The sequence below is a fragment of the Streptomyces sp. NPDC001401 genome (genome assembly GCF_042895385.1).
Lineage (GTDB): Bacteria > Actinomycetota > Actinomycetes > Streptomycetales > Streptomycetaceae > Streptomyces.
This window is the reverse complement of record NZ_JBIAWI010000002.1, coordinates 396,454-511,796: the sequence shown is the minus strand read 5'-3', so window position 1 is coordinate 511,796 and position 115,343 is coordinate 396,454. Positions and strand designations below refer to the sequence as shown.

General features: G+C 70.9%; 90 protein-coding genes and 5 pseudogenes (2 of these 95 only partly in view). 54 read left to right on the top strand and 41 right to left on the bottom strand.

Going from position 1 to position 115,343, the window contains the following annotated elements; all coding sequences use genetic code 11:
• On the bottom strand, positions 1-1,296 hold the 5' portion of the coding sequence (locus tag ACFY10_RS09915) for a ferric reductase-like transmembrane domain-containing protein (protein WP_390664550.1). Its footprint begins 42 nt before the window's first position; the window shows 1,296 of its 1,338 coding nt (coding positions 1-1,296); it begins with the start codon at positions 1,294-1,296; its stop codon lies beyond the left edge, outside the window.
• 152 nt (positions 1,297-1,448) lie between these two features.
• Here ACFY10_RS09915 and ACFY10_RS09910 point away from each other — a divergent pair, with 152 nt between their 5' ends.
• From ACFY10_RS09910 to ACFY10_RS09895, 4 genes are all read left to right on the top strand, one after another.
• Positions 1,449-2,138, top strand: a complete 690-nt coding sequence (locus ACFY10_RS09910) for a response regulator transcription factor (RefSeq protein ID WP_266961851.1) — start codon at positions 1,449-1,451, stop codon at positions 2,136-2,138.
• Positions 2,135-3,592 (top strand): sensor histidine kinase, encoded by a 1,458-nt coding sequence (locus ACFY10_RS09905; RefSeq protein WP_390664549.1) that lies wholly within the window; start codon positions 2,135-2,137, stop codon positions 3,590-3,592. Before ACFY10_RS09910 ends, ACFY10_RS09905 begins: the two co-directional genes overlap by 4 nt.
• A 79-nt stretch (positions 3,593-3,671) precedes the next feature.
• Positions 3,672-4,661, top strand: a complete 990-nt coding sequence (locus tag ACFY10_RS09900; protein ID WP_390664548.1) for an NAD-dependent epimerase/dehydratase family protein — start codon at positions 3,672-3,674, stop codon at positions 4,659-4,661.
• Between the two features lie 77 nt (positions 4,662-4,738).
• The gene (locus tag ACFY10_RS09895; protein ID WP_390664547.1) at positions 4,739-5,044 is read left to right on the top strand and encodes a hypothetical protein; all 306 of its coding nucleotides are present in this window, start codon (positions 4,739-4,741) and stop codon (positions 5,042-5,044) included.
• A 4-nt stretch (positions 5,045-5,048) separates the two neighbouring features.
• On the opposite strand, the gene ACFY10_RS09890 is transcribed toward ACFY10_RS09895, so the two are convergent.
• Positions 5,049-6,161, bottom strand: a complete 1,113-nt coding sequence (locus ACFY10_RS09890; protein ID WP_390664546.1) for a sensor histidine kinase — start codon at positions 6,159-6,161, stop codon at positions 5,049-5,051.
• 2 nt (positions 6,162-6,163) lie between these two features.
• Positions 6,164-6,886 carry a response regulator transcription factor gene (locus tag ACFY10_RS09885; protein ID WP_390664545.1) on the bottom strand — a complete coding sequence of 241 codons (723 nt, stop codon included), beginning with the start codon at positions 6,884-6,886 and terminating at the stop codon, positions 6,164-6,166.
• 188 nt (positions 6,887-7,074) lie between these two features.
• Here ACFY10_RS09885 and ACFY10_RS09880 point away from each other — a divergent pair, with 188 nt between their 5' ends.
• Genes ACFY10_RS09880 through ACFY10_RS09870 form a run of 3 tightly spaced genes read left to right on the top strand, consistent with a single transcriptional unit; the run spans position 7,075 to position 9,265 of the window.
• On the top strand, positions 7,075-7,746 hold the full coding sequence (locus tag ACFY10_RS09880) for a glycosyltransferase family 2 protein (RefSeq protein ID WP_390664923.1): 672 nt from the start codon (positions 7,075-7,077) through the stop codon (positions 7,744-7,746).
• Complete coding sequence (locus ACFY10_RS09875; RefSeq protein WP_390664544.1) at positions 7,743-8,354, top strand: DUF2064 domain-containing protein; 612 nt, start codon at positions 7,743-7,745, stop codon at positions 8,352-8,354. The genes ACFY10_RS09880 and ACFY10_RS09875 overlap by 4 nt, the downstream gene beginning before the upstream one ends.
• Positions 8,351-9,265 carry an SAM-dependent methyltransferase gene (locus ACFY10_RS09870; RefSeq protein ID WP_390664543.1) on the top strand — a complete coding sequence of 305 codons (915 nt, stop codon included), beginning with the start codon at positions 8,351-8,353 and terminating at the stop codon, positions 9,263-9,265. Before ACFY10_RS09875 ends, ACFY10_RS09870 begins: the two co-directional genes overlap by 4 nt.
• A gap of 316 nt (positions 9,266-9,581) precedes the next feature.
• On the opposite strand, the gene ACFY10_RS09865 is transcribed toward ACFY10_RS09870, so the two are convergent.
• Entirely contained in the window at positions 9,582-10,820 is a 1,239-nt protein-coding gene (locus ACFY10_RS09865; protein WP_390664542.1) for a molybdopterin-dependent oxidoreductase, read from the bottom strand.
• Between the two features lie 66 nt (positions 10,821-10,886).
• Here ACFY10_RS09865 and ACFY10_RS09860 point away from each other — a divergent pair, with 66 nt between their 5' ends.
• The gene (locus ACFY10_RS09860; RefSeq protein WP_390664541.1) at positions 10,887-12,251 is read left to right on the top strand and encodes a hypothetical protein; all 1,365 of its coding nucleotides are present in this window, start codon (positions 10,887-10,889) and stop codon (positions 12,249-12,251) included.
• Between the two features lie 142 nt (positions 12,252-12,393).
• On the opposite strand, the gene ACFY10_RS09855 is transcribed toward ACFY10_RS09860, so the two are convergent.
• Positions 12,394-15,246, bottom strand: coding sequence for a SpoIIE family protein phosphatase (locus tag ACFY10_RS09855; RefSeq protein WP_390664540.1), 2,853 nt, complete (start codon positions 15,244-15,246; stop codon positions 12,394-12,396).
• A 147-nt stretch (positions 15,247-15,393) separates the two neighbouring features.
• On the opposite strand from ACFY10_RS09855, the pseudogene ACFY10_RS09850 reads away from it, so the two are divergent.
• Positions 15,394-15,600, top strand: a pseudogene (locus ACFY10_RS09850) (substrate-binding domain-containing protein); the annotation flags it as partial.
• A gap of 36 nt (positions 15,601-15,636) precedes the next feature.
• On the opposite strand, the gene ACFY10_RS09845 reads toward ACFY10_RS09850, so the two are convergent.
• The gene (locus ACFY10_RS09845) at positions 15,637-16,401 is read right to left on the bottom strand and encodes a sugar isomerase domain-containing protein (protein WP_390664539.1); all 765 of its coding nucleotides are present in this window, start codon (positions 16,399-16,401) and stop codon (positions 15,637-15,639) included.
• Between the two features lie 169 nt (positions 16,402-16,570).
• Between ACFY10_RS09845 and ACFY10_RS09840 the strand changes: the two genes are divergently transcribed.
• The 6 genes from ACFY10_RS09840 (at position 16,571) to ACFY10_RS09815 (ending at position 25,888) form a co-directional block, all read left to right on the top strand.
• Complete coding sequence (locus ACFY10_RS09840; RefSeq protein WP_123968103.1) at positions 16,571-17,455, top strand: MurR/RpiR family transcriptional regulator; 885 nt, start codon at positions 16,571-16,573, stop codon at positions 17,453-17,455.
• Positions 17,456-17,566: 111 nt separating this feature from the next.
• Positions 17,567-21,793: an NEW3 domain-containing protein gene (locus ACFY10_RS09835; RefSeq protein ID WP_390664538.1), complete on the top strand. Its 4,227-nt coding sequence runs from the start codon at positions 17,567-17,569 to the stop codon at positions 21,791-21,793.
• On the top strand, positions 21,790-22,491 hold the full coding sequence (locus tag ACFY10_RS09830; RefSeq protein ID WP_390664537.1) for a peptidyl-prolyl cis-trans isomerase: 702 nt from the start codon (positions 21,790-21,792) through the stop codon (positions 22,489-22,491). The genes ACFY10_RS09835 and ACFY10_RS09830 overlap by 4 nt, the downstream gene beginning before the upstream one ends.
• A gap of 129 nt (positions 22,492-22,620) precedes the next feature.
• Positions 22,621-23,991, top strand: a complete 1,371-nt coding sequence (locus tag ACFY10_RS09825; RefSeq protein ID WP_390664536.1) for an extracellular solute-binding protein — start codon at positions 22,621-22,623, stop codon at positions 23,989-23,991.
• A gap of 2 nt (positions 23,992-23,993) precedes the next feature.
• A complete protein-coding gene (locus tag ACFY10_RS09820; protein WP_390664535.1) occupies positions 23,994-25,013 on the top strand; it encodes a carbohydrate ABC transporter permease in 1,020 nt (339 codons plus the stop codon).
• Positions 25,010-25,888, top strand: coding sequence for a carbohydrate ABC transporter permease (locus tag ACFY10_RS09815; protein WP_390664534.1), 879 nt, complete (start codon positions 25,010-25,012; stop codon positions 25,886-25,888). Before ACFY10_RS09820 ends, ACFY10_RS09815 begins: the two co-directional genes overlap by 4 nt.
• Here the strand turns inward: ACFY10_RS09815 and ACFY10_RS09810 are convergent.
• The gene (locus tag ACFY10_RS09810; RefSeq protein ID WP_390664533.1) at positions 25,878-28,088 is read right to left on the bottom strand and encodes a glycoside hydrolase family 3 N-terminal domain-containing protein; all 2,211 of its coding nucleotides are present in this window, start codon (positions 28,086-28,088) and stop codon (positions 25,878-25,880) included. The genes ACFY10_RS09815 and ACFY10_RS09810 overlap by 11 nt on opposite strands.
• A complete protein-coding gene (locus ACFY10_RS09805; protein ID WP_390664922.1) occupies positions 28,085-29,125 on the bottom strand; it encodes an N-acetylglucosamine kinase in 1,041 nt (346 codons plus the stop codon). Before ACFY10_RS09805 ends, ACFY10_RS09810 begins: the two co-directional genes overlap by 4 nt.
• An 8-nt stretch (positions 29,126-29,133) precedes the next feature.
• On the opposite strand from ACFY10_RS09805, the pseudogene ACFY10_RS09800 reads away from it, so the two are divergent.
• A pseudogene (locus ACFY10_RS09800) lies at positions 29,134-30,422 on the top strand (cellulase family glycosylhydrolase).
• A gap of 92 nt (positions 30,423-30,514) precedes the next feature.
• On the opposite strand, the gene nagZ reads toward ACFY10_RS09800, so the two are convergent.
• Positions 30,515-31,999 carry a beta-N-acetylhexosaminidase gene (gene nagZ / locus ACFY10_RS09795; RefSeq protein WP_390664532.1) on the bottom strand — a complete coding sequence of 495 codons (1,485 nt, stop codon included), beginning with the start codon at positions 31,997-31,999 and terminating at the stop codon, positions 30,515-30,517.
• A 229-nt stretch (positions 32,000-32,228) separates the two neighbouring features.
• Between nagZ and ACFY10_RS09790 the strand changes: the two genes are divergently transcribed.
• From ACFY10_RS09790 to ACFY10_RS09740, 11 genes are all read left to right on the top strand, one after another.
• Positions 32,229-33,245: a YbhN family protein gene (locus ACFY10_RS09790; protein WP_390664531.1), complete on the top strand. Its 1,017-nt coding sequence runs from the start codon at positions 32,229-32,231 to the stop codon at positions 33,243-33,245.
• A 380-nt stretch (positions 33,246-33,625) separates the two neighbouring features.
• Positions 33,626-34,240 (top strand): HAD family hydrolase, encoded by a 615-nt coding sequence (locus tag ACFY10_RS09785; RefSeq protein WP_390664530.1) that lies wholly within the window; start codon positions 33,626-33,628, stop codon positions 34,238-34,240.
• A 128-nt stretch (positions 34,241-34,368) separates the two neighbouring features.
• On the top strand, positions 34,369-35,628 hold the full coding sequence (locus ACFY10_RS09780) for a hypothetical protein (RefSeq protein WP_390664529.1): 1,260 nt from the start codon (positions 34,369-34,371) through the stop codon (positions 35,626-35,628).
• A gap of 240 nt (positions 35,629-35,868) precedes the next feature.
• On the top strand, positions 35,869-36,276 hold the full coding sequence (locus ACFY10_RS09775) for a hypothetical protein (protein WP_390664528.1): 408 nt from the start codon (positions 35,869-35,871) through the stop codon (positions 36,274-36,276).
• 19 nt (positions 36,277-36,295) lie between these two features.
• Positions 36,296-38,299, top strand: coding sequence for an Hsp70 family protein (locus ACFY10_RS09770; protein ID WP_390664527.1), 2,004 nt, complete (start codon positions 36,296-36,298; stop codon positions 38,297-38,299).
• Positions 38,296-39,801: a hypothetical protein gene (locus ACFY10_RS09765; protein WP_390664526.1), complete on the top strand. Its 1,506-nt coding sequence runs from the start codon at positions 38,296-38,298 to the stop codon at positions 39,799-39,801. The genes ACFY10_RS09770 and ACFY10_RS09765 overlap by 4 nt, the downstream gene beginning before the upstream one ends.
• Positions 39,798-41,345 (top strand): hypothetical protein, encoded by a 1,548-nt coding sequence (locus ACFY10_RS09760; protein ID WP_390664525.1) that lies wholly within the window; start codon positions 39,798-39,800, stop codon positions 41,343-41,345. Before ACFY10_RS09765 ends, ACFY10_RS09760 begins: the two co-directional genes overlap by 4 nt.
• On the top strand, positions 41,326-41,649 hold the full coding sequence (locus ACFY10_RS09755; RefSeq protein ID WP_390664524.1) for a hypothetical protein: 324 nt from the start codon (positions 41,326-41,328) through the stop codon (positions 41,647-41,649). The genes ACFY10_RS09760 and ACFY10_RS09755 overlap by 20 nt, the downstream gene beginning before the upstream one ends.
• On the top strand, positions 41,646-43,586 hold the full coding sequence (locus ACFY10_RS09750) for a hypothetical protein (RefSeq protein ID WP_390664523.1): 1,941 nt from the start codon (positions 41,646-41,648) through the stop codon (positions 43,584-43,586). Before ACFY10_RS09755 ends, ACFY10_RS09750 begins: the two co-directional genes overlap by 4 nt.
• Positions 43,587-43,598: 12 nt before the next feature.
• A complete protein-coding gene (locus ACFY10_RS09745) occupies positions 43,599-45,344 on the top strand; it encodes a TIR domain-containing protein (RefSeq protein ID WP_390664522.1) in 1,746 nt (581 codons plus the stop codon).
• On the top strand, positions 45,341-49,504 hold the full coding sequence (locus tag ACFY10_RS09740; RefSeq protein WP_390664521.1) for a hypothetical protein: 4,164 nt from the start codon (positions 45,341-45,343) through the stop codon (positions 49,502-49,504). Before ACFY10_RS09745 ends, ACFY10_RS09740 begins: the two co-directional genes overlap by 4 nt.
• Positions 49,505-49,538: 34 nt before the next feature.
• On the opposite strand, the gene ACFY10_RS09735 is transcribed toward ACFY10_RS09740, so the two are convergent.
• The 9 genes and pseudogenes from ACFY10_RS09735 to ACFY10_RS09695 form a co-directional block, all read right to left on the bottom strand.
• Positions 49,539-50,285 carry a DUF4097 family beta strand repeat-containing protein gene (locus ACFY10_RS09735; protein WP_390664520.1) on the bottom strand — a complete coding sequence of 249 codons (747 nt, stop codon included), beginning with the start codon at positions 50,283-50,285 and terminating at the stop codon, positions 49,539-49,541.
• Positions 50,286-50,531: 246 nt separating this feature from the next.
• On the bottom strand, positions 50,532-52,253 hold the full coding sequence (locus tag ACFY10_RS09730; RefSeq protein WP_390664921.1) for a beta-ketoacyl-ACP synthase 3: 1,722 nt from the start codon (positions 52,251-52,253) through the stop codon (positions 50,532-50,534).
• A 9-nt stretch (positions 52,254-52,262) separates the two neighbouring features.
• Positions 52,263-52,946 (bottom strand): annotated as a pseudogene (locus ACFY10_RS09725) (phosphopantetheine-binding protein); the annotation flags it as partial.
• Positions 52,877-53,734, bottom strand: coding sequence for an AMP-binding protein (locus tag ACFY10_RS09720; protein ID WP_390664519.1), 858 nt, complete (start codon positions 53,732-53,734; stop codon positions 52,877-52,879). The pseudogene ACFY10_RS09725 and the gene ACFY10_RS09720, both read right to left, overlap by 70 nt.
• Positions 53,735-54,040: 306 nt before the next feature.
• Positions 54,041-54,622, bottom strand: coding sequence for a DUF4097 family beta strand repeat-containing protein (locus tag ACFY10_RS09715; protein WP_390664518.1), 582 nt, complete (start codon positions 54,620-54,622; stop codon positions 54,041-54,043).
• A gap of 180 nt (positions 54,623-54,802) precedes the next feature.
• Entirely contained in the window at positions 54,803-55,447 is a 645-nt protein-coding gene (locus tag ACFY10_RS09710; RefSeq protein ID WP_390664517.1) for a response regulator, read from the bottom strand.
• The gene (locus ACFY10_RS09705; protein ID WP_390664516.1) at positions 55,438-57,129 is read right to left on the bottom strand and encodes a sensor histidine kinase; all 1,692 of its coding nucleotides are present in this window, start codon (positions 57,127-57,129) and stop codon (positions 55,438-55,440) included. Before ACFY10_RS09705 ends, ACFY10_RS09710 begins: the two co-directional genes overlap by 10 nt.
• Before the next feature lie 126 nt (positions 57,130-57,255).
• Positions 57,256-58,071, bottom strand: a complete 816-nt coding sequence (locus tag ACFY10_RS09700; protein WP_390664515.1) for an NB-ARC domain-containing protein — start codon at positions 58,069-58,071, stop codon at positions 57,256-57,258.
• Positions 58,016-58,930 (bottom strand): TauD/TfdA family dioxygenase, encoded by a 915-nt coding sequence (locus ACFY10_RS09695; RefSeq protein ID WP_390664514.1) that lies wholly within the window; start codon positions 58,928-58,930, stop codon positions 58,016-58,018. The genes ACFY10_RS09700 and ACFY10_RS09695 overlap by 56 nt, the downstream gene beginning before the upstream one ends.
• A gap of 213 nt (positions 58,931-59,143) precedes the next feature.
• Here ACFY10_RS09695 and ACFY10_RS09690 point away from each other — a divergent pair, with 213 nt between their 5' ends.
• Positions 59,144-60,064 carry a class I SAM-dependent methyltransferase gene (locus ACFY10_RS09690; protein WP_390664513.1) on the top strand — a complete coding sequence of 307 codons (921 nt, stop codon included), beginning with the start codon at positions 59,144-59,146 and terminating at the stop codon, positions 60,062-60,064.
• Here ACFY10_RS09690 and msrB read toward each other — a convergent pair.
• The 4 genes from msrB to ACFY10_RS09670 form a co-directional block, all read right to left on the bottom strand.
• Positions 60,010-60,417 carry a peptide-methionine (R)-S-oxide reductase MsrB gene (gene msrB, locus ACFY10_RS09685; protein WP_390664512.1) on the bottom strand — a complete coding sequence of 136 codons (408 nt, stop codon included), beginning with the start codon at positions 60,415-60,417 and terminating at the stop codon, positions 60,010-60,012. The two genes, ACFY10_RS09690 and msrB, sit on opposite strands and share 55 nt — an antisense overlap.
• 13 nt (positions 60,418-60,430) lie before the next feature.
• The gene (gene murC, locus ACFY10_RS09680) at positions 60,431-61,822 is read right to left on the bottom strand and encodes a UDP-N-acetylmuramate--L-alanine ligase (protein ID WP_390664511.1); all 1,392 of its coding nucleotides are present in this window, start codon (positions 61,820-61,822) and stop codon (positions 60,431-60,433) included.
• Between the two features lie 155 nt (positions 61,823-61,977).
• Entirely contained in the window at positions 61,978-62,433 is a 456-nt protein-coding gene (locus ACFY10_RS09675) for an indole-3-glycerol phosphate synthase (RefSeq protein WP_390664920.1), read from the bottom strand.
• A 151-nt stretch (positions 62,434-62,584) separates the two neighbouring features.
• Positions 62,585-63,424 (bottom strand): pyrimidine reductase family protein, encoded by an 840-nt coding sequence (locus ACFY10_RS09670; protein ID WP_390664510.1) that lies wholly within the window; start codon positions 63,422-63,424, stop codon positions 62,585-62,587.
• Positions 63,425-63,461: 37 nt separating this feature from the next.
• On the opposite strand from ACFY10_RS09670, the gene zapE reads away from it, so the two are divergent.
• The 8 genes from zapE (at position 63,462) to ACFY10_RS09630 (ending at position 71,223) form a co-directional block, all read left to right on the top strand.
• A complete protein-coding gene (gene zapE, locus ACFY10_RS09665) occupies positions 63,462-64,568 on the top strand; it encodes a cell division protein ZapE (protein ID WP_390664509.1) in 1,107 nt (368 codons plus the stop codon).
• 187 nt (positions 64,569-64,755) lie between these two features.
• Positions 64,756-65,148 carry a hypothetical protein gene (locus tag ACFY10_RS09660; protein WP_390664508.1) on the top strand — a complete coding sequence of 131 codons (393 nt, stop codon included), beginning with the start codon at positions 64,756-64,758 and terminating at the stop codon, positions 65,146-65,148.
• 85 nt (positions 65,149-65,233) lie between these two features.
• Positions 65,234-65,812, top strand: a complete 579-nt coding sequence (locus tag ACFY10_RS09655; RefSeq protein WP_390664507.1) for a carbonic anhydrase — start codon at positions 65,234-65,236, stop codon at positions 65,810-65,812.
• A gap of 8 nt (positions 65,813-65,820) precedes the next feature.
• Entirely contained in the window at positions 65,821-67,275 is a 1,455-nt protein-coding gene (locus ACFY10_RS09650) for a SulP family inorganic anion transporter (RefSeq protein WP_390664506.1), read from the top strand.
• A gap of 101 nt (positions 67,276-67,376) precedes the next feature.
• Positions 67,377-68,189, top strand: coding sequence for a slipin family protein (locus tag ACFY10_RS09645; protein ID WP_390664505.1), 813 nt, complete (start codon positions 67,377-67,379; stop codon positions 68,187-68,189).
• 95 nt (positions 68,190-68,284) lie between these two features.
• Positions 68,285-69,688, top strand: a complete 1,404-nt coding sequence (locus ACFY10_RS09640) for an alkaline phosphatase PhoX (RefSeq protein WP_390664504.1) — start codon at positions 68,285-68,287, stop codon at positions 69,686-69,688.
• Between the two features lie 33 nt (positions 69,689-69,721).
• On the top strand, positions 69,722-70,273 hold the full coding sequence (locus ACFY10_RS09635; RefSeq protein WP_390664503.1) for a YbhB/YbcL family Raf kinase inhibitor-like protein: 552 nt from the start codon (positions 69,722-69,724) through the stop codon (positions 70,271-70,273).
• 71 nt (positions 70,274-70,344) lie between these two features.
• Positions 70,345-71,223 (top strand): polysaccharide deacetylase family protein, encoded by an 879-nt coding sequence (locus ACFY10_RS09630; RefSeq protein WP_390664502.1) that lies wholly within the window; start codon positions 70,345-70,347, stop codon positions 71,221-71,223.
• Between the two features lie 108 nt (positions 71,224-71,331).
• Here ACFY10_RS09630 and ACFY10_RS09625 read toward each other — a convergent pair whose 3' ends face one another.
• Together ACFY10_RS09625 and ACFY10_RS09620 are read right to left on the bottom strand one after the other, a co-directional pair.
• Positions 71,332-72,003, bottom strand: coding sequence for an ABC transporter (locus tag ACFY10_RS09625; RefSeq protein WP_390664501.1), 672 nt, complete (start codon positions 72,001-72,003; stop codon positions 71,332-71,334).
• Positions 72,000-72,875, bottom strand: a complete 876-nt coding sequence (locus ACFY10_RS09620) for an ATP-binding cassette domain-containing protein (RefSeq protein ID WP_390664500.1) — start codon at positions 72,873-72,875, stop codon at positions 72,000-72,002. The genes ACFY10_RS09625 and ACFY10_RS09620 overlap by 4 nt, the downstream gene beginning before the upstream one ends.
• Before the next feature lie 53 nt (positions 72,876-72,928).
• Here ACFY10_RS09620 and ACFY10_RS09615 point away from each other — a divergent pair, with 53 nt between their 5' ends.
• From ACFY10_RS09615 to ACFY10_RS09590, 6 genes are all read left to right on the top strand, one after another.
• Positions 72,929-73,645 carry an aminoacyl-tRNA hydrolase gene (locus ACFY10_RS09615; RefSeq protein ID WP_390664499.1) on the top strand — a complete coding sequence of 239 codons (717 nt, stop codon included), beginning with the start codon at positions 72,929-72,931 and terminating at the stop codon, positions 73,643-73,645.
• Between the two features lie 96 nt (positions 73,646-73,741).
• Complete coding sequence (locus tag ACFY10_RS09610) at positions 73,742-74,527, top strand: DUF4142 domain-containing protein (RefSeq protein WP_390664498.1); 786 nt, start codon at positions 73,742-73,744, stop codon at positions 74,525-74,527.
• 162 nt (positions 74,528-74,689) lie between these two features.
• A complete protein-coding gene (locus tag ACFY10_RS09605) occupies positions 74,690-76,015 on the top strand; it encodes a DUF692 domain-containing protein (protein ID WP_390664497.1) in 1,326 nt (441 codons plus the stop codon).
• 69 nt (positions 76,016-76,084) lie between these two features.
• Positions 76,085-76,852 (top strand): DUF4142 domain-containing protein, encoded by a 768-nt coding sequence (locus ACFY10_RS09600; RefSeq protein WP_390664496.1) that lies wholly within the window; start codon positions 76,085-76,087, stop codon positions 76,850-76,852.
• 106 nt (positions 76,853-76,958) lie between these two features.
• The gene (locus ACFY10_RS09595; RefSeq protein WP_390664495.1) at positions 76,959-77,759 is read left to right on the top strand and encodes a TIGR04222 domain-containing membrane protein; all 801 of its coding nucleotides are present in this window, start codon (positions 76,959-76,961) and stop codon (positions 77,757-77,759) included.
• A gap of 98 nt (positions 77,760-77,857) precedes the next feature.
• A complete protein-coding gene (locus ACFY10_RS09590) occupies positions 77,858-79,498 on the top strand; it encodes an alpha/beta hydrolase (protein ID WP_390664494.1) in 1,641 nt (546 codons plus the stop codon).
• Between the two features lie 160 nt (positions 79,499-79,658).
• Here ACFY10_RS09590 and hemQ read toward each other — a convergent pair whose 3' ends face one another.
• On the bottom strand, positions 79,659-80,405 hold the full coding sequence (gene hemQ, locus ACFY10_RS09585) for a hydrogen peroxide-dependent heme synthase (protein WP_390664493.1): 747 nt from the start codon (positions 80,403-80,405) through the stop codon (positions 79,659-79,661).
• Positions 80,406-80,409: 4 nt separating this feature from the next.
• Positions 80,410-81,870: a protoporphyrinogen oxidase gene (gene hemG, locus ACFY10_RS09580; protein ID WP_390664492.1), complete on the bottom strand. Its 1,461-nt coding sequence runs from the start codon at positions 81,868-81,870 to the stop codon at positions 80,410-80,412.
• A 159-nt stretch (positions 81,871-82,029) separates the two neighbouring features.
• Here hemG and ACFY10_RS09575 point away from each other — a divergent pair, with 159 nt between their 5' ends.
• Entirely contained in the window at positions 82,030-83,001 is a 972-nt protein-coding gene (locus tag ACFY10_RS09575; protein ID WP_390664491.1) for a DUF4349 domain-containing protein, read from the top strand.
• Between the two features lie 48 nt (positions 83,002-83,049).
• Positions 83,050-84,441: an FAD-dependent oxidoreductase gene (locus ACFY10_RS09570; RefSeq protein WP_390664490.1), complete on the top strand. Its 1,392-nt coding sequence runs from the start codon at positions 83,050-83,052 to the stop codon at positions 84,439-84,441.
• 111 nt (positions 84,442-84,552) lie between these two features.
• On the opposite strand, the gene ACFY10_RS09565 is transcribed toward ACFY10_RS09570, so the two are convergent.
• Complete coding sequence (locus tag ACFY10_RS09565) at positions 84,553-84,891, bottom strand: hypothetical protein (RefSeq protein ID WP_390664489.1); 339 nt, start codon at positions 84,889-84,891, stop codon at positions 84,553-84,555.
• A gap of 125 nt (positions 84,892-85,016) precedes the next feature.
• On the opposite strand from ACFY10_RS09565, the gene ACFY10_RS09560 reads away from it, so the two are divergent.
• On the top strand, positions 85,017-85,841 hold the full coding sequence (locus ACFY10_RS09560; protein ID WP_390664488.1) for a rhomboid family intramembrane serine protease: 825 nt from the start codon (positions 85,017-85,019) through the stop codon (positions 85,839-85,841).
• Between the two features lies 1 nt (position 85,842).
• Here ACFY10_RS09560 and hemE read toward each other — a convergent pair whose 3' ends face one another.
• Positions 85,843-86,925: a uroporphyrinogen decarboxylase gene (hemE, locus tag ACFY10_RS09555; RefSeq protein ID WP_390664487.1), complete on the bottom strand. Its 1,083-nt coding sequence runs from the start codon at positions 86,923-86,925 to the stop codon at positions 85,843-85,845.
• Positions 86,926-87,051: 126 nt separating this feature from the next.
• Here hemE and ACFY10_RS09550 point away from each other — a divergent pair, with 126 nt between their 5' ends.
• The 3 genes from ACFY10_RS09550 (at position 87,052) to ACFY10_RS09540 (ending at position 90,102) form a co-directional block, all read left to right on the top strand.
• Positions 87,052-87,720 (top strand): DUF3000 domain-containing protein, encoded by a 669-nt coding sequence (locus ACFY10_RS09550; RefSeq protein WP_390664486.1) that lies wholly within the window; start codon positions 87,052-87,054, stop codon positions 87,718-87,720.
• Positions 87,721-87,941: 221 nt separating this feature from the next.
• Positions 87,942-88,604 (top strand): response regulator transcription factor, encoded by a 663-nt coding sequence (locus ACFY10_RS09545; RefSeq protein WP_030939825.1) that lies wholly within the window; start codon positions 87,942-87,944, stop codon positions 88,602-88,604.
• Positions 88,605-88,809: 205 nt separating this feature from the next.
• Positions 88,810-90,102: a ribonuclease D gene (locus ACFY10_RS09540; protein ID WP_390664485.1), complete on the top strand. Its 1,293-nt coding sequence runs from the start codon at positions 88,810-88,812 to the stop codon at positions 90,100-90,102.
• Positions 90,103-90,126: 24 nt separating this feature from the next.
• Here the strand turns inward: ACFY10_RS09540 and ACFY10_RS09535 are convergent.
• A pseudogene (locus ACFY10_RS09535) lies at positions 90,127-90,880 on the bottom strand (carbohydrate ABC transporter permease).
• A 70-nt stretch (positions 90,881-90,950) separates the two neighbouring features.
• Between ACFY10_RS09535 and ACFY10_RS09530 the strand changes: the two are divergent.
• The 3 genes and pseudogenes from ACFY10_RS09530 to ACFY10_RS09520 form a co-directional block, all read left to right on the top strand.
• Positions 90,951-91,070, top strand: a pseudogene (locus tag ACFY10_RS09530) (LacI family transcriptional regulator); the annotation flags it as partial.
• Positions 91,071-91,193: 123 nt separating this feature from the next.
• Positions 91,194-92,420, top strand: a complete 1,227-nt coding sequence (locus ACFY10_RS09525) for an acetyl-CoA C-acyltransferase (RefSeq protein WP_275773753.1) — start codon at positions 91,194-91,196, stop codon at positions 92,418-92,420.
• Positions 92,417-94,543, top strand: a complete 2,127-nt coding sequence (locus ACFY10_RS09520) for a 3-hydroxyacyl-CoA dehydrogenase NAD-binding domain-containing protein (protein WP_390664484.1) — start codon at positions 92,417-92,419, stop codon at positions 94,541-94,543. The genes ACFY10_RS09525 and ACFY10_RS09520 overlap by 4 nt, the downstream gene beginning before the upstream one ends.
• A 61-nt stretch (positions 94,544-94,604) precedes the next feature.
• Here the strand turns inward: ACFY10_RS09520 and ACFY10_RS09515 are convergent, their stop codons facing one another.
• Both ACFY10_RS09515 and ACFY10_RS09510 read right to left on the bottom strand, forming a co-directional pair.
• Positions 94,605-94,997, bottom strand: coding sequence for a hypothetical protein (locus tag ACFY10_RS09515; protein ID WP_390664919.1), 393 nt, complete (start codon positions 94,995-94,997; stop codon positions 94,605-94,607).
• A 41-nt stretch (positions 94,998-95,038) separates the two neighbouring features.
• Positions 95,039-96,055, bottom strand: coding sequence for a hypothetical protein (locus ACFY10_RS09510; RefSeq protein ID WP_390664483.1), 1,017 nt, complete (start codon positions 96,053-96,055; stop codon positions 95,039-95,041).
• Between the two features lie 103 nt (positions 96,056-96,158).
• Here ACFY10_RS09510 and ACFY10_RS09505 point away from each other — a divergent pair, with 103 nt between their 5' ends.
• Both ACFY10_RS09505 and ACFY10_RS09500 read left to right on the top strand, forming a co-directional pair.
• Positions 96,159-97,046 (top strand): NAD(P)-dependent oxidoreductase, encoded by an 888-nt coding sequence (locus ACFY10_RS09505; RefSeq protein WP_390664482.1) that lies wholly within the window; start codon positions 96,159-96,161, stop codon positions 97,044-97,046.
• The gene (locus tag ACFY10_RS09500; protein WP_390664481.1) at positions 97,039-97,413 is read left to right on the top strand and encodes an NTP pyrophosphohydrolase; all 375 of its coding nucleotides are present in this window, start codon (positions 97,039-97,041) and stop codon (positions 97,411-97,413) included. Before ACFY10_RS09505 ends, ACFY10_RS09500 begins: the two co-directional genes overlap by 8 nt.
• 76 nt (positions 97,414-97,489) lie before the next feature.
• On the opposite strand, the gene ACFY10_RS09495 is transcribed toward ACFY10_RS09500, so the two are convergent.
• From ACFY10_RS09495 to ngcE, 9 genes are all read right to left on the bottom strand, one after another.
• Positions 97,490-99,010: an amino acid permease gene (locus ACFY10_RS09495; protein ID WP_390664480.1), complete on the bottom strand. Its 1,521-nt coding sequence runs from the start codon at positions 99,008-99,010 to the stop codon at positions 97,490-97,492.
• A 146-nt stretch (positions 99,011-99,156) separates the two neighbouring features.
• Positions 99,157-101,085 carry a 1-deoxy-D-xylulose-5-phosphate synthase gene (gene dxs, locus ACFY10_RS09490; RefSeq protein WP_390664479.1) on the bottom strand — a complete coding sequence of 643 codons (1,929 nt, stop codon included), beginning with the start codon at positions 101,083-101,085 and terminating at the stop codon, positions 99,157-99,159.
• 281 nt (positions 101,086-101,366) lie between these two features.
• Positions 101,367-102,686 carry a sugar ABC transporter permease gene (locus tag ACFY10_RS09485; protein WP_390664478.1) on the bottom strand — a complete coding sequence of 440 codons (1,320 nt, stop codon included), beginning with the start codon at positions 102,684-102,686 and terminating at the stop codon, positions 101,367-101,369.
• Positions 102,683-103,474 carry an ATP-binding cassette domain-containing protein gene (locus ACFY10_RS09480; protein ID WP_390664477.1) on the bottom strand — a complete coding sequence of 264 codons (792 nt, stop codon included), beginning with the start codon at positions 103,472-103,474 and terminating at the stop codon, positions 102,683-102,685. The genes ACFY10_RS09485 and ACFY10_RS09480 overlap by 4 nt, the downstream gene beginning before the upstream one ends.
• 250 nt (positions 103,475-103,724) lie before the next feature.
• Positions 103,725-104,822 (bottom strand): sugar ABC transporter substrate-binding protein, encoded by a 1,098-nt coding sequence (locus tag ACFY10_RS09475; protein ID WP_390664476.1) that lies wholly within the window; start codon positions 104,820-104,822, stop codon positions 103,725-103,727.
• 123 nt (positions 104,823-104,945) lie between these two features.
• Positions 104,946-106,145: an ROK family transcriptional regulator gene (locus tag ACFY10_RS09470; protein WP_390664475.1), complete on the bottom strand. Its 1,200-nt coding sequence runs from the start codon at positions 106,143-106,145 to the stop codon at positions 104,946-104,948.
• Positions 106,146-106,337: 192 nt separating this feature from the next.
• Entirely contained in the window at positions 106,338-107,261 is a 924-nt protein-coding gene (locus ACFY10_RS09465) for a carbohydrate ABC transporter permease (protein WP_390664474.1), read from the bottom strand.
• 4 nt (positions 107,262-107,265) lie between these two features.
• Positions 107,266-108,192 carry a carbohydrate ABC transporter permease gene (locus tag ACFY10_RS09460; RefSeq protein ID WP_390664473.1) on the bottom strand — a complete coding sequence of 309 codons (927 nt, stop codon included), beginning with the start codon at positions 108,190-108,192 and terminating at the stop codon, positions 107,266-107,268.
• A 56-nt stretch (positions 108,193-108,248) separates the two neighbouring features.
• The gene (ngcE, locus tag ACFY10_RS09455; protein ID WP_390664472.1) at positions 108,249-109,703 is read right to left on the bottom strand and encodes an N-acetylglucosamine/diacetylchitobiose ABC transporter substrate-binding protein; all 1,455 of its coding nucleotides are present in this window, start codon (positions 109,701-109,703) and stop codon (positions 108,249-108,251) included.
• 365 nt (positions 109,704-110,068) lie between these two features.
• Here ngcE and ACFY10_RS09450 point away from each other — a divergent pair, with 365 nt between their 5' ends.
• Entirely contained in the window at positions 110,069-113,869 is a 3,801-nt protein-coding gene (locus ACFY10_RS09450) for a GH92 family glycosyl hydrolase (RefSeq protein WP_390664471.1), read from the top strand.
• Positions 113,870-113,949: 80 nt separating this feature from the next.
• Here ACFY10_RS09450 and ACFY10_RS09445 read toward each other — a convergent pair whose 3' ends face one another.
• Positions 113,950-115,343, bottom strand: partial view of a GH92 family glycosyl hydrolase gene (locus tag ACFY10_RS09445; protein WP_390664470.1) — the final stretch only. It continues 1,879 nt past the right edge of the window; only the last 1,394 of its 3,273 coding nucleotides appear in the window; its start codon lies beyond the right edge, outside the window; the stop codon is at positions 113,950-113,952.

Below are 115,343 nucleotides of genomic sequence, written 5' to 3'. Positions count from 1 at the left end.
GGGCACGTTCAGTTCGCCCAGGCTGCGCAGCACCGCTTTCATCATCGGCGGCGGCCCGCACAGGAACACGTCCCGGTCGGCGATGTCCGGCACCAGCCGCGCCAGCTCGCTCGGCGCCAGCCTGTCGGGGACGGGCGACCCGGTGACCAGGTGCAGCTCGGCGCCCTTGGCGAGGGCGAGTTCGCGCAGTTCGTCGTAGAGGACGGCGTCCCGGTCCGAAGAGACCCGGTAGAGGACGACCGCGTGGCCCTCGATGTCCTCCAGGATGGCCCGGATCGGGGTGACGCCGACGCCGCCCGCGATGAGCAGGGACTCGGACCTCACGCGGTGCAGCGTGGTGAAGGCGCCGTAGGGGCCCTCGGCGAAGACGCGCGTGCCGACCTTCACGTGCCGAAGGGCGGCGCTGCCCTCGCCGGCCGCCTTGGCGGTGAGGCGCAGGGTGCGGCCGTCGGGGGCGGCGGAGAGGGAGAAGGGGTTCGCCTGCCACCAGCGGTCGCGGGTCAGGAAGCGCCACAGGAAGAACTGGCCGGCCTGCGCGGGCAGCTTGTCGAGGTCGCGGCCGGTGATGTGGATCGAGACGACGTTGTCGGACTCGGGGACGACCGCGGAGACGCGGTACTGGTGGCGGGTGTTGCGCCACAGCGGCAGGACGAGGCGGCCCAGGACGACCGCGCCGAGGGCCACGCCCCACACGCCGTACCAGTACGTCTTGGCGGCGGACGACGCGGTGAACGTCGAACCGACCGCGACCTGGTGCGTCAGGGCCAGTACCACGGCGACGTACGTGTAGAGGTGGATGAAGTGCCAGGTCTCGTACGCGAGGCGGCGGCGGGCGTAGCGGGCCGAGACGGCGCCGATCACGAGGATGATGCCGAGCGCGACGATCGCGCGGAGCACGCCCTCCGTCGTCTCGGCGAGGTCGACGAGCTCGGTGATCGGGCCGACGCCCGCGCCGTCGGCGTAGCCGAAGGTGATGAAGACGGCGTGCGCGAGGAGCGTCCACAGGAGGGCGAAGCCGGTCCAGCGGTGCCAGGAGGTCAGCCGGTCCATGCCGATGCGGCGGTCGAGCCACGGCAGCCGGGCCACCAGTACGAGCTGGAAGGCCATGACGAGCGCGCCGTAGAGGCCGAAGAGGCGGCCGATGACGATCAGGGCGTTGGAGGCGAAGCCCGCCTGGGCGAAGAAGTAGGCGACCACGGCCGCGTTCGCGGCGAGCACGGCGTACAGGCCCGTGCGGGCCACCACCCTGGGGCGTATCGCCGTGGGGGGCGCAGGGGGTGATTGGACGGTCGTCACGGGACGGCAGCTCCTTGATCGGGTCCTGGGTGACCGAGCTTGGCTTGCGGGAGCTGTCGATAACCTGTCGTACAACTTACAAGTACTTATCGATGTGCTTGCTGTGAGCTCGGTGACATGGCCTGACCAGCCGGGTGCCGCAGTATGAGCGGGTGGAAAAAGTACGCCTCCTCGTCGTGGACGACGACCCGCCCATCGCCGATCTCGTCGCGACCGTCGCCCGTTACGAGGGCTGGGACGCGGTCACCGCGAACTCCGGTGAGGAGGCGCTGCGGCTGGCCGGCGAGTTCCATCCGGACATCGTGGTGCTCGACCTGATGCTGCCCGACGTGGACGGTTTCGGCGTCCTGGACCGGCTGCGCGGCTCGGGCACGATGGTGCCCGTGGTGTTCCTCACCGCGCGGGACGGCGTCGCCGACCGGGTGGCGGGGCTGACCCGGGGCGGTGACGACTACCTGGTCAAGCCGTTCGCGGTGGAGGAGTTGATGGCCCGGCTGCGGACGGTGCTGCGGCGCAGTGCCGGGCCCGGCTTCCAGCGCTCGGTGCTGCGGGTGGCGGACCTGACGATGGACGAGGACACGCGGGAAGTGCGCCGCGGCGAGAAGCTGTTGACCCTCACCCCCACCGAGTACGAGGTGCTGCGTTTCCTGATGCGCAAGTCGCCGACCGTGATGACCAAGGCGCAGATCCTCGACCATGTGTGGGAGTACGGCTTCGGGGGCCGCTCGAACGTCGTCGAGCTGGTCGTCAGCCGGCTGCGCCGCAAGCTCGACGACACGGGCGAGCCGCTGATCCAGACGGTGCGGGGCTTCGGGTACGTCATACGGCAGGCCGCCGAATGATCGGGCGGCTGCCGCGGGGCTACCGCAGACTACGGCTCGGCACCCGGCTGGCGCTGGGGCTCGGGGTGCTGGCGCTGGTGGTGTTCGCCGTCGTCGGCACGGCCCTGACGACCTATATGCGGGACTATCTGTCGAACCAGCTCGACGACCAGCTGGGGCTCGCCCAGGTCGCCCAGTCCAAGAACGTCGCGGAGACCGGCAGTCTCCAGGGCAAGAAGTACTGGGGCTGGTACTACGCCGTGTACGACGTGTCGGGCGGCAACGCGGTCCTCCGCAAGCCGGAGGAGACCAGCGATCTCCCACGGGACGTCGCCCCCCTCACCTCCCTGGCCAGGGCCCAGGCCACCGCGGACAGCGAGATCGTGCGCACCGCGGACCTCACGGGGGACGGCGAGTACCGGCTGCGCGCCTGCGAGGTCAAGCCCGGTGTGATCCTGATCAGCGGAGCGCCGATGGACGACATCGACGACACGGTACGGCGGCTGGTCACGGTCCAGGTCATCGCCTTCGGGCTCGCGCTGCTGGCGCTGGTGGTGTTCGGCCGGCGGATGCTGCGCCGGGGCCTGAACCCGCTCAGCGACATGGCGCACACCGCCCGCGGCATCACCTCGCACGACCTGACGGAGTCGGCGGCCCGGCTGCCGCTGCGCGCCGACAAGCGGGGCGGCGGCCCGGAGGTCGAGGATCTGCGCACGGCGTTCAACACGATGCTGGAGCACATCGACGACTCCCTCGCGGTGCGCGCGGAGGCCGAGCAGCGCCTGCGCCGTTTCGTCGCGGACGCCTCGCACGAACTCCGTACCCCGTTGATGTCCGTACGGGGCTACGCGGACCTCTTCCAGTACGCCGCCGCCAACGCCCCCGAGGAACGCGACAGACACCTGGCCCGGCTGCGCGCCGAGGCCGCCCGGATGGGCGTGCTCCTGGACGACCTGCTGCTGCTCGCCCGCCTGGACGCGGCGGAGGTGGACGCCCCGCTGCGGCTGCAGGACACGGATCTGGTGGGGCTGGTCGAGGAGGCGGCCGCGGCCTTCCGGGCAAGCCGTCCGGACCGTCCGCTGACGGTGACGTCCCCACCGGCCCCGCTGAAGCTGCGCGTGGACCCGCACCGCATCCGGCAGGTTCTGGACAACCTGCTCACCAACGCGGCCGTGCACACTCCGGCAGGTACGCAGGTGTGGATGAAGGTCGCGCTGGAGGAGGACAGGGCCGTGGTGCGGGTCGTGGACGCCGGCCCCGGCATCCCGCCCGCCGACCGCGAGCGGGTCTTCGACCGCTTCTACCGCGTCGACAAGGCCCGCAGCCGAGACCGCGGCGGCAGCGGCCTCGGTCTCGCCGTGGCGAGCTCCCTGGTCTGCGCCCACGGCGGCACGATCGAGCTGCACAGTGAGCCGGGGTCGACGACGTTCACGGTTGCGCTGCCGCTGCGGGGCGGTGCGGGGCCGACGGGCTGACCGGGTCAGGTCTTACGGACCGGTGACATGACGGGCGCGGCCCGCTCGGCCGGGCTGCCGACGGACCTAGCGTGGCCGCATGCGTGTACTGGTCACCGGCGGTGCCGGATTCATCGGATCCCAGGTCGTGACGGCTCTCCAGGCCCGCGGGCACGAGCCCGTCGCCTACGACGTCCGCGGCGACCCGGCGGCGGACGTGCGCAACCCCGCCGCCGTCCGCGCCGCCCTGACCGGCGTGGACGCCGTCTGCCACCAGGCGGCGATGGTCGGCCTGGGCACCGGTTTCACGGACGCGGCCGAGTACGTCTCCCGCAACGACCTCGGCACCGCCGTCCTGCTCACCGCGATGGCAGAGGCGGGCGTACGGCGGCTGGTGCTGGCCGGATCGATGGTGGTGTACGGCGAGGGACGGTACGGCTGCCCGCGGCACGGCGTCGTACGGCCGGGCCCGCGCACCGCCGCCGACCTGGACGCGGGCCGCTTCGAGCCGCCGTGCCCGGTGTGCGGCGCGGACCTCTCCCCCGGACTGGTCTCGGAGGACGCCCCGGTCGACCCGCGCAATGTGTACGCGACGACCAAGCTCACCCAGGAGCACCTGGCGGCGGCGTGGGCGCGCGCCACGCGCGGCTGGGCGGTGTCGCTGCGCTACCACAACGTGTACGGGCCGGGGATGCCCCGCGACACCCCGTACGCCGGGGTCGCCTCCTTCTTCCGCTCGGCGCTGGCCCGCGGCGAGTCCCCGCGGGTCTACGAGGACGGGCGTCAGCGGCGGGACTTCGTGCACGTACGGGACGTGGCGGCGGCCAACGTGGCGGCGCTGGAGGCGGGTTCACGCGAGGGTGCGCTGACCGCGTACAACACCGGCAGCGGCGAGGTGCACACGGTGGGCGAGATGGCCGGGGCGCTGGCGGCTGCGTACGGCGGACCCGACCCCGTGGTCACCGGGGAGTACCGGCTCGGCGACGTCCGCCACATCACGGCGGACTCCTCCCGGCTGCGGGCGGAACTGGACTGGAAACCGGAGATCGGCTTCGCGGAGGGAATGCGGGAGTTCACGCGGACGCACTGAGCGTGTCCACGGCTGTACGACGTCAGTGTCGTCGATCATGGCGTTACAACGTACAAATCAGCTGAAAGGACCGCACAATGCCCCGGCGCACCTTCAAGCCCACCCGCACCCGGATCGCCGTGCTGCTCAGCGCACCGGTGATCGGCGTGGGCCTCCTCGCCCCGTCGGCCTGGGCGGACACGCCGCCGCCCGGCCAGAAGATCGACAGCAGCGAAGTCATCGACAGGGCCTGCAAGCACGCGAGCGAGGACTCCGAGGACGGCGGGGGTCCGTCCTGCGAGAAGCTCATCAAGCCGTTCCTCTCGCATGTCATCGGCCCCGGGAGCGGGCTCACCTGCCGGAGCGTGTCCCCGACCGACATCGACTGCCGCCCCGAAAAGTGACCGTTCAGGCCTCCGCCACCGGCAGGGTCACCTCGAAGCGGCAGCCGCCCGGGATGTTGCGGACGGTCGCCCGCCCCTGATGGGCCTCCACGATCCCGCGCACGATGGCGAGGCCAAGTCCCGCCCCCGCAGGGGGAGTTCGGGCATGCGTGCCACGCCAGCCGGTGTCGAAGACCCGCGGCAGGTCCTCCTCGGGGATGCCGCCGCAGCCGTCCGTGACGGACAGGACGACGCCCTCGGGCGAGCGTTCCGCGGCGACCGCGACCGTGCCGTCGGCAGGCGTGCGCCGGATCGCGTTGACCAGCAGATTGCCCAGTACCCGGCTCATCTCCTTGCCGTCCACCTCGACCGGCAGAGGCTCGACCCGGGCGCCGACCAGCCGTACGCCGTGCTCGCGGGCCAGGGGGTCGGCGCCCGCGAGGGCGTCGCCGACGAGGTCGTACAGGGAGATCCGGCTCGGGCTCAGCGCCAGCGTCCCCGCATGGATGCGGGAGAGCTCGAAGAGATCGCCCACCATGTCGTTGAGGCGCTCGACCTCCGTGCGGATCTGTCTGAGGTAGCGGTCGGGGTCGGTGGCGACCCCGTCCTCCAGAGCCTCGGACATCGCGCGCAGGCCGGCGAGGGGGGTGCGCAGGTCGTGGGAGATCCAGGCGACGAGTTCGCGGCGGGAGGACTCCAGGGCGCGTTCGCGTTCCCGGGACTCGGCGAGTTTGGCGCTGGTGGCCTCCAACTCGCGGCTGAGGGCGGCGAGTTCGGCGGTGGCGGGACCGACGGGCGAGGTGAAGTCGCCGCCGTCGCCGAAGGAGCGGGCGGCGAGGGTGAGGGCGCGGCTGCGGGCGGCGACCCAGCGGCCGAGCAGCAGGGCGGTGGCCAGGGAGACCACGGCCGCCATGGCGACGACGGTCGTGACGACCTTCAGGTCGTGCCCGGACAGGAACATGGCCTGCGCGACCGCGAGGGTGCCCGCGAGCATCGCGCCGACGGCGACGGCGGCGACCACACCGAGGTGCAGGGCGAGCGAACGGCGCCGGATCAGCAGCAGTACGCAGGCGCCGAGCAGTCCGGCCGCGGCGGCGCCGAGGAAGGCGAAGAGGGCGATGAGCAGGTTGTCGCGCATGCTCACACCTCAGCTTCCGAAACGTCCGAGCCGTCGAAGCGGTAGCCGACGCCCCACACCGTCTGGATCAGACGGGGCCTGCCCGGGTCGTCCTCGACCTTGCCGCGCAGCCGCCGCACATGGACCGTGACGGTCGACAGGTCGCCGAAGTCCCAGCCCCACACCTCGCGCATCAGGTCCTCGCGGCTGTAGACGCGGCCGGGGTGCCGCAGGAAGAAGGCGAGGAGGTCGAACTCCCGGATGGTGAGGGCGAGTTCGGCACCGTTCTTGAGGGCACGACGGGACGCCGGGTCGACGGAGAGCCCGGCCGCTCGCAGCAGGCCCTGCGGATGGGCGGGCCGGGTGCGCCGCAGCACGGACTCGACGCGCAGGACCAGCTCCCGGGGGCTGAACGGCTTGGTGACGTAGTCGTCGGCACCGACCTCGAGGCCCAGGATGCGGTCGTCCTCGTCGCCGCGCGCGGTGAGCATGATGACCGGCACCGGTCCGCGCCCCCGCATCCGCCGGCACACCTCGAGGCCGTCCATGCCCGGCAGCATCAGGTCGAGGACGACGAGGTCGGGCCAGTGGGCGGCGGCGCGGGCGAGCGCGTCGGGCCCGTCGCCGGCCCGGTCCACGACATACCCGGCGCGGTCGAGGTACCCGGTGACGACCTCGGCGACGGTGGGATCGTCGTCGACGACGAGCACCCGGGCGCCGCGCTGTCCGTACTGCTGCTGCTCCATGGAGCCAGCCTCGCACCGCACGCGCGCGAACACCGCCGTCGGCCCCCTGACGTCCGTGTTTCGTAAGGAGCCGAAGTCCGATTTGCCCGGTTCCCGTTCGTAGGGTGAGTGCCGTGACACCCCCTTCCGACAAAGACGCATCCGACGTACGAGATGTACGAGACGAACGAGAACCGGGCGCGACGTCCGTGGACGTCGTGCTCCCCTGCCTCGACGAGGCCGAGGCCCTGCCCCGGGTGCTGGACCGCATCCCGCCCGGCTGGCGCGCGCTCGTCGTGGACAACGGCTCCACCGACGGCTCGGCGGACATCGCCCGCGCCCTCGGCGCGACCGTCGTGCACGAGGCGCGGCGCGGCTTCGGCGCCGCCTGCCACGCGGGTCTGACGGCGGCCACGGCGGATATCGTCTGCTTCTGCGACTGCGACGCCACGCTGGACCCGGCCGACCTGGTGCCGTTCGTGGAGCGGATCCGGGCCGGGGAGGCCGACCTGGTGCTGGGCCGGCGCCGTGCGCGGTCGCTCCGTGCCTGGCCGCTGCACGCCCGCACGGGCAACCTCGCCCTCGCCCGCCTCCTCCGCCGCCGCACCGGCCTGCGTCTGCACGACCTCGGCCCGCTGCGCGCCGCCCGCCGCGAGCCGCTGCTGTCCCTCGCCCTCACGGACCGCCGCAGCGGCTACCCCCTGCAGATGGTCGTCCGTGCCGCCGACGCGGGCTGGCGGATCGCCGAGTACGAGGTCCCGTACGGCCCGCGCGCGGGCGCCTCCAAGGTGACCGGCACCTGGCGGGGCACCTGGCAGGCGGTACGGGACATGAGCCGGGTACTGGCCGAGCCGCCGGTGCAGGAAGGAGCCCGCCCGTGACCACGACCCTGCTGGTCATCGCCAAGGAGCCGCGGCCCGGGCGGGTCAAGACCCGGCTGACACCGCCGTTCACGCCGGAAGAGGCCGCCGAGCTTGCGGAGGCGTCCCTCGCGGACACCCTGGACGCGGTCGCGCGCACCCCTGCCCGCCGCCGGGTCCTGGTCCTGGAGGGCGAACCAGGCCCCTGGCTGCCGCCCGGTTTCGAGGTCCTACGGCAGTGCACGGGCGGCCTGGACGAACGGCTGGCAGCCGCCTTCGCGCACTGCGACGGCCCGGCCCTCCTCATCGGCATGGACACCCCTCAGGTGACGCCTGAGCTGCTTGGTGTGGACTTCGCGGACTGCGACGCGTACTTCGGCCCGGCGGAGGACGGCGGCTTCTGGGCGCTGGGCCTGGCCGCCCCGGATCCTTCACTCCTGCGCGGAGTCCCGATGTCGACGGCGCACACGGGTGCCGTCCAGCGCGCCCGGCTGACGGGACTTCGGGTACGGGAGCTGCCGCTCCTGCGGGACGTCGACACGGCGTACGACGCCGAACTGGTCGCCAAGGCGGCACCGGAAGGCCGGTTCGCGACCGAACTGGCGCGCCTCACGGAGGCGGGCCGATGAGCGGCACGGCGGAACTGGCGCCACGGATCGGACGGCAGGCAGGGGCCCACGTCAATGCCCCCTCCGACGAGGGCACTTGGTCCACCGACCCCTACGCCCACGCCCTGAACACCGGCCAGGGCCCCCTGTTCCTGCGCCGCGCAGACGGCTGGCTGCTCCTCCTGGAGATCGAACGCTGGTGCGCCGAGCCCGACGCCGCCGACCTGGAGGTCCTACGCCGCTGCGAGGGCCCGGTACTCGACATCGGCTGCGGCCCAGGCCGCCTGGTCGCGGCCCTAAGCAGGCAGAACGAAGCCCGCTACGGCTCGGCACCACCCCTAAGGGGCGCGGGGAACTGCGCGACAAGCCACGACGGCGCCGCAGACGACAGACAACCCATCGCACCTCTTCCAGCCGAGCGCTCAGTGCTCGGAATCGACGTCAGCGAAGCTGCCATCACCCGCACCATCGCCCGCGGCGCCAGCGCCCTGCACCGCTCCGTCTTCGATCCACTGCCCGCAGAGGGCCGCTGGGGCACCGCCCTCCTGATCGACGGCAACATCGGCATCGGCGGCGAACCGCGCATCCTGCTCGACCGGATCGCCCAACTCCTCGTCCCAGGGGGCCTGTTGATCGCCGAAACGGTTCCGGCACCGGACGTCGACGAGCGGGTCCTGGTCCACGTCACCGACGCCAGGGGCGCCGCCGGGCACGCCTTCCCCTGGGCCCGGCTCGGCACTCCCGCCCTGCTGCGGCACGCACACCGCACGGGCTGGCGTGCCGTGGATCAGTGGACGGCCGGCGGCCGCTGCTTCGTCGCCCTGCGCAGCCGCAGCAGAAACAGCACCGCCGAGCCGCCGAACAGTACGGCGGTCAGCAGCAGCCAGCGGGCAAGGAAGCGGTCCGCGGACAGGCCGGTGGCGGACGCGTAACGCCCCGCCACCTGCCCGCCGATCAGCGGGAACCAGACCAGCAGAAGCAGCAGGGACAGGGCGGCCGGCACCCGGACGTACCCCACCCACCTGCGCCGCGGGCCCGCCGCCTTCACGAGGGCGCGGTCCGCCGCCGCGTACAGCGGCAGCAGCACCAGGTCGTGCAGCAGCGCCGCGCCCACGAACCACAGCGCGACCCCGAACCAGTCCCCCGCGAGCAGTTGCACCCCCGCATAGGCGGCGAGCGCGAACGAGCAGGCCAGCAGCAGGATCTGGAACGGGCTGCCGACCGGCAGCACGAACCGAGGGCGCATCATCACAGGTCTCCGAACGTCATCCGCGCCACCCACTTGGTGTTGAGCACACCGGGCGCCGCGGGCACGATGACCCGTGCCGGATGGCCGTGGTCGGGGGTCAGCTCCTCGCCGTTGACGAACAGGGCGAGCAGGGAACGCGGGTCGGCGACCTGGTTGGCGCGCAGGGCGGCCCGCCGGAAGGCCCCGTGCCGCTGCAGCGACTCCACGAACACGTCGGGCGGATCGCCGTCGTATCCGACGAGGGCCGCGAGATCCCGCAGCCGCACGCCGCGCCACCACTGGTCGGAGGTCGACCAGCCCTCGACGCAGGCGATGGGCAACGCCGAGCTGTGCAGGGGCAGTTGGAGCAGTTCGGCGCGGCTGAGGCGGACGGTGCCCGTGCGCCCGGTGACGGTCAGCCGCCATGCCTCCTCGCTCCGCTCCGCCGCACTGATGCCGGCGTACGCGGCGGTCTTGTTGATCTGGAAGCCGCCCGGCCCGCTGCCGGGTTCGGCGCCCCCGTGCGGGGCGAGCACGGCGCTCCACCGCAGCCCGTCGAAGTCCTGCCCGACCGTCGTGCCGAACAGCAGCAGCGAGCCGCCTCCGACCAGCCCGAGGGCACCCCGCCGGGAAACGGTCGGCGGATCGGGGTCCGGGGACACCAACTCCCGCTCCTCCTCCGGCAGTTGAGGGGGCCGACGCATACCGCGCACGTTGCGGAGGGCCATCGGCGTCTTCAGCACCGCGTGCGCGACGAACGCAGCGAAGAAGACCCACGCGCCGTAGAAGTGCAGCGGGTAGAAGGAGCCGGGGAAGACGTAGTCGAGCTGAACATTCAGCACGCCGGTGACGAACTCGAAGAGGCCGCCGCCGACCAGCAGAAGCAGCGAGATCCGCTCCAGCGCGTGCGCGAGGGAGCGGGCGGGCGGCAGCGTGAACAGCTTCGGTACGACCGACCACAGCTTGGCCAGCAGGACGGGGATCAGCGTGATCCCGAGGGTGACGTGAACGCCCTGCGTGAGCCGGTACAGCCAGTGCGGATCGGTCGGCCAGGAGAAGAGGTAGAAGCCGAGGAGCCCCTTGTCCGGGGTCTTGTCGTTCACCCGCGAGAGGTCCGGGTTGTAGGCGGCGTACGACAGCAGTCCCGTCACGAACAGCACGGTGATGCCGCCGAGCAGGACGATGCCGAGGACAGAGGTGAACCAGGGGCCGCGCAAGGGGCTGCGCCAGAAGGAGGGCGAGAAGGGAGTCCGTCTCATGCCCCGACCGTAGGTCCGGAGCACCCCGGAAACGGGTCCGCGAACCATGACGAAACTCTGACGTCCATGCATGTCAGCCGTCCGGTCGAGGCCCCGCGGCCTAGCGTGTGCGCCGTGAATCGCGACCTCCGCCGAGACCTGTACGCCGCCGCGGCCGCCGCGCTGCTCGTGGTGACGGCCGTGGTCATCGGCACCGGCATCGAGCACCGCAACGGCTCGCTCCGGGTCGGTTGGCCCCCGCTCCTGGCGACCTGGGAGCCGCACGTCGGCCCCGGCACTCCGGCGGCGATCGCCGTCGCGACGGCCGCCGTGGCGTACGGCCCCGCGCTCGCCGCCCGCCTGCCCTGGCGCCCCCTGCTGCTCGTGACCTGGGGGACGGCGCTGGCCTGGACATGGTCCCTCGCCCTGGTCGACGGCTGGTACCGAGGCATCGCCGAACAGCTGACGCCGCGCTACGAGTACCTGCGGGTCATCGGCCGCTTCCACGACATCCCCGACACCCTGCGGGACTTCACCCACCACATCATCGGCGGCTCTCCCGACAGCTGGCCCGCGCACGTGGCCGGCCATCCCCCGGGAGCCACCGTCACCTTCGTCCTCCTCGACCGGATCGGGCTGGGCGGCGGCGGCTGGGCGGGCGCGTTCGTCATCACCGTCGGTACGACCGCGACGGTCGCCGTCCTCGTCGCCGTACGGACACTCGCCGACGAGAGGCTCGCCCGGCGCGCGGCCCCCTTCCTCGCCCTGGCCCCGGCGGCGGTGTGGGTGGGCACGTCCGCCGACGGCTACTTCTCGGCGGTCGCCGCCTGGGCGACCGCGTTCCTGGCCCTGGCGGTGACGGGCCACCGCCCGCGACGAACCGGCTTCACCGCGGGCCTCCTCTTCGGCCTGACCGCCTATCTCTCCTACGGCCTCACACTCTTCGCCGTGATCGCCGCCGCGGTCCTCCTCCTCGGCTCGAACCGCACCCGCCCCCTCCCCTTCCTCCTCGCCGGACTCGCCGTCGTCCCGGCCGTGTTCACCGCGCTGGGCTTCGACTGGTGGGAGGCGTACCGCCTGCTGGTCACCCGCTACTACCAGGGGGCGGGCGGCGTCCGGCCGTACAGCTACTGGGTGTGGGCGAACCTGGCCTGCACGGTGTTCATCGTCGGCCCGGCAACCGCGGCGGGCCTGCGCCGCACGGGCACAACCCTCACCCGCCGCGCCCCCGCACCCGCCTTCCGCCTCACCGTCCTCATGGCCGCCGCCCTCCTCGCCCTCCTCATCGCCGACGCCTCCGGCATGAGCAAGGCAGAAACGGAACGCATCTGGCTCCCGTTCGCAATGTGGCTCCTGCCGAGCTGCGCCTTCCTGACGGGGGCACGCGGCTGGCTCGCGGCACAGGCCGTACTGGCCCTGCTGGTCAACCACCTGTTGCTTACAGGCTGGTGACCCAAGCGGGCCCGGCGAAATCCGCTGCGGTACAGCAGCGCCCCAAAGGGGCGCGGGGAACTGCGCGACCAGCCACGACGGGCCCGCAGCCGAGTCGCGACCCCCGCGGCGGAGCCGCAAATCGGCACCGCCGGCGCAGCCGTCACGGGAGCGGCTGCTCCGTCCAGATCACCTTCCCGTACGGCGTATACCGCGTCCCCCACCGCTCCGTGAGCTGAGCAACCAGGAACAACCCACGCCCACCCTCGTCCTCCGTAAGAGCACGCCGCAGCCGCGGCGAGGTACTGCTCCCGTCGGAGACCTCGCAGAGAAGAGCACGGTCGCGCAGGAGACGAAGCCGGACAGGGCCGGTGGCATGACGAATCGCGTTGGTGACGAGTTCGCTCGCGACCAGCTCGGTGGTGAAGGCAAGGTCGTCCAGGCCCCAGGCGGCCAGTTGGCCGGTGACCGCCGTGCGGGCGCGGGAGACGACCGCCGGATCGCTGGGCAGGTCCCATTCGGCGACCCGTTCCCGGCCGAGGACATGGGTGCGGGCGACCAGCAGGGCCACGTCGTCGCTCGGCCGGTCCGGCAGCAGGGCGTCGAGGACCGACTCGCAGGTGTCCTCCGGGGCCCGGTCGGGAACGGCCAGGACGGTACGGAGCCGGTCCAGGCCGGAGTCCATGTCGCGCAGCCGGTCCTCGACCAACCCGTCGGTGTAGAGCACCAGTTGACTGCCTTCGGCGAGTTCCAGCTCGACGGTCTCGAAGGGCATGCCGCCCAGGCCGAGGGGCTGGCCGGGAGGCAGGTCGACGAACTCGACCGTGCCGTCCGGGGCGACGACGGCGGGCAGGGGGTGCCCGGCGCGGGTGAGGGTGCAGCGCCGGGACACCGGATCGTAGACGGCGTAGAGGCAGGTCGCTCCGACGATGCCGGAGTCGGCCTGGGTGCTCTCCACCGCCCAGCCCTCGCCCCGGTCCAGGCGTCCCACCAGGTCGTCGAGGTGGGCGAGGAGGTCGTCGGGCGGGAGGTCCAGGGAGCAGAAGTTGTGCACGGCGGTGCGCAGCCGGCCCATCGTGGCGGCCGCGTGCAGGCCGTGGCCGACGACGTCCCCGACGACCAGGGCCACGCGGGCGCCGGACAGCGGGATGACGTCGAACCAGTCGCCGCCGACGCCGGCCTGCGCGGGCAGGTAGCGGTAGGCGACCTCGACGGCGCTCTGCTCGGGGCGGCCCTTCGGCAGCAGACTGCGCTGCAGGGCCAGTGCGGTGTTGTGCTCGCGGGTGTAGCGGCGGGCGTTGTCGATGCAGATCGCCGCGCGCAGGACCAGCTCCTGGGCGAGGGAGAGGTCGTCGTCCTCGAAGGAGGCGGGCTTCTCGGAGCGGTAGAAGCTGACCACGCCGAGCGTGGTGCCGCGGGCCCGCACCGGCACGGTGATCAGGGAGTGGACGCCCGCCGCGAGCACCCGTTCCAGCCGCTCGGGGTCCTGTGCGAGCCAGCCGCCCGCCTCTGCCAGGACGGGTTCCATGACGGACTGCGTGAGTTCCAGGCAGCGGGCCTGCGGCGTGGACGGGACGTACTCGACGGTGTCGCCGACGTCGTACAGGTTGGCGGGCTGCTTGCGTACGGCGCGGATGGCGACCCGGCGCAGCGCGGACCGGCCGCCGAGTGCCTCCGGCTCCTCGCCGCGCAGCACCGCGTCGGGCAGGTCGACGGCGACGAAGTCGGCGAACCGGGGCACGGTCACCTCCGCCAGCTCCTCCGCGGTGCGGGTGACGTCGAGGGTGGTGCCGATCCGCAGCCCTGCGTCATGCAGCAACTCCAGCCGCCTGCGCGCGAGTACGGCCAGCCGTCCTACGCCGGGTTCCCCGACGAGCAGCAGTCGGCTCTCGGCACCGTCGAGGATGTCGCCGACGGTTTCCGCAGGCGGGGGCGGCGGTACGACGGCTCGTACGACGACGGCGGGCGGGGTCACCGGCGGGGCGGTCGCCTCGCGCGCGGCCGCCGGCACCCCGTCCGCCCCCGGGGTCGCCACCGGTACCGGCCCGGCAACCGGTGGCGACGTCGGCAGCCCGAGCCCGGTCAGCCGCGGCCCGCCCAGGATGCGTGCCTCCACGGCGGCGCCCGTCTCCCCGGCCGCGCCCATGACCTGACGCCGCAGCAGCGTGGCGATGCGGCCGCCCGACAGCGGTACCTCGTCGAGGGTGCGGCCCGGCGAGGCGATGAGCTCCTCGGCCCGCTCGCGCAGTACGGCCAGGTCGATCCGGCCGAGACCGTCGCCGTTGTGCCCGTCCCCGTGGCCCGGCGCCGGGGGGCCTGGCGGCCGTGCTGCCCCGCCCGCGCCGAGGCCGGCCCGCCGGTAGGCGGCGAGGAGCGCGCGTTCGCGTTCCGTGGCCTGTTCGAGCAGGCGGCCCTCGATGTCCCGGGCGGCCGCGCGGACCAGCCGCAGCATGGTGGGGTCGCCGTCGTCGCGCAGACAGGTGAGGTCGAGGACGGCCTCGATCCGTCCGCTGAGCGGGTCGCGGACGGGCGAGCCCGCACAGGCGAACGGCTGCAGACAGTCGGCGAAGTGCTCACGGCCGACGACATAGACCGGGCCGCGCGCGGCGAGTGCGGTGCCGACGCCGTTGGTGCCGGCCACCGGTTCGGAGGCGTCGAACCCCGGGGCGAAGTTCACCTCGTCCAGGCGGTCGCGCAGCCGCAGGTCGCCGTCGAGGCGCCGCACCATGCGGCCCCGCGCGTCGCACAGCGCGATCGTCATGCCCATTTCGGCCAGCGAGGCGGCCAGCTCCGCCAGCACCGGGTCGGCCGCGCGCAGGAACCGTTCGTCCAGGGTCAGACCCTGCTCGTAGGGGAGCAGCAGATGGTCGGGCTCGAGCCCCACGGAGCGGCAGCGCTTCCAGGACTCGAGCACCGAACCCCGGACATCCGCCTCGACCCGCGCACCCGCCAGAAAACGTTCGTGGGCATCGACGAGTCCGCCGATGTCGTCCCAGGCGACGGACAAGGAGATCACTTCCCTCACCTGGAGCAGGCCCGGTCACGTGCCGCCGATCGGCACGCCCGGGCGCGGTCCTCCAAGCACTTTCACCCTAGACCCGCTGTGACCCACACCACAACATCGAACACTTATGGGACAGCCCCCACACCGCCGATGAGCCGCGTCGTCGGCTACGACGACATCCCCGAGGCGGCCCACCTGCTGCCACCGCTGACCACCGTGCGCACCGACTTCACGGAGATCGGCACCCGCTCGCTACGGCTCCTGCTGAACCGCGTGGAGGGCCGCACCGAGCCGGTGCCGGTCGAGCCGCTGGTCCCGGTGGAGCTCGTGGTCCGGCGCAGCAGCGGACCGGCACCGACCGGCTGACGAACACCCCGACCGCATACAGAACCTCCCCGAGACCTAACTGGCGGTGCGCCGAATCCTCCCGGCGTACCGCTTCTCCAGCTCCAGGTTGCTCTCGAACCCACCGGGGACGTTCGCCGAGACGTAGACGGGCGGGCGGTCACCGGAGTCGAGGAGCAGCTTCGAAGCCTCTGCGACGGCCATCTGGACCAGCATCACGCCGGTGAGCGTGGAAACGGCGCCGACGGAACCGCCGCCGGGAAGCTCCAGCAGCGCGTCCCCCCGCGGAGCCCGGTTGTCGAGGACGACGTCGGCCAGGTCGGCGAGCTTCTTGCCGCTCGGATGGCCCGCAGGGACGGCCCGGGTGTGGGTGAGCGAGGTGATGGCCAGAATCCGGTGCCCGCGCTCCTTGGCGTGCAGCGCCATTTCGACGATGACGTTGTTGACGCCGGAGTTGGAGATGATCACGAAGAGGTCCTGAGGGCTCGGCCCCGCGAGGCGGTAGAGCCGCTCGGCCACACCGGGCTCGCGCTCCAGGAGCGGATCGTCGAGAACGCTCGGGGCGTCGCCGCCGTACAGGACGAGGTCGGCGATCTGGAGCCGGTTGGTGGGGACCAGGCCGCCCGCGCGGCCCGCGACTTCGAGGACCATCGCCTGGGAGTGCCCGGTGCCGAACGCCTGGATCACGCCGTCCGAGCGGACGCAGTCGGCGATCAGTCCGGCGGCGCCCGCCACCTCTTCGCGTGCGGACTCGGTGATGTTCGCCAGGACGGCCAGGCTCTCCCGCGCGAAGCCCTCGGCGCTCACAGACTCGACGGACACGCGACACTCCCCACTGGTGGATTGAACCACCCCACACGACTCCACAGGTGAATCAATAAATCACATGGCCCATGCAGCGAGCAATGAGCGAACATCGCCCGCTTCAGTCCCGCTCCCGTGGTCCTGGTATTCAATCCGCACCCCGAAGGGTGGCTGATACCTTCTCCTCATGCCTTCGACGGACGTCACCACACTGATCCGCACCGAGCTTCCCCGGCTGGCCGGATCCCTTCGCAAGGTCGGCGAGCTGATCCTGGAGGATCCGGCCGCCGTGACCCATTGTTCGGCCGCCGAACTGGGTCGTCGCACCGGCACCTCGCAGGCGACGGTGACCCGCTTCTGCCGCGCCATCGGGCTCGACTCCTACCAGCATCTGCTGATCGAGCTGGCCCAGGAGCGCGGCCGCGGCGAGGTCTCCGACTGGGGCTCCGCCGAGATCGGGCCGGACATCTCGCCGGACGACAGCCTGGAGCGGGTCGTCCAGGTCGTCGGCAGCGCGGACCTGCGTGCGATCCAGCAGACCATCGACCGTATCGACCTCGACGCGGTCGAGCGCGCCGCTCAGGCCCTGGCCAAGGCCCGGCGGATCGATGTGTACGGCGTCGGCGGCAGTGGCACGGTGGCGCAGGAGACCGAGACCCGGCTGTTCCGCATCGGCTGCGCGGTCCGCGGCTGGACCGAGGTGCACGGGGCGGCCACCTCCGCGGCCCTGCTCACGCCGGCCGACGTGGCCATCGGCATCTCCCACTCCGGTGCCACCCGCGAGACGCTCGAACCGTTCGAGATGGCCAAGGAGCGCGGTGCCACCACCGTCGCCATCACCACCGACCCGCGCTCGCCCCTCGCCCGGGCCGCCGACATCCGGCTCATCTCGGCCACCTCGGAGACCAGCTTCCGCACGGGCAGCATCGGCGGCCGCCACTCGGTCCTGATGATCGTCGACTGCCTCTACGTCAGGGTCGGCCAGCTCTCCTACCAGCGCGCCAGCGCCTCGCTCGCGCTGACCGACCACATCGCCCCGCAGCACGCGGTGAAGTCGCGCCGGACGAGGTGAAATCGGACCTCGGTTGCATGGATGAACCACCGAGGAAACGTGACGATGGTTGTTTGAATCATCCCGGCGATGCCAGGATGGGGCTCCCCCGAGCATCCTCGTAGGAGACCCATGCGCGTCACCTCTGCCGAGTCGACCGAGCTCTTCGTCGGGACGCCCGAGCATCCGCACCAGGTGATGGCCGTCGAACTGAGCCACACCCCGGGCCGCACGGTCCGCATCGCCGTCGACGGCCCGGGCGCCCGGGGCACGACGATCGCGACCATGGGCGACGACGGCACGCTCCGCGCCGAGATACCTGTGACGACCGACCTCGCCCCCGGCGACGGCACCCACGTCACGGTCACCGCCGAGGACGCCGACGACCCCGGGCTCACCGCGGAGCGCACCGTCGGCTTCACCGCCGCCGAACCCGGCTGGACCATGTTCATGGTCAGCCACTTCCACTACGACCCCGTGTGGTGGAACACCCAGGCCGCCTACACCGAGACCTGGGACGTCGCCGACGACCCGGCCGTCACCGGACTGCCCGCCCGCACCTTCGACTCGCGCGGCCAGTCCGGGATGAGCCTGGTGCGCGCCCACTGCGACCTGGCCCGCCGGGACCCCGCCTACACCTTCGTGCTCGCCGAGGTCGACTACCTCAAGCCGTACTGGGACGCCTACCCGGAGGAACGCGCCTTCCTGCGCGAACTGATGCGCACCGGCCGCGTCGAGATCATGGGCGGCACCTACAACGAGCCCAACACCAACCTCACCGGCGCCGAGGCCACCGTACGCAATGCTCTGTACGGCGACGGGTTCCAGCGCGGGATCATGGGCGGTTCGCCGGAGACGGCCTGGCAGCTGGATGCCTTCGGGCACGATCCGCAGTTCCCCGGGCTGATGGCGGACGCGGGGATCAGCTCCAGTTCGTGGGCGCGCGGGCCGTTCCACCAGTGGGGGCCGACGCTGTCCGTGTTCGGTGAGGAGCCGCGCGATCCCGGGCGCATGCAGTTCCCGGCCAAGTTCAGCTGGATCGCCCCGTCCGGGCGCGGCCTGCTGACCGCCTACATGGTCAATCACTACGGCGCCGGCTGGGCGATCGACAACGCGCCCACCCTCCCCGAGGCGGAGGCGGCCGCGTTCAAGCTGTTCAGGGGTCTGAAGAAGGTCGCGCTCACCCGCAACGTGCTGCTCCCGGTCGGCGGTGACTACGCGCCGCCGTGCCGCTGGGTGATGGCCATCCACCGCGACTGGAACGAGCGGTACGTCTGGCCGCGGTTCGTCAGCGGCATCCCGCGCGACTTCTTCGCCGCCGTACGCGCCCAGCTCGACGCCGAGGGCCGCAAGGCCTCCCCGCAGACCCGGGACATGAACCCCGTCTACACCGGCAAGGACGTCTCCTACATCGACACCAAGCAGGCCCAGCGGTACGGCGAGACGCTGCTCGCCGACGCGGAGGCCTGGGCGACGCTCGCCTCGCTGGTCACCGGGCATCCGTACCCGGACGCGGCGCTCGACAAGGCCTGGCGGCAGCTGATCTACGGCGCCCACCACGACGCCATCACGGGCTCCGAGTCCGACCAGGTCTACATCGACCTGATGACCGGCTGGCGCGAGCTGGCCGACCTGGCCGAGACCGTGCACGCCGACGCGACCCAGGCCCTCGCCGACCAGGTCACCCCCGGCGACGGTGCCGACCTGGTCGTCTTCAACTCCGCGACCTGGCAGCGGCGGGACGTCCTCACGGTCGACGACCCGGGCCTCGTACCCGTCGGCCTGCCCGCCGTCCGCGAGGACGGTCAACTCCACGTCGTCGTACCGGAGTTGCCCGGTATGGGCTTCAAGGCCCTCCCCCTCGCCGAGGGCTCCGTCCCCGAGTGGGCGCCCGGCGAGGGCACCACCATCCGCAACGAGTTCTACGAGGTGACGGTCGACCCCGCGCGCGGCGGCGGCGTCAGCAGCCTGCGCGCGCTCGCCGAGGGCGGCCGGGAGCTGCTGCGCGCCGGGGACATCGGCAACGAGCTCGTCGTGCAGGAGGAGTACCCGAGGCACCCGCGTTTCGGCGAGGGTCCCTGGCACCTCACGCCGACGGGCACCACGGTGGCCCGCGGCGGAAACGTGGCGGCTTCCGTGGAAGTGGCACATTCGCCGGCGGGGTCCCGGATCACGGTCCGCGGCGACCTCGGCCTGTTCACCTACACCCAGCGGCTGACCCTATGGAAGGGCGTCGGCCGTCTCGACGTGACCACCGCCATCGACGGCTACGACGGCGCGGACCGGCTGATCCGCGTGCGCTGGCCCTCCGACGTGCAGGGCGGGCTGCCGGTGCACGAGGTGGCGGACGCGGTGATCGGGCGCGGGTTCGGGTTCGTCGACGTGGACAGCGAGCAGTTCCCGTGGACGTTGGACAATCCGGCCAACACATGGTTCGGGCTCGGGTCGACGGCGCGGGTCGAACTGCGGGACGGCGAAGGGGAGTTGATCGGCCGGCGGTCCATCGGAGTCGCCGAGCTCGTGTACGCGTCCTGGGACGAGGCCGGTGAGCTCGGTACCGCGCTCGCGGCGGCCCTCGTGCGCGCCGGGGTCACGGCGACCTCGACGATCGCCGGCGGCCCGCGCTACGGCGACCTGGAGGTCGACTCCAACCTCCCCGACATCCGGATCGCCGTCGGCGGCCCGGACCGCAACTCCGTCGTCGCCGAGGCGCTGGGCTGGGACCCGGCCGCCGGACGCGAGCTGCAGCGGCAGCTCGCCGAGGGCGCCGTGGCGGCCGTCTGGGTCGCGCCGCGCGCCTCGTTGCGCGAGGAGTGGGTGCCCGGGGCCGATCTGCGCGACCTCGAACGGCTGCCGCTGCTGGTGGTGGCGGGCGCCGACGCCGAGGGGGACGCCAAGGCGGTCGACGCACTGATCGCGGACCTGGACGACGCGACCGTCACGGCCACGGCGGCGGGCGGCGGCGAGGCGCTGCCGCCGGGCGACGCCTGGGACGGGCGCGGCTTCGCCGTCCTCAACCGGGGCACGCCGGGCTGTGTCGTCACCTCCTCGGGCGACCTCTACATGTCGCTGATGCGCTCCTGCACGGGCTGGCCGTCCGGCATCTGGGTCGACCCGCCCCGCCGCACCGCCCCCGACGGCTCGGCGTTCCAGCTCCAGCGCTGGTCCCACACCTTCGAGTACGCGGTCGTCGCGGGCGAGGGCGACTGGCGGGAGCAGCAACTTCCGCGGGTGGGGCATGAGTTCAACCATCCGCTCACCGGGCGAATACGAGGGCACGCGGAAACTCCCTCCCTGCCGAGGGAGTCGACCCTGCTCGCCGTGGAGCCCGCGGGCGAGGTTCTGCTCGACGCCCTCAAGCCCGCCGGGTCGCCGCTCGCGCGCGGCAGCGTGGCGCCCGCCGACCCGGGGCGCGGAGTCGTCGTACGGATGCACGAGGTCAACGGGCGCCCGGCTCGGGCGCGGGTGCGCGGGCCGAAGAAATGGGTGCGGGGCGCCCGGGCGAACGTACTGGAGACGCCCGGAGAGGCGCTGGCACCCGACGGGCAGGGGGCGCTCGACGTCGGCCTGACCGGCTTCGAGGTGGCGACGCTGCTGGCCACACCGCCCGAAGGCACCAGGCCGCCGTACGCCCCCGGAATTGCCGCGCACGAGCCCGCGCAGCCGATCCACACCCGCTACTGGCTGCACAACTCCGGCCCGGCACCCCGCGGCAACATGCCGGTGACCGCCTACGTCTCCCCGACCGTACTCACCGCCTCGGACGGCCCGGTCACCGCGACGGTCCGGATCGCCTCGGAGCTGACCGACGCGCCCGTCTCCGGCACCGTGACCATCGGCGTCCCGTCCGGCTGGCGGGCCGAGCCCGCCGAGGTGCCGTACGCGCTGGGCCCCGGCGGCTTCACGCTCGGCGAGATCACGGTGACACCACCGGAGGAGGCCCCACCCGGTCGGCACTGGCTGACCGCGCGTCTGACCTACGAGGGCCAGACGTACGAGGATGTCGTGGCGCTCGACGTTCCGGGCGAGCGCCACGCTGCACCAACTCTCGCCGCCGACCTGGGAGTCGATCGGATCAGCGTACGCAGTGGCGAGCGGGCCCGCGTCCCGGTGACCCTGCGCAACAGCACCCTCGGCCCGGTCAACGGCACCCTGTGGACCGTGTCCTCCTGGCACACCTGGGGAGGCGTCGACCCGGGCTGCCAAGGGTTCACCGTGGGCCCCGGGGAGCAGTTGGACGTCTTCGTGGACGTGGACGGCGGGGCGATCGACCCGGGCTCGTACTGGCTGATGGCGAAGATCGCCTGGCACGGGCGGGTCGCGTACACGGAGGCGATCGTGCTGGAGGTTACGTCATGACGGAACAAGCCGCGGTGGTAGAAGGCGAGACCGTGCCAAAAGCTCGGGTCGACGCCTTCTTGGAAACGGTCCCGGTAGCGCCCCAAAGGGGCGCGGGCAGCTTCGATATGCGGCTCCGCCGCGCGGGCGCGACCAGCCACAACGCAGCCGCACCCGCCCACCAACACAACGAGGCACTCTCGGCCCGCGCGGAACGCCAACGCCGACGCTGGGCCACCCAGGTGGTCGTCGCCGACGAACTCGCCCGCCGAGCCTGCGAAGAACGGGGCCTGGCACCACCGGAAGAGGTGTCCCCGACCCAGGTACTGGAAGTCGCCGGCACCGACGTCGCAGACATGGGCAGCATCGTTGCCGCGGCACTGGCCCACTCCCCGGCCGCCCGGGCCCTGCTCGCCGAGCTGGAGGCCGAGCAGGAAGTGCCCGAGGCCGCCGTACGGGACTACTACGACCGCAACCGAGACCGCTACCTCACCGCGGACGCGCTACGGCGCGGAGTCGACCCGTTCGGCCGGGCCGCGCCCGCGGACTTCCTGCCGTACAAGCAGGTCCGCGACGGCGTCGAACGCGATCTCCAGCAGGCCGCCGGCCGTCGCGCCTTCTTCGACTGGTTCGACCAGGCCCGCGCCGAAGTGGTGTACGCAGCCGGGCACGAGCACCCCGGCGACCCCTCCCACCCGGACCACGAACACCGCCACTGATCACCGACGGAACCGAAACGCAACACGGCAACCCATTGACCTCCGATGAATTCTGGTCCACCTTTTCATCAATCGGAGTCGAAGTTGGTTGATTGAACCAGCCCCTCGGCTGGTCCCAGGAGGGTGGACATGCGCGCTGGAAGACTCACCGCATCCGTGGCGGGAATCATCGCCCTGACGCTGACGGCGGCCGGCTGCGGCCTGTCCGGCGGCTCCGGCGGCGGGGACGGCACCGCCGGGGGCTGCAAGGTCGACAAGGGCAACGTCGGCTCCGGAAAGCTGACGGGTGACGTCAAGGGACAGATCACCTTCCAGACGACGAATCTGAAGAAAGACTTCGGGGATTTCTTCAACGGAGTGATCAAGTCCTTCGAGAAGGCCAACCCCGGCGCCGAGGTCAAGTGGATCGACGATCCCGGCGACAACACGTTCACGCAGCGGACGGTGGCCGACGCCCAGGCCTGTACGTTGCCCGACGTCATCAACGTCAACGCCGAGACGGCCACCGCCCTCACCAAGGCCGGCTACCTGCTCAACCTGGGCGTGAAGGACCCCGGCGCCGACAAGCCCTTCGTCCCGGCGTTCTGGAAGTCCAGCACCTTCAAGGACGCCTTGGGAGCGTCGGCGCACACGGTGTTCCCCTGGTACACCGGCGGCGTCCTGCTGACGTACAACACCGATCTGCTGAAGAAGGCCGGGGTCGACCCGGAGAAGCCGCCGACGACCATGTTCGGGCTGTTCGCGGACTACGAGAAGATCGCCAAGGCGGGCAAGGGCAAGTACTACGCGACGATGGCCAACCCGGTCTGGCGGATCCCGGCCGACTTCGACCAGATGAACATCAAGACGCTGTCCGCCGACGGCAAGTCCGCCGTCTTCGCCAATGATCCGAGGACTACCCAGTGGGTGGCCTGGATGGCGAAGCTGTACAAGGAGGGCGCCATGCCGAAGGACTCGCTGTCCTCCAGCAACGACCCCTCCACCCTGTACAGCCAGGGCAAGGTCGCCTACGGCTCGACGAACCCGAGTTTCGTGCGGTTCGTGAAGCAGAACAGCCCGTCCGTCTACGCCAGGACGGCCGTCGGCCAGCAGCCCTTCGACGCGCTCGGCCACACCACCGCCGCCCCGCAGTACATATCGGTCGCCGCGACCAGCAAGCACGCACCCGTGGCGCTCGCCTTCGCCAAGTTCCTCACCAACGCCGAGAACCAGACGGCCTGGTGCAAGGACCCGAACGTGGTGATCTTCCCGACGACCACCAGCTCGCTGAACGACCCGTTCTTCCAGAAGGTCACCGGTGACGACCCCTTCGCCCAGGCCCGCAAGCTCGTCGCCGAACAGCTGAAGACGGCCACCGCCTACCAGACCAACCTCTCCCCGGCCGTGCAGAACGCGATCGTGGCGCAGGTGCAGCTGGCCATGCAGGGCAAGAAGAGCCCCGCACAGGCCGTCAAGGACGCCCAGGCCAAGGCCAATGAGCTGCTGAAGCAGGCGGGCTGAGCGTGGCGACCGAGACCGCAAAGCCGGTGACCGTGCCTGGTACGGAGCGCACAGCCTCCGTGCCGGGCACGGCCCCGTCCCGCGCCCGCCGCATCGTCCGGGCGCTGCTGCCCGGCCCCGCGCCCGGCGCCAACGGCGCGGCGCTGTACCGCCGTTGGTGGCTTCCCTGGCTGTGGACCGCGCCGGCGATCGTGTGCGCGGTGGTCTTCGGGGTGTTCCCGTTCCTGAACACCGTCCTGCTGTCGTTCACCGACGCCAAGCCGCTCGGCGGCGCCGCGGGCTTCGTCGGGCTGGACAACTACACCCGCATGCTGGACGACCCGGACTTCTGGCTGGCGACCCGCAACAGCCTGCTCTACGCCGTGATCGTCGTACCCCTGATGGTGCTCCTGCCGCTGATGCTGGCCGTCCTGGTGGAGAGGAACCTCCCCGGCATCGGCTTCTTCCGCTCCGCCTTCTACACCCCCGTGCTCGCCTCCAGCGTGGTCGTCGGCCTGAGCTGGCAGTGGCTGCTGGCGGACGACGGGCTGGTCAACACCTGGCTGCAGAAGGCCCACTTGATCAAGTCGGCCGTCCCGTTCCTCTCCGACTCCTGGCTCATCCTCTTCTCCGCGATGGGCCTGACGCTGTGGAAGGGGCTCGGCTGGTACATGATCTTCTACCTGGCCGCGCTGGGGAACGTGCCCAAGGAGTTGCACGAGGCGGCCTCCATGGACGGCGCCGGCGCGGTCCGCCGCTTCTGGCACATCACCATGCCGGGCGTACGGCAGGCCATGATGCTGGTCGGCACGCTCACCGGCATCGGCTCGCTCAGGGTGTTCACCGAGATCTACATGCTGGGCAGCTCCACCGGCGGCCCCGGTGGCGCCGACCGCACCCTGCCCTTCTACATCCGCGACGTGGGCCTGGACCCGCTCACCGGCAACGCCGGTTACGGCTCCGCGGTCAGCGTCGCGCTGTTCGCACTCACCCTCGGCCTGACCCTGCTGGCGCAGCGCCTGACGAAGGAGGACGAGGCATGACGACCGCAGTGGAGAAGCCCCGGCGCCTGATGCCGCGCTGGCGCGACTACGGCCGCCCCCGCGAACTCGTCGTCCGCTACCTGCTGTTGCTGTTCGTGCTCGGCATCACGGTCGGCCCGCTGGTCTGGCAGTTCCTGGCGTCGCTGAAGGGTGTCGGCGAGGACGTCTTCGGCGCGAACGCCTCGCTCCTCCCCCACCACCCGACGCTCCGCGCCTATCGGCAGGTCTTCGACCAGGTGCCGGTGGCCACGTACATCCGCAACAGCGTGATCGTGGTCGTCCTGTCGATCGTCAGCCAGCTCCTCTTCTCCACCACGGCCGGCTACATGCTCTCCAAGCCCGGCTGGAAGGGCCGCAAGGCGGTCTGGGTGGTGCTGGTCGCCTCCATGATGTTCCCCTTCGAGTCGATCATGGTGTCGTTGTTCCTGAGCATCCGCGACCTGGGCCTGGTCGACAACCTGGTGGGCGTGTGGCTGCCCGGGTTCGTCGGCGCCATCAACGTCCTGCTGATGCGCGGCGCGTTCCTCGCCGTGCCGCGCGAGATCGAGGACTCGGCGATGCTCGACGGCGCGAACGAGTGGCAGCGGTTCAAGTACCTGTACCTGCCGTCAGCGTGGGGCGCGATCATGGTGGTCACCATCAACACCTTCATCAGCGCCTGGGACGACTTCCTGTGGCCGCTGATCGTGCTCCGCTCGGAGAGCCACATGACGCTGACGCTGGGCCTCTCCCGGCTGCAGAGCTCGTCGTTCGGCTACGACCAGCGGGTGGTCATGGCCGGTTCGGTGATCTCCGTCATCCCGGTGCTGGTGCTCTTCGTGATCACCCAGCGGTGGTTCTACAAGGGCGTCTCCTCGGGAGCCGTCAAACTCTGAGATCCAGCACGGCGGGTACGGCGGTGAGCGCGGCCCGCGCGGACTGAGCGACCCGGATCTCCACGGTCTTGGTCCCGGCGAGTCGGTCCCTGTCGAGCGTCAAGGTGACCGAACGGCACTCGCCGGGCACCAGGTCGACACCCTCGAACGCGAACAGTTCGAGGGTGCGCGGCCATCCGGACGTGATCAGTCGCCGCAGATAGACCTGCACGACCGTACGGCCGTGCCGTTCCCCGGTGTTGGTGACGTCGACCGTGACGCTGTGCCCGTCCGTGCTCGGGGGGCCGTACGCGAAGCTCGTGTACGACAGCCCGTGCCCGAAGGAGTGCAGCGGCTCGGCGCTCTCGTCCACGTAGCCGCCGTACTCGGTGTCCTTGTGGTTGTAGTGGACGGGGAGTTGGGCCGCCGAGCGGGGCATCGAGACGGGGAGGCGGCCGACGGGTTCCGCGTGCCCGAGCAGCACCTCGGCGATCGCGTCGCCGCCCCACGGGCCCGGATACCAGGCGGTGAGCAGGGCCGCCGCGGTTTCGGGCACGATGTGCGGGCGGCCCTGGATCAGGACGACGACGGTCGGCGTACCCGTCGCCACGACGGCGTCCAGCAGGACGTACTGGGCCCTGCCCAACCGCAGCCCCGCGAGGTCGACGCCTTCTCCGCAGGTCATCTCCGAAACGGCCGTGCGCGCGGCCCCGTTGGCGGCGAAGTCCGTCTCGGGGCTACGGGCGCTGCTGCCGCCCAGCACCAGCACGGCGACGTCGGAGGCGGCGGCCGCGGCGACCGCCTCGGGGATGCCGGAGAGGTCGCCGCCGGTGAGGGCGCAGCCGCGGGCGTGGCGGATGTCGGTGCCGGACGGGGCGAGCTTGCGCAGGCCGTCGAGGACGCTGCTGCCGGTGCGTTGAGGAGCCGTGTAGTCGCCCGACTGGTGGGCGGCGGTGGCGGATTGGGGTCCGAGGACGGCGATACGGGAGACGGCCGCCGGGATCGGGAGGGCGCCGCCGTTGTTGTGGAGGAGGGTGACCGAGGCACGGGCGAGGGCGGTGCTGACGGCGCGGCCCTGCTCGGAGGACGGCAACTCGCCCCCACCGTAGGGCCGTTCGAAGAGCCCGAGCCGGAACTTGAGGCGCAGGACGCGGGCGACGGCGGCGTCGAGGACGGACTCCTCGACGAGCCCCTTCTCCACGGCCTGCTCCAGGTGCGTGAAGCCTTCGTCCCACAGGCTCAGGTCGACACCGGCGTCGAGGGCGAGGGCGCCGGCGGAGACCTTGTCGCCGGTGATCCGGGCGAGGCGGTCCACGGCCAGCCCGTCGGCCATGACCAACCCGTCGAACCCCCAGCTCTCGCGCAGGAGCCCGGTGAGCAGGGCGCGGTTGCCGGAGCAGGGCATCCCGTCGACCTCGTTGTAGGCGGCCATGACGGCGGCGGCTCCGGCACGGACGCCCGCGCGCGCGGCGGGCAGATGGATCTCGTGGAGTTCGCGGAGCCCGAGCTCGGACTCGGCGGAGTTGCGGCCGCCGACGGTGGCGCCCTGCCCGGCGAAGTGCTTGAGGACGACGGGGGCCTTGTCGTCGGGGAAGAACTCCGCGGGCTCCCCCTGCATACCGCGCACGAGTGCCTCCGTCAGGCGGGCGGCGAGGTACGGGTCCTCGCCGAAGCACTCCTCGGTGCGGCCCCAGCGGGGGTCGCGGGCGATGTCGAGGGCCGAGACCAGGGCCAAGTGCCCGCCACGGGCGCGCAGTTCGGCGGCGGCATGGGCGGCGGCGCGCTCGTACAGCCCGGGATCCCAGGTGGCGCCGACGGCCAGGTTGACGGGGAGGACCGTGCCGTCCAGGGCCATGTGGCCGTGCGGCACCTCCTCGACGAACAGCGCGGGGATGCCGAGCCGGCTGCGCTCGAGGACGTGCCGTTGCACCAGCTCCGCAAGGGCCGCGCTGTCCCGGGCGCCGGGCCCGTTGGTGTGGTCGACACCGGACCAGGCGTCGGCGCGCATCAGCCCGTACAGGGCGCCGAGTCCCTCGAAACGGTCGGTCTCGGCGTACAGGGCGTCGGTCAGTTCGTACCCGCCGTCGGGGGTGCGGCGGTAGGCATCCCAGCCGTACATGCGCTGGTTGAGCTGACCGGCCTTCTCACGGAGGGTCATACGGGCGAGGAGGTCGCGGACGCGGGCGTCGAGGGGCGCGGCGGGGTCGCGATACGTCGTCACAGTCGGCGTCCTGATTCGAGTCGGGCGAGGGCTACGGCGCCCCGGCAGCCGTCCGCCACCCAGTCCAGGCTCAGGCCACGGGACTGTAGGCGGGCCGACAGGGCCACGGTCAGGGGGCCGTCGGGGCCGAGCAGACCGCCAGTGGCTACGACGCGTTCGCCCCGGCGGGGCTCCAACGCCGCGATGGTGTCCGCCAGTTGGACCACCGCCTGGTCGAGGATCGCCTGCGCCGCGGGGTCCTTGTCGCGTGCCGCCTCGGCCACCAGGGGGGCGAACCGGGCGAGCCGGGTCGGCGGTTCGGCCATGACCACGGGGAGCAGGTGCATGCGGTAGGCCTCGCGGACGGCGCGGGACCAGTCGGCGCCACCGGAAGCGGCGCCGGGCAGGACCTCTGCCGGCAACCCCAGCGCCCTCCCCACCGCGCCCGCCAGCACTGTCGGCCCGCCCCGCCCGTCGGCCATCCGCAACGCGGCCCGTACCGCCTCCCGGCCGATCCAGAAGCCGCTGCCGTCGTCGCCGAGGAGCCAGCCGTCGCCGTCGACGGTCGCCGTACAGCGGCGGCCGGTGATGCGCATGGCGACGGCGCCGGTACCGGCGACCAGGGCGAGACCGTCGGCCGGGGTGCCGGGGGCGGAGGCGAACGCGGCCTCGATGTCGCTGCTGACGGCGATCGAGTCGACGACGATGCCCAGCCGGCCCAGGGCGGCGGTGAGCGCGGCCAGAGCGTTGAGGCGGCCGGAGTCGTCCTCGTCGGCGCCCGTGGCACCCGCGAAACCGCCGCCCACGGCGACGACCCTGCCCCGCGCGGCCTCCGGCACCGCCCCGGCCACCGCCTCGGCGAGGTGGTCGGTGAGCTGGGGCAGCGGGACGGTGAGGGCGTTGCCGGGACCGGCGGCGCCCTCGCCGAGGAGGCGGCCGTCCGCGGCGGTGGCGAGGACGGCGCGGGTGCGGGTGCCGCCGGCGTCGAGGCCGACGACCAGCTCCGGTTCACCGGAGTCCTGATGGCCACCGGGCTCTTGGTTGAAATCGTTATTCATCATCGACCATGGTGGTTGATACATTCAGCCAGGACAAGCCCCCGACCCGGAGGGTCGGCGACCCGAGGAGGATCCCATCCCTACGCTCCGCTTCGGCGTCAACTACACGCCCCGCCGCGGCTGGTTCCACGCCTGGCACGACTTCGACCCGCAGCACGCCCGCGAGGACCTGGCCCAGATCGCCGGGCTGGGCCTCGACCACGTCCGGGTCTTCCACCTCTGGCCGCTGCTCCAGCCCAACCGCACCCTCATCCGCACCGCCGCCGTCGACCAGCTGGCGCAGCTCGTCGACCTGGCGGCCGAGGCCGGCCTGGACGTCATGGTGGACGGCGTGCAGGGGCATCTGTCCAGCTTCGACTTCTACCCGGAGTGGACCCGCAGCTGGCACCACCGCAACGTCTTCACCGACCCGGAGGCCGTCGAGGCACAGGCGGAGCTGCTGCGCACGCTCGCCCGCGCCCTCGCCGACCGCCCGAACCTCATCGGCCTCCAGCTGGGCAACGAGCTCAACAACCTGGTCGAGCACAACCCGGTGACGGCGGCCGAGGTCGACCACTACCTCGACACGCTGCTGGCGGCCGCCCGCGAGGGCCTGCGCCCCGGGCAGCTGGCCACGCACTCCGCCTACGACGCCGCCTGGTACGGCGACGACCACCCGTTCACACCCGAGGCCTCGGCCCGCAAGGGCGACGTGACGACCGTCCACCCGTGGGTGTTCTCCGCCGACTGCGCCCGCCGCTACGGCCCCGCCTCCTTCGAGGTGCAGCACCTCGCCGAGTACGGCACGGAACTCGCCAAGGCCTACGCCGACGATCCGTCCCGGCCCGTCTGGGTCCAGGAGACGGGCGCCCCCGAACCGCACATCCCGGCGGCCGACGCCCCGGACTTCGCCCGCGCCACAATCCTCAACGCGGCCGACTGCCAAGGCCTTTGGGGCGTGACCTGGTGGTGCTCCCACGACGTGGACCGCTCACTGGCCGACTACCCGGAACTGGAGTACACCCTGGGCCTGTTCGACGCGACGGGCCACACCAAGCCGATCGCCGAGGCCCTGGCGGAGACGGTCGCCGAACTCCGCGCAAAGCCGACCTCCCCCCAACTCCGCGACACCGCCCTGGTGTTGAACTGCACGCCCGCCACCCGCTCCGTATCCGGTCCGGGCGGTGCGTACTTCGACGCGTGGATGCGACTGCGCAGGCAGGGCGGGCGCCCGGCGGTAGTGCTGGCCGAACGGGCCGACGACAAGGGGCACTTGGCGGCACGAGGGATCATGCGGACCGTAGAACCGCAGGGCTGAAACTCCCCCCTTTTTTGGGGGGCGCGGGGCTGTGTTGGATTTGCGGCTGCCGCCGCGTGGGCGCGACCAGCCCCCACCGACCCGCAGCCGAATCACCCACCCAAAATCTCCGCCACGGCCCGCAGATTCACCCGCCCCCGCCCGAACGAGCACAGATCGCCACCCTCCGGCAGCCCGGTGTCCACCCGCACCGCGTCCGGCCGCCGGGCCAGCAGGGCATCCCGGAAGCGCGCCTGCCAGGCATGCAGCCCGGCATCACAAGTAGCCACGACCAACGGTGAGCCCGCAGAGATCCGCAGGATCCCATCGACAAGAGCGGCCGGATCCGCCGGCTCCCCACTCACCGCCGTACCGCTCGCCGCGGGGTCGATCGGGCGCAGCTCGGTCAGGAGGTCCTCGCCGCCCCAGTTGAGGGCGGGGTGCGGGGGCGGGAAGAGGTCGACGACGTGGGCGCCGCGTACGGCACGCGGCAGGGCCCGGCTGCGTACGGCGCGCCGCGCCGCCTCCAGTCCGGCCCCGTCGTCCCAGCCGGCCACCAGCCCGGCGGGGGTCGCATACCGCTGGGCGAGCCGCCGCACCCGCCCGGCGGCCTCCCACACCCGCTCCTCGGTCAGCCGGCCGGAGTCCACCGCGTCGAGCACCGCGTCCCGGCAGGCCAGGGTGACCTCCAGGTCTGGTACGGCGACGACGACCTGGTCCGCGCCCGCGGCGAGGGCTATGCGCGCGCCGGCCGCCTCGCCGTAGCGGTCGGCGATGGCCTTCATCTCCAGGGCATCGCTGACCAGCACGCCGTCGAAGCCGAGGTCGTGGCGGAGCAGGTCGCCCAGGATGCGGCGGCTGAGGGTGGCGGGGCGGTTGGCGTCCAGCGCCGGATAGACGACGTGCGCGCTCATCAGCATCGGCACGCCCGCGGCGACGGCTGCGCGGAACGGTTCGAGGTCGGCGCGGAGTTCGTCGTACGGCCGCGGGTCGATGGCGAGGTCGTGGTGGCTGTCGGTCTCGGTGCCGCCGTGGCCGGGGAAGTGCTTGGCGCAGGAGGCGATGCCACGGGCCTCGGTGGCGGTGATCCAGGCGCGCAGATGGCGGGCGGCGAGCTCGGGGTCGGCGCCGAAGGAGCGGGTGCGCACGATCGGGTTGTCCGGCCGGCGCTGGAGGTCGGCGACGGGGGCGTACGAGGTGGTGATGCCGAGCGTGGCGAGGTGGCCGGCGAGGGCGTCGGCGCAGCGGGCCGTCAGGTTCGGGTCGTCGGCGACGCCGAGGGCGTAGGAGCCGGGGACCTCGGGGGCGCCCGCGCCCACGAGGTGGCCGATGCCGCCACCCTCGTTGTCGATGGCGACCAGCAGATCGGGGCGGATCGCCCGCAGCGCGTCGGTGAGCTCGCGGACCTGCTCCGCGTCGCGCACATTCCGGGTGAACAGGATGACACCGCCCAGGCCGCGGTCGATGAGCCGCTTCAGGGTGTCGGGGAAGGCGGTGGTGCCCTCGAAGCCCGCGACGAGACAGCGGTGGACCGCCTCGTCGAGGTCGGAGGAGACGGAGGACAGGGCCGGGCCCACGGACAGCTGCTCGGAGGTCACTCCTGGATTGTTCTGACTGATTCATCCGAAAGTCAACACTTCACTGGCTGAATGATTCACCGGCGGGGCAGCCGTCGCCCAGCCGCCCGCACTCCTTCGACTCCCGGACACCACCCCGTCACGCCAGGCGGGAACGGTTCCGCCGTCCCCTCCTGGCTCGCCCCGTATCCGTCACGCCCGCGCACCGCTCCCCGCCGCCCGGGCGTGACGTGGAAGGACGACGTGCGCCGTGTCCCTGCTCCCGCTCGACGACGCCCCCGGCCGGCTCCCCGCCGCCGTCCCCTCCCTGCCCCCGTCCCCCGTCCGCTTCCACGCCCCCCGCCTGCTCCGCCGCGCCCTGGTCCTGCTCCCCCTGCTCCTGATCGGCGTGTGGGCGGCGGTCGACTGGCGGTCCGTGTACGACGGCACCGCCCGGCTGGGCTCGGCCGACCCCTGGTGGCTGCTGGTCGCGCTGTTCTTCACCTGCCTGGGCTGGCTGTCCGCCCCCTGCATCCGGCAGGGCGCGCTGCCGGAGCGGCTTCCGGCGGGGCTGCTGATCGCCTCGCAGTTCGCCGCCGGCTACGCCAACCACGTGCTGCCGGCGAGCATCGGCGCCCACGCCGTCACCCTGCGCTTCCTGCAGGGCCGCGGCATACCCCTGGCCCGGGCCACCGCCTCGCTCGCCCTGTACTCGGCGGTGAAGCCGATCGCGAAGACGCTGGTGCTGCTCGTCTTCCTGGTGGCCTTCCCCGGCCTGCTGCTGACCGGCGAACTCGTGCCGGACCGGCGGACCTCGCTCCTGATCGCCGGAGCCGTGACGCTCGCCCTCGCCGGCACGGCCCTGCTCGTGACGACCGTACGGCCGCTGCGCCGCCCTCTCCTCGACGCCCTGCGCTGCGCCCTCACCGACGTACGACTGCTGCACACCCGGCCCGCGCGGATCCTCGCCCTGTGGGGCGGGGCGGTCGTTGCCCCGCTGATTCAGTCGAGCGTGATCTTCGCGGTCGGGGCGGCGCTCGGCCTGTCGCTGTCCTGGGTGCAGGTCACCTTCGCGTTCCTGGCCGCGAGTACGGCGATGGGGGCAGTACCCGCACCGGGCGGCATCGGCCCCGTGGACGCGGGGGTCGTGTTCGCCATGGTCGCGCTCGGAGCACCCGTGGACCTGTCGGCGACGGCCGTCATCGGCTACCGCGTCCTGACGGTCTGGCTACCCCTGCTGCCGGGGGCGCTGGTGCTGTCGGCGCTGGTCCAGCGGAAAGTGTTGTGAGTCACCGTCGGGCTTCGGCCGTTCTGCATGTGACCTGCGGATGTCCGACTGGTCAAACGTGCGGGGTGACAGCGGGGGCAAGCGTGTATCCGGCCGACTTGCGGCGGGCGTCCGACCTGCACGCTTCCCTGCGGCCACATCTCCTGCCGAGCGTGACGAGCAGGTGTCGTACCGGCAGGCGAGACGGGAACGTCCGCTTCCGGCCGGATCCGATCTGGCGCAATGCCGTCCGCAGGCCATGACCGAAGCGACATCAAATGGTCACGCTGCGCTTCTGTATGTGTCAGATCCGTGCACAAAACGAGGAGAAGGTTCGTAGCCCCACTCCCGACGATTCCGACCAGTAAGGACCCACCATCAAGACCCGCCGCCCCACCCCCGTGATCGCGTTCTTCGACGTGGACGAAACACTGCTCACCACCCCGGCCCGGTACGACTTCCTCCGCTACCGGCTCGGCGAGCCGCAGTACTCCTACGAAGTGGACCAGTTGGGCGCCATGGCCGCACTCGGTATCGACCCTTCCCACCTGCTGCGGACCTACTACCGCCTCTACGCGGGAACCCCGTCGGCCGAGCTGATGGAACAGGGGCTGCACTGGTACGAGGAGGTCCGCCAGGGACGCCGCACAGGCCCGCCGTTCATCGCCCAGACCCTGACCGCGCTCCGCGCCCACCAGGACGCCGGGCACCTCACCGCCCTGGTCTCCGAAGCCTTCCCGCCCTGTCTGGCCCCGCTGCGCGAGGACCTGGGCGCCGACCTCGTCCTGTGCACCGAACCCGTCCTGGACGCCGAGGGGTGCCTGACCGGCGAGGTGCGCCACCCGATGACGGCGGCGGCCAAGACCCGGGCCGTCGTCCGTGCCGCGGCCGAACACCACGCGGATCCCCGGGACTGCTTCGGCTACGGCACCCGCACCGACGGTCTCGGCCTGCTCGCCTCGGTCGGCAACCCCACTGTCGTCGACGCCCGTACGGCCCTCGTGTCGCTCGTGTAGCAGCCCGGGCCGCGGCCCCGCACAGGCAACCGACAGCGCCGAGCCCCCCTCTACAGGGATGACGCGGCACAGTGCCCGCGTCCCCGGCCGTCCCGACGCCGGACGCGGGCAGAGTGGGAGGGCGGAACGTGCGGAACCGGGAGACGGCGCCGGCCGTGCCCAGGGACGGGGCGCGGATCGGCCGGATCGGCCGCTATCCGCTGCGGTGGCACAACGCGCTGCTGGCCCTGTGGACGGCCCTCTGGTTCTTCGTGGCCGAACGCCACGGAGCCGTGTCCTGGCACTACCTGAGAACCGGTCAGCAGCTGCTCTTCCACCAGATCCCCGGCGGCGGCCTCGCCCTCTACGCCAACCACCCCGAGCTGCAGATCGGCCCGGTCAGCTTCCTGGTTGCCGGGCTGTTCGCCCCGTTCCCCGCCGAACTCGGCGAGAAGCTCGCCGACGCGTTCATGTCGGGTCTGGGCCTGTACATGCTGGTGCTGGTCGGCCGCGCCGCCGCCGACCACTACCGGGGAACGGGACTCAACCACAAACGCCTCCAGCAGCGCGTGCTGATCGCCGGGGCGGCCTTCATCCCCATGTGGGTGGAGGTCGCGGTGCGTTTCGCGCACCTCGACGACGTCCTGGCGCTGTTCTTCACCACCCTCGCCGTCCGCGCACTGGTCCGCGGCAACGCGACGGCCGTGGGCGTCCTGCTGGCCCTGGCGGTGGACTCCAAACCCTGGGCGGTCGGATTCCTGCCCCTGCTCCTGGCGCTGCCGCGCCCCGCCCGTCTGCGCTCGGCCGCCTGGGCGGCCGGCGTGGTGGCCGTCGCGTGGCTCCCCTTCTACCTCACCCACGTGGACACCCTGGCCGCCGCCCACTTCACGATCCCGAACCAGCCCGCCTCGTCCCTGCGCTGGTTCGGCGTGCACAACGCCGCCACGCCCTGGTGGGACCGGCCCGCCCAGATGGCCCTCGGCATCGCCCTGGGCGCCCTGGCCGTCCGCCGGCACCGCTGGCCGGCGGTCGTGCTGCTCGCCGCCGACGCCCGCATCGTCCTGGACCCGAGCGTGTACACCTACTACAACGCCTCGGTGCTCCTGGGCACCCTGATCTGGGACTCCATCGGCCAACGCCGCCTGGTCCCCTGGGTCAGCTGGCTGGCCCTCATCTCCCTCTACGGCAGCGCGCTCCTGGTCCCCTCCGCGTCCGCCCAGGGCCTCATCCGCCTCGCCTTCGCGGCCGGCTCCGCCGCCTACGTCCTCTTCTGGCCCCAACGCCCGCCCCGCAACAGACGCCACGGCCGGCGGGCACAGGACCGGGGGCCCGCCGCAGCCGCGGGAGTGGACCGGCGCCGAAACGTTCACCTCACCGAGCAGGAATGCGCGGTCCATCCGCCGATGTGACCATCAATTCCGGCCATGTTGATCGCAGCACGTGCAACTGCCGTGGATCGAGGGGAAGTCTGCTCATCGCACCACTAGACTCTGCGCCACATCACGACCGCACACGGTCGTACGAAGTCAGGCAAGACCGCGTCGTACGCGAGTACTAAAGGCCTCGGACTCGACGCGTAGCGTTCGCGAACGGGGGCTGCTGGTATGCCCGATGCCGATACGGCAGGTGGGTCGCTCTTCTCTGTGCCGATGGTCGTGCCCAGATCGACCGAGTACACCCGCCTCGGTGTGCCGCCGGAGGCGACGGCCGAGGAGATCCGCGCGGCGGCGGGCCGGTACGACGCCCGGCTCCGGGCCCGCGGTGCGAGCGACGAGGAGATCGCCGCCGCGCATGCCGTCAACCTGGAGAACGCCGAGGACCGCGCCGCGCACGACGCCCGGTTTCCCCCGCTCGCACTGCTGCGCCTCGCACCGACCTGGGAGCCGGTCCTCGACGAGGACGCGAAGGCTGTCGGTCTGACCGTGCTGCGCCGGGAGATCGAGGCCTTTCTGACCGCAGCCGGTGAATCCGTCCACCACCCCATGGACACCACCCGCACCGACTTCACCGGCGACTTCACCCGCACCCACCTGCTCGACGGCTTCGCCGAAGACTGAACCCGGAGGTCCCCGCCCCATGGAAGACGAGCTGCACCGGGTCGTCGGCATCGACCTCGGTACGACCTACTCGGCCGTCGCCGCATATCACCCTGACGACTTCGCTCCGAAGATCCTCGCCGACCCCGAGTTCGAGGGGGCCGGCGCCGTCGCCACACCCTCGGTCGTACGACTCGATCCGGCCACCGGTGCACTCGTCGTCGGACACCGGGCCAAGGACGCCATCCGTCAAGGACCGGGCGCCGAGGGCACGTTGGTGGAGATCAAGCGTGAGATGGGGGCGGTGTTCACCCCGGAGCTCCTCGACCTGTTCGGGGCGGGGGGCGTCTACGCGGTGGGCGACCCCGTGCGGGCCAGGCTCGGCGACGACTGGCTGCGCCCGCAGGAGATCAGCGCCCTGGTGCTGATGCGGATGAAGCGGATCGCGGAACAGGCGCTGGGCGGGGACGTCCACGACGCGGTGGTCACCGTCCCCGCCTACTTCACGGAGCGGCAGAAGAAGGCCACCGAGGAAGCGGCCCTGCTGGCGGGTCTGTATCCGCGCCAGCTCATCCCGGAGCCCACCGCCGCCGCCATCGCCTACGGCGTCGACCGGGCCGAGACCGAGCGGCAGGTCTACCTGGTGTTCGACCTGGGCGGCGGCACCTTCGACGTGTCGATCATCGAGACCCGGGAAGACGAGATCGAGGTCATCGCGACCGCCGGCGACCAGCGCCTGGGCGGCGGCGACTTCGACAACGCCGTCGTCGAGTGGATCATCCAGGAGCTCGGCGAGGCATTGCCGCAGGGCATCGAGAAGCTGCAGATCAAGGCGGCCGCGGAGACGGCGAAGCGCGAGCTGTCGCTGCGCGCCGCCACGACCGTCGACCTCGGCGGCGGGGCCCCTCCCCTGGAGCTCGGCCGGGACACCTTCGAAGCGCTGATCCAGCCGATCCTGGGCCGCTCCCTGAAGCAGGTCCGCGCGGCGCTGGAGTTCGCCGAGGAGGAGAAGGGCGTGCTGCCCGAGCACGTCAACGCGGTGCTGCTGGTGGGCGGTTCGACCCGTATCCCGCAGGTCAGGCGGATGCTCCTCGAACACTTCGACCGGGACGAGGAGTTCGTGCGCGGTGACGCCAACCCGGACACGCTGGTCGCCCGGGGAGCGGCCATCGTGGCCCATCGGTTCGAGGCCACGCCCGCCTTCGACCTGGGGACGCGGCCCACGGCCGAGCGGTCGGCGGACGAGCAGGACTACGCCGTCACGCTGATCACCGAGCACACCCTGGGTGTCGGTGTGCAGGACGGCAAGTTCAACAAGCTGATCAAGCGGGGCACCAAGATCCCGGCCCGTCAGGTGCGGACGTACACGAACCCCGAGCAGGCCCACCGCATCGAGGCGGCCATCTATCAGGGCGAGGGCGAGTACATCTACGACAACACCCTGATCGGCACGATCCACCTCGACGACATCGAGCGCCGCCCGGCGGGATACCACGAGTTCGAGGTCGAGTTCCGGCTCGATGTGAACGGTCTGCTCGGGGTGCAGGTCACCCACACCAACACGGGCCGGGAGTACCAGGCGACGTTCGACCAGAGCACCACCATCGGCCACCTGGACGAGCTGGCGGAGCGACGGGACACCCTGCGGCAGTTGTTCGCGACCGTCAGGCCGGCCGGCGAGGACGCGTCGGTTCCTCCGTCTGCGGTGCCCGTGGTGCCGGGGCCGGCCGCTCCCTCGGTGCCGGGGCCGGTCTCGCCCTCGGTGCCCGAGCCGGTGTCCCCCTCGGTTCCCAAGCCGGTCTCCCCCCAGGATGCCGGCCCCTCCGTGCCCGCTCCCGTGCCCGCCGCCGGAGCCGAGGTCGACCCCGCCGCCGTACCCGCGGAGTACCGGCGCATGGTCAAGAAGGCGCTGCGGGCGGGACGCAACGGCCAGGCGTCGCCCGCTCTCACCGCGGCACTGGGCGCGTTCTGGGACGCGGCGCGCGCCGGGGCGGACGAGGACACGCTGGACGAGCTGGCCGACCTGCTCGAGGAAGAGCTTTGACGACGACCGCCGGTTCGCAGGCCGAGGCCGTCGCGGCGGAGCTCGACGCCGAGTACGCCGGGGTCGGCTGGTGGGGCACGCTCTACCGCGCACCGCGCCGCCGGCGCTGGTACCGGCTGATCCCGGTCGAGGAGATCGACGGGGAGCAGCGGTCCGAGCTGCTGGCCTGGCCGACCCGGCCGCGCCGTCCCGATCTGGTTCCCGTGGTGCCCGGCGAGCAGGGGGAGCAGCGGCAGCTGGCCGGCCGCTGGTTCCAGGTCGTCTGCTACGAGACCGACGCGGCACGCAGCCTCGCGGACGCCCTGGCGGATCGCGAGCCTGCCGCACGCCTGGCGCCCGTGGCCGGCGCCCTGCGTGCGCTTCCGGGCTGGCGTACGGCCATCGGCCCCGAGCTGGTGGCGCTCCCCGCCGATGTCGTGCTGACCGGGCAGGGCCCGCTGCTGCTGCCGCTGCCGGGCTGGGGCGCCCCGTCGCTGGGGCAGATCTTCGCGGAGCCGGAACGCCTCGCCCATCTCACGCCGGAGGCGGCCCGCGGTCTCCCGGCGGGCGGCCGTGACCCCGCGCTGCACGCCCTGGGCGTCGCCGCGCTGCACTGCTTCGAGTCGCCGCCGGACGCCGACGCGGAGCGGTTGCTGCAACGGGCGGCCTGCGCCACCGTGTTCGCCCCGCGCCCGCGCTACAGCCGGCTGCCGTCCTGGATGCGGCGCGTGCGTTCCGTACGGGCGGTGCGGGAGGAGCTGCACGCGCTCACCGGGCCCCGGTCCGAGGAGCCCTCGGAGGTGGATCCCCTGCGGCTGGCCGACGCCCTCGACGAGGCGCGCCGCGCGATGGACCCGCTGACGGCGGTGCGGGCCCTGCGGACGGCGGGCGAACCGCGCAAGGCCGTCGGGCTCGCCCACGCGGCGCTGGTCGACCAGCCGGGTTACGGGCTGATCGTCCTCGCCGCCGAGATCGCCCACGAGGATCTCGGGGATCCGCTGGAGGCGCTGTCGCTGCTGGAGCGTGCGGTGCAGGCGGACCCGGAGCGCGCCGAGGCCTATCCGGTGCAGCTGTCGATCATCGGCGGGCTGTGGTCGGTCGTGCTGGGGCGGCTCGCCGGGGCCGCCGACGGTTCCTTCGCGGACCGGCTGCTGACGACGGCCCGCGCGGCGTTCGACCGCCTGCCCCCCGCTGTGCGCCGCGACCACGCCCACGAACTGGCCGTGTGTCTCATCGGCCGGGGCGAACTGGTGGAGGCCAACGCCTTTGTGCACCAGTGGCTGCACGACGGGGACACCCTGATGTGGTGGCGTTTCGACCTGATGCTCGACTACGCCCAGACCTTCCTGCTCCTCGACCGCCTCGACGCCGCAAAGCAGGTCGCCGACGAGGTCAGGGACGGGCTGGGGCGAGTGCGGGAGCACGGTTCGATGGCACGGCGCGACATCCATGAACACGGCATGCGGTACGCGGACTTGGTGCGGAGACTGCACGAACGGCGAGGCGGGGAGAGCGGCGCGTGATCACGATTCTGTCGGCGGTCGGCCTGGCCGTGCTGTTGTCGACGGGGGCCAGTGCCGCGTACTTCCTCGTGGTGCTGCCGCGCCGCTGGCGGCTGCCGTACGAGCAGTCGCTGGCGCTGCTCGACAGCGACGACCGGGACGAGCTGGAGCGGGCCGACCGGCTGCTCGGGCAGGCCGTCAACGCGGGGCCCCGGGGGCGGGCGCTCGACCGGATCCGTTTCGCGCAGGCCTATGTGCGGGCGATGCTCGGCAGGTACGAGCCCGCCCGCTACGGTGCCGCCGCGACCGTCCTCGACGAGCTGATCTCCGCCGAGGGCCGCACCGAACACACCGCCTACCTGGAGCTGTGGCTGCACGCGCGGCTGGAGAACCACGACCGCGTCACCGACCTGTACACGGAGCACACCGCGCTGCTGACCGCCCGCCCCGAGAGCCGTCGTATCGCCGCCGTCTCCCATCTCCAGCTGGCCGTGGCGCACTTTCGGCGGCGTGAGATGGACGGGGCGCTGCACCACTTCGACCGGGTCCGTGCGCTGGGCGAGCTCACCGACCGGATCCCGCCCGAGGTGAACGACCTGCAGCTCGTCAAGGGCGTCCAGGCGGTGTTCGACGGGCGGGCCGAGGAGGCCCGCGAGGCATTCGGTGACGCGAAGAAGCGCGCCGAGGACCGTGAACTGCCCACCACAGAGGCCGAGTTGGGGATTCTCGCGTGCGACTGGGCCGACGGCGACCCGCAGGAGCTGGGCGGGCGGCTGGACGGGCTGGCGCAGCAGGTGGCGGAGCGCCCGGCCGACGATCCGACGACGGCACTGCTGCGCACCGGTGTCGCGGTGCTGAGGCTGCTGGTGCTGCTGCGGGAGTGGCGGGGCAGGCCCGCCCGGTCCGGGGCGCCGTCGCCGTCCGACTTCCGGGAGCTGGAGCGGCGGGCGGGCGCGGTGCGCGAGGCGGATCCCGAGCTCGGCGACGCCGCCCTCGTCGAGGGCCTGGTCCGCTACTACTTCGCCCTGAGCCAGCCCGAGCGCGAACAGGCCCTCGCCGTACTGGACCAGGGCAAGGGACTCGCCAAGGGCATCACCCTGCCCGAGGTGCTGCACCTGATGGAACGGGAGCGGGAGCTCGGCGGAGAAGGCAGCGCCGTCTCCCGGTACCTCGCCCTGATCGGCGAGTTCCTGCAGGACCCCGACCGCTCCGCCGAGGAACTGGCCGAATACCGGCGTCTGAAGGAGCGGTTCCAGCAGTTCGGTGACGCGGGCGGACTCGACGACAGCGCGAAACCGCAACCGCCCGCCCCGCAGGACGACTTCAGACGCCGTTCCCAGGCACTGCGCCGCCGTATCGAGCTGATCGTGCGCCCAAGGCTGCGGGACCTCGACGAGGACGCCCCGGCCCGGCTCGCCGTGCAGGCGCTGCTGAAGGAACTGGAGGAGGCCTCCAAGGTGTACGCCGACGGTGCCGAGGTCCTGTACGGAGCGGAGCGGAAGCTCATCACCACCACCGGAGAGATCCTGCTGCCCGAGGAGAGCGATGACCAGGATCGTGCCTAGGCGATCTACGGGCGCCCGGTCCGGGCGAAGGGCCGGACTCGTCCCCTGGCGGCGTCGTACGGCGGACCGCGCCGCGCTGCTCGACCGGCTGGCCCCGGTGGAGCACCGGCCCGCGGCGGACGAGGAGCAGCTCTTCGAACAGGCGGGGCTGGCCCAGGTGCTGCTGCTGATGGTGAAGGTGGACCAGGAGGCCGAGTACCTGCTGTGCCGGGAGCTGGCGGAGCACGCGCTCGGCAGTGTGCCCGACCCCGGCGAGGTCACCGGGCTCGCAGAGGCGCTGGATGCCGGGGAGGAGCAGGTATGACCGGCGGCGGAGGCGACCGTCACTCCTTCCGTGAGATCGACCCCGTCCAGTCGCTGCGGGCGCCGTCCTTCGAGTTCACCGAGCTCAGCCGGCACGCGGAGCTCCCCGAGCACGACCGGCAGCTGGCTGAGCTGGCCCGCAGGGCGGCCACCGAGGCCGTCACCGACCGGCTGCTGGAGCTGACGCCGGTGGCCGGCGGGCTCACCGAGTTCTCGCTGGTTCTCGGCGACGACGACGAGGACCTCCTGGAGGACGGCCGGGCCAACGCCCATGCGGGCAGGTATGCCGTCGCCCTGGAGCAGCTGACCACATACCTGCGCACCTATCCCGGGCATCAGGAGGCCCGCTATCTGCGCGCGTTCTGCATCTACCGCCTGGACGGGCAGGACCAGGTGGAGGCGCTGCGGATCCTGTGGCCGCTGCGCGACGAGGAGATGCCGGACGAGCTGCGCGGCAGCGTCGACGACCTCCGCCGCGAACTGCGCCGCCTGCTCACTCCCCTCGAGATCACGGCCTACGACCGGACGTCCCGCTCCGACCCGCGGGGTGCGCTCCGCCGGGCGGAGGCGTTCTGGCAACTGGCCCCGGAGGAAGGCTCCCTGTCCCATCTGGTGGCCCTCGGCCAGGCCAGGAGCGGTGCGCTGGAGCAGGCCCTCGACACCGCGACCCGGGGCGCCGCCGAGGCGGACGTGGACCGGGAGCAGGTGGCGGCGCTGGCGCGCAGTCTGCTGCTGCCGGTGCTGCGCCCCCTCGTCGCCCCGGCCGCCACGGCGTTCAAGGACCGCAATCCGCGTCTGGCCCGCAGCGAACTGTCCCAGCTCCCCGCCCGCTGGCGCCTCCAGGCCGTCGTCAGAGACTTCGACGCCTATCTCGCCCAGTGCGTGGCCGCCCGGGGCCGCACCTCGCTGCCGGCGCCGCAGCTGCCCGAGGACCGCGCCGACGACGTCTACTCGCTGATCGCCGAGACCGACGCGCAGCAGGCCGCCGGGCTGATGCGGGACGGGCGCGACCTCGAGGCCGAGCGGCTCCTGGCCCGGGTGCTGCTACTGGTGCCGGGCTTCCGCTGGCTCAACTTCCTTTACGCGGTCTGCCTGTTGAGGGTGGGCCGCGATCCGGACCGGGCCGCGGCCTGCGCCGAGATCGCCCGCCGCGACCCCACCATCACCCAGGCCGAGGAGTTGCTGCAGGCCGTCAGGGGCTGGCAGGAGGCGACGGTCATCAACCCCGCGGTCACCGAGTACATCGCCGCGATGGAGTCCGTGCGCGGCGGGGCCTCCGCCGACCGGCTGACCGTCCTGCGCAACCGGCTGTCCGCGCTGCAGCACAAGCTCCCCACGCTTCGCTCGGCGGCCCGGACCGAGCGCGGCAGACGGACCGTCGAGGAGCTCGGGAAGGCGATCGCCGAGCGGCTCCTGGAGGTCGAGGACGCTGTCGTCGTGGCGGATCTGTACGACAGGTACGACGCCATCATGTCCACGGCGAAGGGCGGCATCCGGGACTCTGCGGCGGCTGACCGCCTGGCCCGCTCCCTCGACACGCTGGCCTCGCAGATCAAGGAGCTGCGCCGACGGGCCAGGACCAGCATTTCGGGCGGCCAGTTCGACGAACTGGCGCAGGCGGTGGCGGCCCGGCGTGCGGAGGTCGAGCGGGTGAAGCCGGGGCTGCAGGTGTCGGTTCTGGTCCGGAGGTTCAACGAACTTCTCGAGCCGCCGTCGAAGCCCGAACCGGACCCCGACGACCCCTTCTCCTCGCTGCAGGCGCTGCTCGGTGTCGCGGAGCCGCCGCGCCCGGATCCGGTCAGGCTGCTCACCGAGCTGACCCGGCTCCGCACGGAGGCCGAGGCTCTGCGCCGCAATGCGAGGGGCATGGACTCCCGGGACCTGACACGGCTCGACGAACTGCTCAGCGCGGTCCGCAGCGTTCTGGGAATGAGATGACGTGGGAATGAGATGACGACGGAAACAGCGTCCGGCGCGGACCACTGGGACGTGTTCATCAGCTACGCCCGCGAGGACTACGTCCAGGCGAAGGACCTGCACGACGCACTGACCGAGTGCGTGACCGCCGACGGCACGACGCCGAGGATCTACCTCGACGTGTCCCGCACCAGCGGCACCCCGCTCGGCGCGAACTGGCAGACCTTCCTGGAGGAGGCGCTCCCCCGCAGCCGCCACATCGTGGCGCTGTATTCGCCGACGTACTTCAAGAAGGACGTCTGCCAGTGGGAGCTGCACGAGGCGGCCAGGCTGAACCCTCCGGAGGGCGGCCGGCTCATCCCGCTGCTCATCGATCCGGCAGCCATCGAGAACGTCCCCTATGTCGTGCACGAGATCAACTGGATCTCCGCCGCACGGCCGCGCTGGCTCGACGAGTTGTGCAAGGTCGTGGGACTGCGTACGGCCGAGACCCGCACCGCCCTGCGGTTCGACACCCCGGTCGACGGCGCGGTCGCCGGTCACACGCTGCCGCCCCTGAAGGTGACCGGCTCCGCACCGGACGGCACACCCCCATGGGCGCCCGGCACGACGGTCGCCCTCTGCGCGCAACCCTCCACCGCCGAACTGACCGGCACGCTGTCCGCGCCGGTCACCGGGAGCACGGCGGTCTTCGGCGATCTCGCGTTCCGTGCACCCGCCGACGAGGTACGGCTGGTCGCGACCGCGCCCGGCTGCGAACCGGCCGTGACCCCGCCCTTCCCGGTGCGGGCGCCCGAGGAACAGCCGGCCTGGGACGAGCCCGACCGTCCCGTCCTCACGGCGCGCGGGCATCCCGTCTTCTTCCCCGACGGCCGGGCGCTGGCGGTGCGCGACGGGCGGACCCTGACGTTCCGTTCGGCGCCGGAGTACGAGGTCACGGGCTCGGCGGAGCTCAGGGAGCGGCCCCGGCTGTGGGCGCGCGGAGAGCACTGTCTGGCCGTCGCCGACTGGTCGGGGCGGGTGGTCGTGGCCGCCCCGGACGGCCGGAGTCGGGCCGTGGACCTCCCGGCACCGCACGGTGGGCGACTCAACGTGCCCGGCGCGCTGGCCTTCGCCGGGGACGTCCTGTACGTCGGCATGTGGGGCGGGTCCGTCTGGTCGCTGTCGCCCGGCGCCGAGGAGCCGGAGCGGGTGCTGGAACACCGGCCCGGCATCCAGGTGCTGGCGGCCGACGGCTCGGGGCTGCTGGTGGGTGGTTTCGACGGCAGGCTCACCCGGTACGCCCAGGGCCGTGCCGGTGCCGTGCACCTGCTGGAACCGGTGCTGCTGGCCCTCGCCCGGGTCCGGGACTTCGCCCTGGTGGTCGGCGAACACCGCGTCCACCGGCTGGACCTGACCGGCGGACGGCTGCTGCAGGTCACCCAGCCGGTCACGACGGTCAGCGGGACGCTGCCGGGCGGCAAACTCACCGCGATCGTCGACGCCGAGGGCCAGGGCGTCTCCTTCGACGCCGAGCTGGCCGTACGCGTCGGTTTCCGCACCGTGCCGGGCGCCAGGCCGGTGAGCTCCGGACAGGAGGGGCGGCTGCTGGTACTGGAGTATCCCGACGGCTCCCACGCCCTGGTCCGTGACGGCCGTACCACCTATGTCTCCGGGCACCCGATGGCCGTGTCCCCGGACGGGCGTTGGGCGGCGGTGTCGGACGGGGAGCGGCTGCTGATCCTGTCGCCCGACGAACTGGACGCGTACGACGGGCAGGGGCAGGAGGAACCGGCATGACGTCCCGTGCGGTGTTGGAGAACCGGCCCGAGGTGCTGTGGCGGCTGGTCTCCGGTCTGTGGGCGGCCCTGGAGGAGGGACGCCGGGACCTCACCGTGGGCCAGTTCGAAGCGGTCGTCGAGGCCTGCTTCCGGATCGGCGTGCATCCCGCCACCGACCCGGCGACCGCGCTCACCATGCTGACCCGCGCCCACCGGCTGGACGGCACGAACCCCAAGCACCCCTACCATGTCGGGCTGCTCCATCTGCGCCACGGGCGACCGGCCGCGGCCGTCCCCTGGTTCATGGCGGCGGCGGACCTGTCCCCCGCCAACCACCGCGTCTGGGCCCACCTCAGCCTCGCGCACCGGGCACTCGACGGACAGGACCAGGAGCAGGAGCAGGACGCCCCGGGCGAGAGCCACGGCGAGCACGCCAAGGCGATCGCCGCCAAGATCATCAAGGGTGCGCACGACTTCGCCCCGGCGGGGGCGGACGCACAGCCCTCGCTGCCGCTGCTGCGCCCCGAGAAATGCCGGTGGACCGGCATCCATGACATGGCGGCCGACCTCCGGCTGCACGGCAACACGACCAAGGGGACCAGGGACGAACTCGCCGCCGAGCTCGCGGGCATCGCCGAGCTGGCGGGCCGCCGCCGCGGTGGGACGGCGGCGTTCACCGTGCTCGCCGTGCAGTGGATGGTGTACGGCTATCCGACCGCGACGGTACGCCGGCTGGCGCAGCGGCTGCCGCCGGACGACGGTCCCGCGATCCGCATGCTGCACCTGGTGTGCGACCTGTTCGAGACCGACCTCGCCGAACTCCCGGCCCGGCTGGCCGACTGCCTCGCCGAGCGCTCCCTGCCCGATGTGCTCATCGCGCTGATCCACCGCCGGCGCCTGTTCTGGCGCCCGCTGCGGTTCCCGGACCTGGGAGCGCACGCGGCGGCGCGGGAGTTCACCGACGGCGATCACGAGCGGCACGAGAAGGCGCTGAAGGCAGCGGCGGAGAAGCTCGACCCCGGTCCGGACGAGCCGATGGCGGACGTCCCGCAATCCACCTCCACGGATCCCACCGCGCCGGACACACGGGGTCCCGACGAGACGCTGGCGGCGTTCGAGGCGTCCGCCGCCGCCCTGACCGGCCTAGCCAAGGACGTACAGGCCCACGCCAGGAGCCTGGCCTCGGCCTCAGTGGCGGACGTGGCGGAATACACCCGGATCTCCGGCGACCGGGACGTGCTCACGGACCTGGTGAAGCGTCTGGAGGCCCTGCGGCAGACGCGGTTGGAGGAGCTGCAGCGGTTCCAGGGCACCGAGCCGTCCGGTCTGGTGATGGCCGTCGCGGAGTTCCAGCGCCGGCTCGGGGAGTGCGAGGCCTCCTTCCAGGAACCCCTGGGCAGTCTGCGGGCCATCCTCAGGAGGAAGGTCGACAAGAAGCTGGCGGCGAAGGCCAAGGACTTCCCGCCGACCACACCCGCGCCGACGGACCGGGCGCTGGCCTTCGAACACCGTATGACCGCCTTGGAGCAGCCACCCGATACGCCGGCCCCCGACTCGGCGACCACCGGCGCCCCGACCCCCGACGAACGACTGGCCGAGTTCGAGGAGGCGGCCGCTCAGGTGACGGGCCTCGTGAACGACGCCCTCGCCCACGCCAGGTCCCTGGCCCGGTCCTCCGTCGACCAAGAGACCGACCACGCCCGCGTCGCCGGAGACCACGGCGTTCTCACCGACCTGGTGCACCGCCTGGAAGCCGTACGCCAGGGTCGGCTGAAGTCCCTGCACCAGCTCAGGAAGACCGAAGTCTCCGGGTCCGGTCCGATGATGGCCGTCGCGGAGTTCCAGCGCCGGCTCGAGGCGTGCGAAGCCTCCTTCCAGGAACCCCTGGGCAGTCTGCGCGCCATCCTCAACAAGAAGGTCCGCAAGCAACTGGCCGCGAAACAGGCCGAGTTCGCGACGGTCGCGCCCGTACCCTCACCGCCCGCCCTGGCGCTCGCGGAGCGCCTCTCGGACCTGGAGGAGGGCACCCCGGACCTGGCGGAGCAGCAGCCCCGCACGACCGGTGCCGCCCCACCCGCCGACCGGCGACCGACTCCCCCTCCCCCGCCCGCCCATGCCACTCCACGTGAGCGGGTCGAGCATGCCCTCGCCTCCGCCGAGCACGGCCTCGACGCCAACTTCGCTCAGGCGTGGCAGACGCTGGACGCCTATCCGGCCGGGCTGCGCAACCGGGAGGCGGTCGTGCTGCTGCGCACCTGGCTCGGCGGGCAGCAGGCGGAGGCCGATCTGCGGCTGGGGCGGACGACGGCGGCGCGGCGGCGCTGGAACGCCATGCTCACCGACGCCCCCTCGGACACCGCCGTGCTGCGCAACCTCGCGGTGGCGCAGACCTCCGCCGGGGACCTGGTCCAGGCCGCGCAGGCGTGGAGCCGCTATCTCGAAGCGCTGTATCTGGAGGCGGTGCTGGACGGCGACCTGCGCCGCGGCGCGGCCGAACGCGCCGAGCTGCACCGTGTGCTGGCCGCGTCCTTCGGCACGGCCCCCCTCTGCCCGCGCCCCACGGCCGACCGGGACCCGGACAAGGGCCCGGGTCAGGTGGTGCCCGTGCTGGCAGGCTCGGCCAAGGTCTCGATCGCCGTCGCCCACCTACGCCTGGAGGAGCTCAACCACGCCCTCTCCCACCGCGCCGCGGCCCTGCTGCTCGGCATCGACCGCAACATCAAGGCCGACCGGGCGGACGCCGCACTGGCCGCCGCCCTGGACCGCCGCAGGGCCGCCGTCGAAGCAGCCGTAGCCCTGCTCCCGTCCAGGATCCGGGCGCCCTTCGGGAAACTGTGCCGCGAGCGGATCGACGAGGCATACCGCGAGGCCTCCCGGACGGAGGGGCGCACCCGGAAACCGGGGGACGAGGCCGAGGAGGAGGCGCACCGGGAATGGGCGCGCCGCCGGCTGCTGTGGAAGGTGCAACTCGCCGATGCCGTGCGGGGCGAGGACGCCGAGTGGCCGCTGGCCGAGCACTCCGGCGACGTGATCGCGGGCCTGAACCGCATCGACGCGCTGGCCCTGGACCCGGCGGACGACGGGCTGCGGGTCAGCGCCCGGCAGATGGGCGTGCAGGGCGATCCCACCGCGCTCATCGAGCGGTACAACCAACTCACCGAACTCGTCTGCGACTTCGCCCTCGGTCAGATCTACGCGGCGGCCGAGGAGGCGGCGTCCGGTCCGGCCACACGGCACTTCGCCGACCGGTTCCGGCGCGCGGCGCGCTCCTGGGGGCGCAACAGCGACATCATCCCCGAGCAGTACGCCGACCTCCTCGACGACCCGCAGCGCCTCTACTACGCGTCCGTGGAGTCGGCGTTCGGCATCCTGAAGGAACTGACGCGGTCCGGCCGCCCGGCCGACGACGGGGAACGCGGCATCCTCACGGCTGCCGCGACCGCTCTGGACCGCTGGGTGCAGCGGCTCCCGGGAGCCACCGGCCCCGCCCGCACACTGGCCATGGTTCTGGGCGCCCTCGACCGGCACGACGAGGCCCGGACGGTGTTGTCCACGGCCAGGCGCGAGGCGTTCGGCGAGAAGGGGCGCCGGCACGTCGCCCTGGCGACCGTCCGTCTCGACATCACCGGCGAGCGGTTCACCGAGGCGGTCGACCTGCTGCGGGAGCTCCTCGACGACGACACGTTCGACGAGGAGCAGCTGCGCGATCTGCTCACCGACGCCTACAACCGCTGGATCAACTCCGGGAAGGAGGCACCCAGCGCGTCGGACATCGCCGAGGACTTCGCGCGGTGGGCGGACCCCGACACGGTCAGGAACCGCCGACTGCTGGTGGTGGCGGCGACCCTGACCAAGGACCGGAGCCGTCTCGATCCGGTCGCCGCTGCCCGTGCCCTCGCCGAGGACCTGGGCCGGCTGTCGGAGCAGGATCCCGACAACGTGGAGGCCCACTACCACCTGACCGTTGCGCTCTACCAACAGGCCCTGGCGGTGCGCAGACAGATGCAGTCCACCGCCGACCACACACGCGCCCTTCTGCGCAGACAGCTCGGTGACGCGGTGGCGGTCTGCGCGGAGCGGGCGTCGAACCTGCTGAGCTCCGGTGCACTCACCGACGAGGAACGACTGGACAACATCCGGGAGATCCTCCGAGCGGTACGCCCGCAGAAGAACAACTGACTCAACCCTCGTCCGACGTCAGCCGCAGCCTGTCTCAGTGAATGCGGATGCCTCCACTACCCGTCGAGACCGTGAGGGAATGGGATGCGCCACGGCTGTTCGGCACTTCCACCTCGGGGGTGGAACCCCTGCTGTGGGCCAGGACGCTGTAGCCGGCCCCCGAAGGCACGGCGAGGTCGACAGCCCCGTCCTTGGTAGCGATGTTCACGTTGGCCGGAGCGCTTGTGAAGGCTGCCTCGACCGCGCCGTCAGTCGTGGAGACGCCGGCCTGCTGCGACGCGGCGTCGGACAGTGTGATCTGCCCGTTCCCGCTGTGCAGGGACAGCGGCCCGGTCGGGTGCTTGACGGTGATGGCACCGTCCCCGGTGCGCAGGTCGAGACTCCCGGCGAGGCCCTCCGCGACGATTTCGGAATTCCCGCTCTGCACATGGGCGCGCATGGAGGCGGGGAGCGTGATGTGCAGTTGGAGATCGCACGAGCCGGAGCAACCGGCCTTCACGGTGGCGGTGTTGCCCGACTTCGACGTCGACAGCTGGGGGCGCGCATCGGAATAGTCGCCGGTGGCGGAGACCCGTACGTGCGAATCGTCGCCCGCGCTCAGTGTCACCCCGATACCCGGAGTGTCGACCTTCAGCGCCATGCCGGGCTGGACGGCGAGCCGGCTCGTCTGCGAGTAGCTGGTGCGGTGCAGTGCCGTCGTGGGATTGCACCCGGTGAGGACAACGGCGGTCGAAAGCGCGGTCAGAGCGATTCCGACGGACCGCCGGGAAGCGCGAGTCAACGTGTTGATTTCAGAACTCCTCGTCTGAAAGGAGGGGAGCCCCCTTTCCCCGTCATCGCCAACGGCGCGGGGAATCGGTCAACTTCCCGATCAGGGTCCAAAAGCGATCTGCCTGAACGCTAGCCAGTCGGCTTCGGGGCGTGGTAGCAGGGAAGCCCACGAGGTGACGGTAGGGATAACCCACCCATGCGCCGGGTGTGCCGGGGTGCCGGCAGGGCGGGCCGCCCGGGCCGGACCGCACACCCGCTAAGGCAGCTCGACCACCGTCGCGGCGTAGGACAGGCCGGCTCCGTATCCCAGGAGCAGGGCCAGCCCTCCGGAGCGGACCTCGCCGGCGCCCAGGAGCGCGTCCATCGCCAGCGGAATCGAGGCTCCCGAGGTGTTGCCCCTGGTGACGATGTCCCGGGCGATCACCACGTGGTCCGGCAGCCGGATGCCTCTCGCCAGACCGTCGATGATGCGCACGTTGGCCTGGTGCGGGATGAAGGCGTCCAGGTCGCCCGCCCGCAGTCCCGCGGCGTCCAGTGCCTGCTGGGCGACCTTCGCCATCTCGCAGACGGCCCACCGGAACACCTTCTGGCCGTCCTGCCGCAGCGCCGGCCACCTCTGGTCGGGCGCGTCGCGCACCGCGTCCCAGGGCACGGTCTGCGAGATGGCGTCGGCCTGTGAGCCGTCGGCGCCCCACACCACCGGGCCCACGCCCGGTGTCGACGCCGGGCCGAGGACCACCGCGCCGGCACCGTCACCGAAGATGAAGGCGGTCGACCTGTCCTCGAGGTCGAGCAGATCCGTCATCCGTTCGGCGCCGATCACCAGGACGTGCTGCCCCTTGCTGCGGACCATGTCCGCAGCAAGGGCCAAGCCATGGACGAAGCCGGCGCAGCCTGCGGAGATGTCGAACGCGGCGGCTCTGACGGCACCGTTGCGGTGCGCGATCACCGCTGCCACGGCAGGGGTCTGCCTCAGATGGGTGAATGTCGCGACGACGACGCAGTCGACGTGCTCCGGCAGAACTCCTGCCGCGGCGATCGCCGTCTCCGCGGCGAGTTCTCCCAAGAACCCGACGACCGGCGCGGTCTCCGGCACGGTGCGGCCCGCGACCGGAACGCCGATGCTCACGTCCCACTGCCCGCTGTACCTGGCCAGCAGCGCCGAGAACGCGGTCAGCAGCGTCATGAAAGGGCTGGCCTCGTGCCGTCGGCCGAGGCCGATCACCTGTTCCGCCGGCGGCGCGGGGATCCTGACGGGCACCAGTGCGCCGCGCGAGTCGCGCTCCGCCGGGCGCGGGTGGTCCGTCGGCAGCTCCGCGGGGACCGCGCCGCGCAGCTCCTCGCGCCAGAACGCGAGCTCCTCGGTCAGGCTCTCCTTGTCCCTGGACTTGCGCTGCCACACCGCGTAGTCCGCGTACTGGACACCCGGGACGTCCAGTTCCGGTTCCCGGCCCGTGTGGTAGGCCGCGCAGATCTCCTGGAATTCCCGTTCCAGCACGGTGGCGGACCAGCCGTCGCAGGCGATGTGGTGGATCGTGAGGAACAGCAGCTGTTCCTGACCGGCGCGGCAGTCCTGATCGGCGTGGCGGGCCAGCAGCGCACGCCACAGCTTGCCCGAGGCGAGGTCGAAGCCGGCTTCGAACTCCTCGCGGACCAGCTGCTCGAGGTTCGTCGGGCCGTCGATCACCCGCAGGTCGACGGGGCCGGCCGGCTCGATGATCTGCAGGGGCTCGCCGGCGCGGCTGACGTAGCGGGTGCGCAAGGACTCATGGCGGGCCGAGAGCGCCTGAAGTGCCCGGCGCACCGTGTCCGGGGCGATGTCACCGGGCAGGCGCAGGAACAGAGGGACGATCCACTCCGCGCTGTCCGGGTTCATGGTGCTCAGCAGCCACACCCGTCGTTGCCCGAAGGACAGCGGAAGTGCCTCGTCGCGGGAGACGGTCTCGATCGGCGCACGGGCGGTCCCCGCGGTCCGCACCAGCTCGGCCTGCTGTTCCACGGTGACGGCCTGGTAGAGGTCCGCGAGGGCCACGTCGTTGCCGGTGGTGAGCCGGAGCTGTTCGGACAGCTTGGCCAACAGCAGTGAGTAGCCGCCGAGTTGGAAGAAGTCGTCCGTGGCGCCGATGTCGTCGAGGTCGAGCAGCTCGGCCCACACCTCGGCGACGGCACGCTCTTCGGGGGTGCGCGGCGCCACGTAGGGCGGGCGTTCGGAGTCGAGCAGCAGCAGGGGCTCCTGCGCCCACATCGGGTCGGCGTCGTCCTCGGCGCGGCCGAGGTGCTCCAGCGTCCCGTCGTTGCGCCGGCGGACGACGGCGCCGGTGCGCAGCATCCGGCTTCCCGGCTCGCCGTCGGGGTCGGGCAGGAAACGCTCGGCGGTCGCACCGGGCCTGCCCGACCACGCACCGGACACGGCGACATGCAGTTCACCGGGCAGGCCAGCGGGCAGGGGCTCGCCGAACTCGTCGAGCACGGCGACCCGCGTCCCGTCGAGCGGAGCGCCCAGCAGCGGTGCCTCGGCGCCGTGTTCGGGTTCCCTGTCGAGCAGGGTGACCGGCAGTCCGCATACGGCCTGTCCGTAACTGATCGCCAGGCGCGCCGTGGTCACGGCGGAGAGCCGTCGGTACGTCTCCGCGTCCGTGCCGGGGTCCAGCTCCGGTGCGTCGGAGAGCACCAGGCGCAGGGTGGGGCACTGCGGCCGGCCGGACAGGTCCTCCAGTTCGCGAGAAGGGGGTGGGGGACGGCCAGTACCGTGCCTTGGAACTCCGCCACGGCCGCCGGCACCGCTCCGGCGTCCGGTGCGTCCCCGAGTGCCGGGAAGATCGCCGTGGCGCCGTTCACCAGGGTTGCCAGCAGGGCGCCGTAGCAGGTGGCCTCCTCGACGGGGGCACTGAAGACGACCCGGTCGGACGGGGACAGGTCATGCTGCCCCGCCAGCGCGGAGGCGTACGCCGCCAGGGTCCCCCAGTCGATCACCAGACCGGTGTCGCTCGCTCCGTAGCTGAGGAACGCGGGATCGGCGGCATGGTTCGCCGCCTCCTCCCACGCGTCGTCCGGGCACGACGCGATCTCCTCCCGCATCGTGTCCAGGCACAGCACCTCGACGCCGCCCTCCGGGTCGGGGGCGCTCGTGCCCACGCTCAGCAGAAGGTCGATCCGCGCATCGCGCGTGATCGACGCGAGCCGCTCGCCGGGGAGGGACTCCGGCAGGAGGACGAACGCGGCTCCCGTCTTCCAGACGCCGAGGAGGGCCACGATCAGGTCGGTGGCGGACGTCAGCCGCGCACCCACCACGCTGCCCGGTCCCACCCCACGGCGCCTGAGGAAACAGGCCATTCGGCGGGCTTCCGTCTCGAATTCCCCATAGCTGATGTGACGACCGTCCGCTACGGCGGCAATGGCGGTCGGGGATTGCGTCGCATGCTGCGCGACGACGCGGTGCGGAAGCGTATGCCGGGTCACAACGGCTCCTGAGGTCAACAACGTAGGGACAGTGCACTCGGGGATCAGCCCGACAACGGAGCGGCAGTCCGCGGCTCAGCACACCGAACCGTCGGCCCCATGGCCGGCGGAGGTTCAAACGAGGCATGTCCGCACAGGCGTCGGTGATTCTCCGCTGCCGCATCGTCAGTGTGTGCCAGTGCTCTATATCGGCCCTATACGAGTGAAGGCACGCCGGTAAAGCAATACGCCGATGCCCGGGAGATTCGGATTCTCCCGGGCATCGGCGCGGTCGGCGAGGGAAAGGAGCGGCAGTGAAGTGCCCCCTCAGTGCACCTGGATTCCTCCGCTGTGGGTCTTGACCGTGATCTGGCGCGAAGCGTTCCGGTCGACCGGAAGTTTGACATCGGGCGTCGAGTCGGAACTCGTGGCGTCGATGTAGTAGCGGGAACCGTGCGGCACGCGCAGGTCGACGGCTCCGTCGCCGGTCGCGATGTTCACGTTGGTCGGAGCGCTCACGAAGCCGGCATCGACCGCGCCCGCGCCGGTGGTCACGCTGGCGCTGGCGGAACGGCTGTCGGCCAGGGTCACCGCGCCGTCACCGGTGTGCAGGTTCAGCGGACCGGACGCGTTGTCCACGTCGATGGCCCCGCTGCCCGTCCGCAGATCGAGCCGCCCCTTCAGATCGCTGACGGAGATCGCCGGGCCACCGGTGTCCGCCTTGACAGCCAGGTCCGCCGGCAGCTTGATGTGGAGCTGCACCGAACAACCGCCGCCGGGGCACGTACCGACGACGGAAAGGCCCTGCCCGGACGGCTTGACCGAGACCCGGGGAGCGCTGTCGTCATACCCTCCGGTGGCCTTGACCTCGAGGTGTGACGAATCGCCGGGGCTCAGGGAGACGCCCATACCGCCGGTGTGCACCTCCAGCAGTTTCCGGCCACTCGCGTCGGCCTGCCAGGAATGGGAATAGGGGTGGTTCGGGCGCAGCAGTTCGACGGTGCCCCAGCCGGCGAGAGCAATGACCGCGACGAGAACGGCGAGACCGCCGTAAATGATTCCACGACGCTTTTTCGATGCCATACTTTGTCAAGCTCCCAGATAGCGTAGAACAGCGAGCACCCGGCGGTGGTCCCCCGCTTCGGGCTGCAAGCCGAATTTGGTGAAGATGCTGCGGATGTACTTTTCCACCGCAGCGGCACCGATGACGAGTTCCGTCGCGATGCCTTGGTTCGAGCGGCCCTCCGCCATCGCGTTGAGGACCTCCCGCTCTCGGGGCGTCAGCGACGCCAGAGGGTCCCGCTTCCGACTGCGCGCCAACAACTGTTTGACCACCTCGGGGTCCAGCACGGTGTCACCGGCATTGATGCGCTGCAGTGCATCCACGAATTCGGCGGCGTCGGACACACGGTCCTTGAGCAGGTAGCCGATGCCGTTGTCATTGCTGTCGATCAGATCGAAGGCGTACCGCTCCTCCACGTACTGCGACAGCACCAGCACGCCGACGTCCGGCCACCGGCTCCGGATGACGAGCGCTGCCCGCAACCCCTCGTCGATGAACGTGGGCGGCATACGGACATCCACCACACAGACATCGGGCTCGTGCTCGGCCACGGCACGCAAGAGCGCCTCTCCGTCGCCTACGGCGGCGACCACATCGATGTCCTCCTCCGTGAGGAGCAGGACGATTCCCTCACGCAGCAGCGCGGAATCCTCGGCGATCACTACCCGCATGGAATCTCCACCTCGATCACGGTCGGTCCGCCGACGGGGCTGTCGATGCGCAGCCGGCCGTCCACCGCTGAGATCCGGCCCTCCAGGCCGGAAAGGCCGCTGCCCCGGGCGGGATCCGCTCCGCCCTGCCCGTCGTCGCCGATCGTCATGGTGAGCAGGTCGCCCTCCCGCCTGATGTTCACCCACGCACGACTGGCCCTGGCATGCTTGGCCACGTTGGTCAACGCCTCCGACACCGTGAAGTACGCGACGGCTTCCACGGTGGCCGAGGGCCGCGGCTCGGCCTCGACATCGAGTCGCACCGGTACCGGCGCCAAGGCGATGACTGCGGAGAGCGCCGCTTCCAGACCTCGGTCGGTGAGCACCGGGGGATGCAGGCCGCGCGCCAGGTTACGCAACTCCGTGATGGTGTACAGCGTCTCGCGGCGTACGTCCTCCACGAGCTTGCCGGTCATCTCGTCCCCCGACTTCTTGAGCCGGGAACTGGCCCGCCCCAGGGTCATCGACATGGCCACCAACCGTTGCTGCGCCCCGTCATGGAGATCACGCTCGATGCGTCGTCGTTCCGCTTCGGCCGCGTCGACGACACGGGCCCGGCTTTCGGTCAAATCCTTGACTCGTTCCATCAGTTCCATGCCCGGGGGACGCGAGAGCAGCGTGCGCCCGAGGAAGAGGTCGAGCGCCATGAGCGGCCTGACCAACAACGGGGAGACGAACGCACCGAAGAGCAGCGCCAGTGCGGCGATCAGGAGCATCGAGGGCAGGCCTGCCAGTATCCACGGCCCCACCCCCACCTGTCCCCGGGGAAGGAACCGGTAGTAGGCCGGCAGCAGCACCAACATCAGGGGTACCGCCCAAACCAGCGCCACGCCCACGGTGGTCACCATCGACACCCCTGTCAGCAGGGTGAAGTAGGTGATCAGCCGCCAGGTGCAACGGCTGCGCGCGAGCGCCACCATCGACTGGAACGACCGCCAGGAGCAAGGTGGTTGCGGCGGTTCGGAGATCCGCACTCCGGAGGTGACGGCGAAGCGCAGGCGTTCCAGGGCCGCGAGCCGGTAGAGGGCCCACCCCGCCGCCACGCTGACGGGCAGCCCCACCAGTCCGAAGGGCACCGCGCACAGACCCGTTCCCAGCACCGTGAGCACGACCAGGCCGGCCGTGGCCATGACGCCGTCCAGGGCCAGATGTGCGCAGACCCGCCACAGAGCCGACGACGTCAGCGCCCGTAACGGACTGCGGGGCACCGTCAAGTCCGGCGTTGGCGTGCCGGCACCGTCGCCGTCGCCGTCGCCGTCGCCGTCGTGAACATACTGAGCAGTGTTTCCTGTCAACTCATCGCCCGACTCTCGTTCCGTGAGAGCAGGACGAGGTGTTCCCTGTCTCACGCTGTTCCGTCGACAGGACCGTAGCCGAGCCGATGCGAGCAGGTCAGCGAGGAGATCCGACAGATGAGGGGTAGGGATAACCCGCCTACGAGCCGGTGGGTTCGCGTGGCCGACGCCGACGAACTCGAGCGGCACAGTGGAGGTATGACAGAGCAGCAACTGACCGTTGCCGGCGAGCCGGCACGACCCGGCGAACACGATGTCGACCAGTTCCTCGCCCGCTATGGCGACGCCATCGACGACCGGGTCGGTGAAATCATCGACGAGGTACTCGAAGATCGGTTGCGACACCATCAACGCGTCCCCGTCCGGCTCCTGGCGACCACGGTTGTCGCCGCCACTGTCACCTCCTTGATACTTACGTCGTACAGCCCGACGGCCGTTGCCATCGTGTGGGCCGCGACCGCGGTGATCTGTGTTTCACTGACACACCGTGCTCGGCTGTCCAAGCATGTGTAGTCCGACCGGGCTGGTCGCCAGCATGGTGACGGCGCGCGTCCATGGCCGCGGCGGCGGAGTTGTGTGGACGACCGCCGGGATGTCCTCCACAGCGATCTCCGCCGGGGAAATCGCCCCTCGACCCGTGCGCGCCAGATGGCACAGGAATTCCCGAGTCTCCGACGGCAGTCGATTCACGGACAGATACAGGCTTCGCCTTACGTCGAGATCTCCCACGCGCAATTCATCAAGCCTGGTGCGGGGATTACTCAGCCGAGCCACGAGCCGGGAGGCGGACCATTGAGGCCTGGCCGCGAGACGGGTTCCCACAATACGCAATGCCAGCGGCAAGCCGGCACAGTGCGCGATGATTTTCTGGGTCTCGCACGAAGTAGGGCTTATTCGCCCCTCTCCCGCCACCTTCGACAGCAGCAGCAACGCATCGACATCGTCCATGGGGTCCACCGCGAGGGTGTTCGCCTCGGAAATGCTGACCATTCGGGTGCGCCCGGTGATGAGCACAGTGGGTTCCGCCGTGTTCGGCAGAAGTGACTCCAGTTTTAGATCGCCGACAGCGTTGTCGAGGAACACGAGGGCCCGCTTGCCGAATGTTGCGGCGCGAAACAGCCTTATCAAGTCGTCCAGGCTCTCCCGGCCTGCATCAGGCCTCTCACCGAGAGCACTCAGAAGGGCGACCAGGACTTCCTCGGTCTCCTTGGGCTCCCCATCCGCACGGCAGAGATCAACGTATATCTGCCCGTCGGGGAAGGCCTCGCGCATGTCGTGTGCGGCCTGCATGGATCGCTATGTGATTGTCCAGGAACGCCATTTCGCCGGGCTGGAGCACCAGGGACGCGGACACCTCCAGGAACGCGGCGCGCAACAGTTCCAGCGCGTCTTTCGCGGTGTCGTCGAGCGGCGAGGTGGCGTTGAAGTCCACGCGGACGTTCGGGTCGTCCGGTATTCCATCCAGCACGGGGTGTCCCTCCGTCGAGTTCGCCGACCGGAACGAGGGCGGGGCCTCTGTCACGAAGCGCGGCTCGAAGAGAACGTCCCGGACGTCGTCCGGAAGGAGCCGGGCCGCCCGGCGCACCGAGGAGACCAGCGTGCCGACCGTCCCGGAATGGTCGTTGCGCAGGCACAGCAGCCCGACGAAGTCTGGTCTGTGAGCGTGGAACGCGTTCTCCACGTGTAGTTCGAGCGGGATCGAGCCGCCGTTGCTCTGGGACTCCTCCCGCCCCGGCACCGGTACGACGTTCTGCACCAGCGCGCCGGATTTCTCGTCGCGGTAGGCAACGACTTCGCCCAGGTACAGGCTGATCAGTACGGCGACGGCGGCTGGTACGGTCGCCGTGCGTTCCACCGACTCCGCGACGGTCGGCGTCGCGGGCAGGCCGGGGTCGCCGACCGGGAGGTTCCGCAGGGCCATCACCGCGTCGTCGCCCGGGTCGTGCCGGAACCGGCGGACCACCTCCCGCAGCCGCAGGGGCAGCCGGCTCGTCAGCTCCCGGGCCTGTGCGAGCCACTCCCGGTCGTCGACCTGGCGCCGCCCGGCATCGGCCAGGAGGGCCGCCACCTGCCCCAGCTCATTCCGTTCGCCATCGGTGAGCGTCAGGTCGAACTGGGCGCGCTCGGGCACCGGGGTCCCTTGATTCATCGTGTCCACTTTCTCTCGTCGTCCTGGAACTCCCACACCGCCTTGGGGAAACCCAACGGCGAATCCACGCTGCAATGCGAAGCCATATTTGTTCGATATGTGGCCGGTGTTGCCGCATGTGCGCCGGGCGCCGCCAGGGCTCGGAACCGCTCGCCGCGGCAACGACTCTCTTCACGGTTCGGTGTTCCCCGGAGCAAGGCGGGTGCCTGGGCGTTGGCGGGCGTATCGGCGGCGGCAGCCGCTGCCGCCTGGTGGGCGTCCGACTCCGCGCCGTACCCCTACGCACAGCACTGGATTCTCGATCTGCCGCTGCCGTTCCTCACCCAGGAGCGGCTGAACGGCCTGCTCCGGCCACAGCCCGGCCTGCGCGTCCTGGAAATCGGCCCCGGTACCGGGCTGCAGGCGCTGGAAGTCGCTCCCCAGCTCGGCCCTGAGGGCACGCTGGAGATCGTCGACATCCAGCAGCAGATGCTGGACCATGTGATGCGCCGTGCCGCCGACCGGGGCATCGGCAACATCGTCCCGACGCTGGCCGACGCGCGGCACCTGCCCTACGAGAGTGCGAGCTTCGACGCCGCCTACCTGGTCACGGCACTGGGTGAGATCCCGGATTTCCCGGCCGCGCTCCAGGAGTTGCGCCGGGTGCTCAAGCCCACCGGTCGTCTGGTCGTCGGTGAGTTCTTCGACCGCCACCAGGTCCGTCCGGCGGCTCTGGCCCATCACGCGAACGCCGCCGGGTTGCACGTGACCCGGCAGATCGGGACCGTGGTTGGCCTGCTACGCCCTGCTGGAACCATGTGCGTCGGCCGGCGGGAGCCATCCCCCGCAGGTTCCGGCCGCTACCGGGGCGGTACCGCCGGTGACGGCTGCCGACCCCCTCTGATCCCCCGTCGGGTCGGTCCCGTCGAGGACGACCATGACCGGCGCCGGCCGGTGGCACTCCCCCTCGCACATCCGTGTGGCCACCGGCCGGCAAACCAGCTCCCCGCTGCTGTGCCGCGGACGGATGGTGGAACGCGATGTATCCGCCCGTGGCCGATCAGGCTGCCATGCGGATACTCGAGCTCACGGCTCGCACCTCACTCCTCGTCCGGCGTCAACCGCAGCGAGATCGAGTTGATGCAGTACCGCTGATCCGTAGGCGTCGGATACCCCTCGCCCTCAAACACGTGCCCAAGATGCGAACCGCACCGAGCACACCGCACCTCGGTCCGCACCATCCCGTGCGAACGGTCCTGGATCAGCTCCACCGCGTCGGTGTCCTTCGGGTCGTAGAAGGACGGCCAGCCGCAGTGCGACTCGAACTTCGTGGTGGAGGTGAAGAGTTCGGCGCCGCAGGCGCGGCAGGAGTAGACGCCCGTCGTCTTGGTGCCGGTGTACTCACCCGTGAAGGCCGGCTCGGTCGCAGCCTGGCGCAGCACGGCGTACTCGGCCGGGGTCAGCTCCGCACGCCACTGCTCGTCCGGCTTTTCGACGTCGTACGACATGAAGCTCAGCCCCTTACTTCGCGAGACGGTCCAGGATGCGCGGTCCGAGGTCGGTGACGTCGCCCGCGCCCATGGTGAGAACGAGATCACCCGCCTTCGCCATTCCCGCGACGGCCTCCGGCACGTCCGCCTTGTCGTGGACCGGCGTCACGTCCGCGCCCGCGGCCCGCGCCGCGTCGATGATCAGCTCGCTGGTCACGCCGGGGATCGGGTCCTCGCGGGCCGGGTAGATGTCGAGGACGACCGACGCGTCCGCCAGCGCCAGCGACTGCCCCATCTCCTTGCCGAGCTCCTGCGTCCGCGAGAACAGATGCGGCTGGAAGACGACCAGGATCCGGGCCTCGCCCGCCGCGGCGCGCATCGCCTCCAGGTCGGCGGTCATCTCCGTCGGGTGATGGGCGTAGGAGTCGATGACCTGGACACCGGCGGCCTCACCCTTCAGCTGCAGGCGCCGCTTCACACCGGTGTACGCGGCCAGGGCCGGCGCCAGCTCTGCCGCGGGGACACCCAGCGCGACGCCCGCCGCGAGCGCGGCCACGGCGTTGTGCGCGTAGTGACGCCCGGGAACGGAGACAGTGAAGGTGAGCTCCTGCCCGTCCAGCAGGACCGTGACCTCGCTCTTCAGCCCCTGCGGGACGACCGACAGCACCCGTACGTCGGCGTCCTCCGCATCGCCGTACGTGACCGTCCGCACCGAACCGGACACCCGCCGCGTCAGCTCGCGCGCACCCTCGTGGTCCGCGTTGATCACCAGCGTGCCGCCGGGCACGATCCGTCCGGCGAACGTCTCGAAGGACTCGTAGATCTCGTCCATGGACGCGTAGTTGGCGTGGTGGTCGAGCTCGACGTTGAGGACGATCGCGACCTCGGGCGCGTACTTGTGGAAGCTGCGGTCCGATTCATCGGCCTCGGCGACGAAGATCTCGCCCTCGCCGTGCAGGGCATTGGAGCCGGGGGCGTCCAGGTCGCCGCCGATCGCGTACGACGGGTTCAGGCCGAGCTCGCTCAGCGACACCGCCAGCATCGAGGTGGTGGTGGTTTTGCCGTGCGTACCGGCGACCGCGATCGGCCGCAGGCCGTCCATCAGCGCGGCGAGGGCGTCCGAGCGGTGCACGACCGGAATGCCCAGCTCGGCCGCGCGGGCCAGCTCCGGGTTGTCCTTGCGGATCGCCGACGACACGACGACGCAACTGGCGTCGTCGGCGAGGTGGTCCGCCGCATGCCCGATGTGCACGGTCGCCCCCAGCGCCCGCAGCGCCTCGGCGGTAGCGGACTCCTTGGCATCACTGCCGGCCACCTTGGCTCCCCGCTGCGCGAGAATCTTCGCGATCCCGGACATCCCGGCGCCGCCGATGCCGATGAAGTGCGGTCGGTCCATGGCGGGAGGAAGGGTGCCGGGTGCCATGCGTGTGTCTCCCTGTGCGCGGTGATACGGCGGAATGTTCAGCGCCCCAGCCTATTGCCTAAGGTGACTGCACCCATCCAGGGGCGCGGGGCTGTATCAATTCGCGGCTCCGCCGCGTGGGCGCGACCAGCAACAACGCGCCCGTACTCGAAGAACTACACCTCGCTGTGCGAGAACAACTTGAGCACCGGCACCCCCACCTTGTGCCGAGCCCGAGAAGCCCAGTCCCGATGGAAGAACTCCTCCACGTAGTGGGGATCCGTCAGCACGATGACCTCATCGGCGTCGATCTCGTCGACGAGAGCCTTCAACGCATCCAACGGATGATCCTCGATCAGCCGCCCCTCCGCCCCGCTCCCAGCAGCCGTCAGCGCCTGCAGCGACACCTCGAGCGCCCGCTCACCGAAATCCTTCGCGGCCGCCCCTTCAGGGACGTCCCGCTCGCGCGCGACTTCGTCCAGTTCGCCGAGCGCGACATCGTCGATGGCCCGCAGCAGGCGGTCCGCCTGGTCGCCGCGGGGCTGGAGCAGCACGTGGAAGAAGACCTCCTCGTCCCCGTGCAAGCTCGTGACGAACTCCACGTCTGCGGACGTCAGGGCCTTCTCGATCATCAATACGCTTGTGAACACCGGGCGCCCCTTCTGCGGAAACCATCCTGCCCCGTGGTGTCACGGGGACTGCGAGATTCAGTGTGCCCGCCCGAAGCTAAGCGGAACGGTTGATTCCGCCGATTTCGGGACCGGCGGTACCGCTGAACGATTCTCAGGACCGCTGGTAGCGGGCAAAGAGAAACCCCTCCTCCTCCAGCAGCGACGCGAGGACGAAGCGTTGCGGAACCGGGACCGACGGCCCGCCCGCGATGCGCTGCGCGTCGCCGGCGGTGAGCATCGGAGAGATGGCGAGGCAGAGCTCGTCGAGCACCCCGGCGGCCACCAGCTGGCCGAGCAGCCGGGGGCCGCCCTCGGTCAGCAGCCGGGTGTACCCGAGGTCGCCCAGGGCCGAGACCGCGCGGGCGGGCTCCACGCCGACGCCGTCGCCGGCGATCACCACCCGGGCGCCGGCCTTTTCTGCGGCGGCGACACGGTCGGGAGGCGCAGCGGCGCCCGTGAGGACCAGGGTCGGCACCAGCGGCGAGGTGAACAGCGGAAGGGAGAAGTCCAGGCCCAGACCGGCGCTGACCACCGCGATCGCGGGCGCCGGCGCCTGTCCGGCCGCCTCCCGCCGCGCCGCGAACTCCGCACGCGCGCGTGCGGGCCGGTACCCCTCCTGACGTACCGTTTCCGCACCGACGACCACGACATCCGCCAGCCCGCGCAGGGTGCCGAAGATCCGCATGTCGGTCGCGCTGGAGATCGGCTGCGACCGACCGTCGTGCTGGGCGGCACCGTCGAGTGTGGACACCATGTTGGCCCGCAGCCACGGGACGGGCCGTCCACCGGCGGTGGGCTCGGGGTAGGCGTAGGCGGCGGCGAGCTCGGCGAGGCTCCACTCGCGGTCGGTCAGGGCCTCGGGAACACCGGCCTCACCGGACACACCCTCCTCACCGGGAGTTCCGGGAGTCTTCGGCACTGTCTCGTCGGTCACAGGGAACAGGCGTCGCATGTCGTGCAGTGTGGCACGGCCCTTAGCATGGGGAACCGTGTCGTCCTCCCCTTCCGCCCCCGGCCTCAGCCCGATAGCCGACGCGGCCCCGCTGTCCCTGTGCGCCCGTGCGCCGCACGTCCCCGCGGACCGCCTGGTCGCCGAGATGGTGCCGCCGCCGCGCTTCGACTCGGTCCGCTTCAGCACCTACATACCGGACCCGAACCAGCCCAGCCAGACCGAGGCCGTCGGGGTCCTCGAGGGCTTCGCGGGCGGGCTCGGCGGGGCGCACGCCGTCGGCGGCGGAAAGCGCGGCTTCTTCGGGTTCGGAAAGCCCAAGGCGTCCAAGCCCCCGGCCGGCCCCCGCGGCGTCTACCTCGACGGCGGTTACGGCGTCGGCAAGACCCATCTGCTCGCCTCCCTCTGGCACGCCACCCCGGCGGAGCCCGCGCTCAAGGCGTTCGGCACGTTCGTCGAGCTCACCAACCTGGTCGGCGCCCTGGGCTTCCAGCAGACCGTGCAGACGCTCAGCGGCCACCGCCTCCTGTGCATCGACGAGTTCGAGCTCGACGACCCCGGCGACACGGTCCTTGTCTCCACCCTGCTCGGCAGGCTCGTCGACGCCGGTGTGGCACTGGCCGCCACGTCCAACACCCTCCCCGGCAAGCTCGGCGAGGGCCGTTTCGCGGCGGCCGACTTCCTGCGCGAGATCCAGGGCCTGTCCGCCCACTTCCGCGCCCTGCGCATCGACGGCGAGGACTACCGCCACCGCGGCCTGCCCGAGGCACCGGCCCCCTTCTCCGACGAGCAGGTGACCAAGGCGGCGTACGCCACCGCGGGCGCATCGCTCGACGACTTCGCGCACCTCCTCGACCACCTCGCCAAGGTCCACCCCAGCCGGTACGGCGCGCTGACCGACGGCCTGAAGGCGGTCTGCCTCACCGATGTCCGCCCCGTCCCCGACCAGGCGACGGCCCTGCGGCTGGTGGTGCTCGCGGACCGGCTCTACGACCGTGAGGTACCGGTCCTGGCCTCCGGGCTGCCCTTCGACCGGCTGTTCAGCGAGGAGATGCTGAACGGCGGCTACCGCAAGAAGTACTTCCGGGCGATCTCCCGGCTCACCGCGCTGGCGCGAGACGGCAAGCGACTCGCCGAGATCGACTAGTTCACGCCACCCCACCAGCGCATTTCAGGCTCTCTTCAGCCGGAAACGTTAAGTTAACCCTGCAAACAACTTTGCACGGCTAACCTGTCTCTTGACCAGTCGTTGACCAGCAGCTGACCCGCCATTGATCAGTGGTTGAGCTGTCGTTGGTACATACAAGAGGCGTGAAGTTCCAGGAGGGGGGCGCATGTTCCGAGTCACCACGGCCCGGACCGCGGTTGCGGTTCTCGCCGCCGCCCTGCTCGCCCTCCAGTTCTTCGCACCCAGCGCATCCTTCGCACCCGCGCACACGATCCGTCAGGTAGAGGCCAAAGCCCAGCCCGGAATCAAACTGTCCGGCAAGGCTCTGCGCAACGAGACGGTCACGCACCGCCACTGCGACTACTCCGGGGACCCGACCGGTCCCCTGCGCACCCGCGACCGGCACCGCACCGTCGACTTCACACCCGAGGACGCCGAGCGCGGACTACTGGTCCAGGACCCGGCGGCCGCTCACGAGCCGGCCGTATCCCGGGCTCCCAGGGCGTCGAGACCCTCGACGCCCCACTCTCCGGCAGCACTTCAGGTCTTCCGCTGCTGACAGCAGAGCAGTTTTCCCCCACACCTGTCCTGCCCCACCCCACACCGACGCGCCATCGCGGCGCGCCAGGAGGAGTCACCACATCATGCAGCCCCTCATCGACAACGCCCGTACGTTCGGACAGCGCCCTGAGGAGTTCGCCAAACTCGCCGAAGGCCAGTCCCCGCAGGTGCTGTTCATCACCTGCTCCGACTCCAGGGTCGTCCCGGCCCTGATCACCGGCGCCCGCCCGGGCGAGCTCTTCGAGCTGCGCACCGCGGGCAACATCGTCCCGCCGTTCGCCTCGGAGCACCCCACCAGCGAGGCGGCCACCATCGAGTACGCCGTGGAGGTGCTCGGGGTCAACGACATCGTCGTCTGCGGCCACTCGCACTGCGGCGCCGTCGGCGCCCTCGTCCGCGGCGACGACCTGACCGCCGTACCGGCCGTGCGCGACTGGCTCGCGCATGCGACCCCGCGCCCGGCAGGCGCGGTCGAGGACCCGGCCGTCACCGAGGGCGTGCAGAGCCACGTCCTGACGCAGCTGCTGCGGCTGCGCTCCTACCCTTTCATCGAGAAGAAGCTGAAGGAACGTCAACTGTCCCTGCACGCCTGGTACTACGAGGTCCACACCGGCGCCGTCCTGGCGCACGACGCCGGCTCCGACGCCTTCGCGGCCCTGTGAGCGCCACGATGACCAAATACCCTCACCTGCGGCAGGACTTCGCCGCCTCCCTGGTCGTCTTCCTGGTCGCGCTCCCGCTCTGCGTGGGCGTGGCCGTCGCCTCCGGTGTGCCGGCCGAACTCGGCCTGGTCACCGGCATCGTGGGCGGTCTCGTCACCGGTTTCATGCGCGGCAGCAGCCTGCAGGTCTCCGGGCCCGCGGCGGGTCTGACCGTGCTGGTCTTCGAGGCCGTGCGGGAGTTCGGGCTGCCGGCCCTCGGCGTGATCGTCCTCGCCACCGGCGCCCTCCAGATCCTGATGGGCGTCCTGAAGCTGGGGCGCTACTTCCGGGCCATCTCGGTCTCGGTCGTCGAGGGCATGCTGGCCGGCATCGGGCTCGTCCTGATCGCCGGGCAGCTCTACTCGATGGCCGACGCGAAGGCTCCGGCCTCCGGGCTCGACAAGATAGCCCAGCTGCCCGGCGCGCTGATCGACGCCGTCGGGCAGACGGACGCGCTGGCCTCACTGGGGCTCGGCGCCGGCACCATCGCGGTCCTCGTGTTCTGGAAGCGGATGCCGAAGCAGGTCCGCACGGTCCCCGGTCCGCTCGCGGCCGTGGGTCTCGCGACCGTCGCCGCACTGGCGTTCTCGCTGCCTGTCGCCACCGTCGAGGTGCAGGGTCTGCTGGGCTCCATCCAGCCGCCCCCGCTGAGCGCCTTCGGCGATCTCGCGAACATCGGGCTGCTCGGCACGATCGTCGCCTTCACCCTGATCGCGTCCGCCGAGTCGCTGTTCAGCGCGGCGGCCGTGGACCGGCTGCACGACGGGCCGCGCACCGAGTACGACAAGGAACTGATCGCGCAGGGCGCGGGCAACGCGCTGTGCGGTGTGCTCGGCGCGCTGCCGATGACCGCGGTCATCGTGCGCAGCGCGGCGAACGTCCAGGCGGGCGCGCGGACGAAGGCGTCCCGCGTGCTGCACGGCGTGTGGCTGCTGCTGTTCGCCGCCCTGCTGCCGGACGTCCTCGGCTACATCCCGATCCCGGCCCTCGCGGGCATCCTGGTGTACTCCGGCGCCAAGCTGATCCCCGTACGGGAGATCGTGTCGCTGTGGCGCGAGCACCGCGGCGAGGCGCTGATCCTGGTCGTCACGGCCGTGTCGATCGTCGCGGTCAGCATGTTCGAGGGCGTCCTGATCGGCCTGGCCCTCGCCGTCGTCAAGACCGCCTGGGAGGCCTCGCACATCAAGCTGGAGGTCGTCGACAAGGGCGCAGGCCCCGTCCAGGCGTACCTGTCGGGCAACGCGACCTTCCTGCGACTGCCGAAGATCCTCGACAGTCTGGAGGCGCTGCCCCAGGACCGCCCGGTCGAGCTGGACCTGTCCGGGCTGCACCACCTCGACCACGCCTGCCGTACGGCTCTGGAGAACTGGGCCGAGCGGCACAGCACGGTCGGCACCGAACCGGTGCGGGTCACGGCCGCATAGCTCGCCGGTAGCTGGTCCCGGGTCCGTCGTGGCCCGGGACCAGCCACCGGGCATATCGTTACAGGAGCAGACATAAGGCGCCTCTGACAGAGGGGGTCGTCATGCTCCCTGAGCTAGTGACGGCGGCCGTGGTGGCCGGTTCCGCAGGGCTCGTCTACCTCGCCGCGGCGGCGAAGGTCGTCAAGCAGTACGAGCGCGGGGTGATCTTCCGGCTCGGGCGGGTCGCCGGTGCCGTACGGGAGCCCGGCTTCACGATGATCGTCCCGTTCGTGGACCGGATCAACAAGGTGAACATGCAGATCGTCACGATGCCGGTGCCGGCCCAGGAGGGCATCACCCGGGACAACGTGACGGTGCGCGTGGACGCCGTCGTCTACTTCAGGGTGGTCGACGCGGCAAACGCGCTCATCAAGGTCGAGGACTACAAGTTCGCGGTCTCCCAGATGGCGCAGACGTCTCTGCGGTCGATCATCGGCAAGAGCGAGCTGGACGACCTGCTCTCCAACCGCGAGAAGCTCAACGAGGGCCTGGAGCTGATGATCGACAGCCCGGCCGTCGGCTGGGGCGTGCAGGTCGACCGGGTCGAGATCAAGGACGTGTCCCTGCCGGACGCGATGAAGCGCTCCATGGCCCGGCAGGCGGAGGCCGACCGGGAGCGGCGGGCCCGGATCATCAACGCGGACGCCGAACTCCAGGCCTCCAAGAAGCTGGCCGAGGCCGCCAAGCAGATGTCCGAGCAGCCCGCCGCACTCCAGCTGCGGCTGCTGCAGACGGTGGTCGCGGTGGCCGCCGAGAAGAACTCGACGCTCGTACTCCCGTTCCCCGTGGAGCTGCTGCGGTTCCTGGAGAGGGCGCAGGAGCACCAGCCGCACCAGTCGCCGGCGCCCCAGCAGGACCACCAGATCGAGAAGTGACACGTGCTACGCGCGTGGTTCCCGCACCGGGCGACGGGTGATAGACACAGCGGCGTCACAGTTCCTGTCCGCCAACAGGAAGGTTGCACCCTTCTATGTCTGCAACACGACGTCAGATCCTCGCCCGCACCGGTGCCCTGGGAGCGGGCATCGCTTTCACCGGGGCCCTCTCCGAACTGTTCGCGGGAACAGCCGCCGCCCAGGACCTGGGCCGCACCGGCTACGGCCCCCTGGTCCCCGACCCGAACGGCCTGCTCGACCTCCCGGAGGGCTTCCGCTACCAGGTCCTCTCCCGCGAGGGCGACCAACTCCGCTCCGGCGAAGGCCCGGTGCCCTCCAACCACGACGGCATGACCGCACTGCCGGCCGGGGGCAGCAGCGCTCGCCTCGTACACCTGGTCCGCAACCACGAGAACCGCCCCACCGCGAAGTTCCCCGTCCCCACCGTCGCCGGTCTCACCTACGACCCGGCGGGCAAGGGCGGTTGTACGGCCCTGACGCTGGACGCCCGCAACAACACGGTGCTGGACGAGCGCGTCGCCATCGCCGGTACGGCCGTCAACTGCGCGGGCGGGCCCACCCCTTGGCGCACCTGGCTGACCTGCGAGGAGACCGAGGACAAGGCCGGCACCAACGGCTACACCAAGGACCACGGCTTCATCTTCGAGGTCGACCCGGCAGACCCGCACCACACGGGCGCCGTCCCGCTGACCGCGATGGGCCGCTTCCAGCACGAGGCCGTCGCGATCGACCCGAAGCGCGGAATCGTCTACGAGACCGAGGACGCGTTCCTCGAGCCCTTCGGCCTCTTCTACCGCTTCCTCCCCAACAAGCCGCTGGGCGGCGTCGGTTCACTGCGCGCGGGCGGCCGGCTGCAGGCGATGCGCGTGCCCGGCGTACCCGACCTGTCCCCGGTCCAGGACCCGGGCGCCACCTTCGACGGCATCGAATGGGTCGACGTACCGGACCCGCTCGCCGCCCAAACCCCTGTCCGGCTCCAGGACTTCGGCCCGAAGGGCATCACGCACGCGCAGAAGCTGGAGGGCTGCTACTGGGGCGGGCGGTGCGTGTACTTCGTGTCGTCCTTCGCGCACAGCGCCGAGGGCTCGGCTGCCGACCACTACGGCCAGATCTGGCGCTACGACCCCTCGGCGCGCCGCCTGACCCTCGTGATCGTCTTCGGCCCGGACTCCGACGTCCAGCTCCCCGGCGAGTCCCCCGACAACATCTGCCTCGCCGCCGGCGGCGGCCTGATGGTCTGCGAGGACGGCAACGGCGCCCAGCACGTCTTCGGCGTGACGAGACAGGGCGAGGTGTACGCGATGGCACGGGGCCGGCAGGCGATCACATCAGCCGCTGCCGCGGCGGGCGGCGCCCCCGACGCCCCGGAATGGGGCGAGTTCGCAGGTGTCACCTTCTCCCCCGACGGGCGCACGATGTTCGTCAACTGCTACACGCCCGGCACGACGTTCGCGGTGACCGGACCCTGGCGCAGGTAGCGGGGGCGCAGGGGCGCGACTAGCGTTTCGTACATGCACCGCAGGCTCGTGATCCTCGCCGCCGCGGCGGCGGTGGGGCTCGCTTCGGGGTGTGGGGACGACGGCGGTGGCACGTCCGTCCCCGCGCCCAGCGCCGCGCGGCGGATCACGGTGACGAGCAGCGCCTTCTCCGACGGCGGCACCGTCCCCCGCCGCTACACCTGCGACGGCGAGGACGTCTCGCCGCCGCTGGACGTGTCCGGCGTACCGGACACCGCCGCCGAACTGGTCGTGCTGGTCGAGGACCCGGACGCGCCGCGCGGCACGTTCGTGCACTGGCTGATGTGGGGAATCGACCCGCACGACACCCACTGGGCCGCCGGACAGGTACCCAAGGGCGCCACACAGGGCCGCAACGGCTTCAAGAAGAACGCGTACGGCGGCCCCTGCCCGCCCAGGGGCAGGCCCCACCACTACGTCTTCTCGGTCTACGCCGCCGACAAGGCCCTCACCCTGTCCGCCGACGCCACGGCCGACGACGTCAAGCGCGCCCTTACCGGCCACACCGCGGCCTCCGGCACCCTGACCGGCCGCTACGGGCGCTGACCGCCGGGGGCTGACCGGCGACCGGTGCGGCGATACGCGATTCGCCCGATTCATCCCGTTATGTTCATAGGATGATCAGTCGAGTTCGCGTACGACATGTGCCAGTGCGCCATGTATGCGTACGCCATGCAGCGGCCGCCTGTGCACTCGGCGCCGCGCTCACCGCCTGTGGCGCCCCCGACGCGCCCCATGCCGCTCGCCCGGCCCCCTCCGCGACCTCTGCCGTCCCGTCCCGGCCTCCGACCCTCGCGCCGGGCCCCGCCGGTCTCACCCCCGTCTTCAAGAACGGCCCGCGCACCCAGGGCAGGACGGTCGCGCTCACCTTCGATGCCGACATGACCGCCGATCAGGGGGCGCGGGCTGCGGCCGGCGAGCGGTTCGACAATCCGGAGCTGATCGCGACGCTGCGGGCGCTGAAGGTGCCGGCGACCGTGTTCATGACCGGGCGGTGGGCGGACGAGTACCCCGTGCAGGCGCGGTCCATCGGGCGGGACCCGCTCTTCGAGGTCGCCAATCACTCCTACAGCCACTACTCCTTCACCGGGGACTGCTACGGCCTGCCGACCGTCTCCGGGGACCGGATGCGATCGGACGTGGAGCGGGCGTACGCCGCGTTCCGCAGGGCCGGGGTGGAGGACGCGATGCCGTACTTCCGCTTCCCGGGCGGGTGTTACGACCGGCAGGCCCTGAGGGCGCTGGCCGCGACCGGTGTCACCGCCGTGCAGTGGGACGTGGTGAGCGGGGACGCCTTCGCCACGGACGCGGACGCCGTGGCCCAGCAGGTGCTGGAGGGGGTGCGGCCGGGGTCGGTCGTCGTCATGCACTGCACGCGCAGCGCCGCCCCGGCGACCGAGCGGGCGGTCCGACAGATCGTGCCCGAACTGCGCAAGAAGGGCTACCGGTTCGTGAAGGTGTCCCAGCTGATCGGGGCCACGAGGGCGCGGCAGTGAGCGCCCCATAAGGGGCGCGGGGCTCTGACATCAGCGGCTCCGCCGCAGGGCGCGACCAGCCCCCACCGGCCCGCAGGCTCATTACCGCGATTCCAGCGGAGCGCCTGCTCAGGGTGAGCGCCGGGACGTGAGGGCGCAGGCCGCTGCGATCGCCGCTGCCGCGAGGACGGCGGCCGCGGCCAGCGGCACCAGGGGTACGGGGACCCTGCCCGACTGCGAGCCGGCGACCAGACCGCTGACCGCGGCCTGCGCCGGCGAGCCCGTCGCCACCGCCGACAGCAGCGCCGTGAGCAGCATCGCCGGGACCGCCCGGCCGGGCGAGCGCAGCACCGGCCAGTTGGTGAGCGCGCCGACCGCCGTGCCGAGCAGGGCGCAGGCCAGCGCGGCGAGGAGTCCGGACGCGGCGGCCGGGAGCAGAGCGATCCGGGTGCGGTTGTCCGTGCCCGTCGGGGCGCTGATCAGGGCCACCACCAGGGTCGCGGCCGTGCCGAGCGCCGCCGCCGCGATCAGGGCCACCAGCAGCCGGGCCAGATGCGCCCGCCCCGGCCCGGAGGCCGCGGCCACGCACGCGCGTGCCGCGGGCGGCTCGACGGTGACGCAGATCCGTACCAGCCAGGCGGCGACGGGCAGCAGGGCGGCGGCCGTGTAACCCAGCGAGTCGAGGATCGGCTGCCCGCTCTGCACACCGATGCCGAGGAACGCCGCGTACAGGATGACCGGCGGCAGCCAGCGCTGCGAGCGCACGAGAAGGGCGGCCTGGTAGCGGAGGAGGGCGGTCATCGGCGGCTGTCCTTGTCGAGGCGGGTGTCGAGGGGGTGCACGCTGACCACGTGCCACGGCGGGCGGGCCGTCAGCAGGGTGCGCAGCACGACGTCCGAGTGGGATGCGGGCACGGTGAGGCGGTAGGTGCCCGGCGCGGCCTCCTCGGCCGAGACGAGTGCGCCCAGTGCGTCGGTGGGCGGCTGCCCGCCCTGCGGGCCCTGCACCTCGACCACGACCTGCGGGCCGTCGGCCGGTGCGGTGCTCTCGCGCGTACGGCGTTCGAGGGCGCCGTCGCGCACGGTGTACGTGGTGTCGGGCGCCCCCGCGAGGCGGCGCGGGTCGTGGTCGACGAAGACCACGGCGCCGCCGGCGGCGGTGCGCTCGGCGACGGCCTGCTCCAGCTCGGTGCGGGCGGCGGCGTCCAGGCCGGTCCAGGCCTCGTCGAGGACGAGCAGTTCCGGCTCGGCGAGCAGGGCCTGTGCGACGGCGACCTTCTGGCTGCTGCCCTTCGACAGCTCCGCCATGGGGGTGCGGGCGTAGGCGGATGCGCCGAAGCGGTCCAGCCACTCGCCCGCGGCGCGGGTCGCGGTGCGGGGGGAGAGGCCGTGGATGGTGCCGAGGTGGGTGAGGTAGCCGTGCGGGGTGAAGGGGAGGGCCGACGGGAAGCGTTCGGGGACGTAGGCCGTGCGGGGGCGGCCGGTGATGCGGCCCTCGGTGGGGGCGTCCAGGCCGGCCAGGAGGCGGAGGAGGGTGGACTTGCCGGTGCCGTTCGGTCCTTCGACGCGGGTCAGCGTGCCCGGCGTCACTGCAAGGTGGACGCCGCGTAAGACCCAGGGGCCGCGGATGCCGTAGCGGCGGCCGACGTTGTCGAGCCGAAGATCACGTTGCATGGAGGCATCTTCGCAAAGTGGCGTTGTCCGGCGCCCCCTTAAGGTTGGCTGGTGTGAGCCACGATGTGACGTCCCCCAGCGACAGCCCTTTCCGGTCCGAGCCCACCGAGCGCGATCAGGCACCGCAGTTCGTGCTGCCTCTCGTCGTGCACATCGAGAAGGCGGCCCCGCCCGCCCGCACCGACGCACTGGAGACCGCTGCCCGGGCCGTGCTGGTGATGCTCAGTGACGAGCGGTCCCACGGGGACGGGGAATGGGCCCAGGTCATGCGGGACTGGCAGGACGCCCGGATCCGGAAGGTGGTGCGGCGCGCCCGCGGCGCCGAGTGGCGGCGGGCCGAGGCGCTGCCCGGGATCACGGTGAGCGGCAAGTCGGCGGAGGTACGGGTGTTTCCGCCCGTACCTCTGGACGGGTGGCCCAAGGAGCTGGCCAAGTTGCAGGTGTCCGGTACCGATCTCGACGACCCGGAGCCGCCCGCCCAGGCGGATCCCGCCGTACCCGTGCTCTGGCTGAACCCCGACCTCGACATGTCCGCCGGGAAGGCGATGGCGCAGGCGGGGCACGGCGCCCAACTGGCCTGGTGGGAGCTGTCGGACAAGGAACGCGCGGCCTGGCGGGACGCGGGCTTCCCGCTCGCCGTACGGAGCGCCGATCCGGGACGCTGGGGTGAACTGACCTCCAGCGGGCTGCCGTTGGTGCGTGACGCGGGCTTCACGGAGATCGCGCCCGGCTCCTGCACGGTGGTGGCCGATCATCCGGCGCTGCGCTGACCCGAGGACGTGCGCGTTGGACGTACGGCTTTACCAGCCCTTTGGTTCTTTACCTGTTGTTTGAACAACGGGGGCGTCCCGCGCGTACCTCCTGGCATGCGGATCAACGGTACGGCCCTGCTCGTCGCGGCCCTCGTCGCCACCCTCGGCGCACTCGCGTTCCCCGTGTGGTCGTACGCCGACCGGTCGGGCACCGGCCAGGCGAACGTCGCGGCGGGGACCGTGAACACCCAGTGGGGTCCGCTGACCGCCGCCGACCGCGATCTGATCGTGCGGGTGCGACTGGCCGGCCTGTGGGAGCTGCCCGCCGGGCAGCAGGCGATCGAGCGCGCGCCCAGCCAGGCGATCAAGGAGGCGGGCGACCACCTCATCGTCGGCCACACCGACCTCGACAAGCGGGTCCGGATCGTTGCGGCCCGGCTCGGCGTCGAACTGCCGAACCAGCCGAACGAGCAGCAGCAGGGCTGGTTGCAGGAGATGAGCGCGGCGACGGGCACGGAGTACGAGTACAAGTTCGTGAACCTGCTGCGCGCCGCGCACGGCAAGATCTTCCCGGCCATCGGCACCGTCCGGAACTCCACCCGCAACACGCTCGTACGGCAGCTGGCCTCGGACGCCAACCAGACGGTGCTCGACCACATCACGGTGCTGGAGAAGACCGGCCGGGTCGACTTCGACGCCATCGCCAACGACGCGGTGGCCGGCACCACCGCCAGCCCGACCGGCCCGTCGGCGCCGGTACCCGGCCAGGTGGCGCCCTCGGCACCGGCCGCCGGGGCCACCGGTGACGTCAGCACGACCTCCCGGCCGTCGCCGGGCGCGCCGGGCACGGTCAACACGAACCGGCCGGATCCGCAGGACTCGGCGGGCGTACTGGAGTGAGCGGGCCGGGGCGGGCCCAACCTCAAATCTTCCTCTGAAGGTGCACGGGGTCGGGTTCGCCTCCGGCCGCCGGGGCCATACCCCCGTCACGTCCGAGAAAGACGACGTCGAAGGAGACGACCGGCAGGGCGGACCGGATGAACGCCGAGGAGGGGACGGACCATGGAGCGACTGGGAACGGGCATCGGGTGGCGACCGGAGATCGCCGACGCCGTGGAGCGCATGCCGGGAATCGACTGGGTCGAGGCCGTGGCCGAGAACGTGTGCCCCGGGCACCTCCCCGAGTCGCTGCAGCGGCTGCGCGCCCGTGGGGTGACCGTGATCCCGCACGGCGTCTCGCTCGGCCTCGGCGGCGCCGACCGGCCCGACGAGAGCCGGCTCACCGCACTCGCCGAGCGCGCCGAGGCGCTGGGCGCGCCGCTGGTCACCGAGCACATCGCATTCGTACGGGCCGGCGGCCCGCTGACCGCGTCCCCTCTCCTGGAGGCCGGGCACCTGCTGCCCGTGCCGCGCACCCGCGACGCCCTCGACGTGCTCTGCGAGAACGTCCGCATCGCGCAGGACGCTCTGCCCGTGCCGCTCGCCGTCGAGAACATCGCCGCGCTGATCTCCTGGCCGGGCGAGGAGATGACCGAGGGGCAGTTCCTGTACGAGCTCGCCGACCGGACGGGCGTACGGCTCCTCATCGACGTGGCCAACCTGCACACCAACCACGTCAACCGCGGGGAGGACCCGGCCAAGGCGCTCGCCGAACTCCCCCTGGAGGCCATCGCATACGTCCACGTCGCGGGCGGCTTCGAACGCGACGGCGTCTGGCACGACAGCCACGCCCACCCGGTGCCGAAGCCGGTCCTCGACATCCTGACCGACCTGGCCTCGCGCGTCTCGCCGCCGGGGGTGCTGCTGGAGAGGGACCAGAACTTTCCCGAACCTGCCGTGCTGGAGGGGGAGTTGGAGGCGATTCGGGGAGCCGTGGAAAGGGGGGAGAAGGAGCGTGCGATACGGGAAGAGACGGCCGCAGCCATGGACGGAGAGGCGGTGGCGGTCGTGGGCACCCTCGCCCCTGTCACCGACCCCGCCCGCCAGCGCCTCGGGCTCGCGCAGGCCGCCCTGCTGTCCGCGCTCGTCGCCGGGACGCCGGTGCCGGAGGGGTTCGACCGCGTACGGCTGGGGGTGCAGGCACGGGCGCTCGCCGGGAAGCGGGCGGATGTCGTCGCGAAGGTCGCGCCCGAGCTGCCGGAGATCCTCGGGGACGCCTACCGGCCCGCCTTCCTCGCGTACGCCCACCGTCACCCGATGACCGGCGGCTACCGCCGGGACGCCCTGGACTTCGCCGGGCAGCTGCTGCTCGCCGGGCGTCTCGAGGAGGGCCGGGTCCGGCGGGAGCTCAGGGAGTGGTGGCTGGAACGGTCGGGGCCCGTGCCGCGGTCGCAGCGGCCGACCGTACGCATGGCCAGGGCGGCTCGGCGGGTGCTGCTGCACCGCTGACTGGACCGGGGGCTGCGTTTTCCGGGGCTGTTGAACCCCGCAGTAATATGCGGTGCCGTAGGAGGCACCATGCGACCGCGAACACCCGTTACCGGCCGAGGCATATTCAGCGGCACCGGGGTCATCATCGTCGGCCTGACGGCCACCCTGGCAGCGCTGATCTTCCCGATCTGGTCGTACGCCGACCGGTCCGGGACCGGGACCGGTGTCAGCGTGCTGAACGCCGAGACCGTGTCGACGCAGTACGGGCCGCTGTCCGCTCTCGACCGCGACTTCGTCACAAGGGTCCGGCTGGCCGGCCTGTGGGAGCTGCCCGCCGGGCAGCAGGCCGAGCAGAAGGGCACCACCCAGGCCGTACGGACCGCGGGGCAGCACCTCGTCGAGGGGCACACCTTCCTCGACCAGCGGGTACGGGACGTGGCGGCCAAGCTCGGGCTCCCGCTCCCCAACCAGCCCAGCGACCAGCAGAAGCAGTGGCTGGCGACCCTGAACGCGGCGCAGGGCACGGACTACGACAGCAAGTTCGCCAACATCCTGCGGTTGGCGCACGGCAAGGTGTTCTCGGTCGTCGCCCAGGTCCGCGCGAGCACCCGCAACTCGCTGGTGCGCGCGCTCGCCGACGACGCGAACACGACCGTGCTGGACCACATCAAGGTCCTGGAGGCCACGGGCTACGTCGACTGGGACGCGCTCGCCCGGGACATGGCCTCCGCGAGCACTCCTGCGCCGGCCGGCTCGCCCACGGACCCGGGCCCCGCCGTCCCGGTCGAGCCGTCGTACTCCCCGACCTACACGCTCCCGCCGGCCGCCTCCAGCCCGCCGCCACAACAGCCGTAGCCCCCCCCACCTGCACCCCAAGCGGAACGTCACGTACCGACAACGCTCCGTCCGGATTGTGAACAGGGCATGGCGTTCCACCGAGCATCTGGCATAGAAACGCGGCATGTTCTGGGTGCTTCTCCTGCTGCTGGCCTGGGCCGCCGCCGGCACCGCGTGCACGCGGTTGTGCCTGGCCGCCGTGCGTGCGGCGGTCGGTGACGCAGACGCCGGAGCGAATGTCCGGCGTCATGATCTGACGCTCTACGAGGCCGCGTTCCTGTCCGGCGGGCCCGGCCGGGTCGCCGATCTGACCATGGTCTCCATGGCCCGGCAGCGGCGGCTGCTGCTCGCCCACACGGGCTGGGCGACGGTCGTCGACCCACGCGGCCGGGACGACATGGAGCGGTCCGTCATAGGGGCCATCGGGCCCGAGGGACAGAGCCGCATCGCCCCGGTCCGGGCCGCGGCGGCCAGCGCGGACGCGGTCGCCGGACTCGCCGACCGGCTCGTGGACGCGGGCCTGGCCGTGCCCGCCGGCACCCGGACCACCGTCGCGGCCGGAGTGCGCCAGGTGCAGCGCGCCGCGGTGGCCGTGCTCGTGCTGGGCGCGATCGCACTGCTGGTGCCCGCCCAGCCGGACATGCCGCGCGGCCTGGTCGCCCTGTGGTTCGCCCTGCCGCTCGCGCTGACGCTGAGCTGTCTGGCCATCACCCGGGTCGAGGCCCATCCGTACTCGCGCTGGGCCTCCCCGGCCGGGCAGCGGCTGCTGGGCGCCCTGACCCGGCGCGCCTCGTACGGTGACGACCGTACGTACCTCACCACCGTCGCCGTACGAGGCGTCCGCGCGATCGGCGAACCGGACCTGCGCGCGGCCTTCGCGCACCGCGACCAGTCCTGGCGCGAACCGCACGCCAGGGGCGCATAGGGGGCATTGAGGCCGACACCGCCGGGGCGGTGCTTGCCTTCTGCATGCACCGAACGAAACATCCCTTTTGTCGCTGCCATGCTCCGAAGGGATACGTCATGAGAGCTGCCGCCCTCTACTCGGCCGCCGGATCCTTGCTCCTGACGGCCCTCGCGGCCGCCCCGGCCGGCAGCGCACCCGTCGCCCCGGACGGGGCCGAGCTGCACGGCACGGCGGTGGCCGCCGCGCGTGCCCGGGCGGCCGGCATCGAGTTCGGGAAGTGCGCCGACGCGCAGGACACGCCGGGCACCATGGAGTGCGGCACGGTGTCCGTCCCGCTCGACTACGCGCATCCCCGCGGCAAGCAGATCAAGCTGACCGTCAGCCGGGTGCCGGCCACGCACAAGGACCCCCAGAACAGCAAGCGCCGGGTGCCCCGGCAGGGCGCCCTGGTCTACAACCCCGGCGGGCCCGGCGGCGACGGTCTCTACTTCCCGCTCGTCGGCCTGCTCCCGGAGTGGAAGCGCCTCGCGGCGGCCTACGACCTGGTCGGCTACCAACCGCGCGGCGTCGGAAAGTCCTCGCCCCTGTCCTGCGAGGAGCCCAAGCTCTTCTTCAAGGCGCCCTCGCAGGCACCGACCTACCCCTCGGAGTCGTACAAGCAGGAGCGCATCGCGCAGGCGAAGGCCTACGCGCAGGGCTGCGCCAAGCGGTCGGGCAGCGGGCTCCACAGCTTCAACTCGCTCAACAACGCCCGTGACCTGGACGTCGTGCGGGCGGCGCTGGGCGAGCGGCAGCTGACGTTCATGGGCGCGTCGTACGGCACCTACTTCGGGGCGCTGTACGCGACGCTGTTCCCCTCGCACGTGCGGCGGATGGTGTTCGACTCGGCGGTGAACCCGGCTCCCGAGCAGATCTGGTACCGCAACAACCTCGACCAGTCGGCCGCGTTCGAGAGGCGCTGGGCCGACTTCCGGGAGTGGATCGCCCGGCACGACGACGTGTACGGGCTGGGAAAGACGGCCGACGCGGTGCAGGCCAGCTACGAGAAGGCCGTCGCGCGGCTCGCGGCGAAGCCGGCGGGCGGCAAGGTGGGGCCGGCGGAACTGCAGGCGGCGTTCCTGTCGGCCGGGTACTACGACGACTACTGGGCGACCCGCGCGAAGGCGCTGTCGGCGTATCTCAAGGGCGATGTGAAGCCGCTGGTCGAGCAGGCCGCGCCGGCCACGGAGACGGCGGCCGAGGCGGAGAACACCAACGCGGTGTACACGGCCGTCGAGTGCAATGACGCGCCCTGGCCGACTGACTGGAAGGTCTGGGACGAGGACAACACGCAACTCGCGCGTGTGGCGCCGTTCGAGACCTGGGACAACGCGTGGATGAACCTGCCATGCGCCTACTGGCCGGCGCCCCAGCAGCAGCCCCTCGACGTACAGACCGGGCCGGGTGAGCTGCCGCCGACACTGATCCTGGCCGCCGAGCGGGACGCGGCGACGCCGTACGACGGCGCCCTGGAGTTGCACCGGCGGCTGAGCGGCTCGGTCCTGGTGACCGAGCGGGAGGCCGGCACGCACGGCATCGCGGGCGGCCCGAACCGGTGCGTCAACGGCTACCTGGACGCGTACCTGCTGGAGGGCCGGCTGCCGGTGCAGCGGGCGTCCTGCGCCCCGCACGCGGAGCCGAACCCGGCCGCACCGAGCGGCCGCTCCCACCCGGCGCCCATGAAGGAGTCGCTGAAGGGGAAGACCGCCCGGCACTGAGCGCTCCGCTGGCTGTGCCGCGATGGGTCGTCTTTTGTCTGCGGCGTCGTCGTGGCTGGTCGCGCCCACGCGGCGGTAGCCGCATATCGACACAGCCCCGCGCCCCTTCAGGGGCGCGGCTGAACCGCAGCGGACGTCATCTGACCTGGTTAGGCGCTGACTACGCCAGGCCAGCGATGAGCTCCGCGATGTCCTTGCGGCGACCCGTGTAGAACGGGACCTCCTCGCGGACGTGCATGCGGGCCTCCGAGGCGCGCAGGTGGCGCATGAGGTCGACGATGCGGTAGAGCTCGTCGGCCTCGAAGGCCAGGAGCCACTCGTAGTCGCCGAGGGAGAACGAGGCGACCGTGTTGGCGCGCACGTCCGGGAAGCCGCGGGCCATCTTGCCGTGGTCGGCGAGCATACGGCGACGGTCCTCGTCGGGCAGCAGGTACCAGTCGTAGGAGCGCACGAAGGGGTAGACGCTGACGTAGTTGCGCGGCGTCTCGTCGGCGAGGAACGCGGGGATGTGCGAGCGGTTGAACTCGGCGGGGCGGTGCAGCGCCATGTTCGACCAGACCGGCTCCAGCGCGCGGCCCAGCTTGGTGCGGCGGAAGAGGTTGTACGCCTCCTGCAGCTGGTCGCTGGTCTCCGCGTGCCACCAGATCATGAGGTCGGCGTCGGCGCGCAGGCCCGACAGGTCGTACGTGCCGCGGATGGTCACGTCCTTGGCGGCGAGCTGGTCGAACAGCTCCTGGACCTCGTCGGCGTAGCCCGCGCGGTCCTCGGGCAGCACGTCCTTCAGCTTGAAGACGGACCACAGGGTGTAGCGGATGACCTCGTTGAGGTCCTTGGCCAGCTTGCCCTTGTTCGGGATCCGCTCGGGGGCGGTGTTCTCGGGGGCGGTGGTGGGGGCGTCGTCACTCATGCGGCTATTCTCCCGCTCCGCCGTGCAGGCTCTGCACCGGGTTGGCGGTGAGCTCCTCCACACCGCTCAGGTCGCCGCCGATCTGGTCCACGGCCGCGTACGCGCTCGCGATGCAGGCCGGGATGCCGACGCCGTCGTACTGCGCGCCGCACACGGCGAGGCCCGGCAGCTTGGCGACGTGCTCGCGGATGCGGGCCACGCGCGCGTGGTGGCCGACGGGGTACTGGGGCAGGCCGTCGGTCCAGCGGGTGACGCGGGTTTCGAGGGGCGTGGAGTCCAGTCCGGTGGCCTCGCGCAGGTCGTGACGGGAGACGTCCACCAGGCCGGCGTCGTCGCGCTGGAGGATCTCGGTCTCGCCGTACCGGCCCACCGAGGTGCGCAGGACGACCGTGTCCGGGTTCTCCTCGGCGATCCAGCCCCACTTCTGCGAGGCGAACGTCGACGCCTTGATGGTGCGCCCGTCGACCGGCGGCACAAGGAAGCCGCTGCCCTCGGGGAGGGCGGTGTCGGTGCGGCGGTAGGCGAGGGTGACCAGGGCCATGGACGCGTACTCGACGGCGTCGAGCTCCGTGGCGGCCTCCGGTGCCTCGGGGCGCAGGAGGCGGGCGGCCGCGGGAGCGGGGACGGCCACGATGACGGCGTCCGCGTGCAGCACGCGGTCACCGGCGACGACACGCCAGCCGCCGGGTGCCTCGCGGCGCAGCTCCGACACCGGTGCCTGAGTGAGGATCTCGCCGCCGCGCGCCCGCACCGACTCCGCGACCGCGAGCGGGAGGCTGCCCACGCCGCCCTGGATGCCCATGAAGACCGGTCCGGTCTGCTGGGCCGCGGCCATCCTGGCCTGGATCTCGCGGACCCCCTCCGTGAGCGAGTCGTGCGTCTTCGCGACCTGGTAGAGCTGCGGGACCGCCGAGCGCATCGAGATGCGGTACGCGTCGCCCGCGTACACGCCACCGAGCAGGGGTTCCACGAGACGGTCGACGACCTCGCGGCCCAGGCGGGCCGCCACATACTCCCCGACCGCCACGTCGTCGCCGACCTCCGTGCGCGGCAGGTCGGCGTCGCGCTCGATACGGGCCAGGCCCTCGTCGGACAGGACGCCGGTCAGGGCGGCGGCGGTGCCGGGGACGCCCATGACGTGGCCCTTGGGCATGGGGCGCAGGGCGCCGCGGGTCCAGATCGAGGCCGTCGCGGTGGCCGGCGGCTGCAGCCGGTCGTCGAGGCCCACCTCGCGCGCGAGGGCGACCGCTTCCGGTCTGCGGGCCAGCATCGACTCGGCGCCGAAGTCCACGCGCGCGCCCGCGATCTCACCGGGCAGCAGCTTGCCGCCGACGCGGTCCGACGCCTCCAGCACGGTCACCCGCGCACCGCGCTGCAACAGCCGGTGGGCGGCGGCCAGTCCGGCGATTCCGGCTCCGATGACGACGACCCGCCCGGTGCCCGTACGACTCTCCACTTCGCGCATGTCCCCAAGCCTCTCAGACCCCACTGACAGTGCGTCCGCGTCCCGGTGTCCTTCACGAGTCCTGACCGTGACCGCATCGGGATCGTCCGGGCCCAACGTCCCGGCCCGTCCGGGCGTCGAAGGAGCGTCAGTCGTCACCACCCTCGGGGGGACACCCACATGCACGCACGACGTCCCGTACACCCTGTCCGGGCCCTGGCCGGGATCCTGCTCGCCGCGGCACTCGGACTCACCGGATGCAGCGGGAGCAGTTCCGATTCCGGAGGCAGCAGCGCCGCCGACAAGGCCGTCCAGAGCGACGGGAAGGCAGCCGCTCCGGGCGGCGAGAGGAACGCGAGCGGCGCCCGGGCGACCCGGACGCCCAAGCTCACCGCGAGCAGCATCATCCGCACCGCCTCGCTGACCGTGCAGGTCAAGGACGTGCCGAAGGCCCTGGACGAGGCCCGCACGACCACCGAGAACGCGGGCGGCTATGTCGGCAACGAGACCACCAGCCGGGACGAGAAGGGCCGTGAGCGCACCCGCGTCGTCCTGCGCGTGCCGGTCGACAAGTACGACGAGGTCCTCACCGACCTCCAGGGCGCGGGCAAGCTGCTCGACCGCACCGCGAAGGCCGAGGACGTCACCGACCAGGTCGTCGACGTGGACAGCCGCATCAAGTCGCAGCGGGCCAGCGTGGCCCGGGTCCGGGAGCTGATGGACAAGGCCACCAAGCTCAGCGACGTCGTCGAGCTGGAGGGCGAGTTGAGCGGCCGGGAGGCCGACCTGGAGGCGCTGCTCGCCCAGCAGGCGTCCCTGAAGGACCGCACGAGCCTCGCGACGATCACCCTGTCCCTTTCGGAGACCCCGGTGAAGGCGGCGGCGAAGGACGACAATCCCGGGTTCGTGGACGCGCTGGCCGGCGGCTGGGACGCGTTCGTGACGATGCTGCGCTGGCTCGCGGTGGCGTTCGGCGCGGTGCTGCCGTTCGCCGCGGTGGCGGCCCTGCTCGTACTGGCCTGGCTGCGGCTGGTCCGGCCCCGGCTGCCGCACCGCCCGGCCACCGCACCCGCCACGAGCGCGCTGGGCCCGCTGCCGACGGCCCGTCCTGCACCGCAGGCCCCGAGCACACGCGAGAACGACGAGGACTGACAGGCAGCGGCACCGGCCTGAAATGCCCTGCCCCCGTAGCGTGTTCGCATGGACATGAGCGCTGCGAAGGAACGACTGGTCGTGATCGGCGGCGACGCCGCGGGGATGTCCGCGGCGTCGCAGGCACGCCGGCTGAAGGGCCCCGAGGAGCTGGAGATCGTGGCGTTCGAGCGCGGTCACTTCACGTCGTACTCGGCGTGCGGCATCCCGTACTGGGTGGGCGGCGACGTCGACGAACGGGACGAGCTGATCGCCCGTACGCCCGAGGAGCACCGCGCGCGGGACATCGACCTGCGCATGCGGACGGAGGTCACGGAGATCGACGTGGCGGGCGGCCGGGTACGCGCGCGTGACGTCGATTCCGGCGCCGAGTCCTGGACGTCGTACGACAAACTCGTGATCGCGACCGGCGCCCGCCCGATCCGCCCGGACATGCCGGGCGCGGACGCTCCCGGTGTGCACGGTGTCCAGACGCTGGACGACGGTCAGGCCCTCATCGACTCGCTCACGCGCACGCGTGGCCGTCGCGCCGTGGTCGTCGGGGCGGGCTACATCGGGGTGGAGATGGCCGAGGCGCTCATCAACCGCGGCTACGAGGTGACGGTCGTCAACCGCGGCAGCGAGCCGATGTCCACGCTCGACCCCGACATGGGCCGCCTGGTGCACGAGGCCATGGAGGGCATGGGCATCACCATGGTCGACAACGCCGAGGTGACCAAGGTGCACACCGGCGAGGACGGCCGGGTGCGGGCGGTGGCCACGGAGAACGCCGAGTACCCGGCGGACGTGGTGGTCCTGGGCATCGGCGTACGCCCGGAGACGGCACTGGCCAAGGCGGCCGGACTCCCCCTGGGCACCCACGGCGGCCTGCTCACCGACCTGTCCATGCGGGTTCGGGGACACGAGAACATCTGGGCCGGCGGCGACTGCGTCGAGGTCCTCGACCTGGTCTCCGGCCAGGAGCGCCACATCGCCCTCGGCACCCACGCCAACAAGCACGGCCAGGTCATCGGCACCAACGTCGGCGGCGGCTACGCCACCTTCCCGGGAGTCGTGGGCACCGCGGTCTCCAAGGTCTGCGACCTGGAGATCGCCCGCACGGGCCTGCGCGAGAAGGACGCCCGCAGGGCCGGACTGCAGTACGAGACGGTGACCATCGAGTCGACGAGCCGAGCGGGCTACTACCCGAGCGCCTCCCCAATGACGGTGAAGATGCTCGCCGAGCGACGGACGGGCCGCCTGCTGGGCGTACAGATCGTCGGCAGGGAGGGCGCGGCCAAGCGCGTGGACATCGCGGCAGTGGCCCTCACGGCCCGTATGACGGTGGAACAGATGACGTCCCTGGACCTGGGCTACGCACCCCCGTTCAGCCCGGTCTGGGACCCGGTACTGGTGGCGGCCCGCAAGGCGACGGCGGCGGTGAAAAAGGGCGCCTCGTAGCGGGCGGGCGGTGAAGTGCCGGTAAAGGGGCGCGGGGAACTGCGCGACAAGCCACAACGCACCCGCAGCCCGCAACGCACCCGCGCCCCTACGGCGCACCCCGCAGGGAAGCTACGCGGAGCCGTTGATCCGCTCGATCGCCTGCCGCGCCTGCTCCGCCGGAGGCCGCGGCGGCAACGACGACACCGAGGCGGTGGAGGTCATGGCAGGGGCGGCCGAGACCGCCGCCGGCTGCTCCCCCGCCGGCTTCGCATGCGCAGCACTCCGTACGGACCGCAACCGGTGACTCACCGCCTCGTCCAGCGTCACCGGCCGCTGCATCTGCGAAGCCAGCCGTCCGGCCTCCTGGCCGAGCCGGGCGACGTCCTCCCACGGCAACTTCACCACCAGGGAGATCTCCGCCTCCCCGTCGGGCGTGGCGTGCATAGGAGGAGTAACTCGGTCGTTCATCGCCTGTTCCTCACGTCGTCCCCGCGACCCGCCTTCCCCGTGCCGCGGGCGGTTGACGAGACATACGCACGCGCGCGTACCCGCGTTCACCGGTTCGCCCCGCCCACCGAGGGCACTAATTCCTTGTGGTCATACCCGTCCATGACGTGAACCCGGTGCGCCGCACCCCCTGGGTGACGTACGCACTGATCGCCGCGAACGTGTACGTCTTCCTGGCCACGCCCGGCCTCGCCGGTTCCGTGGCGGGCGACAGCAGCCTGTCCCAGCTGTGCCACCTGCAGGCGTTCCTGGACCACTACGCGGCCGTGCCGCGGGAGTTGATCCACCATCAGATGCCCCGGGTGGTCCCCACGGGCGCCACAGGAGTGGGCGCGCACGGAGCGGGCTGCGTGGTGGCCCCGCCGAGCTACGACAAGTCGCCCGCCGTGTCCGTCTTCACCGCGATGTTCCTGCACGGCAGCTGGCTGCACCTGCTCGGCAACATGCTCTTCCTGCTGATCTTCGGCAACAACGTCGAGGACCGCATGGGGCACATCAGGTACGCGCTGTTCTACGTCGTCTGCGGCTATGCGGCGTCGTACGGCTTCGCGCTGGTCAACGCCGACTCGTCCGACCCGCTGATCGGCGCGTCCGGAGCCATCGCCGGGGTCCTGGGTGCCTATCTGGTGCTGTATCCGAAGGCCAGGGTGTGGGTCCTCGTGCCGTTCCTGGTCTTCCTGCCGCTGAGACTGCCGGCCTGGCTGGTGCTGGGCTTCTGGTTCGTGCTGCAGGCCCTGTACTCGTCCGGCGAGGGCGTCTCGACCGCGGGGACGGTGGCGTACGCGGCGCACGTCGTCGGCTTCCTCGTCGGCATGCTGCTCGCGTGGCCGCTCAAGCCGGGCACGCCTCCGCCGCCGGAACCGCGCGGCCTGCTGTTCGGCAGGAGGGCGCGGCCCCGGCACACGTGGTGAGTCAGCGGGCCGTCTGCGTGTGGACGTACTCCACGAGCCGGGTCAGCGCGTCCGGGTCGATGGACGGCATGACGCCGTGGCCGAGGTTGAAGACGTGGCCCTCCAGGCCCGCGGCGGAGTCGAGGACCTCGCGGGTCTTGGCCTCGACGGCCTCCTTGGAGGCGAACAGGACGGTCGGGTCGAGGTTGCCCTGGAGCGCCTTGCCGGGGCCGACCCGGCGGGCCGCCTCGTCGAGCGGGACACGCCAGTCGACGCCCACGACGTCCGCGCCGGCCTCGCCCATCAGCTGCAGCAGCTCGCCCGTGCCGACACCGAAGTGGATGCGCGGGACTCCGTACCCGGCGACGGCGTCGAAGACCTTGGCGGAGGCGGACAGCACCGAGCGGCGGTAGTCGACCGGGGCGAGCGCGCCGGCCCACGAGTCGAAGAGCTGGACCGCCGAGGCGCCCGCCTCGATCTGCACCTTCAGGAACGCGGACGTGATCTCCGCGAGGCGGTCGAGCAGGTCGGCCCAGAGCTCGGGGTCGCCGTACATCATCGCCTTGGCGTTCTCGTACGTCCGGGACGGGCCGCCCTCGACGAGGTAGCTCGCAAGGGTGAAAGGCGCGCCGGCAAAACCGATGAGCGGGGTCGTGCCGAGCTCGCGGGTGAGCAGGCCGATCGCCTCGGTGACGTACGAGACGTCCTCGGGGGTGAGGTCGCGCAGCTGGGCCAGGTCGGCGCGGGTGCGGATCGGCTTCTCGACGACCGGGCCGACGCCGGGCTTGATGTCGAGGTCGATGCCGATGGCCTTGAGCGGGACGACGATGTCGCTGTAGTAGATCGCCGCGTCCACGTTGTGCCGCCGGACCGGCTGGAGCGTGATCTCGGTGACCAGCTCGGGCCGCACGCAGGACTCCAGCATGGGGATGCCCTCACGCACCTTGCGGTACTCGGGCAGGGAGCGCCCGGCCTGCCGCATGAACCACACCGGCGTGTGCGGCACGGGCTCGCGCCTGCACGCCTTCATGAAGGCCGAGTCGTACGTGGCTGTCGGCTGCGGCTGGGGCTGGGGCTGGCCCGCGGGGCTCTCGTTCGCACTCACGACCGCAAGTCTCGCACGGCGCCGGAGGCACGACTGCCGGGGTTCATGGGGCACTATCCGGACATGCGGCCCCCGCACGGGTGTCCCTCCCTGCGCGAAGCCCCCGTTCCCTTTAATCTTCCCCGCATGGCTGCGGCTCAGGGACGACTGTCGGACGGCGCTGACGGAATGGACGACACCAAGGAGGGGGATCGGAATGGCGGCAGTACGCCTCCGTTGCCCTTCCGGGCTGCCGTCGATGCGCTGAGGACCGCGCGGCTGCGGCCGCAGATCGAGGTCGAGCCGGCGCCGGCGCCCAAGCGGCTCGCGCCCTTCGCGTATGCGTTGGAGGCCGCGGTCGTCGACGGCGACCAGGACCTGGCCGACGGCCGGCTGGTGCTGCTGCACGACCCGGACGGGCACGACGCCTGGCGGGGAGCCTTCCGGCTGGTGACGCTGGTGCGCGCGGAGCTGGAGCCGGAGATGGCCGCCGACCCGCTGCTGCCCGACGTGTGCTGGTCCTGGCTGACCGGCGCGCTCCAGGCGCGCAGCCTGTCGTACGGCGAGGCGAGCGGCACCGTCACCCGCGCGAGCTCCCACTACTTCGGCGGTCTGGCGGAGCGCCCGGCCGCCTCGCAGATCGAGATCCGCGCCTCCTGGACGCCCCGCGAGGGCCTGGGCGGCGTCCCGGACACGGCGGCCCACCTGACCGCCTGGTGCGATCTGCTGGCCCAGGTCGCGGGCCTGCCGCCGGCCGGTCCGGGTGATGCGTCGGTCGTCACGCTGCCGCAGCGGCGGGATCCGCAGTCACGCTGACCTCGCACTGGCCGTCACACTGACCGTCACTTTGTCGATACGGCCACTTTCGGTCACGAACCGAGGCGCGAACGAACCGATTCGTTCATCGCATGATCGATCGCGTGTCCGAATTGCACTAATTGATACTCACTAAATCGTGATCTTTCCCTAAAGGACTTCGGGTTTGGTGCCGAAGACGACTGTGACCTTGAAAGCCGTCCCGCACCCCAGGAGGCCTGGTGTCCGTTCTCCTCGAGCAGCCCGCAAGCCTGGTCGCCTACCGCCCGAACAAGCCGACCGCCATGGTGGTCGTGGCCGACCCGCGCGTCCGCTCCACCGTCACCCGCCACCTGTGGGCGCTCGGTGTGCGCGACGTCATCGAGGCCTCGTCCATCGCCGAGGCTCGTCCCCGCATCGGCAACCCCCGCGACATCTGCGTCGCCGACGTCCACCTGCCCGACGGCTCCGGCCTCACCATCCTGTCGGAGACCCGCGCGGCGGGCTGGCCCAACGGCCTCGCCCTGTCGGCCGCCGACGACATCGGCGCCGTGCGCAACGCCCTCGCGGGCGGCGTCAAGGGCTACGTCGTCACCGGCACCCGTACCAACGTCGGGCTCCCCACCCGGCCGGGCGCCGCCCCCATCGGATCCGCCGCCGCCCGTATGCACCGCCGCCCCCCGGGTGCCCCGAGTCACCCGGGTGGCTACCGCGAGCTCTCCGGCCGAGAGGTCGAGGTGCTGCGACTGGTCGCGGAGGGCCAGTCGAACAAGGCGATCGGCGTTTCGATGGGCCTGTCCGCACTGACCGTCAAGAGCCACCTCGCCCGCATCGCCCGCAAGCTCGGCACGGGCGACCGCGCCGGAATGGTCGCGGTGGCCCTGCGGACCGGCATCATCCACTGACCCGTACGACTCTCCCCTGCACCTCTCCGCCCTGTACATCTCTGCCATTCACGGACGTGAACAGGATCGGCCGCTGATTCTCCGCCCGTGTCCCACCTGTCGTGAACCGGATCTTTCACCGACCTGACTGGTTTACGACCCTCAGGCGCCCGCCGACGGAACGTTACGTCGGCGGGCGCTGTCCATACACAGATACCCTTGACACGTGACCGACGCCCAAGAGACCGCAGCAGACAGCTCACTGCGAACCACCGGAGGCGCCCCTCCGGAAGACGGCGGAACATCTGTTACGGGGGCGCCGAATCCGGAGCCGATCCCTCTGCTCGAGCCGCGCGAGGGCATTCCGCCCGTGATCGCCGACGCGGACGCGCTCGCCGAGGTGGTCGCCGCCTTCGCGGCCGGTTCCGGCCCCGTCGCCGTCGACGCGGAACGCGCGTCCGGCTACCGCTACGGCCAGCGCGCCTATCTCGTGCAGCTGCGCCGCGAGGGCGCCGGGACCGCGCTGATCGATCCCGTGGCCTGTCCCGATCTGTCGGGGCTCGGTGAGGCGCTCTCCGGCGTGGAGTGGGTGCTGCACGCGGCCACCCAGGACCTGCCGTGTCTGCGCGAGATAGGCATGGTGCCGACGCGGCTGTTCGACACCGAGCTCGCGGGACGCCTCGCCGGGTTCCCCAGGGTCGGCCTCGGCGCCATGGTCGAGAGCGTCCTCGGCTTCGTACTCGAAAAGGGCCACTCCGCCGTCGACTGGTCGACCCGCCCGCTGCCCGAGCCGTGGCTGCGGTACGCGGCGCTGGACGTCGAGCTCCTCGTGGATCTGCGCGACGCGCTGGAGAAGGAGCTGGACCGGCAGGGCAAGCTCGAGTGGGCCCGGCAGGAGTTCGACGCGATCGCCTCGGCTCCGCCGCCGGAGCCCCGTAAGGACCCCTGGCGGCGTACGTCCGGGATGCACAAGGTGCGGCGGCGCCGGCAGCTCGCCGTGGTGCGGGAGCTGTGGCAGACGCGGGACCGGATCGCTCAGCGGCGGGATGTGTCGCCGGGGAAGGTGCTCGGGGACGCCGCCATTGTGGAGGCGTCGCTCTCCCTGCCGAGCAATGTGCACGCGCTGGCGGCGTTGAACGGCTTCGGGAATCGGATGGGGCGGCGGCAGCTGGAGCAGTGGCAGGCCGCGGTGGATCGCGCGAAGGCTCTGACGGAGGCGCAGTTGCCGGCTCCGGGGCAGCCGGTCACCGGGCCTCCGCCGCCGCGCGCGTGGGCCGACAAGGATCCCGCTGCCGCCGCTCGCCTGTCGGCGGCTCGGGCGGCGGTCTCTGCCCTGGCCGAGCAGCTGAACATGCCTCAGGAGAACCTGATCACGCCGGACACGGTGCGGCGGGTCTGCTGGGAGCCGCCGAAGGATGTCGATGCGGAGGCGGTTGGTGCGGCGCTTTCGGGGTTCGGGGCGAGGCCTTGGCAGGTCGAGCAGGTGACGCCGGTGTTGGTGGCGGCACTTTCCGCCTAGCCGCCATAGGGGCCTGAGCACACCTCACCTGGTCGCACCTCTGGTGAAACCGTTGTAGATGTACCGCTGCAGCCACAGGAAGACGATCAGTGTCGGCAGGATGACCAGAATTGCTCCTGCCGAGATCGTTTCCCAGTGGGCGCCGAACGGGCCCTTGAAGCGGAACAGGGATGTCGAGATCACGCCAAGATCCTGGGACGGCATGTAGAGGAAGGGGATGTAGAAGTCGTGATCGTGACGGCGTTGGCGCCGTCGATGCGGGCCGCCTCGTCGAGGGAGGCCGGGATGGATCGTACGAACTGCAGGAAGATGTAGATCGAGACGATGTCCGTGCCCATGTAGAGCGCGATCGGCGCCCAGAGGGCGTTGAACATTCCGAAGCTGTTGACGATCCGGAAGGTCGCCACCTGGGTGGTGACGCCGGGGACCAGGGCGGCCAGCAGGAAGAGCGCCACCACCAGTTTCTTGAAGCGGAAGGTGAAGCGGTCGATGGCGTACGCCGTCATCGAACCGATGAGGACCGTGCCGCCGATGGCGAAGACCAGGATGAAGGCCGTGTTGCCGAAGGCCGAGAGCATCCGGCCGTCCTGGAACACCGTCACGTAGTTGTGGAAGTCGAGCGGGTCGTCGGGGAGCGTGAGGGCTCCGCTGTCGTTCGCCATCTCCTTGTCGGACTTGAGGGAGGTGAGGAACACGACGCCGAGGGGGAGCAGGACGACGACGGACGCGGCGATCAGCGACAGGTACATCAGGGTGCGGCAACCGCTCGGCGGGTCATACGAGGTCCACCCTGTTCTCTGCGGAGTCGGGTACGAGGCGGCGCTGCAGCCAGGTCGCCGCCAGGATGATTCGGGGCGGATGCGGCGCGGACACTGTTCGGGGTGATCACAGGGGAGGGCCCGGGGTCACACCCCGTACCCACTCCGGTACTGACTCCCCGGGGGTCGACGGCTCCTCCCCGGGTGTGACCTTCGCCGCTCCCGCCCCCGGGACTGTGCAGCTACGTTACCCGTAAGTAGCATGGGTCCTGAGCGCGCGCTCAGCGCATGCGTGCCGCAGTAGTGCCATCCCGCATCTGGAGGAGAGCCATCGTGCCTCGTACCGTCAGGGACGTCGTCTTCGTCGACGGCGTCCGTACCCCGTTCGGCAAGGCGGGCCCGAAGGGCATCTACCACGAGACCCGTGCCGACGACCTTGTCGTGAAGGCGATCCGGGAGCTGCTGCGCCGCAACCCCGGTCTCGACCCGAAGAAGATCGACGAGGTCGCCATCGCCGCGACCACGCAGATCGGTGACCAGGGGCTCACCCTCGGTCGTACGGCAGGCATCCTTGCCGGTCTGCCGCAGTCGGTCCCGGGCTACTCGATCGACCGCATGTGTGCCGGTGCGCTGACCGCCGTGACGACCACCGCCGGCTCCATCGCCTTCGGTGCGTACGACGCCGTCATCGCCGGTGGTGTCGAGCACATGGGCCGCCACCCGATGGGCGAGGGCGTGGACCCGAACCCGCGGTTCGTGAGCGAGAAGCTGGTCGACGAGTCCGCGCTGTTCATGGGCATGACCGCCGAGAACCTGCACGACCGCTACCCGACGATCACCAAGCAGCGCGCCGACGAGTACGCCGTGCGCTCGCAGGAGAAGGCCGCCAAGGCGTACGCCAACGGCAAGATCCAGCAGGACCTGGTGCCGATCTCCGTACGTCGGACCAACCCGGAGGCCGGTGAGACCGGCTGGGGTCTGGTGACGGCGGACGAGCCGATGCGTCCCGGCACCACGCTGGAGAACCTCTCCGGTCTGAAGACGCCGTTCCGTGTCCACGGGCGCGTCACCGCCGGTAACGCGGCCGGTCTGAACGACGGTGCGACCGCCTCGATCATCGCTTCCGAGGACTTCGCCCGCGAGAACAACCTGCCGGTCAAGATGCGTCTCGTCTCGTACGCCTTCGCGGGCGTCGAGCCGGAGGTCATGGGCTACGGTCCGATCCCGGCGACCGAGAAGGCTCTCGCCAAGGCCGGTCTGTCGATCGAGGACATCAACCTCTTCGAGATCAACGAGGCCTTCGCCGTCCAGGTGCTCGCCTTCCTGGAGCACTACGGCATCGCCGACGACGACGCGCGCGTCAACCAGTACGGCGGCGCCATCGCGTACGGCCACCCGCTGGCCTCCTCGGGTGTGCGTCTGATGACGCAGTTGGCCCGTCAGTTCGAGGAGCAGCCGGAGGTCCGTTACGGCCTCACCACCATGTGTGTCGGCTTCGGCATGGGCGCCACGGTGATCTGGGAGAACCCGAACCACAAGGACGCCGGAGGCAACAAGTGAGCACCACCGAACTCCTGAAGGGTGCGGCCGAGCTGTTCCCGGACGAGGTTGTCACAAGCGCACACGTACGCCACCTCGACCTGCCGTTCGGCGCCGGGCGCTTCGCGCTCATCACGCTGGACAACGGCTTCGACCACACCAAGCCGACCACCTTCGGCCCGGCCTCGCTGGCGAACCTCAACACCGCCATCGACCAGGTCGAGAAGGAGGCCGCGGCCGGCGAGATCGTCGGTGTCGGCATCACCGGCAAGCCGTTCATCTTCGCCGTCGGCGCCGACCTCAAGGGCGTCGAGCTGCTGAAGGAGCACAAGGACGCGCTCGCCATCGGCAAGGGTGGCCACGAGGTCTTCAAGCGGCTGTCCGGCATCGCGGTACCGACCTTCGCGTACTACAACGGTGCCGCGATGGGCGGTGGCGTCGAGGTCGGTCTGCACTGCAAGTACCGGACCGTCAGCAAGGCGCTCCCGGCGTTCTCGCTGCCCGAGGTCTTCCTCGGTCTGGTCCCCGGCTGGGGCGGCTGCACGATCCTGCCGAACCTGATCGGTGCCGACAAGGCCGTCTCGGTGATCATCGAGAACAGCCTCAACCAGAACAAGCAGCTCAAGGGCCAGCAGGTCTTCGACCTCGGTATCGCGGACGCGATCTTCGAGGGCGCCGACTTCCTGGAGCAGTCGCTGATCTGGACCGCCCAGGTGCTGAAGGGCGACGTCGAGGTCGAGCGTCCGGTGATCGACCGCGGTGAGGCCTGGGACCAGGCCGTCGCCAAGGGCCGTTTCATCGCCGACAGCAAGGTGCACGGGGCCGCTCCGGCCGCCTACCGTGCCCTCGACATCATCGCCGCCGCCAAGAACGGCGATCTGCAGCAGGGTTACGACGCCGAGGACAAGGCCCTCGCCGACCTGATCATGGGTGGCGAACTGCGCGCCGGTATCTACGCGTTCAACCTGGTGCAGAAGCGCGGCAAGCGTCCCGCCGGTGCGCCGGACAAGAACCTGGCCCGCCCGGTCACCAAGGTCGGTGTCGTCGGCGCCGGTCTGATGGCCTCGCAGCTCGCCCTGCTCTTCCTGCGCCGCCTCGAGGTGCCGGTCGTACTGACCGACATCGACCAGGAGCGCGTCGACAAGGGTGTGGGCTACGTCCACGCCGAGATCGAGAAGCTGCTCGGCAAGGGCCGTATCAACCAGGACAAGGCCAACCGCCTCAAGGCCCTGGTCACCGGTGTGCTGGACAAGGCCGAGGGCTTCTCCGACGCCGACTTCATCATCGAGGCCGTCTTCGAGGAGATCGGCGTCAAGCAGCAGGTGTTCGCGGAGGTCGAGGCGGTCGCCCCGGCGCACGCGATCCTCGCCACCAACACCTCCTCGCTGTCCGTCTCCGAGATGGCGTCGAAGCTGAAGAACCCCGAGCGGGTCGTGGGCTTCCACTTCTTCAACCCGGTCGCGATCCTCCCGCTGCTGGAGATCGTCCGCGGCGAGCAGACCGACGACGCCTCGCTGGCCACCGCCTTCGCCGTCGCCAAGAAGCTGAAGAAGACCGCGGTTCTGGTCAAGGACGCCCCGGCGTTCGTCGTGAACCGCATCCTCACCCGCTTCATGGGCGAGATCCAGAACGTCATCGACGAGGGCACCCCGGTCGAGGTCGCGGAGAAGGCGGTGGAGCCCCTGGGCCTGCCGATGTCTCCTCTCGTCCTCCTCGAGCTGGTCGGTCCCGCGATCGGTCTGCATGTCTCGGAGACCCTCAACCGGGCCTTCCCGGACCGCTTCACGGTCTCCCCGAACCTCGCGGCCGTCGTCAAGGCGGGCAAGCGCGGCTTCTACGTCTACGACTCCGGGAAGCCGGAGCTGGACCCCGAGGTCGCCGCGCTCCTGAAGCAGGGCGATGTCGTCCTGACCGAGGAGCAGGTCCGCGAGCGCGTCCTCGACGCCGTCGCCCAGGAGATCGGGCTCATGCTCGACGAGGGCGTCGTCGCCGAGGCGCAGGACATCGACCTCTGCCTGATCACGGGCGCCGGCTGGCCCTTCCACCTGGGCGGCATCACGCCGTACCTGGACCGCGAGGGTGTCTCGGAGCGCGTGAACGGCAAGAAGTTCCTGGCCCCGGGTGTGGCGAGCGTCCCGGCGTAACGCTCCCTGTACGGACGTACGGTGCCCGGCACATCGGTCGATGTGCCGGGCACCGGCATGTTCAGTCCGCTGCCGGGCGGTTGTCCTCGACGTGGACGACATGCAACTCGGTGCCGTCCTGGTCGCGTTTGGAGCGCCCGTGGACGCCGACGGCGAGATGCGAGGGGTCGGCGGACTCGTCGAGCGCAACGAATGTGACGACGTCCGGGTGGTGGCCGGTCACCAGCCACCCCTCGCCGTTCTTGAGTTCGAGCACACGGAAGTCGCCGGCCGAGGTCGCCACATGCACGGGTCCGAACTCCCGCAGGGTTTCGATGGCCCGTTCGGCGAGTTCTCCGGTGGGCTCTTCGATCACCACGCAGGTGCCGTGCTCGAACAGCACCCATGACTTTCCGGAGCCGCTGAGGAGACGCCGCCAGGCGTCGATGAGTGTCTCGGTGTCCACGGCGGCCATCATGGCGCACACCGGCCCCGGCCGCCTCGGGGCAGCGGCGATCACACCTCCCGCCAGGCCTCCAGCGCCAGCCCCGGCTCGTCCTTGCGGCGGGTGAGGAGGAGCTGTCCGGTCGACGGGGACAACGTTGCCGCCACGACGCGGCCGTCCTCGTCCACCGCGAGGGACACCGCGGCGTCGGCGGGAAGTGCCGGGCCCGACTCGGTCCACCAGGCGCCGGCCGACTCCTGCTCGGTGGGGTACGCGGCGAAGGCGACACGGCCGCTCGCCGAGCGCTGGGCGAGCAACGTGCAGTCGTGGCCGTCGAGTTCGCAGCGGACGGCCGAGACGGGGCCGGGGCCGGCGGAGGGCAGCAGGGTGACGGGCTTGGCCCCGGGGCGCCAGGCGCACAGGTCGCCCGACTCGTCGGTGTAGAAGAGGGTCGTACCGTCCGGGGACGTGGCCAGCGCGTGCAGGGTGTCCGGGCGGACCGGCGCCTCCATCGCCTCCTCCAGGGCCGGCTGGGCGCCCGCCTCCAACTGCCGCCAGTGCAGAATGCCGCCGGGGACGGCCGCGTACACCTCGACGGACCCCGACTCCCCCGCCACCGCGGCCAACTCCCCTTGTACCTCACGCCCCTTGAGGTCCCGCCAGGGGTCCCAGCCGCCCTTCTCCTTCTGCGCGATCATGCTCACCCCGCCGCCGTTGTTGCGGACGAAGACATGGGCGCGCCCCGCGGCGTCGACCGCGACGGCGGGCGGGCCGGTGCGGGACCCCTTCTTGTTCGGGTGCCCGACCGGCGCCCAGTCGAGGGCCGCGAGCCGGGCCCGGAAGTGGGTGGAGTGCACGAGGCCCGCCTCACCGGACACGGTGGGCCGCCAGGAGACCAGATGGGCGTAGGAGTCGGTGCCGTGGCCGACCGCGGGTGAGGGGTGCAGCGTCTGCTCGCCGCCGACCCTGCGCGCGGCCGTCCAGGGGCCGCCAGGTGAGCGTTCCGCCCGGCACAGGAGGGCGTCGTCCGTCGGGAGGTAGACACTGAGCCGGCCGTCACGGCCGCGTAGGAGCCAGTCGCCGTTCACCGCTTCACTCTAAGCGGGGCCATACACGGACCGCGGCCCGGCCCCCGTCTCGTGCAGGCTGTTCCTCAGCAACCACAGCGACAGTGAGAGGGAAGCCGATCTCATGACCGACAAGCTCACCGTAAGCGTCCTCGGCACGGGCATCATGGGCGCCGCCATGGCCCGCAACCTGGTCCGCGCCGGACACACTGTCCGCGCCTGGAACCGCACCCGTGCCAAGGCCGAGCCGCTCGCCGCGGACGGCGCACACGTCGCCGGTACGCCCGCCGAGGCGGCCGAGGGCGCCGATGTCGTCCTGACCATGCTGTACGACGGTCCGGCCGCCCTGGACGTCATGCGCGAGGCCGCCCCCGCGCTGCGCTCCGGCGCCGCCTGGGTGCAGTCGACCACGGCAGGCATCGAGGCGGTCGCGGAACTGGCCGCGTTCGCAGCCGAGCACGGCCTCGTCTTCTACGACGCCCCGGTCCTCGGCACCCGGCAGCCCGCGGAGGCCGGGCAGCTGACCGTGCTGGCCGCCGGGCCCGTGGAGGGGCGGGCTGCGGTGGAGCCGGTGTTCGACGCGGTCGGCGCCCGCACACTGTGGACCGGCGACGACGGCGCGGCCGGCAGCGCGACCCGGCTGAAACTGGTCGCCAACAGCTGGGTCCTCGCCGCGACCGCGGCGACCGGCGAGGTGCTGGCCCTGTCCCAGGCCCTCGGCGTCGACCCGCAGAACTTCTTCGACCTCATCGCGGGCGGCCCGCTCGACATGGGCTACCTCAAGGCCAAGGCGGGCCTGATCCTCAACGACCAGCTGTCTCCGGCCCAGTTCGCGGTGGCCACAGCGGCCAAGGACGCCCGGCTGATCGTCGAGGCCGGCCGGCAGAGCGGCGTCCGCCTGGACGTCGCGGCCGCGACCGCCGAGCGCATGGAGCGGGCTGCCGCGCAGGGCCACGCCGACGAGGACATGGTCGCCGCGTACTTCGCCAGCTTCGACGTACCGCATGAGTGAGAGCGACCCCCTGCTCGTGATCGTCGACGCCGCCAACGTCGTCGGGTCGGTGCCCGACGGCTGGTGGCGTGACCGGCGGGGCGCCGCGGAACGCCTCCGCGACCGGCTCGCGACCGACGGACTCCCGGGCCGCACCGGCCCCGTGGAGATCGTCCTTGTGGTGGAGGGGGCTGCGCGCGGGGTGGAGACGGTACCCGGCGTCCGGGTCGAGTCGGCGCCGGGCAGCGGGGACGACCACATGGTCGACCTGGTCGCCGGGGCCGGGGAGCGGCCGGTCCTGGTGGTGACCGCGGACCGGGAACTGCGGCGCAGGGTGCAGGAGTTGGGGGCGGAGGTGACAGGCCCCCGTACCGTCAGACCAACGTGAACGCGGACCGGCCCCGCAGCCTCCGCCGAAGCAGGAGACGCAGGGCCGGAACACCGAGGTGCAGCAAGGGAGTTGACTACTCCTGGCTGCCCGGCGGCCTCACAGCCTCGCTGACCCTGGTCTCCTCGCCCCGCGCCAGCCGGCTGTGGGTACGGCCGTAGAAGAAGTACACGACGAAGCCGATCACCATCCAGATGCCGAACCGGAGCCAGGTCTCGGCGGGCAGGTTCAGCATCAGCCACAGTGAGGCGCACACCGACAGGATCGGGATGACCGGGACCCACGGGGTGCGGAAGGAGCGGGGCAGGTCGGGGCGGGTGTTGCGGAGGATGATCACGCCGATCGCGACGACGATGAAGGCGAAGAGCGTGCCGATGTTCACCAGTTCCGCGAGTTCGCTGAGGCTGGTGAAGCCGGCGACGATCGCGATGATCACGCCGAGCAGGATGGTCGGCCGGTGCGGGGTCTTGAACCGCGGGTGGACGTGGGAGAAGAAGCGCGGCAGCAGTCCGTCGCGGCTCATCGCGAAGAAGACCCGGGTCTGGCCGAGGAGCAGGATCATGCAGACCGTGGTCAGGCCGACGGCGGCGCCGAAGCTGATGAAGCCCGCGAACCAGGGGTGCCCGGTGGCCTTGAAGGCGTCGGCGAGCGGGGCGTCCACGGACAGCTTGGTGTAGTGCTGCATGCCGGTGACGACGATGGACACGGCGACGTAGAGCGTGGTGCAGATGATGAGCGAGCCGAGGATCCCGCGCGGCATGTCCCGCTGCGGGTTCCTGGTCTCCTCGGCGGCGGTGGCGACGACGTCGAAGCCGATGAAGGCGAAGAAGACGACGGAGGCGGCGGTGAAGATGCCCATCACACCGAAGTTGGCGGGCGCCCAGCCGAACATCAGCTGGATGAGCGGGGCCTTGAGGCTCCCGCCCGCCTCGACCGTCTGCGACTTGGGGATGAACGGCTTGTAGTTGTCGCCCTCGATGAAGAACAAGCCCGCGACGATCACGGTCAGGACGACGGCCACCTTGATGGCGACCACGATCGAGGTGATCCGCGCGGAGAGCTTCATACCGAGGACGAGGATGCCGGTGAGTACGAGCACGAGAGCGGAGGCGAGGATGTCGAAGCCGAAGCCGCTCGCCCCCTCTCTGCCGCTGAGCGCTTCCGGCAGGTGCCAGCCCGCGTTGTCCAGCAGCGAGGCGATGTAGCCGGACCAGCCGACCGCGACCACCGCGGTGCCGAGCGCGAACTCCAGGACCAGGTCCCAGCCGATGATCCAGGCGGGCAGTTCGCCCAGGGAGGCGTACGAGAAGGTGTACGCCGAGCCGGCCACCGGGACCGTGGAGGCGAACTCCGCGTAGCAGAGCGCGGCGAGCCCGCAGGCGACGCCTGCCGCGACGAAGGCCAGGGCGACGGCGGGGCCGGCGTTGTTCTTGGCCACCGTGCCGGTGAGGACGAAGATGCCGGTGCCGATGATGACGCCGACGCCGAAGACCGTCAGATCGAGCGCGGAGAGGGATTTCTTCAGCGCGTGCTCGGGTTCCTCGGTATCGAGGATGGACTGCTCGACCTTCTTCGTCCGGAAGAGAGTGCTGCTCACGGGCTTACCTCCCACGCTTCGTCGTCCTCGACATGATCGAGAGGGGGCGTAGGGCGTATGCCCCGGCGCGGACGGATTCACGCAGATGGGCCGCTTTCACCACCCTTGGCGGTGGTGAAAGCGGCCCGTCCGGCCGTACGGATGTGTCAGTCGCGCGCGGGCTCCACCGAGTCGACCTCGGCTGCGGCGCGGTTGAACCGGCCGTCCAGCTTGGAGACCAGCCCGGTGACCTGACGGGCGATGTCGGGCGCCGTGAGCCCGATCTCCGTCATGACCTCGGCGCGGGAGGCGTGGTCGAGGAAGCGCGGCGGGATGCCGAAGTCGCGCAGGGGTACGTCGACGCCCGCGTCGCGCAGGGCCTGCGCGATCGCCGAACCGACGCCGCCGACACGGGAGTTGTCCTCGACGGTGACGACCACGCGGTGCCGCTCCGCGAGGGGCGCCATGGCCTCGTCGACGGGCTTGACCCAGCGCGGGTCGACGACGGTGGTGGTGATGCCCTGCTTGTCGAGCAGCGAGGCGATCTCCAGGCACATGGGGGCGAGCGCACCGACGGAGACGAGCAGCACGTCCGGCGTGTCCGTGCCGGGCTCGCGCAGGACGTCCATGCCGCCCACCCGTCCCACGGCGGGTACGGCGGGGCCGACGGCGCCCTTGGAGAAGCGCACCACGGTCGGCGCGTCCTTGACCTCGACGGCCTCCCGCAGCTGCGCCCGCACCTGGTCGGCGTCGCGCGGCGCGGCGAGCCGGAGACCCGGCACGACCTGCAGGATCGACATGTCCCACATGCCGTTGTGGGAGGCGCCGTCGGTGCCGGTGACGCCGGCCCGGTCCAGGACGAAGGTGACGCCGCACTTGTGCAGGGCGACATCCATCAGGACCTGGTCGAAGGCGCGGTTGAGGAAGGTGGCGTAGACGGCGAAGACGGGGTGCAGTCCGCCCGTGGCGAGGCCCGCCGCGGAGACGGCGGCGTGCTGCTCGGCGATGCCGACGTCGTAGATCCGCTTCGGGAAGGCGTCGGCGAACTTCTTCAGGCCGACCGGCTGCAGCATCGCCGCCGTGATCGCGACGATGTCCCCCCGCTCCTTGCCGAGCTGCACCATCTCGTCGCCGAAGACGGAGGTCCAGTCGGCGCCCGAGGCCTTGATCGGCAGGCCGGTGTCGGGGTGGATGGGGCTGATGCCGTGGAAACGGTCGGCCTCGTCGCGGAGGGCCGGCTCGTAGCCGCGGCCCTTCTCGGTGAGGCAGTGGACGATCACCGGGCCGCCGAACCGCTTGGCACGCGCGAGCGCCGACTCCAGGGCCTCGATGTCGTGACCGTCGATCGGGCCGACGTACTTCAGGCCCAGGTCCTCGAACATGCCCTGCGGCGCGATGAAGTCCTTGAGGCCCTTCTTCGCCCCGTGCAGGGTCTCGTAGAGCGGCTTGCCGACGACGGGCGTGCGCTCCAGGAGGTCCTTCCCGCGGGCCAGGAAGCGCTCGTACCCGTCGGTCGTACGAAGGGTGGCGAGGTGGTTGGCGAGGCCGCCGATGGTCGGGGCGTACGACCGCTCGTTGTCGTTGACGACGATGACGAGGGGCCGGTCCTTGGCGTCGGCGATGTTGTTGAGGGCCTCCCAGGCCATACCGCCGGTCAGCGCACCGTCACCGATCACGGCGACCACGTGGTCGTCGCGCTCCAGGATCTGGTTGGCCTTGGCGAGGCCGTCGGCCCAGCCGAGCACCGTGGACGCGTGCGAGTTCTCGATGACGTCGTGCTCGGACTCGGCCTGCGAGGGGTAGCCGGACAGGCCGCCCTTCTTCTTCAGCTTCGTGAAGTCCTGACGGCCGGTGAGCAGCTTGTGCACATAGGACTGGTGGCCCGTGTCCCACAGCACCTTGTCCTTCGGGGAGTCGAAGACGCGGTGCAGGGCGATGGTGAGCTCGACGACGCCCAGGTTGGGGCCGAGGTGGCCGCCGGTCTTGGAGACGGCGTCGACGAGGAAGGTCCGGATCTCCTCTGCCAGCTGGTCCAGCTGCTCCAGGCTGAGCCGGTCCAGATCGCGCGGTCCCCTGATGCGGGTCAGCAGCGGCACCCGTGCCTCCTTGCAGTAGAGCTGATCGAGCTGTTGCCGGGCTTGTCGAGTCTAATGTTCCGCCTTTGCGGACGACGCCCGGGCAGTGCGTGATACGTCACGCGATCGGCTGTACCCAAGATCGGCCTGGCCTATGACATGGCTGTGCCCGGTACCGCCGTTGGTACCGGGCACAGGAGGGAGGGCCGCCGCAGGCGCCCTCCAGGGGCGCGGGGAACTGCGCGACCAGCCACACACGGCCGGCACCCGCAAAACCACCGCACCCCAACGGCGCGACCGCGCTATGCGCGACCCGCAGCCTTCTGGCTCTTACGCGAGACGGAGTCAATAACAACCGCACCCAGCAGAACCGCGCCAGTGATCATGTACTGGATGGACGTGTTCATGTTGAGCAGGTCCAGACCGGTCTGGATCGACTGAATCACCAGCATGCCCAGCAGGGCGGACCACACCGACCCCCGCCCGCCGAACAGCGACGTACCACCGATGACCGCCGCCGCGATGGCGAGCATCAGCGTGTTGCCGCCACCCGCGGTCAGCGTCGCACTCGCCGTCTGGCCGGCGAAGAACATGCCGCCGATCGCCGCGAACATGCCGGAGATGGAGAACACGGTGATACGGACCATGGGCACGCTGATACCCGCACGGCGGGCCGCCTCGATGCCGCCGCCGACCGCGAACACCTTGCGGCCGTAGGTGGTGCGCCGCAGCACGAAGTCGACGACCACGAGGCAGGCGAGGAAGATCACCAGGGCGTTGGAGACACCGGCGGCGTTGTTCAGCACGGCCGCGGCCGCGAAGGACGCGATACCGAGCAGAACGACGCGCACCAGGATCTCGCTGGTGGGGCGGAAGGGCACCCCGGCGGCCCGGCGGCGGCGCTGCTCGTTGAACTGGCCCACGAGCGACAGGACGACGCCGAGACCGGCCAGCAGATAGGCGCCGATGACGGCCTGGTCCATGAAGAAGGAGTTCTGGCCGAAGAGGTGCACGGGGCCGGTGTCGGCCGGGATGTTGATGGTGCCGCTGGAGCCCAGCAGCCACAGCATCAGACCGTTCCAGCCCAGGAAGCCGGCGAGGGTCACGACGAACGCCGGTACCCCGATCCTTGCGAAGAAGAATCCGTGCAGTGCGCCGATACCGATACCGGTCAGGATGGTCAGGACCAGCGCGAGCCAGTCGTTCATACCGTGCTGGACCACGAACACGGCGAAGATCGTCGAGGACAGGCCGCTGACCGAGCCGACGGAGAGGTCGATCTCGCCGAGCAGCAGCACGAACACCAGGCCGATGGCGAGCATGCCGGTGGCCGACATGTAGTAGCTGATGTTGGAGAGGTTGTCCGCGCTGAGGAAGCGGTCGTTCTTCAGCTGGAAGATCGTCCAGATGACGATCAGGCCGATGACGACCGGCAGCGAGCCCAGCTCGCCGCCCTTCACCTTGCGCTTGAACTCGGTGAGGTAGCCCTTGAAGCCCTCTTCGCGGACCAGCAGCCGCGGGTCGACGACGGCGACCGCAGCGGCCGTCGGGTCGTCCGCCGGAGCCACTGTCTGCTGCTCCGGCGCGGCGTCCGTCTTGGAAACCTTGGACGTGTCGCTCACTTTGCCGCCTCCGTGCTGCGACGCCCCGCACGACGGGTCACGGCGTTGTCCGTGGCACCCGTGATCGCGGCGATGATCTCTTCGTGGCTGGTGTCCTTCACGGGGAAGGAGCCGTTGTTCTTGCCCAGGCGCAGGACGGCGACGGTGTCCGCGACCGCCTTGACGTCGGCCATGTTGTGGCTGATGAGGATGACGCCGAGGTCACGCTCGCGCAGCCGCTCGACCAGGTCGAGGACCTGCGCGGTCTGCTCGACACCGAGGGCGGCGGTGGGCTCGTCGAGGATGACGACCTTCGGGTCACCGATCAGCGCGCGGGCGATGGCGACGACCTGGCGCTGACCGCCGGAGAGGCTCGCGATCGGGATGCGGACGCTCGGGATGCGGATGGAGAGCGTGGACAGCAGCTCCCGGGCGTTCTTCTCCATCGTCACCTCGTCGATGACGCCGCGGTGCAGCAGCTCACGTCCGAGGTAGAGGTTGCCGACCACGTCGAGGTTGTCGCACAGGGCGAGGTCCTGGTAGACGGTCGCGACACCGAGGCCCTGGGCGTCGTGCGGTTTGTTGATGCTGACCGGGTTGCCCTCCCACTCGATGACTCCCTCATCGATGGGGTGGACACCTGCGATCGTCTTGACCAGGGTCGACTTTCCTGCGCCGTTGTCACCGACCAGGGCGACGACTTCTCCGGCGTGGACCTCCAGCTCTACGTCGGTGAGGGCCTGGACCGCACCGAATCGCTTGGAGACTCCGCGCAACGCCAGCACGGGCGTAGCGGACACGTGAACCATCTCCTTCGCCGCCTGACCGGCGGGGATGCCGCGCTTGGGGTAGTGCGCGGAGGGGCGTGCGAGAACGCACGCGGTTTACAAGATGAACATGCGCGAATCCGCTGCGCTTGGCAACGGTTCCGTCCGGTACCCGTCCCGGCAGCGGGGTTGGTAGGCCGGGGCGGGCACCGGACAGGCTTCGTGGGACCGCGGGGCGGTCACGGCTCGAGCGACCGCCCGGGGGTCCGGACGGTCACTCGGGTGCGGGCGCCTACTTGAGGCCGGCGGCCGCGCACGCCTTGGCGTAGGCGGAGGTGCAGATCTGCTGGACGGTGTAGAGCCCGTCCTTGACCACCGTGTCCTTGATGTTGGCCTTGGTCACGGAGACCGGGGTCAGCAGCTGCGAGGGCACCTTGTCGCCGGAGCCGCTGGTCAGCGTCTCGGTGGCGAGGGAGGAGATGCTCTTGCCCTGGGCCAGGTCGACCGCGAGCGTGGCAGCACCCTCGGCCTCCGGCTTGTAGGCCTTGTAGACGGTGCTCGACTGGCTGCCGGCGAGGATGCGCTGGATGGCAGCGAGCTCCGCGTCCTGACCGGTCAGAGGGATACCGGAGATGCCGGCGCCCTTGAGGGTGTTGGCGATGCCACCGGCCATGCTGTCGTTGGCGGAGTAGACACCCGCGATGTTCTTGGCACCGAGCTGGGTGATGGCCGCGGACATCTTCTGGGCGGCGACGGTGTCCTTCCAGAGGCCGGACTGCTCGTAGGCGATGTCGACCTTGCCGTCGAGGGCCTGGTGCGCGCCCTTCTTGAACTGCGCGGCGTTCGGGTCGGCGTCGTCACCGTTGATCATGACGACCTTGGACTTCTTGGTGGCCTTGGAGCCCAGCGAGGTGAGCAGCGCCTGGCCCTGCAGGTCGCCGACCTTCACGTTGTCGAAGGAGATGTACGCGGAGACCGGGCCCTGCGCGAGGCGGTCGTACGCCACGACCTTGATGCCCTTGTTCACCGCGGTCTGGATGGAGGACTTGATGGCCGCGGAGTCCTGGGCGCTGATCACGATCACCTTGACACCCTTGGTGATCATGCTGCTGACCTGCTGCGCCTGCTTTGCCGCGTCGGCGTTGGCGTTGGCGTACTCCACGGTGCAGCCGGAGCAGAGTTCCTTCACCTTGGCCTGGAAGAGCGGCCGGTCGAACTGCTCGTACCGGGTCTGGGTGTTGTCGGGAAGAAGCAGACCGATCGACGTCTTGCCGCCCGAGCTGGTGCTCTCGGACTTCTTGTTGTCACCGGCCTTGCCACAGGCGGCCACTGCAAGGGCCATCGAGACGGCGGTCGTGCCGATCACGACCTTACGCATCGTTGCGTTCATTTTGGGGGTGCCTCCCTGACAGGGCCGCAACGCTGCGGCCGAGGTGGCTGGAAGTCAACTCGGCCACACGTGCGACGTCAAGAAGTAAATACTTAACGAGATGGCAACGGCGTCATGCGTTCTCTAAGTGAAGGCAGGTGTCGCAGTCGACAGGGTGCCGTCCAAAAGGGTCGAATCGCCCATCTCGCTGAGTGCGAGAGCAAGCGCTCCGAGCACCTCCGCACGGCCCCCAAGTGCCCCCGGGAGAACGGACAGTTGGCGCGCTGCACTGGGGATCGCATAGCGGCCGACAGACTCTCTGATCGGCCCGAGCACCAGCTCACCGGCCTCGGCGAGATCACCGCCCAGGACGACCCGGCTCGGGTTCAGCAGATTGCAGAGATTGGCGACTCCACTGCCGATGTGACGGCCGACGTCGGCGATCACCCGACGACAGCCCGGATCCCCCTCCTTCGCCAGCCGTACGACGCCTTCCATCGTGAGGTCGGTGCCGTGGCTGGACTGGAGGAGCGGGAGTACATAGCGCGCTGCAGCAAAGGTTTCCAGGCATCCGCGGTTCCCGCAGCGGCAAACGGGACCGGACTCGTCGAGTGTAATATGTCCGATTTCTCCAGCGGTACCGCCGGGACCCCGGTAGATCTTCCCGTCGATCACCAGGCCCGCGCCGACACCACTTGCGACCTTGATGTACGCCAGGTCCCTGACCCCCCGGCCGCTGCCCCAGACCAGCTCACCGAGGGCGCCGAGGTTGGCGTCGTTGTCCACGTGCACGGGCACGCCGAGCCGCCCCCGCAGCTCCTCGGCGGGCTTGGTGCCGGTCCAGCCGGGCAGGATCGCGGTCGAGCCGAGGGTGCCGGACTCGACGTCGATCGGGCCGGGCACACCCAGGCCCACGCCCGCGATCTTGGACCGGTCGACCCCGGTTGCTGCAATCAGGCGATTGACCAGCTCTTCCGCCCGGTCGAAGCCCTGTGTCGAGGAGGCGTCCACGTCCAGTGGCTCGGACTCCTCGGCCAGCACCTGATGGGCGAGGTTTCCGACCGCGACGCGCAAATGCGTGTGCCCGAAGTCCACACCGATGACAATCCCGGCGTCGCCGCTGAGGGAGACGCTGCGGGCCCTTCGGCCGCCCGCCGATGTGGGCGTGACCTCGACTGTTCCGCCGTCCTTGAGCTCGCGGACGATATTGGAGACCGTTGCCGCGGACAGCCCTGTGGTCCTCGCGATCTCCGCCTGCGTGAGTGACCCGGCCAGCCGGACGGCCCGTACGACCCGCTCCAGGTTGGCTCGGTGCAGTGACGACTGCGACCCCGGAGTCTCCACGACGACCTCCTGCGCGCGGGACCGCTTCAATGAGGCCCCGTCTATGTCCAACTAGTGAACTCTAAGCTGAGCCGTTCGGGTCGCCTCCCGTCAAGAGGTTGAACCGTTTCCGGGTCCTTGCACACACGCATACACACGTGTGCGCGCCGCCCCCGGGGCCGGGGAACGGCGCGCACTCCAGGCGTCGGACCGCTACTTCAGCGCCCCCGCCGTCAGCCCCTGCACCACCTGCCGCTGGAAGACGATGTACGCCGCCAGCACCGGCAGCATCGCCATCACCAGGCCGGCGAAGAGCCCTGACCAGTCGCCCTTGTACCCCTGGCTGGCGGCCAGCTGCACCAGGCCCTGGGTGAGCACGCGCTTGTCGGGGTCGGTGTTGAGCACCGTCGGCAGCATGTACTGGTTCCACTGCCCGAGGAAGTTGAAGATCCCCACGCTGATCAGGCCGGGCTTGGCCATCGGCAGCATGATCTGGAAGAACGTCCGGGAGTGCGAGGCCCCGTCGACGAAGGCCGCCTCCGCGACCGAGTTCGGCAGCGTCCTGAAGAACGCGTGCAGGAAGAACACCGTGAACGGCAGCGAGTAGGCGATGTAGACCAGGATCAGGCCGTGGATGGTGTTCAGGAGGCCCATGTTGTTCACGACGTAGAACAACGGGACCAGCGCCAGCATGATCGGGAAGCTCATGCCGCCGATGAACAGGAAGTAGATGAAGCGGTTGCCCGGGAAGTCGAACCGGGCGAGCACGTACGCCGCCATCGAGCCGAGCACCAGGGTGCCGATGAGCGAACCGCCCACCACCAGAATGGTGTTGAGGAAGTAGTCGCTCATGTTGGCGTCGGTCCAGGCCCGCGCCCAGTTGTCGAAGTGCAGCTTGTCCGGCAGGGCCCAGGGCGAGCTGAAGATGGAGCTGTCGTCCTTGAAGGACGTCATCACCGCCCACAGCAGCGGCATGACGACCATGAACGCCCACAGGACGAGCATGCCGTGGGAGAAGACGTTGAGGAGGTTTCCTTCCTTCTTCTCCTTCGCGGGCGGGTCGGCCGCGATGTCGATCTTGCTGACGGAGGCGCCGGACTCGGCCGGCACGGGGGCGGGGGTCTGCGTCGTCTTCATCTGATCAGTACTCCAGCCGCTCGCGCCGGCCCAGCCGCATCACGATCGCCGCGAAGAGCAGCGTGACGATGAGCAGGGCGACGCCGATGGTGGTCGCGTAGGCGGCCTGTCCGTCGCGGAACGCCTTCTGGTACACGTACAAAACCATGACGGTGGTCGAGTAGTCGGGGCCGCCGGGTCCGGTCGTCATGATCTGTACGACTGCGAACGACTCGGCGCCGAGGGCGAGGATGCCCATGTAGACCCAGCCGGACTGCACGGTGTCCCACAGCAGCGGCAGGGTGATCCGGAAGAACGTGGAGATGCGGTTCGCCCCGTCCAGCAGCGCGGCCTCGTACAGATCCGCCGGAATGGAAGCCATACCGGCGGAGAAGAGGACCACGAAGAAGCCGACCGTGGACCAGACGAGCACCGCCATCACGCACCACAGGGCCAGGCTCGGGTCGCCCAGCCAGAGCGGCTGGACGCTGCCGAGCCCGATCCCGCGCAGCAGCGAGTTGATCGCGCCGCTGTCCGGGTTGTACGCGAAGGCGAACAGCAGGGCGACGATCGCGATCGAGAGCACCTGCGGGAAGAAATAGACGATTTTGTAGAACGACGAACCGCGGACACCGGAAATCACCGGGCCGCCCCGCCTTCTCCGTCCGCCCACATTGATCATGAAGGCGAAGAACAACGCCAGACTGATCGTCACCACCGGCAGCACCAACGCGAACAGCAGGCTGTGCTGCAACGACTTCCAGAAGATCTCGTCGTCGAGCATCCTTTTGTAGTTGTCGAAGCCGACCATCTTGAATTCGGGGCTCAGGCCGGTCCAGTCCGTGAACGAGTAGTAGATGGACTGGATGAACGGCCAGACGACGAAAAGCGCGTACAGCCCCAGGGGCAGCGCGAGAAACCCCACGATGAACCGGTACTTGCCGTGCTGCATTACTACCTACCCCGATCTCTGGGCGGGTGCCGAGTGCTGCCGCTGGTGACGGACCCTCACTGGTGCTTGTAGTGCTTGATCGACGTGTCCTTGGCGGCCGCGTCGGCGAAGCCCTGGATCTTCTTGATGGCTTCGGCCGGGGTGAGACGGCCGGCCATCATCTCGCCGAGGCCCGCCACACCAATCTGCTCCTTCTGCAGCTGTACATACCAGTCCTGCAGCCGCGGGTTCAGGACGTTGTCCCCGGCCAGCTTCAGCGCGGCGACTCCGGACTTGAGGCCCGGGGTCAGGGAGATCCCGGTGGTGCCGCCGTTGAACGCGGTCAGCGACTTGACCTTGGTGGTGAAGTTCTTCGAGGAGGCCTCGCTGAGCATGATGCGCAGCTGCTCCATGCCGCCCTCGGGGTTCGCCGCCTTGGCCGGGACGATGAACGGCTCGCCACCGGAGGCCCAGATGGTGCCGAAGGGCATCTTGTCGGAGCTGTCGATGCCGGTGGGCGCCGAGACCGCCAGGTTGAAGTCGGCCGGGATGACGTTCGCCGACTCGTTCTCCACCCAGGAGCCGTTCGGGATGAACAGCGCCTTGCCCTTGGCCCAGGCGGTCTGCGACTGGATGTGGTCGAGGCCGGGGGTGCCCTTGAGGATGTAGCCCTTCTTGTAGAGCTCGTAGTAGGCGTCGAAACACGCCTTGACCGCCGGGTGCTTCCAGGCGTTCGGCTCGAGGTTGTCGATGGCGTCGAGGACCTCACGGCCGCCGACCTTGCCGATCATCGGGTAGAGCGAGAAGGGGATGTAGTAAGGGTATTTGCCCGCGTACGTCCAGCCCGCCATGCCCTTCTTCTTGGCCTTCTCGCAGACGGCGAGCATCTCGTCCCAGGTCTTGGGGTACTGCGCGTCGAGCGAGTCCAGGGCCTTCTGCGAGTACCAGACGCCGTACACCGTGTAGGCGTAGTACATGATCCAGACCGGGTCGCCGTCGAACTGGCCCATCTCCACGATGCCTGGGCGCAGCGTGTCGCGGACCTTCTTGTTCGGGTCGTCGTAGGACGGGGCGTCGAGGAGCGGGGTGAGGTCGGCGAGCTGCTTCTTGCCGACCAGGACGCCCATGTCCATCTGCTCGGCGCCGGAGTTGTCGATGAGGTCCGGCGGGGTGCCCTGGTTGAAGCGGGGCTGGAGCGTGGACTGGATCTTCTGGGTGGCGGAGAACTTCACCTTCACCTTGGGGAAGTTCGTCTCGTAGATCTTGACGGCGTCCTGGGCGTACTCCTTGCCGAAGCCGCCGTCGAACAGGACGAACTCCATGCCCGCGGTGTCGTTCACGCCCAGCGGGTTCTTGGCGGTCTTCTTGCCCGCCTTGGCCTTGTTCCCGTTGTCGCCGCCGCCGCTGCTGGCGCAGGCCGACAGGAAACTCATCGTGGGTACGGAGATCAATCCGAGTGCGGCGGACCGCTTGATCAGGTCGCGGCGGCCTACACCCGCGCTGCCGTTGTTCTCGGCGGAAGTGGATCCCATGCTCAAGTCCTCGCCTTCTCCAGGACTCAGGCGGTGAACCGGATCCTCCCCGGCACCGCGGTCAGGTCAGCAGGGTCGTGCAGGAAGTGCGGATGGTGAAGAACGGATCAGGTGAATCGCCGACAGGTATAGTCCACTTCCCGCCAACGGAGCAAGATCGAATGCAAGGTTGGCCAATGGTCTTATCCGAGTTGAGACCTCCAGGAAATATGAGCCGCCTGTGGCCACCTTGCCGGAAAAATCCGCGACATACGCCCCGAATGCCACAGTCAACGCCCTTGACATCACTGGCCACTTGGCCCACTACTGGTCCTTGCGCGTCATAGTTGACAACGTTGTCCAGAGCGCAGGGAGGGTGCTGGCGTATGCGGCACAGAGCTCGGCACAGATGGGGTCCGGCGGTCGTGATCACGGCCGCCTTTGTCATGGCGGTGGGCTCGCAGGGCGCGGCGGTCGCCCTGCCCGACGCGCCGTCCAAGGCCGACCGGGAGTTCGCCTCCTCCTTCGAGGCGGGCGATCCGGCACCGGACTGGCTGAACACGGTCGACACCGCGCCGGACGGCAGCAAGCGGGCCTCCGGTGTCGACGGCGGCTACAGCACCGGCATCCCGGGCAACGTGACCGACCATGTCACGGACGTGCGGGCGAGCGCCGAGAACACGGACGGCGGCGAGGTGAAGGAGAACCTCGTCGACGGCGAGTCCGGCACCAAGTGGCTGACCTTCGCACCCACCGGCTGGGTCGAGTTCGACCTGGACAAACCGATCAAGCTCGTGACGTACGCGCTCACCTCGGCCAACGACGAGGACGAGCGCGACCCCCAGGACTGGACGCTCCAGGGCTCCACCGACGGCAAGGACTGGAAGACCCTCGACTCCCGCTCCGGCGAGTCCTTCTCCGAGCGGTTCCAGACCAAGTCGTACGACCTCGCCGAGCCGGCCGAGTACGAGCACTTCCGGCTCGACATCACGAAGAACCACGGCGCCGACCTCCTCCAGCTCGCCGACCTGCAGCTCTCCACGGGCGGCAGCGGCGGCCCGGCCCCCCAGGACATGCTGTCGCTGGTCGACCGCGGCCCGAGCGGTTCGCCGACGGCGAAGGCGGCCGCAGGGTTCACCGGAAAGAGAGCCCTGCGTTACGCCGGACGGCACACGGCCGGCGGACGGGCGTACTCGTGCAACAAAATCTTCGACGTGAATGTGGCCGTCGGCCGCGACACCCGGCTGTCGTACCGGATCTATCCGTCGATGGCGGACGGCGACCGCGACTACGACGCCACGAACGTGTCGGTGGATCTGGTCTTCACGGACGGCACCTACCTCAGCGATCTGGGCGCGACCGACCAGCACGGGTTCGCGCTGTCGCCGCAGGGGCAGGGCGCCTCGAAGGCCCTCTACGTCAACCAGTGGAACAACGTGGCCGCGCGGATCGGGTCGGTCGCGGCCGGTAGGACGGTCGACCGGATCCTTGTGGCGTACGACTCCCCCGGGGGCCCGGCGAAGTTCCGCGGCTGGCTGGACGACATCACGATCAAGCAGGTCGCGCCCGAGCAGCCGAAGGACCACCTGTCCGACTACGCGCTCACCACCCGCGGCACCAATTCCAGCGGCGGCTTCTCGCGCGGCAACAACTTCCCTGCGACGGCAGTGCCGCACGGCTTCAACTTCTGGACGCCGGTGACCAACGCGTCCTCGCTGAGCTGGCTGTACGACTACGCGCGGGCGAACAACGACGACAACCTGCCGACGATCCAGGCGTTCAGCGCCAGTCATGAGCCGAGTCCCTGGATGGGTGACCGGCAGACCTTCCAGGTCATGCCGTCCGCCGCGTCCGGCACCCCGGACACCGGGCGGGAGGCCCGTGAGCTGGCCTTCCGGCACGAGAACGAGACCGCGCGGCCGTACTACTACGGGGTGCGGTTCGAGAACGGGCTGAAGGCCGAGATGACCCCGACCGACCATGCGGCGGCGCTCCGGTTCACCTACCCCGGAGACGACACGAGCGTCGTCTTCGACAACGTGACGGAGCAGGCGGGGCTCACTCTCGACAAGGAGAACGGGATCGTCACCGGCTACTCGGACGTGAAGTCCGGGCTGTCGACGGGCGCCACCCGGCTGTTCGTGTACGGCGAATTCGACAAGCCCGTGACGGACGGGTCCTCCAGCGGGGTCAAGGGGTATCTGCGCTTCGACGCGGGTGACGACCGCACGGTCACCCTGCGCCTCGCCACCTCCCTCATCAGCATCGACCAGGCCAAGGACAACCTCCGTCAGGAGATCCCGGACGGCACGTCCTTCGACGCGGTCAAGAACCGCGCCCAGCGGACCTGGGACCGGCTGCTCGGCAAGGTCGAGGTCGAGGGCGCGACGCCGGACCAGCTGACGACGCTGTACTCCAGCATGTACCGGCTGTACCTGTACCCCAACTCCGGCTTCGAGAAGGTCGGTTCGAAGTACCAGTACGCGTCCCCGTTCTCGCCGATGCCCGGGCCGGACACCCCGACCCGCACCGGCGCGAAGATCGTGGACGGCAAGGTGTACGTCAACAACGGCTTCTGGGACACCTATCGGACCACCTGGCCGGCGTACTCCTTCCTGACGCCCTCTCAGGCGGGCGAGATGGTCGACGGGTTCGTGCAGCAGTACAAGGACGGCGGCTGGACCTCGCGCTGGTCCTCCCCCGGCTATGCGGACCTGATGACCGGCACCTCGTCGGACGTGGCCTTCGCGGACGCGTACGTCAAGGGCGTGCACTTCGACGCCAAGGCGGCGTACGACGCGGCCCTGAAGAACGCGACGGTCGTGCCCCCGGAGTCGGGCGTGGGCCGCAAAGGCATGGCCACCTCGCCCTTCCTCGGCTACACGAGCACCGACACGCACGAGGGCCTGTCGTGGGCGATGGAGGGCTACAACAACGACTACGGCATCGCGCGAATGGGCCAGGCCCTCTACAAGAAAACGGGCGAGAAGCACTACAAGGAGGAGTCGGAGTACTTCCTCAACCGGGCCCAGGACTACGTGAATCTCTTCGACTCCAAGGCGGGCTTCTTCCAGGGCCGCGACGACAAGGGCGACTGGCGCGTGGACTCGGCCAAGTACGACCCGCGCGTGTGGGGCTACGACTACACGGAGACCAACGGCTGGGGCTACGCCTTCACCGCCCCGCAGGACAGCCGGGGCCTGGCCAACCTGTACGGCGGCCGCAGCGGGCTCGCGGACAAGCTCGACGAGTTCTTCGCCACGCCCGAGACGGCGTCGCCGGAATACGTCGGCTCCTACGGCGGGGTCATCCACGAGATGACAGAGGCGCGGGACGTCCGGATGGGCATGTACGGGCACTCCAACCAGGTCGCGCACCACGTCATCTACATGTACGACGCGGCCGGGCAGCCCTACAAGGCGCAGAAGAACGTCCGTGAGGTGCTCTCGCGCCTGTACACCGGCAGCGAGATCGGGCAGGGCTACCACGGCGACGAGGACAACGGCGAGCAGTCGGCCTGGTACCTGTTCTCCGCGCTCGGCTTCTACCCGCTGGTGATGGGCAGCGGCGAATACGCCCTCGGGTCACCGCTGTTCAAGAAGGCGACGGTGCATCTGGAGAACGGCAGTGACCTCGTCGTCAAGGCGCCGAGGAACAGCGCGAAGAACGTGTACGTGCAGGGGCTGCGCGTCAACGGCCGTACATGGACGTCGACTTCCCTTCCGCATTCGCTGCTCTCGCAGGGCGGGGTCCTGGAGTTCGACATGGGGTCGAAGCCCTCGTCCTGGGGCACCGGCAAGAACGCGGCGCCCGTGTCGATCACCCAGGACGACCAGGTGCCGACGCCGCGGGCGGACGTGCTGAAGGGTGACGGGCCGCTGTTCGACAACACGTCGGCGACGGACGCGACGGTGACCTCCGTGGACCTGCCGGTCTCCGGTCCGGTCAAGGGCGTGCAGTACACGGTGACTTCGTCCTCCGACCACACGAAGGCGCCGACCGGCTGGACGCTCCAGGGCTCCGACGACGGCACCACCTGGCAGACCCTCGACCAGCGGTCCGGCGAGTCCTTCACCTGGGACCGGCAGACACGCGCGTTCACCGTGGGGTCCCCGGGTACGTACGGGAAGTACCGTCTGGTCCTCGACGGCGAGGCGGTCGTTTCGGAGGTCGAACTACTGGCCTGAGCGGCCGAGTTGGGGAATTCCGTGAACGGTTCGGGGGCCGCGTCGAGCGTGACGCGGCCCCCGAAGGTTGCTTACTGAAGTCACCCGGTCGCGAGGGTGAACACATGCAGGTCCGTGTCCTGCGGCAGTTTCACGCTCGCGATCGTCCTCCCGTCCGGTGCCGCGAACGGCTTGGTGGCGAAGACGTACGTCGCCACCGGGTCCTTGTCCGCGCCGGCGACATTCCGGTACGCGGTCTTGGCGATGACCTCGTTGCCGTACTGGACGGTGCCGCCGCCTCCGCCGACGGTCCAGTCGGTGAGGGAGAGGTCGATCGTGTCGGTGGTTCCGTCGGTGTAGGTGACGGTGGCCTTGGTCTGCTGGTTGCCGTTGACCGCGCTGCCGATGAACGACAACCTGCCTGCCGCATCGGCCAGTTCGACGGTCTGGCCGTCCGCCGACACATTGTCCGGGCGGGCGCTCGGCGAGTCCGGCCAGGCGAAGGTCAGCCCGTCGACCGTGCCCTGCCCGCCCGGGGTGAGCCCGGCCGCCGCGAGGGCCTGGCGGGAGTAGCTCCAGCCGCCGCCGTCGTAGTCGGCCTCGTCGTGGTCGCCCTCGTCGTCCGAGACGCCGGTGTTGTTGTAGGCGGCGAGGAGGGTGCCGGGCGCGGCGACGGTGAGGGCGACGGGCTGCTCGTACGAGGTGTCGCCCGAGGTCACCGTGACCTTGGCGTCGTAGAAGCCCGGTTTCATGTCCTTGGCCGAGCCGATGGTGATCTCCTGTGAGCCGTCAACAACCGCTCCTTCGCCCGGAGTTGCGGTGATCCCTTCGGGCACCTCGACCTTGAAACGCACCTCGGGCCCGGTACCCCCGCTCATCGACAGAGCACGGATGCCGACCTTCGTGCTCCCGCCCGGTGCGATCGTCGCCGTGGTCGGACCGACGCCGATCTGGTACGGCTGCTCGCCCGCACGGAAGGAGGGCGGGGCGTCGGAGGGGTCGCTGCCCCACTCCTTGTCCGGCGTGCCGGAGAGCGTGTAGTCGAGCCTGCCGCCGTCCCGTACGAAGGAGGCCGGGAGCCAAGGGCGTTCGCTGGTACGGCCGTTGACGTTCAGGGAGTGGATGTACGGCGCGTCTGCGGCGGCGCCCTCCGCGCGGATGGAGATGTCGTTGCCGTGGGGCCGGTCGATCTCGATGCGGGGGAACAGCGGTGAGGCGAGGGTGAGTTCGGCGCGGGAGGGCACCTGGGGGTACATGCCGAGCGCGGAGAAGACGTACCAGGAGGACATCGCGCCGAGGTCGTCGTTGCCGGGGATGCCTGCGGGTTCGGTGGACCAGAGCTGCCGCATCGCCGCACGGACCGTTTCCTGCGCCTTGTACGGGGCGCCCGCATAGTCGTACAGGTAAGGCACGTTGATCGAAGGCTCGTTGTCCAGCTCGGACTTGTCGCCGCCGCTGCCCGTGAAGGCCCAGTTGCCGTCGCTGTCGTGGAAGA

Coding starts and splice junctions, on each gene's coding strand:
- ACFY10_RS09805 (WP_390664922.1), bottom strand. CDS start 29,125: ATGAATAACGATTTCAACCAAGAGCCCGGTGGCCATCAGGACTCCGGT.
- ACFY10_RS09515 (WP_390664919.1), bottom strand. CDS start 94,997: ATGGCCGCCGTGGACACCGAGACACTCATCGACGCCTGGCGGCGTCTC.
- ACFY10_RS09570 (WP_390664490.1), top strand. CDS start 83,050: ATGGACATGAGCGCTGCGAAGGAACGACTGGTCGTGATCGGCGGCGAC.
- ACFY10_RS09700 (WP_390664515.1), bottom strand. CDS start 58,071: ATGCAGGCCGCACACGACATGCGCGAGGCCTTCCCCGACGGGCAGATA.
- ACFY10_RS09505 (WP_390664482.1), top strand. CDS start 96,159: ATGACCGACAAGCTCACCGTAAGCGTCCTCGGCACGGGCATCATGGGC.
- ngcE (WP_390664472.1), bottom strand. CDS start 109,703: ATGGGATCCACTTCCGCCGAGAACAACGGCAGCGCGGGTGTAGGCCGC.
- ACFY10_RS09755 (WP_390664524.1), top strand. CDS start 41,326: ATGACCAGGATCGTGCCTAGGCGATCTACGGGCGCCCGGTCCGGGCGA.
- ACFY10_RS09575 (WP_390664491.1), top strand. CDS start 82,030: ATGCACGCACGACGTCCCGTACACCCTGTCCGGGCCCTGGCCGGGATC.
- ACFY10_RS09815 (WP_390664534.1), top strand. CDS start 25,010: ATGACGACCGCAGTGGAGAAGCCCCGGCGCCTGATGCCGCGCTGGCGC.
- murC (WP_390664511.1), bottom strand. CDS start 61,822: ATGGCACCCGGCACCCTTCCTCCCGCCATGGACCGACCGCACTTCATC.
- ACFY10_RS09830 (WP_390664537.1), top strand. CDS start 21,790: ATGACGGAACAAGCCGCGGTGGTAGAAGGCGAGACCGTGCCAAAAGCT.
- ACFY10_RS09640 (WP_390664504.1), top strand. CDS start 68,285: ATGTCTGCAACACGACGTCAGATCCTCGCCCGCACCGGTGCCCTGGGA.
- ACFY10_RS09590 (WP_390664494.1), top strand. CDS start 77,858: ATGAGAGCTGCCGCCCTCTACTCGGCCGCCGGATCCTTGCTCCTGACG.
- ACFY10_RS09550 (WP_390664486.1), top strand. CDS start 87,052: ATGGCTGCGGCTCAGGGACGACTGTCGGACGGCGCTGACGGAATGGAC.
- ACFY10_RS09770 (WP_390664527.1), top strand. CDS start 36,296: ATGGAAGACGAGCTGCACCGGGTCGTCGGCATCGACCTCGGTACGACC.
- ACFY10_RS09600 (WP_390664496.1), top strand. CDS start 76,085: ATGCGACCGCGAACACCCGTTACCGGCCGAGGCATATTCAGCGGCACC.
- ACFY10_RS09750 (WP_390664523.1), top strand. CDS start 41,646: ATGACCGGCGGCGGAGGCGACCGTCACTCCTTCCGTGAGATCGACCCC.
- ACFY10_RS09860 (WP_390664541.1), top strand. CDS start 10,887: ATGCATGTCAGCCGTCCGGTCGAGGCCCCGCGGCCTAGCGTGTGCGCC.
- ACFY10_RS09825 (WP_390664536.1), top strand. CDS start 22,621: ATGCGCGCTGGAAGACTCACCGCATCCGTGGCGGGAATCATCGCCCTG.
- hemQ (WP_390664493.1), bottom strand. CDS start 80,405: ATGAGTGACGACGCCCCCACCACCGCCCCCGAGAACACCGCCCCCGAG.
- ACFY10_RS09695 (WP_390664514.1), bottom strand. CDS start 58,930: ATGAATCAAGGGACCCCGGTGCCCGAGCGCGCCCAGTTCGACCTGACG.
- ACFY10_RS09655 (WP_390664507.1), top strand. CDS start 65,234: ATGCAGCCCCTCATCGACAACGCCCGTACGTTCGGACAGCGCCCTGAG.
- ACFY10_RS09715 (WP_390664518.1), bottom strand. CDS start 54,622: ATGGGCGTCTCCCTGAGCCCCGGCGATTCGTCACACCTCGAGGTCAAG.
- ACFY10_RS09630 (WP_390664502.1), top strand. CDS start 70,345: ATGATCAGTCGAGTTCGCGTACGACATGTGCCAGTGCGCCATGTATGC.
- ACFY10_RS09500 (WP_390664481.1), top strand. CDS start 97,039: ATGAGTGAGAGCGACCCCCTGCTCGTGATCGTCGACGCCGCCAACGTC.
- ACFY10_RS09465 (WP_390664474.1), bottom strand. CDS start 107,261: ATGAAGACGACGCAGACCCCCGCCCCCGTGCCGGCCGAGTCCGGCGCC.
- ACFY10_RS09745 (WP_390664522.1), top strand. CDS start 43,599: ATGACGACGGAAACAGCGTCCGGCGCGGACCACTGGGACGTGTTCATC.
- ACFY10_RS09890 (WP_390664546.1), bottom strand. CDS start 6,161: ATGCGCGACAACCTGCTCATCGCCCTCTTCGCCTTCCTCGGCGCCGCC.
- ACFY10_RS09480 (WP_390664477.1), bottom strand. CDS start 103,474: ATGGTTCACGTGTCCGCTACGCCCGTGCTGGCGTTGCGCGGAGTCTCC.
- msrB (WP_390664512.1), bottom strand. CDS start 60,417: ATGTCGTACGACGTCGAAAAGCCGGACGAGCAGTGGCGTGCGGAGCTG.
- ACFY10_RS09835 (WP_390664538.1), top strand. CDS start 17,567: ATGCGCGTCACCTCTGCCGAGTCGACCGAGCTCTTCGTCGGGACGCCC.
- ACFY10_RS09740 (WP_390664521.1), top strand. CDS start 45,341: ATGACGTCCCGTGCGGTGTTGGAGAACCGGCCCGAGGTGCTGTGGCGG.
- ACFY10_RS09450 (WP_390664471.1), top strand. CDS start 110,069: ATGCGGCACAGAGCTCGGCACAGATGGGGTCCGGCGGTCGTGATCACG.
- ACFY10_RS09840 (WP_123968103.1), top strand. CDS start 16,571: ATGCCTTCGACGGACGTCACCACACTGATCCGCACCGAGCTTCCCCGG.
- ACFY10_RS09705 (WP_390664516.1), bottom strand. CDS start 57,129: ATGGTGTCGCAACCGATCTTCGAGTACCTCGTCGATGATTTCACCGAC.
- ACFY10_RS09895 (WP_390664547.1), top strand. CDS start 4,739: ATGCCCCGGCGCACCTTCAAGCCCACCCGCACCCGGATCGCCGTGCTG.
- ACFY10_RS09675 (WP_390664920.1), bottom strand. CDS start 62,433: ATGATCGAGAAGGCCCTGACGTCCGCAGACGTGGAGTTCGTCACGAGC.
- ACFY10_RS09775 (WP_390664528.1), top strand. CDS start 35,869: ATGGTCGTGCCCAGATCGACCGAGTACACCCGCCTCGGTGTGCCGCCG.
- ACFY10_RS09670 (WP_390664510.1), bottom strand. CDS start 63,424: ATGCGACGCCTGTTCCCTGTGACCGACGAGACAGTGCCGAAGACTCCC.
- ACFY10_RS09565 (WP_390664489.1), bottom strand. CDS start 84,891: ATGAACGACCGAGTTACTCCTCCTATGCACGCCACGCCCGACGGGGAG.
- ACFY10_RS09475 (WP_390664476.1), bottom strand. CDS start 104,822: ATGAACGCAACGATGCGTAAGGTCGTGATCGGCACGACCGCCGTCTCG.
- ACFY10_RS09710 (WP_390664517.1), bottom strand. CDS start 55,447: ATGCGGGTAGTGATCGCCGAGGATTCCGCGCTGCTGCGTGAGGGAATC.
- ACFY10_RS09460 (WP_390664473.1), bottom strand. CDS start 108,192: ATGCAGCACGGCAAGTACCGGTTCATCGTGGGGTTTCTCGCGCTGCCC.
- hemG (WP_390664492.1), bottom strand. CDS start 81,870: ATGCGCGAAGTGGAGAGTCGTACGGGCACCGGGCGGGTCGTCGTCATC.
- ACFY10_RS09660 (WP_390664508.1), top strand. CDS start 64,756: ATGTTCCGAGTCACCACGGCCCGGACCGCGGTTGCGGTTCTCGCCGCC.
- ACFY10_RS09885 (WP_390664545.1), bottom strand. CDS start 6,886: ATGGAGCAGCAGCAGTACGGACAGCGCGGCGCCCGGGTGCTCGTCGTC.
- ACFY10_RS09865 (WP_390664542.1), bottom strand. CDS start 10,820: ATGAGACGGACTCCCTTCTCGCCCTCCTTCTGGCGCAGCCCCTTGCGC.
- ACFY10_RS09595 (WP_390664495.1), top strand. CDS start 76,959: ATGTTCTGGGTGCTTCTCCTGCTGCTGGCCTGGGCCGCCGCCGGCACC.
- ACFY10_RS09610 (WP_390664498.1), top strand. CDS start 73,742: ATGCGGATCAACGGTACGGCCCTGCTCGTCGCGGCCCTCGTCGCCACC.
- ACFY10_RS09635 (WP_390664503.1), top strand. CDS start 69,722: ATGCACCGCAGGCTCGTGATCCTCGCCGCCGCGGCGGCGGTGGGGCTC.
- ACFY10_RS09650 (WP_390664506.1), top strand. CDS start 65,821: ATGACCAAATACCCTCACCTGCGGCAGGACTTCGCCGCCTCCCTGGTC.
- ACFY10_RS09645 (WP_390664505.1), top strand. CDS start 67,377: ATGCTCCCTGAGCTAGTGACGGCGGCCGTGGTGGCCGGTTCCGCAGGG.
- ACFY10_RS09605 (WP_390664497.1), top strand. CDS start 74,690: ATGGAGCGACTGGGAACGGGCATCGGGTGGCGACCGGAGATCGCCGAC.
- ACFY10_RS09870 (WP_390664543.1), top strand. CDS start 8,351: ATGAGCGGCACGGCGGAACTGGCGCCACGGATCGGACGGCAGGCAGGG.
- ACFY10_RS09620 (WP_390664500.1), bottom strand. CDS start 72,875: ATGCAACGTGATCTTCGGCTCGACAACGTCGGCCGCCGCTACGGCATC.
- ACFY10_RS09905 (WP_390664549.1), top strand. CDS start 2,135: ATGATCGGGCGGCTGCCGCGGGGCTACCGCAGACTACGGCTCGGCACC.
- ACFY10_RS09900 (WP_390664548.1), top strand. CDS start 3,672: ATGCGTGTACTGGTCACCGGCGGTGCCGGATTCATCGGATCCCAGGTC.
- ACFY10_RS09625 (WP_390664501.1), bottom strand. CDS start 72,003: ATGACCGCCCTCCTCCGCTACCAGGCCGCCCTTCTCGTGCGCTCGCAG.